General features: G+C 41.1%; 110 protein-coding genes, 6 pseudogenes and 1 riboswitch (2 of these 117 only partly in view). Of the genes and pseudogenes, 37 read left to right on the top strand and 79 right to left on the bottom strand.

What is annotated here, in order from left to right:
- Together QFZ72_RS02790 and QFZ72_RS02785 are read right to left on the bottom strand one after the other, a co-directional pair.
- Positions 1-1,050: the 5' portion of an acetyl-CoA C-acetyltransferase gene (locus tag QFZ72_RS02790; RefSeq protein ID WP_307439560.1), read on the bottom strand. It extends 129 nt beyond the left edge of the window; 1,050 of the gene's 1,179 nt are visible here — the first part of the coding sequence; the start codon lies at positions 1,048-1,050; its stop codon lies beyond the left edge, outside the window.
- 155 nt (positions 1,051-1,205) lie between these two features.
- Positions 1,206-3,317, bottom strand: coding sequence for a (Fe-S)-binding protein (locus tag QFZ72_RS02785; RefSeq protein ID WP_307429103.1), 2,112 nt, complete (start codon positions 3,315-3,317; stop codon positions 1,206-1,208).
- 213 nt (positions 3,318-3,530) lie between these two features.
- Here QFZ72_RS02785 and cls point away from each other — a divergent pair.
- Both cls and uvsE read left to right on the top strand, forming a co-directional pair.
- Positions 3,531-4,720, top strand: a pseudogene (gene cls, locus QFZ72_RS02780) (cardiolipin synthase).
- Positions 4,721-4,748: 28 nt separating this feature from the next.
- Positions 4,749-5,705 carry a UV DNA damage repair endonuclease UvsE gene (gene uvsE / locus QFZ72_RS02775; protein ID WP_307429100.1) on the top strand — a complete coding sequence of 319 codons (957 nt, stop codon included), beginning with the start codon at positions 4,749-4,751 and terminating at the stop codon, positions 5,703-5,705.
- 1,133 nt (positions 5,706-6,838) lie between these two features.
- Here the strand turns inward: uvsE and argS are convergent.
- The 4 genes from argS to speE form a co-directional block, all read right to left on the bottom strand.
- Positions 6,839-8,509: an arginine--tRNA ligase gene (gene argS / locus QFZ72_RS02770; RefSeq protein WP_307429098.1), complete on the bottom strand. Its 1,671-nt coding sequence runs from the start codon at positions 8,507-8,509 to the stop codon at positions 6,839-6,841.
- The gene (locus tag QFZ72_RS02765; protein WP_307429095.1) at positions 8,506-8,937 is read right to left on the bottom strand and encodes a YwiB family protein; all 432 of its coding nucleotides are present in this window, start codon (positions 8,935-8,937) and stop codon (positions 8,506-8,508) included. The genes argS and QFZ72_RS02765 overlap by 4 nt, the downstream gene beginning before the upstream one ends.
- Positions 8,938-9,119: 182 nt before the next feature.
- Positions 9,120-10,001, bottom strand: a complete 882-nt coding sequence (gene speB / locus QFZ72_RS02760) for an agmatinase (RefSeq protein WP_307429092.1) — start codon at positions 9,999-10,001, stop codon at positions 9,120-9,122.
- A gap of 16 nt (positions 10,002-10,017) precedes the next feature.
- A complete protein-coding gene (gene speE / locus QFZ72_RS02755; protein WP_307429088.1) occupies positions 10,018-10,848 on the bottom strand; it encodes a spermidine synthase in 831 nt (276 codons plus the stop codon).
- Positions 10,849-11,182: 334 nt separating this feature from the next.
- Between speE and QFZ72_RS02750 the strand changes: the two genes are divergently transcribed.
- The gene (locus tag QFZ72_RS02750; RefSeq protein ID WP_307439558.1) at positions 11,183-13,252 is read left to right on the top strand and encodes a transglycosylase domain-containing protein; all 2,070 of its coding nucleotides are present in this window, start codon (positions 11,183-11,185) and stop codon (positions 13,250-13,252) included.
- A gap of 235 nt (positions 13,253-13,487) precedes the next feature.
- Here QFZ72_RS02750 and QFZ72_RS02745 read toward each other — a convergent pair whose 3' ends face one another.
- Positions 13,488-14,003: a YwhD family protein gene (locus tag QFZ72_RS02745; protein WP_307429086.1), complete on the bottom strand. Its 516-nt coding sequence runs from the start codon at positions 14,001-14,003 to the stop codon at positions 13,488-13,490.
- Positions 14,004-14,015: 12 nt separating this feature from the next.
- Complete coding sequence (locus QFZ72_RS02740; RefSeq protein ID WP_307429084.1) at positions 14,016-14,681, bottom strand: site-2 protease family protein; 666 nt, start codon at positions 14,679-14,681, stop codon at positions 14,016-14,018.
- A gap of 95 nt (positions 14,682-14,776) precedes the next feature.
- On the opposite strand from QFZ72_RS02740, the gene QFZ72_RS02735 reads away from it, so the two are divergent.
- Positions 14,777-14,965, top strand: a complete 189-nt coding sequence (locus QFZ72_RS02735) for a 2-hydroxymuconate tautomerase (RefSeq protein WP_101567289.1) — start codon at positions 14,777-14,779, stop codon at positions 14,963-14,965.
- Positions 14,966-15,369: 404 nt separating this feature from the next.
- On the opposite strand, the gene QFZ72_RS02730 is transcribed toward QFZ72_RS02735, so the two are convergent.
- From QFZ72_RS02730 to QFZ72_RS02720, 3 genes are all read right to left on the bottom strand, one after another.
- Positions 15,370-15,876: a YwgA family protein gene (locus QFZ72_RS02730; protein WP_307429079.1), complete on the bottom strand. Its 507-nt coding sequence runs from the start codon at positions 15,874-15,876 to the stop codon at positions 15,370-15,372.
- Positions 15,877-15,921: 45 nt separating this feature from the next.
- Positions 15,922-17,226 carry an HD domain-containing protein gene (locus QFZ72_RS02725; RefSeq protein WP_307439556.1) on the bottom strand — a complete coding sequence of 435 codons (1,305 nt, stop codon included), beginning with the start codon at positions 17,224-17,226 and terminating at the stop codon, positions 15,922-15,924.
- A gap of 123 nt (positions 17,227-17,349) precedes the next feature.
- Positions 17,350-17,574, bottom strand: a complete 225-nt coding sequence (locus QFZ72_RS02720) for a YuzB family protein (RefSeq protein ID WP_223438692.1) — start codon at positions 17,572-17,574, stop codon at positions 17,350-17,352.
- Positions 17,575-17,930: 356 nt separating this feature from the next.
- Here QFZ72_RS02720 and QFZ72_RS02715 point away from each other — a divergent pair, with 356 nt between their 5' ends.
- Positions 17,931-18,692: an RsfA family transcriptional regulator gene (locus QFZ72_RS02715; RefSeq protein WP_307429075.1), complete on the top strand. Its 762-nt coding sequence runs from the start codon at positions 17,931-17,933 to the stop codon at positions 18,690-18,692.
- 51 nt (positions 18,693-18,743) lie between these two features.
- Here QFZ72_RS02715 and lipL read toward each other — a convergent pair whose 3' ends face one another.
- Both lipL and pta read right to left on the bottom strand, forming a co-directional pair.
- Positions 18,744-19,586, bottom strand: coding sequence for an octanoyl-[GcvH]:protein N-octanoyltransferase (lipL, locus tag QFZ72_RS02710; RefSeq protein WP_307429072.1), 843 nt, complete (start codon positions 19,584-19,586; stop codon positions 18,744-18,746).
- Between the two features lie 113 nt (positions 19,587-19,699).
- A complete protein-coding gene (pta, locus tag QFZ72_RS02705; protein ID WP_307429069.1) occupies positions 19,700-20,671 on the bottom strand; it encodes a phosphate acetyltransferase in 972 nt (323 codons plus the stop codon).
- A 249-nt stretch (positions 20,672-20,920) separates the two neighbouring features.
- Here pta and hemQ point away from each other — a divergent pair, with 249 nt between their 5' ends.
- The 3 genes and pseudogenes from hemQ to gerQ all read left to right on the top strand — a co-directional run bounded on the left by hemQ (position 20,921) and on the right by gerQ (position 22,888).
- On the top strand, positions 20,921-21,664 hold the full coding sequence (hemQ, locus tag QFZ72_RS02700; RefSeq protein WP_307429066.1) for a hydrogen peroxide-dependent heme synthase: 744 nt from the start codon (positions 20,921-20,923) through the stop codon (positions 21,662-21,664).
- 397 nt (positions 21,665-22,061) lie between these two features.
- A pseudogene (locus QFZ72_RS02695) lies at positions 22,062-22,415 on the top strand (cell wall hydrolase).
- 11 nt (positions 22,416-22,426) lie between these two features.
- Positions 22,427-22,888, top strand: coding sequence for a spore coat protein GerQ (gerQ, locus tag QFZ72_RS02690; protein WP_307429063.1), 462 nt, complete (start codon positions 22,427-22,429; stop codon positions 22,886-22,888).
- A gap of 50 nt (positions 22,889-22,938) precedes the next feature.
- Here the strand turns inward: gerQ and QFZ72_RS02685 are convergent, their stop codons facing one another.
- From QFZ72_RS02685 to QFZ72_RS02665, 5 genes are all read right to left on the bottom strand, one after another.
- Positions 22,939-23,364, bottom strand: coding sequence for a hypothetical protein (locus QFZ72_RS02685; protein ID WP_307429060.1), 426 nt, complete (start codon positions 23,362-23,364; stop codon positions 22,939-22,941).
- A gap of 284 nt (positions 23,365-23,648) precedes the next feature.
- Entirely contained in the window at positions 23,649-24,020 is a 372-nt protein-coding gene (locus QFZ72_RS02680) for a DUF423 domain-containing protein (protein ID WP_307429057.1), read from the bottom strand.
- Between the two features lie 97 nt (positions 24,021-24,117).
- The gene (locus tag QFZ72_RS02675) at positions 24,118-24,351 is read right to left on the bottom strand and encodes a DUF3951 domain-containing protein (RefSeq protein WP_307429054.1); all 234 of its coding nucleotides are present in this window, start codon (positions 24,349-24,351) and stop codon (positions 24,118-24,120) included.
- A 17-nt stretch (positions 24,352-24,368) separates the two neighbouring features.
- Entirely contained in the window at positions 24,369-24,650 is a 282-nt protein-coding gene (locus tag QFZ72_RS02670) for a YwdI family protein (protein WP_307429052.1), read from the bottom strand.
- A gap of 47 nt (positions 24,651-24,697) precedes the next feature.
- On the bottom strand, positions 24,698-24,868 hold the full coding sequence (locus QFZ72_RS02665; protein WP_307429049.1) for a uracil-DNA glycosylase: 171 nt from the start codon (positions 24,866-24,868) through the stop codon (positions 24,698-24,700).
- Positions 24,869-25,008: 140 nt separating this feature from the next.
- Between QFZ72_RS02665 and QFZ72_RS02660 the strand changes: the two genes are divergently transcribed.
- Positions 25,009-25,356, top strand: a complete 348-nt coding sequence (locus QFZ72_RS02660) for a YflT domain-containing protein (RefSeq protein ID WP_307439554.1) — start codon at positions 25,009-25,011, stop codon at positions 25,354-25,356.
- A gap of 48 nt (positions 25,357-25,404) precedes the next feature.
- Here the strand turns inward: QFZ72_RS02660 and QFZ72_RS02655 are convergent, their stop codons facing one another.
- From QFZ72_RS02655 to QFZ72_RS02640, 4 genes are all read right to left on the bottom strand, one after another.
- Positions 25,405-26,070 carry a uracil-DNA glycosylase gene (locus QFZ72_RS02655; RefSeq protein ID WP_307429047.1) on the bottom strand — a complete coding sequence of 222 codons (666 nt, stop codon included), beginning with the start codon at positions 26,068-26,070 and terminating at the stop codon, positions 25,405-25,407.
- A 23-nt stretch (positions 26,071-26,093) separates the two neighbouring features.
- A complete protein-coding gene (locus tag QFZ72_RS02650) occupies positions 26,094-26,396 on the bottom strand; it encodes an ArsR/SmtB family transcription factor (RefSeq protein ID WP_223438703.1) in 303 nt (100 codons plus the stop codon).
- A 17-nt stretch (positions 26,397-26,413) separates the two neighbouring features.
- Positions 26,414-27,184 carry an SDR family NAD(P)-dependent oxidoreductase gene (locus QFZ72_RS02645; RefSeq protein ID WP_373464655.1) on the bottom strand — a complete coding sequence of 257 codons (771 nt, stop codon included), beginning with the start codon at positions 27,182-27,184 and terminating at the stop codon, positions 26,414-26,416.
- 99 nt (positions 27,185-27,283) lie between these two features.
- Positions 27,284-28,084, bottom strand: a complete 801-nt coding sequence (locus tag QFZ72_RS02640) for a glycosyltransferase family 2 protein (protein WP_307429039.1) — start codon at positions 28,082-28,084, stop codon at positions 27,284-27,286.
- 164 nt (positions 28,085-28,248) lie between these two features.
- Here QFZ72_RS02640 and QFZ72_RS02635 point away from each other — a divergent pair, with 164 nt between their 5' ends.
- Together QFZ72_RS02635 and QFZ72_RS02630 are read left to right on the top strand one after the other, a co-directional pair.
- Positions 28,249-28,566: a YflT domain-containing protein gene (locus QFZ72_RS02635; protein ID WP_252202821.1), complete on the top strand. Its 318-nt coding sequence runs from the start codon at positions 28,249-28,251 to the stop codon at positions 28,564-28,566.
- A gap of 254 nt (positions 28,567-28,820) precedes the next feature.
- Entirely contained in the window at positions 28,821-29,549 is a 729-nt protein-coding gene (locus QFZ72_RS02630; protein WP_307429032.1) for a L,D-transpeptidase family protein, read from the top strand.
- A gap of 181 nt (positions 29,550-29,730) precedes the next feature.
- Here the strand turns inward: QFZ72_RS02630 and QFZ72_RS02625 are convergent, their stop codons facing one another.
- Entirely contained in the window at positions 29,731-30,303 is a 573-nt protein-coding gene (locus QFZ72_RS02625; protein ID WP_307429029.1) for a TetR/AcrR family transcriptional regulator, read from the bottom strand.
- Positions 30,304-30,463: 160 nt separating this feature from the next.
- Here QFZ72_RS02625 and QFZ72_RS02620 point away from each other — a divergent pair, with 160 nt between their 5' ends.
- Entirely contained in the window at positions 30,464-31,279 is an 816-nt protein-coding gene (locus tag QFZ72_RS02620; RefSeq protein ID WP_307429026.1) for a bifunctional hydroxymethylpyrimidine kinase/phosphomethylpyrimidine kinase, read from the top strand.
- 286 nt (positions 31,280-31,565) lie between these two features.
- Here QFZ72_RS02620 and QFZ72_RS02615 read toward each other — a convergent pair whose 3' ends face one another.
- The 10 genes from QFZ72_RS02615 to nfsA form a co-directional block, all read right to left on the bottom strand.
- Positions 31,566-33,011, bottom strand: a complete 1,446-nt coding sequence (locus QFZ72_RS02615) for a glycoside hydrolase family 32 protein (protein WP_373464401.1) — start codon at positions 33,009-33,011, stop codon at positions 31,566-31,568.
- Positions 33,012-33,018: 7 nt separating this feature from the next.
- Positions 33,019-33,969, bottom strand: a complete 951-nt coding sequence (locus QFZ72_RS02610; RefSeq protein ID WP_307429023.1) for an aminoimidazole riboside kinase — start codon at positions 33,967-33,969, stop codon at positions 33,019-33,021.
- A gap of 95 nt (positions 33,970-34,064) precedes the next feature.
- The gene (locus QFZ72_RS02605; RefSeq protein ID WP_307429020.1) at positions 34,065-35,444 is read right to left on the bottom strand and encodes a sucrose-specific PTS transporter subunit IIBC; all 1,380 of its coding nucleotides are present in this window, start codon (positions 35,442-35,444) and stop codon (positions 34,065-34,067) included.
- Positions 35,445-35,624: 180 nt separating this feature from the next.
- Positions 35,625-36,446, bottom strand: a complete 822-nt coding sequence (locus tag QFZ72_RS02600; RefSeq protein WP_223438714.1) for a PRD domain-containing protein — start codon at positions 36,444-36,446, stop codon at positions 35,625-35,627.
- 478 nt (positions 36,447-36,924) lie between these two features.
- Complete coding sequence (locus QFZ72_RS02595) at positions 36,925-37,455, bottom strand: chromate transporter (RefSeq protein WP_307429017.1); 531 nt, start codon at positions 37,453-37,455, stop codon at positions 36,925-36,927.
- The gene (locus QFZ72_RS02590; protein ID WP_307429015.1) at positions 37,452-38,018 is read right to left on the bottom strand and encodes a chromate transporter; all 567 of its coding nucleotides are present in this window, start codon (positions 38,016-38,018) and stop codon (positions 37,452-37,454) included. The genes QFZ72_RS02595 and QFZ72_RS02590 overlap by 4 nt, the downstream gene beginning before the upstream one ends.
- Positions 38,019-38,043: 25 nt before the next feature.
- Complete coding sequence (locus tag QFZ72_RS02585) at positions 38,044-39,654, bottom strand: gamma-glutamyltransferase family protein (RefSeq protein WP_307429012.1); 1,611 nt, start codon at positions 39,652-39,654, stop codon at positions 38,044-38,046.
- Between the two features lie 172 nt (positions 39,655-39,826).
- The gene (locus tag QFZ72_RS02580) at positions 39,827-40,276 is read right to left on the bottom strand and encodes an Lrp/AsnC family transcriptional regulator (RefSeq protein ID WP_307429009.1); all 450 of its coding nucleotides are present in this window, start codon (positions 40,274-40,276) and stop codon (positions 39,827-39,829) included.
- 170 nt (positions 40,277-40,446) lie between these two features.
- Positions 40,447-41,109 (bottom strand): type 1 glutamine amidotransferase domain-containing protein, encoded by a 663-nt coding sequence (locus QFZ72_RS02575; RefSeq protein WP_307429006.1) that lies wholly within the window; start codon positions 41,107-41,109, stop codon positions 40,447-40,449.
- A 59-nt stretch (positions 41,110-41,168) separates the two neighbouring features.
- Positions 41,169-41,918, bottom strand: a complete 750-nt coding sequence (gene nfsA / locus QFZ72_RS02570; protein ID WP_307429003.1) for an oxygen-insensitive NADPH nitroreductase — start codon at positions 41,916-41,918, stop codon at positions 41,169-41,171.
- Positions 41,919-42,167: 249 nt separating this feature from the next.
- Between nfsA and QFZ72_RS02565 the strand changes: the two are divergent.
- A pseudogene (locus tag QFZ72_RS02565) lies at positions 42,168-43,464 on the top strand (YjiH family protein).
- 105 nt (positions 43,465-43,569) lie between these two features.
- Here QFZ72_RS02565 and QFZ72_RS02560 read toward each other — a convergent pair.
- Entirely contained in the window at positions 43,570-44,517 is a 948-nt protein-coding gene (locus QFZ72_RS02560) for an ATP-grasp domain-containing protein (protein WP_307429000.1), read from the bottom strand.
- Positions 44,518-44,835: 318 nt separating this feature from the next.
- On the opposite strand from QFZ72_RS02560, the gene QFZ72_RS02555 reads away from it, so the two are divergent.
- On the top strand, positions 44,836-45,123 hold the full coding sequence (locus QFZ72_RS02555; protein ID WP_307428996.1) for a spore morphogenesis/germination protein YwcE: 288 nt from the start codon (positions 44,836-44,838) through the stop codon (positions 45,121-45,123).
- Positions 45,124-45,179: 56 nt separating this feature from the next.
- Here the strand turns inward: QFZ72_RS02555 and qoxD are convergent, their stop codons facing one another.
- The 6 genes from qoxD to QFZ72_RS02525 form a co-directional block, all read right to left on the bottom strand.
- Positions 45,180-45,491 (bottom strand): cytochrome aa3 quinol oxidase subunit IV, encoded by a 312-nt coding sequence (qoxD, locus tag QFZ72_RS02550; protein WP_252202836.1) that lies wholly within the window; start codon positions 45,489-45,491, stop codon positions 45,180-45,182.
- Positions 45,481-46,122: a cytochrome aa3 quinol oxidase subunit III gene (qoxC, locus tag QFZ72_RS02545; RefSeq protein WP_307428992.1), complete on the bottom strand. Its 642-nt coding sequence runs from the start codon at positions 46,120-46,122 to the stop codon at positions 45,481-45,483. Before qoxC ends, qoxD begins: the two co-directional genes overlap by 11 nt.
- A gap of 14 nt (positions 46,123-46,136) precedes the next feature.
- Positions 46,137-48,083 carry a cytochrome aa3 quinol oxidase subunit I gene (gene qoxB / locus QFZ72_RS02540; protein ID WP_307428989.1) on the bottom strand — a complete coding sequence of 649 codons (1,947 nt, stop codon included), beginning with the start codon at positions 48,081-48,083 and terminating at the stop codon, positions 46,137-46,139.
- A 20-nt stretch (positions 48,084-48,103) separates the two neighbouring features.
- Complete coding sequence (qoxA, locus tag QFZ72_RS02535) at positions 48,104-49,162, bottom strand: cytochrome aa3 quinol oxidase subunit II (protein WP_307428986.1); 1,059 nt, start codon at positions 49,160-49,162, stop codon at positions 48,104-48,106.
- Between the two features lie 439 nt (positions 49,163-49,601).
- Positions 49,602-51,779: a DNA topoisomerase III gene (locus QFZ72_RS02530; protein ID WP_307428984.1), complete on the bottom strand. Its 2,178-nt coding sequence runs from the start codon at positions 51,777-51,779 to the stop codon at positions 49,602-49,604.
- Positions 51,780-51,883: 104 nt separating this feature from the next.
- Positions 51,884-52,144 carry a hypothetical protein gene (locus QFZ72_RS02525; RefSeq protein ID WP_307428981.1) on the bottom strand — a complete coding sequence of 87 codons (261 nt, stop codon included), beginning with the start codon at positions 52,142-52,144 and terminating at the stop codon, positions 51,884-51,886.
- A 95-nt stretch (positions 52,145-52,239) separates the two neighbouring features.
- Here QFZ72_RS02525 and QFZ72_RS02520 point away from each other — a divergent pair, with 95 nt between their 5' ends.
- Positions 52,240-52,587 carry a DUF1801 domain-containing protein gene (locus QFZ72_RS02520; protein WP_307428978.1) on the top strand — a complete coding sequence of 116 codons (348 nt, stop codon included), beginning with the start codon at positions 52,240-52,242 and terminating at the stop codon, positions 52,585-52,587.
- 168 nt (positions 52,588-52,755) lie between these two features.
- The gene (gene abc-f, locus QFZ72_RS02515; RefSeq protein ID WP_307428975.1) at positions 52,756-54,306 is read left to right on the top strand and encodes a ribosomal protection-like ABC-F family protein; all 1,551 of its coding nucleotides are present in this window, start codon (positions 52,756-52,758) and stop codon (positions 54,304-54,306) included.
- 402 nt (positions 54,307-54,708) lie between these two features.
- Here abc-f and QFZ72_RS02510 read toward each other — a convergent pair whose 3' ends face one another.
- The 3 genes from QFZ72_RS02510 to QFZ72_RS02500 all read right to left on the bottom strand — a co-directional run bounded on the left by QFZ72_RS02510 (position 54,709) and on the right by QFZ72_RS02500 (position 57,251).
- A complete protein-coding gene (locus QFZ72_RS02510) occupies positions 54,709-55,491 on the bottom strand; it encodes a polymer-forming cytoskeletal protein (RefSeq protein WP_307428973.1) in 783 nt (260 codons plus the stop codon).
- A gap of 15 nt (positions 55,492-55,506) precedes the next feature.
- Entirely contained in the window at positions 55,507-56,130 is a 624-nt protein-coding gene (locus QFZ72_RS02505; protein ID WP_307428972.1) for a DUF4004 family protein, read from the bottom strand.
- Positions 56,131-56,408: 278 nt separating this feature from the next.
- A complete protein-coding gene (locus QFZ72_RS02500) occupies positions 56,409-57,251 on the bottom strand; it encodes an aldo/keto reductase (protein ID WP_307428969.1) in 843 nt (280 codons plus the stop codon).
- A 355-nt stretch (positions 57,252-57,606) separates the two neighbouring features.
- Here QFZ72_RS02500 and QFZ72_RS02495 point away from each other — a divergent pair, with 355 nt between their 5' ends.
- Positions 57,607-58,368, top strand: coding sequence for an IclR family transcriptional regulator (locus tag QFZ72_RS02495; RefSeq protein ID WP_307428966.1), 762 nt, complete (start codon positions 57,607-57,609; stop codon positions 58,366-58,368).
- A gap of 147 nt (positions 58,369-58,515) precedes the next feature.
- Here QFZ72_RS02495 and kdgT read toward each other — a convergent pair whose 3' ends face one another.
- The 7 genes and pseudogenes from kdgT to QFZ72_RS02460 form a co-directional block, all read right to left on the bottom strand.
- A complete protein-coding gene (gene kdgT / locus QFZ72_RS02490; RefSeq protein ID WP_307428964.1) occupies positions 58,516-59,514 on the bottom strand; it encodes a 2-keto-3-deoxygluconate transporter in 999 nt (332 codons plus the stop codon).
- Between the two features lie 119 nt (positions 59,515-59,633).
- Entirely contained in the window at positions 59,634-60,410 is a 777-nt protein-coding gene (kduD, locus tag QFZ72_RS02485; protein WP_307428961.1) for a 2-dehydro-3-deoxy-D-gluconate 5-dehydrogenase KduD, read from the bottom strand.
- Positions 60,411-60,439: 29 nt separating this feature from the next.
- Positions 60,440-61,270 (bottom strand): 5-dehydro-4-deoxy-D-glucuronate isomerase, encoded by an 831-nt coding sequence (gene kduI / locus QFZ72_RS02480; protein ID WP_307428959.1) that lies wholly within the window; start codon positions 61,268-61,270, stop codon positions 60,440-60,442.
- 340 nt (positions 61,271-61,610) lie between these two features.
- Positions 61,611-62,225 (bottom strand): annotated as a pseudogene (locus tag QFZ72_RS02475) (phosphotransferase family protein); the annotation flags it as partial.
- 18 nt (positions 62,226-62,243) lie between these two features.
- Entirely contained in the window at positions 62,244-62,516 is a 273-nt protein-coding gene (locus tag QFZ72_RS02470) for a protein kinase family protein (protein WP_307428957.1), read from the bottom strand.
- 5 nt (positions 62,517-62,521) lie between these two features.
- Positions 62,522-63,754, bottom strand: a complete 1,233-nt coding sequence (locus tag QFZ72_RS02465) for a DEAD/DEAH box helicase (protein WP_307428955.1) — start codon at positions 63,752-63,754, stop codon at positions 62,522-62,524.
- 99 nt (positions 63,755-63,853) lie between these two features.
- Positions 63,854-65,164: a cytochrome P450 gene (locus QFZ72_RS02460; RefSeq protein WP_307428952.1), complete on the bottom strand. Its 1,311-nt coding sequence runs from the start codon at positions 65,162-65,164 to the stop codon at positions 63,854-63,856.
- Between the two features lie 149 nt (positions 65,165-65,313).
- Here QFZ72_RS02460 and QFZ72_RS02455 point away from each other — a divergent pair, with 149 nt between their 5' ends.
- The gene (locus tag QFZ72_RS02455) at positions 65,314-65,484 is read left to right on the top strand and encodes a hypothetical protein (RefSeq protein WP_223438739.1); all 171 of its coding nucleotides are present in this window, start codon (positions 65,314-65,316) and stop codon (positions 65,482-65,484) included.
- Entirely contained in the window at positions 65,485-65,682 is a 198-nt protein-coding gene (locus QFZ72_RS02450; protein ID WP_070878839.1) for a YwbE family protein, read from the top strand.
- Between the two features lie 576 nt (positions 65,683-66,258).
- Here QFZ72_RS02450 and QFZ72_RS02445 read toward each other — a convergent pair.
- Both QFZ72_RS02445 and QFZ72_RS02440 read right to left on the bottom strand, forming a co-directional pair.
- Entirely contained in the window at positions 66,259-66,831 is a 573-nt protein-coding gene (locus tag QFZ72_RS02445; protein ID WP_307428950.1) for a hypothetical protein, read from the bottom strand.
- A 12-nt stretch (positions 66,832-66,843) separates the two neighbouring features.
- Positions 66,844-68,025, bottom strand: a complete 1,182-nt coding sequence (locus tag QFZ72_RS02440; RefSeq protein ID WP_252202860.1) for a ParM/StbA family protein — start codon at positions 68,023-68,025, stop codon at positions 66,844-66,846.
- Between the two features lie 420 nt (positions 68,026-68,445).
- Here QFZ72_RS02440 and QFZ72_RS02435 point away from each other — a divergent pair, with 420 nt between their 5' ends.
- On the top strand, positions 68,446-69,003 hold the full coding sequence (locus tag QFZ72_RS02435; protein WP_307428947.1) for a GNAT family N-acetyltransferase: 558 nt from the start codon (positions 68,446-68,448) through the stop codon (positions 69,001-69,003).
- Positions 69,004-69,413: 410 nt separating this feature from the next.
- On the opposite strand, the gene QFZ72_RS02430 is transcribed toward QFZ72_RS02435, so the two are convergent.
- Positions 69,414-70,619, bottom strand: a complete 1,206-nt coding sequence (locus QFZ72_RS02430) for a class I SAM-dependent rRNA methyltransferase (RefSeq protein ID WP_307428944.1) — start codon at positions 70,617-70,619, stop codon at positions 69,414-69,416.
- 225 nt (positions 70,620-70,844) lie between these two features.
- Here QFZ72_RS02430 and QFZ72_RS02425 point away from each other — a divergent pair, with 225 nt between their 5' ends.
- On the top strand, positions 70,845-71,099 hold the full coding sequence (locus QFZ72_RS02425; RefSeq protein WP_223438745.1) for a GlsB/YeaQ/YmgE family stress response membrane protein: 255 nt from the start codon (positions 70,845-70,847) through the stop codon (positions 71,097-71,099).
- 262 nt (positions 71,100-71,361) lie between these two features.
- Here the strand turns inward: QFZ72_RS02425 and QFZ72_RS02415 are convergent, their stop codons facing one another.
- Both QFZ72_RS02415 and QFZ72_RS02410 read right to left on the bottom strand, forming a co-directional pair.
- Positions 71,362-71,676 (bottom strand): CHY zinc finger protein, encoded by a 315-nt coding sequence (locus tag QFZ72_RS02415; protein WP_307428936.1) that lies wholly within the window; start codon positions 71,674-71,676, stop codon positions 71,362-71,364.
- A 279-nt stretch (positions 71,677-71,955) separates the two neighbouring features.
- Positions 71,956-72,099: pseudogene (locus QFZ72_RS02410) on the bottom strand (zinc-binding dehydrogenase); the annotation flags it as partial.
- Positions 72,100-72,196: 97 nt separating this feature from the next.
- Between QFZ72_RS02410 and QFZ72_RS02405 the strand changes: the two are divergent.
- Positions 72,197-72,656: pseudogene (locus QFZ72_RS02405) on the top strand (hypothetical protein).
- A 43-nt stretch (positions 72,657-72,699) separates the two neighbouring features.
- On the opposite strand, the gene QFZ72_RS02400 reads toward QFZ72_RS02405, so the two are convergent.
- From QFZ72_RS02400 to QFZ72_RS02345, 12 genes are all read right to left on the bottom strand, one after another.
- The gene (locus QFZ72_RS02400; protein ID WP_307428934.1) at positions 72,700-73,389 is read right to left on the bottom strand and encodes a pseudouridine synthase; all 690 of its coding nucleotides are present in this window, start codon (positions 73,387-73,389) and stop codon (positions 72,700-72,702) included.
- 382 nt (positions 73,390-73,771) lie between these two features.
- Positions 73,772-74,263, bottom strand: a complete 492-nt coding sequence (essA, locus tag QFZ72_RS02395) for a type VII secretion protein EssA (protein ID WP_307428931.1) — start codon at positions 74,261-74,263, stop codon at positions 73,772-73,774.
- Positions 74,253-77,150, bottom strand: a complete 2,898-nt coding sequence (esaA, locus tag QFZ72_RS02390) for a type VII secretion protein EsaA (protein ID WP_307428929.1) — start codon at positions 77,148-77,150, stop codon at positions 74,253-74,255. The genes essA and esaA overlap by 11 nt, the downstream gene beginning before the upstream one ends.
- On the bottom strand, positions 77,147-81,631 hold the full coding sequence (essC, locus tag QFZ72_RS02385) for a type VII secretion protein EssC (protein WP_307428927.1): 4,485 nt from the start codon (positions 81,629-81,631) through the stop codon (positions 77,147-77,149). The genes esaA and essC overlap by 4 nt, the downstream gene beginning before the upstream one ends.
- A gap of 27 nt (positions 81,632-81,658) precedes the next feature.
- On the bottom strand, positions 81,659-82,969 hold the full coding sequence (gene essB, locus QFZ72_RS02380) for a type VII secretion protein EssB (protein ID WP_307428925.1): 1,311 nt from the start codon (positions 82,967-82,969) through the stop codon (positions 81,659-81,661).
- 14 nt (positions 82,970-82,983) lie between these two features.
- Positions 82,984-83,223, bottom strand: a complete 240-nt coding sequence (gene yukD, locus QFZ72_RS02375) for an ESX secretion system protein YukD (RefSeq protein ID WP_223438754.1) — start codon at positions 83,221-83,223, stop codon at positions 82,984-82,986.
- Positions 83,224-83,310: 87 nt separating this feature from the next.
- Positions 83,311-83,604: a WXG100 family type VII secretion target gene (locus QFZ72_RS02370; RefSeq protein WP_223438755.1), complete on the bottom strand. Its 294-nt coding sequence runs from the start codon at positions 83,602-83,604 to the stop codon at positions 83,311-83,313.
- 347 nt (positions 83,605-83,951) lie between these two features.
- On the bottom strand, positions 83,952-84,278 hold the full coding sequence (locus tag QFZ72_RS02365; RefSeq protein ID WP_307428919.1) for a hypothetical protein: 327 nt from the start codon (positions 84,276-84,278) through the stop codon (positions 83,952-83,954).
- A gap of 12 nt (positions 84,279-84,290) precedes the next feature.
- Positions 84,291-85,163 carry a hypothetical protein gene (locus tag QFZ72_RS02360; RefSeq protein WP_307428916.1) on the bottom strand — a complete coding sequence of 291 codons (873 nt, stop codon included), beginning with the start codon at positions 85,161-85,163 and terminating at the stop codon, positions 84,291-84,293.
- Positions 85,111-86,187 carry a DUF6792 domain-containing protein gene (locus QFZ72_RS02355; RefSeq protein ID WP_307439551.1) on the bottom strand — a complete coding sequence of 359 codons (1,077 nt, stop codon included), beginning with the start codon at positions 86,185-86,187 and terminating at the stop codon, positions 85,111-85,113. Before QFZ72_RS02355 ends, QFZ72_RS02360 begins: the two co-directional genes overlap by 53 nt.
- Before the next feature lie 122 nt (positions 86,188-86,309).
- Entirely contained in the window at positions 86,310-86,954 is a 645-nt protein-coding gene (locus QFZ72_RS02350; RefSeq protein WP_307428913.1) for a hypothetical protein, read from the bottom strand.
- Positions 86,955-87,209: 255 nt separating this feature from the next.
- On the bottom strand, positions 87,210-88,502 hold the full coding sequence (locus QFZ72_RS02345) for a Zn-dependent hydrolase (RefSeq protein WP_307428910.1): 1,293 nt from the start codon (positions 88,500-88,502) through the stop codon (positions 87,210-87,212).
- Positions 88,503-88,768: 266 nt separating this feature from the next.
- On the opposite strand from QFZ72_RS02345, the gene QFZ72_RS02340 reads away from it, so the two are divergent.
- Positions 88,769-90,235 carry an alpha-amylase gene (locus QFZ72_RS02340; RefSeq protein ID WP_307428908.1) on the top strand — a complete coding sequence of 489 codons (1,467 nt, stop codon included), beginning with the start codon at positions 88,769-88,771 and terminating at the stop codon, positions 90,233-90,235.
- Positions 90,236-90,290: 55 nt separating this feature from the next.
- Here QFZ72_RS02340 and QFZ72_RS02335 read toward each other — a convergent pair whose 3' ends face one another.
- Together QFZ72_RS02335 and QFZ72_RS02330 are read right to left on the bottom strand one after the other, a co-directional pair.
- Positions 90,291-92,507 carry a sensor histidine kinase gene (locus QFZ72_RS02335; protein WP_307428905.1) on the bottom strand — a complete coding sequence of 739 codons (2,217 nt, stop codon included), beginning with the start codon at positions 92,505-92,507 and terminating at the stop codon, positions 90,291-90,293.
- Positions 92,485-93,177, bottom strand: coding sequence for a response regulator transcription factor (locus tag QFZ72_RS02330; RefSeq protein ID WP_307428902.1), 693 nt, complete (start codon positions 93,175-93,177; stop codon positions 92,485-92,487). Before QFZ72_RS02330 ends, QFZ72_RS02335 begins: the two co-directional genes overlap by 23 nt.
- A 166-nt stretch (positions 93,178-93,343) precedes the next feature.
- On the opposite strand from QFZ72_RS02330, the gene QFZ72_RS02325 reads away from it, so the two are divergent.
- A complete protein-coding gene (locus tag QFZ72_RS02325) occupies positions 93,344-93,496 on the top strand; it encodes a zinc ribbon domain-containing protein (protein ID WP_307428899.1) in 153 nt (50 codons plus the stop codon).
- Between the two features lie 9 nt (positions 93,497-93,505).
- The gene (locus tag QFZ72_RS02320) at positions 93,506-93,631 is read left to right on the top strand and encodes a hypothetical protein (protein WP_307428896.1); all 126 of its coding nucleotides are present in this window, start codon (positions 93,506-93,508) and stop codon (positions 93,629-93,631) included.
- Between the two features lie 105 nt (positions 93,632-93,736).
- On the opposite strand, the gene QFZ72_RS02315 is transcribed toward QFZ72_RS02320, so the two are convergent.
- On the bottom strand, positions 93,737-94,345 hold the full coding sequence (locus tag QFZ72_RS02315; RefSeq protein WP_307428893.1) for a DNA-3-methyladenine glycosylase: 609 nt from the start codon (positions 94,343-94,345) through the stop codon (positions 93,737-93,739).
- A 214-nt stretch (positions 94,346-94,559) separates the two neighbouring features.
- On the opposite strand from QFZ72_RS02315, the gene QFZ72_RS02310 reads away from it, so the two are divergent.
- From QFZ72_RS02310 to QFZ72_RS02285, 6 genes are all read left to right on the top strand, one after another.
- Entirely contained in the window at positions 94,560-95,501 is a 942-nt protein-coding gene (locus QFZ72_RS02310) for a Gfo/Idh/MocA family protein (protein WP_307428890.1), read from the top strand.
- Positions 95,502-95,517: 16 nt separating this feature from the next.
- Positions 95,518-96,756 carry a peptidase T gene (pepT, locus tag QFZ72_RS02305; RefSeq protein WP_307428888.1) on the top strand — a complete coding sequence of 413 codons (1,239 nt, stop codon included), beginning with the start codon at positions 95,518-95,520 and terminating at the stop codon, positions 96,754-96,756.
- Positions 96,757-96,951: 195 nt separating this feature from the next.
- On the top strand, positions 96,952-98,058 hold the full coding sequence (locus QFZ72_RS02300; protein ID WP_307428885.1) for an ABC transporter ATP-binding protein: 1,107 nt from the start codon (positions 96,952-96,954) through the stop codon (positions 98,056-98,058).
- Positions 98,048-98,851: an ABC transporter permease gene (locus tag QFZ72_RS02295; RefSeq protein ID WP_307428882.1), complete on the top strand. Its 804-nt coding sequence runs from the start codon at positions 98,048-98,050 to the stop codon at positions 98,849-98,851. Before QFZ72_RS02300 ends, QFZ72_RS02295 begins: the two co-directional genes overlap by 11 nt.
- A 1-nt stretch (position 98,852) precedes the next feature.
- Positions 98,853-99,656, top strand: coding sequence for an ABC transporter permease (locus tag QFZ72_RS02290; RefSeq protein WP_307428879.1), 804 nt, complete (start codon positions 98,853-98,855; stop codon positions 99,654-99,656).
- Complete coding sequence (locus QFZ72_RS02285) at positions 99,653-100,726, top strand: ABC transporter substrate-binding protein (RefSeq protein ID WP_307428877.1); 1,074 nt, start codon at positions 99,653-99,655, stop codon at positions 100,724-100,726. The genes QFZ72_RS02290 and QFZ72_RS02285 overlap by 4 nt, the downstream gene beginning before the upstream one ends.
- Before the next feature lie 70 nt (positions 100,727-100,796).
- On the opposite strand, the gene htpG is transcribed toward QFZ72_RS02285, so the two are convergent.
- Positions 100,797-102,677: a molecular chaperone HtpG gene (gene htpG / locus QFZ72_RS02280; protein WP_307428875.1), complete on the bottom strand. Its 1,881-nt coding sequence runs from the start codon at positions 102,675-102,677 to the stop codon at positions 100,797-100,799.
- Between the two features lie 270 nt (positions 102,678-102,947).
- Between htpG and QFZ72_RS02275 the strand changes: the two genes are divergently transcribed.
- Positions 102,948-103,298, top strand: coding sequence for a MarR family winged helix-turn-helix transcriptional regulator (locus QFZ72_RS02275; RefSeq protein WP_307428872.1), 351 nt, complete (start codon positions 102,948-102,950; stop codon positions 103,296-103,298).
- Positions 103,299-103,310: 12 nt separating this feature from the next.
- Positions 103,311-104,519, top strand: a complete 1,209-nt coding sequence (locus QFZ72_RS02270) for an MFS transporter (RefSeq protein WP_307428870.1) — start codon at positions 103,311-103,313, stop codon at positions 104,517-104,519.
- A 52-nt stretch (positions 104,520-104,571) separates the two neighbouring features.
- Here QFZ72_RS02270 and mmuM read toward each other — a convergent pair whose 3' ends face one another.
- Together mmuM and mmuP are read right to left on the bottom strand one after the other, a co-directional pair.
- Positions 104,572-105,540 (bottom strand): homocysteine S-methyltransferase, encoded by a 969-nt coding sequence (gene mmuM / locus QFZ72_RS02265; protein ID WP_307428867.1) that lies wholly within the window; start codon positions 105,538-105,540, stop codon positions 104,572-104,574.
- Positions 105,515-106,918 carry an S-methylmethionine permease gene (gene mmuP, locus QFZ72_RS02260; protein WP_307428864.1) on the bottom strand — a complete coding sequence of 468 codons (1,404 nt, stop codon included), beginning with the start codon at positions 106,916-106,918 and terminating at the stop codon, positions 105,515-105,517. Before mmuP ends, mmuM begins: the two co-directional genes overlap by 26 nt.
- Positions 106,919-106,998: 80 nt before the next feature.
- Positions 106,999-107,103, bottom strand: a riboswitch (SAM riboswitch).
- A 160-nt stretch (positions 107,104-107,263) separates the two neighbouring features.
- Between mmuP and QFZ72_RS02255 the strand changes: the two genes are divergently transcribed.
- The 4 genes from QFZ72_RS02255 to QFZ72_RS02240 all read left to right on the top strand — a co-directional run bounded on the left by QFZ72_RS02255 (position 107,264) and on the right by QFZ72_RS02240 (position 111,753).
- Complete coding sequence (locus QFZ72_RS02255) at positions 107,264-107,953, top strand: response regulator transcription factor (RefSeq protein WP_284015773.1); 690 nt, start codon at positions 107,264-107,266, stop codon at positions 107,951-107,953.
- Complete coding sequence (locus QFZ72_RS02250; protein ID WP_307428861.1) at positions 107,950-108,954, top strand: sensor histidine kinase; 1,005 nt, start codon at positions 107,950-107,952, stop codon at positions 108,952-108,954. The genes QFZ72_RS02255 and QFZ72_RS02250 overlap by 4 nt, the downstream gene beginning before the upstream one ends.
- Positions 108,955-109,055: 101 nt before the next feature.
- Positions 109,056-109,817 carry an ABC transporter ATP-binding protein gene (locus QFZ72_RS02245; protein ID WP_307428859.1) on the top strand — a complete coding sequence of 254 codons (762 nt, stop codon included), beginning with the start codon at positions 109,056-109,058 and terminating at the stop codon, positions 109,815-109,817.
- Positions 109,807-111,753 (top strand): FtsX-like permease family protein, encoded by a 1,947-nt coding sequence (locus QFZ72_RS02240; RefSeq protein ID WP_307428856.1) that lies wholly within the window; start codon positions 109,807-109,809, stop codon positions 111,751-111,753. The genes QFZ72_RS02245 and QFZ72_RS02240 overlap by 11 nt, the downstream gene beginning before the upstream one ends.
- Positions 111,754-111,836: 83 nt before the next feature.
- Here the strand turns inward: QFZ72_RS02240 and QFZ72_RS02235 are convergent, their stop codons facing one another.
- The 6 genes from QFZ72_RS02235 to QFZ72_RS02210 form a co-directional block, all read right to left on the bottom strand.
- On the bottom strand, positions 111,837-112,028 hold the full coding sequence (locus QFZ72_RS02235; protein WP_307428853.1) for a hypothetical protein: 192 nt from the start codon (positions 112,026-112,028) through the stop codon (positions 111,837-111,839).
- A gap of 114 nt (positions 112,029-112,142) precedes the next feature.
- A complete protein-coding gene (locus QFZ72_RS02230) occupies positions 112,143-112,811 on the bottom strand; it encodes a YdeI/OmpD-associated family protein (RefSeq protein WP_307428850.1) in 669 nt (222 codons plus the stop codon).
- 61 nt (positions 112,812-112,872) lie between these two features.
- A complete protein-coding gene (gene rlmH / locus QFZ72_RS02225) occupies positions 112,873-113,352 on the bottom strand; it encodes a 23S rRNA (pseudouridine(1915)-N(3))-methyltransferase RlmH (protein WP_101567196.1) in 480 nt (159 codons plus the stop codon).
- Between the two features lie 82 nt (positions 113,353-113,434).
- A complete protein-coding gene (locus QFZ72_RS02220) occupies positions 113,435-113,590 on the bottom strand; it encodes a CxxH/CxxC protein (RefSeq protein ID WP_070878890.1) in 156 nt (51 codons plus the stop codon).
- Positions 113,591-113,778: 188 nt separating this feature from the next.
- Complete coding sequence (locus tag QFZ72_RS02215) at positions 113,779-114,999, bottom strand: S1C family serine protease (protein ID WP_307439549.1); 1,221 nt, start codon at positions 114,997-114,999, stop codon at positions 113,779-113,781.
- Positions 115,000-115,104: 105 nt separating this feature from the next.
- Positions 115,105-115,343, bottom strand: the 3' portion of a protein-coding gene (locus QFZ72_RS02210; protein ID WP_307428847.1) for an MBL fold metallo-hydrolase. It continues 556 nt past the right edge of the window; 239 of the gene's 795 nt are visible here — the last part of the coding sequence; its start codon lies beyond the right edge, outside the window — the gene reads right to left on this strand; it ends in the stop codon at positions 115,105-115,107.

The raw sequence follows: 115,343 nt of genomic DNA, 5'->3' as shown, positions 1-115,343 counted from the left end.
TGGATGTCCAAGCGCAACGGCTCCACCGTTTACATTTACTTTTTCAGGATCGAGCCCCGCCAGCTGATTGCTTGCTAAAGCGACTGCCGAAAATGCCTCATTAATTTCAAACAAATCAATTTCTTCAAGCTTCTTACCCGTTTTTTTCAAAAGCTCAAGAATGACAAGTCCTGGTGTTTTCGGAAAATCATTTGCTTCAAGCGCAATGGATGTATGGCCGATAATCGTCGCAATCGGCTGCTTTCCTTCTTGCTTTGCACGTTCTTCGCTCATCAGCACAAGAGCTCCCGCGCCGTCATTGACTCCCGGTGCATTTCCTGCCGTAATGGTGCCGGCTTGATTAAAGACTGGTTTTAACTTAGACAATCTTTCAATCGATGTATCTTTTCTCGGTGCTTCATCGTGCTCTACTTTAAGGGGATCGCCTTTACGCTGCGGAATCTCTACACTCACGATTTCTTCTCCCAATTTCCCTGATTCGATTGCTGCAACTGTCCGCTTGTGGCTTCTTAGTGCCCACTCATCCTGTGCTTTTCTTGAAATTTCCAAGTCTGATGCTGTTTCATTTCCGTACGTGCCCATGTGAACCCCTGTAAAGCTGCACGTAAGACCATCATGGACCATTAAATCCTGAACCTTGGCATCTCCCATGCGCAGGCCCCATCTTGCTTTAGGCATGATGTACGGAGCATTGCTCATAGATTCCATTCCGCCTGCTACAATGACCTCTTCATCTCCGGCACGGATGATTTGATCAGCAAGCGTGACACTTCGCATTCCTGATGCACATACTTTGTTGATGGTTTCTGTTTTTACCTTCCAGGGAATGTCTGCATGTCTTGCAGCCTGCCGGGAAGGAATTTGCCCCTGACCGCCTTGCAGAACAGATCCCATAATGACTTCATCCACCTCTTCCGCGTTTACATTTGCACGCTTTAAGGCTTCTTTAATGGCAATTCCTCCAAGCTCTGACGCCGTAAGGGAACTGAGGCCGCCTCCAAATTTCCCAAATGGTGTTCTAACACCGCTTACGATCACTGTTCGATTCATCATTCTTCATCCCCTCAATTCTTTTATAAGAAAACGTTTACAAAATTCCGATTGAACGCTCGCTCAGATTACTTCCAGGGAAGAAGGTGAAACGAAATCGCTCCACCTTCCTATATATCTATCTCTGTCATTCTCCACTTATGCTGAAATTCCTTTTAAGCAACGCTCTCTTTTTTCTCGCCGAGAACCGCTTTTTCAAGAAGCTCTGCTACGTCATACGTGCTGACTGTTTCTTCAACTTCTTTTGCCTTCGTTCCGTCGCTCAGCATCGTTAAGCAATATGGACAGCCTGAGCTGATGACGGTCGGGTTCACTTCAAGCGCCTGATTTGTTCTTGCCACATTTACACGTGAACCTGCATCTTCTTCCATCCACATAAGTCCGCCGCCTGCTCCGCAGCACATTCCCGTTTCACGGTTGCGGGTCATTTCAACAAGATTTACACCTGGTATGGCCTTCAGAATTTCGCGAGGCGGCTCATATACTTCGTTGTAGCGTCCCAAATAGCAGGAATCATGGAAGGTAATCGTCTCATTCACTTCAAATTTAGGAACAAGTCTTCCTTCTTCTACAAGCTTGGCTAGAAGCTCTGTATGGTGGCACACTTCTGCCTCGAGTCCAAAATCAGGATATTCATTTTTGAAAATGTTGTATGCATGTGGATCGATGGTGACGATTTTCTTGATCTCATTCTTCTGGAATTCATCAATATTTTTCGTCGCTAGCTCCTGGAATAAAAATTCGTTTCCAAGACGGCGAGGCGTGTCTCCCGAGTTCTTTTCCTTGTTTCCAAGAATCGCGAATTTCACTCCAGCTTCATTTAGAAGCTTCGCAAAAGATAATGCGATTTTCTGGCTGCGGTTATCGTAAGATCCCATGGAGCCAACCCAAAACAGGTACTCAAACTCTTCGCCTGCTTTACTCATTTCTTTTACCGTTGGAACATGAACGTCGTCGCGCGCCTCGCGCCAATCTTCACGCTCTTTTCGGTTAAGGCCCCATGGATTGCCCTGACGTTCGATGTTTGTCATCGCGCGCTGAGCATCCGGATCCATTTTTCCTTCTGTCAAGACTAGATAACGGCGCATATCAATGATTTTGTCTACGTGCTCGTTCATAACAGGACACTGATCTTCACAGTTGCGGCATGTTGTACAAGCCCAGATTTCTTCTTCTGTGATGATTTCGCCAATCAGGCTTGGGTTATATTCAAGCGTCGCTGCTGCTTCCTTGGAACCCTGTCCTGATGCCATGGCTGCAAGCTGATTGCCCTTAGTGCCGGCAAAAGCGTACGTTGGAACCCATGGTGACATTGATGTTACTGCTGCCCCTTTTTCCGTTAAATGATCACGCAGTCTTAAAATTAAATCCATCGGAGAAAGCATTTTGCCTGTTCCCGTTGCAGGACACATATTTGTACAGCGTCCGCATTCGACACACGCATATAAATCAATCAGCTGTGTTTGCTTGAAATCTTCAATTTTTCCAACACCGAATGATTCCTGTGACTCATCCTCAAAATCAATTTTCTCAAGCTTTCCAGGGTTTGAAAGACGGCCGAAGTAAACATTCGCCGGACCCGCAAGCAAGTGAGCATGCTTTGATTGAGGCACATAAACTAAGAACGTTAAAAGAATCAGCAAATGCACCCACCATGAAATGTAGAAGATAACAGCAGCACCCGTCTCGCCGACAAAGCTCAGCAAATAGGCAAAGCTTGAAGCAATTGGTTCTGTCCATGTTAATTCATGATTGTGCCAGATCAGGTTCATTCCGTTTCCGAGCAGAACGGACAGCATTAAGCCGCCGATAAAGATTAAAACAAGACCTGCTTTAAAGTTTTTCTTTAACCGTACGAGCCTCTCAATGTACCTGCGGTAAAAAGCCCATACTACCGCAACCAGGATCATCAAAGTGACAATTTCCTGAAAGAAAGTGAAGCCTGGATAAAGCGGTCCAAGCGGAAGATGCTTGTCTGGCAGTAAGCCTTTAATAATAAAATCAAGCGCTCCAAACTGTACTAGAATAAACCCGTAAAAGAACATCACATGCATGATGCCGCTTTTTTTATCCTTAAGGAGCTTCTTTTGACCGAAAACATTGACCATAATGTTCTTCAGTCTTTCATTTAACTGCTGATCAAACTCTGTTTTCTTCCCGAGCTTGATGTATGCCATTCTTGAACGGATTAAGTAAATAAACAAACTCGCTCCGTAAGCGGTTACAAGTATGAATGCAGCAAAATTAATCCATAACAGTGCTTCCAATTTGTCTCCCCCGTTTCTGTGCTGAAATACTCCCATTGCCCCATCATTCTAAAAACTTAAAATCCGTGTAATTTTCTGAATCTTACCCTATATTTACATGATAATAATGAATGAGCATTCAGTCAATGATTTTATGCTGATAATTTTTCAGCCGGACGTAAAACATAATAGGTAGATGATCTAAAGCGATAAGGAGGGCTTACGTTGAACAGCATGTTACTAATAGGATTGATCGCATTGATATTTGTTGTTTGGCTGCGGCTCGACTATTACTTGGGAAGAAAAAAGCATCTTCAAAATGAAATAAAGTATCCGCTGAGAAAAAGTGATATTGAACTATATATTGTGGGTGAACGCTTTTATAAAAAATTGTTTGAGGACATTGAAAATAGCACTCATTCGATCCATGTGTTATTTTATATTGTAAAAAATGACCCTGACAGCGACGAATTTCTTGCCCTTCTCATAAAAAAAGCAGAACAGGGCATTCAGGTCAGACTCCTTCTGGACTATGTTGGAGGCAAATCACTTAAAAAAGAGAAAATTGAAGAGTTAAAAAAGAGCGGAGTTTCATTTTCGTATACACATAACCCTGCTCCTCCTTTCTTTTTTTATACTCTACAGGCACGCAATCACCGCAAGATTACTGTTATTGACGGAAAAATCGCTTATTCTGGAGGATTCAATATTGGAAAAGAGTATTTAGGAAAGGACCCGAATCTTGGTTTTTGGCGGGATTATCATCTGCGCATAACAAGTGAAGGTGTGCAGGATCTCCAAACACAATTTTTACGTGATTGGCATGAAGCGACAGGTGAAGACCTTAAGACTGTTCAAGCTTACTTTCCTCCCCTCTCACAAGGGACGCTTGAACATCAATTCCTTTCTACCTACGGTCAAAGTTTAGAAGGCCATTTTTTATCATTCATCAAGCAGGCACACAAAAAGAGCTTATAATTTGCACGCCTTATTTTATTCCGGGCAAACAAATACAGGATGAGCTGATAAAAGCAAGGAGGCGCGGAGTAGATATAAAAGTTCTCGTTCCAATGAGGGCGGACCATCCTTTTGTCAAAGAAGCCTCCTTCCCTTACTTTGGCCCCCTGATTCTTTCGGGCTGTGAGATTTATCAATATTATTATGGTTTTTATCATGCAAAAGTCATTGTTGTAGATGATAAGCTATGCGATATTGGAACAGCTAATTTTGATAAGCGAAGTCTTTATTTAAATGATGAGATGAACTGTCTTATTTATGATAAGGATTATATTAAATATGTGAAGGCTACGGTGAACGATGATATTAGAAGTTCTGTGCAGCTGACCTATGACAAATTTACTCAAAGACCTATTTCACAAAGAGGATTGGAAGCAGTTGCCACCATGATTTCTCATTTCTTATAGGCAACTTCATAAGGAAAGGGAGCGTTATATGTTCATTCGATTCGGATATGTATCAAGTGCATTAAACTTGTGGGACTGCTCTCCTTCAAAATCACTGACGTTTGCCCGCTATTCCAGGCTTGATGAAGAGACTGGAATAGAAGCGCTCCATTCGGTTACAAAGCAGAATTTGGAGCATACTCTGCGGATGATTCATTACAATATCGCTCATCAAATCGAACTTTACCGTTTCTCATCATCTCTGGTTCCGCTTGCCACTCATCCAGATGTGAAATGGGATTTTCTCACTCCTTTCCGGGACATTTTAAAAGAAATCGGGGATCTTGTACGAAAAAACAGCCTTAGAACAAGCTTTCATCCGAATCAGTTTACATTATTCACAAGCGACAAGCCTCATATTACCGAGAATGCGGTTATCGATATGCAGTACCATTATGACCTGCTTAAAGGCATGGGACTCGAAAAAGAAGGCTATATCAATATTCACGTCGGGGGAGCCTATGGGAATAAAGAAACAGCAACAGAGCGTTTTTACCGGAATATAAAGAAGCTTCCAGACAATATCAAACAGCGGATGACGCTTGAAAATGATGACAAAACGTATACAACATCTGAGACGCTTGCCATTTGTGAGAATGAAGGAATCCCGCTTATGTTTGATTATCATCACTACTGCGCGAACAAATTAGATGAAGATGATTTGAAAGAACTGCTGGTAAGATTTAAAAAAACGTGGAAAAGCAAAGGGGCCAAGCCTAAAATACATATCTCCTCCCCTAAGTCTGAAAAAGAATTCAGAAGCCACGCTGATTATGTAGATCTGGATTTTATCATGCCCCTGCTGAAAAAACTGAAGGAGATGGAAATGGATTGTGATTTTATGATTGAGGCGAAGCAAAAGGACCGAGCTGTTTTGAAACTTATTGAGGAGATTTCAGCTGTTCGCGGGGTTAAACGGGTGAGCGGCGGTTCGATTAGCTGGTAAGTGAAATCACGGGGATTATGCCCCGTGATTTTTTTTTCAAAACAGGTTCATGAAATATTGCATTGGATTTCAAACCCGGTCCTATGGCACCCAACATGCAGAAATCGCCATTCAATTAGTAAAAACTCTTCTCCCACTCGCAGGAATCTCGATTCAACTCGCAAAAAAGGGCATCCAATTCGCAAACTTCGATTTCAAACGAAAGAAACACATAAAAATGCCAGTTGCCGTTGGCCATTTTATCGTAATGCAGTGAAAGATATTAAGGAAATTCAGCTGAATTGGGTTTCGGATATGGATTCGAAGCACCCAACTCGCAGAAAACGCCATTCAATTAGCAAAAACCCTTCTCCAACTAGCAAGAATCACGGTTTAACTCGCAAAAAAGGGCATCCAATTCGCAAACCTCGATTTCAAACGAAAAAACAATATAAAATGCCTATTTCTAACTGCAGTTGGCCATTTTATCGTAGATGCAGCTAACTTTATTAAAGAAATTCAGCTGTATTGGTTTCAGACCCGATTCCAAAGCACCCAACTCATAGAAAACGCCATTCAATTAGCAAAAACCCTTCTCCAACTAGCAAGAATCACGGTTCAACTCGCAAAAAAGGGCATCCAATTCGCAAACTTCAGTTTCGAACGAAAAACTACATAAAAATGCCTATTTCTAACTGCAGTTGGCCATTTTATCGTAGATGCAGCTAACTTTATAAAAAAATTCACCTGCATTGGGTCTCAGACCCCGTTCCAAAGCACCCAACTCGCAGAAAACGCCATTCAATTAGCAAAAACACTTCTCCAACTCGCAAGAATCACGGTTTAACTCGCAAAAAAGGGCATCCAATTCGCAAACTTCAGTTTTAAACGAAAAACTAAATAAAAATGCCTATTTCTAACTGCAGTTGGCCATTTTATCGTAGATGCAGCTAACTTTATAAAAAAATTCACCTGCATTGGGTCTCAGACCCCGTTCAAAAGCACACAACTCGCAGAAAACACCATTCAATTAGCAAAAACACTTCTCCAACTCACAGGAATCTCGATTCAACTCACGGAAACAGGCATCCAACTCGCACACCTATATTCTTTAGAAAACAAAAAAAGAACGGCCATTGGCCGTTCCCACAAAGTTACATTTTTTCCGGTGCAGAAACACCGATTAGCGACAGTGAATTTTTCAGCGTAATTTGTGTTGCTCTCATTAGAGCCAAACGCGCTTTACTTTTCTCTTCATTTTCTGGATCAAGTACTTTTTCTGCATTATAGAAGCTGTGCAGAGCAGCTGCCACATCATTCACGTAATTTGTGATGCGATGCGGAATGCGTTTCGTTGCTGCTTCTGCCACTGCCTGCGGGAATTCTCCGAGTTTTTTCAGCAGTTCGATTTCTTTTTCAGATGAAATATCTGTGAAATTCAAAACAGCGTCATAAGATAATCCTTGTTCTGCTCCTTGACGCAGCATGCTTTCAATCCGTGCATGTGCATACTGTGCATAGAAAACTGGATTTTCATTGGATTGTGATGCAGCGAGGTCCATATCAAAGTCCATATGTGTGTCTGCGCTTCTCATTGCGAAGAAATAACGAACAGCGTCAAGACCTACTTCTTCCATCAGGTCACGCATTGTAACAGCTTTGCCTGTACGTTTGCTCATTTTCATTTTCTCGCCATTTTTGTAAAGGTGAACAAGCTGAATAATTTCAACCTCAAGAGTATCCTTTTCATAGCCAAGGGCCTCAATAGCAGCCTTCATGCGCGGGATGTATCCGTGATGATCTGCACCCCAAATGTTAATCAGTTTCGTAAATCCGCGGTCAAGCTTGTCTTTGTGGTAAGCGATATCCGGTGTTAAATACGTGTAAGAACCGTCATTTTTAATTAATACTCGGTCTTTGTCATCTCCGAACACAGTTGAACGGAACCATGTTGCGCCATCTTCTTCGAAAATGTGACCTTTTTCACGGAGTACTTGAAGAGCCTGATCAATTTTTCCGTTATGGTAAAGTGAGGTTTCTGAATACCACACATCAAATGGTACACGGAATTCTTCCAGATCCCTTTTCAATTTATCCATCTCGAATTTCAAGCCGTATTCACGGAAAAATCCAAGACGCTCTTCTTTGCTTTCATTTGCAAAACGATCGCCGAATTCATCAGCAAGCTTTTTGCCGATTTCGATGATATCCTGACCATGGTAGCCGTCTTCAGGCATTGCTGCATCTTGTCCGAGAGCCTGCAAATAACGGGCTTCAACTGAAAGTGCAAGGTTGTTAATCTGGTTTCCTGCATCATTGATGTAGTATTCACGTGAAACATCATAGCCCGCTTTTTCAAGGATATTACAAAGAGAAGCGCCTACTGCTGCGCCGCGCGCATGTCCTAAATGCAAAGTTCCAGTCGGATTAGCAGATACAAATTCAACTTGAAGCTTTTCTTTGTTGCCTATATTGACCTCGCCATAAGAGTCACCAGCTTCAAGAATAGATGGGATAAGATCTGTTAAATATGAGTTGTTCATATAAAAATTGATAAATCCTGGTCCTGCGATTTCAATTTTTTCTATAGATGCTTTTCCTTTATCAAAAGAAGCGACTATGTCTTCTGCAATTGCACGAGGTGCTTTCTTGGCAACGCGTGCAAGCTGCATCGCCATATTTGTGGAATAGTCTCCATGGGCTTTATCTTTAGGCAGTTCAAGAATAGCATCCGGAATTTGACTTTCTTCTGCCAGGCCTGCCTTAATTACTGACGCTTTAATTTCACCTTTTAACCGTTCTTTTACTTGCTCAACGATGTTCATCCTTTTTCCTCCCTAAACATGATATGTAAAGTATGTAAATGCGAATCTTTTTCGCCGATCTGCAATTCATAATCAACTTTGATGATGCCGTTTGATTTCCCTTCCATCGTGCGGACGGAAATCCCTGTAGTATTGGTTTCAAGCTGGAGCTGTCCGAATTGTGTCTGATAATTCGTGATCGTTTCGGTTCCTACAATAAAGCGCTGCTTCATTGAGATGGATCCTGACCTCATAATAAAAACCTCGTCGTCTCTGAATTTAACGACGGTTTTTACTTTTCCGTACTCGTGTTCCTCGTGATAGCTTAAATAGGAGGCGTTATTTTTAACATAGTGTTCACCGTTCGTAAAAAGTTCCAGGTTCTCTGAATCATCACCCTGGCTGATCTCGGTTTTCACGATAATTTGAACTGGTTTACTGACCGTCATTTTGACACATCCTTTTAAAGTATCCGCTATTAACTTATCTAGTATAAAGATTTCATGGAAAAAGTTCAATAGGATGGCGGGTCGTATTCATGGTTGACGTTCTGACATTATTTATACGTTTCTAAGCAAATCTTCCAATATAAGAAAAAAGCCCCAGTCACACCTGGAGCTTCTCCTCAAATTTAAGGACGCTTTTGCACCCAACCTAAAATCATTTCACGAATCAATTTGCTTGCTGTATTAGCCGTCTGCTCAGAGTTATCATAGATTGGTGCTACCTCTACAAGATCAGCGCCTACTACGTGAATATCCGAGTTTGCAATGGCATGGATTGACGAAAGCAATTCTCTTGATGTAATACCGCCGGCGTCTACCGTACCGGTACCGGGTGCGTGAGCCGGATCTAGTACATCAATATCAATTGTTACATAGACAGGGCGTCCTGCAAGCTTTGGCAGCACTTCTTTTAAAGGCTCAAGCACTTCAAACTTAGAGATGTGCATGCCGACTTCCTTCGCCCATTGGAATTCTTCCTTCATACCGGAACGAATACCGAATGAGTAGACGTTTGCTGGTCCAATCAGATTTGCCGCTTTGCGGATTGGCGTTGAATGAGAAAGAGGCTCTCCTTCATACTCTTCGCGCAAATCCGTATGTGCATCCATATGGATAATCGCAAGATCTGGGTATTTCTTGTACATCGCTTTGATAACAGGCCATGATACAAGATGCTCCCCGCCCATACCGAGCGGGAACTTGTCCTCTGCCAAAACTTTATCAATGAAATCTTCGATCATATCAAGACTTCGCTGCGGATTTCCGAATGGAAGCGGAATATCTCCTGCATCAAAATACTTCACTTCTTCAAGCTCGCGGTCTAAATACGCGCTGTATTCCTCAAGACCGATTGAAACCTCGCGGATGCGGGTTGGACCGAATCTTGAACCCGGGCGATAGCTGACTGTCCAGTCCATCGGCATTCCGTAAAGGACAGCTTCACTGTCTTCAAATGTTGGATGACTTTTAATAAAAACATTGCCTGAATAGGCTTCATCAAAACGCATTCGTGTTCCCTCCCAATTATTTGATTAAGTCTGATACAAATTTAGGCAGGACAAACGCTGCTTTATGAAGCTCTTTTGTATAATATTTTGTTTCAATCTCATGGAAACGCTCTTCGCTTACTTCTAGTGGATCATATTTTTTTGAACCGATTGTAAATGTCCAAAGACCGCTTGGATATGTTGGGATGTTTGCTGTATATAAACGTGTAATCGGGAAGATTTCTCTTACATCACGCTGTACGTTTTGAATAAGCTCAGGCGTAAACCAAGGGTTATCCGATTGGGCAACAAAGATGCCGTCTTCTTTTAACGCTTTTGAAATGCCTGCATAGAATCCTTTTGAGAATAGGTTAACAGCAGGTCCAACTGGCTCTGTTGAGTCAACCATAATGACATCATACTCATTATCGCTCTTTGCGATATGCATGAACCCGTCGCCTACTTTCACTTCAACGCGCTCGTTTTCAAGCTCTCCTGCAATTTCAGGCAAGTACTTTTTAGAGTACTCGATTACTTTGCCGTCAATATCAACAAGTGTTGCTTTCTTAACGCTTGGGTGCTTCATGATCTCACGTATTACTCCGCCGTCTCCGCCTCCGACTACAAGTACGTTTTCAGGGTTTGGATGTGTAAATAAAGGAACGTGTGCAACCATTTCATGATAAACAAATTCGTCTCTTTGTGAAGTCATAACCATGCCGTCTAAAAGCAGCATGTTGCCGAACTCCTCTGTTTCTACCATATCTAATTTTTGAAACTCTGTTTGCTCTGTATGTAAAGTGCGGTTAATTTTGATCGTGATGCCGAAATTCTCGGTTTGCTTTTCTGTAAACCAATGTCCTCCCATTTTAAAACTTCCTTTCTATATCAATTTTTCTTAAAGCCCTAGTTACGATTATACCCTATTCAACAAATACAATTCGCCAAAATTCGAGTTCAAAACCTCAGGAAAAAGTATAGATGAATCTAGCAAAATTGCAAGAAGAATTTTAATAGAGAAGGTTTAAAAAACCTTGGAAATTCTCATACTGGTAAAAAAAGCGGATAGCCTTGGCCAGCTCGCGAAGAAAATAGGAATTTCACAGCGAGTCAGGCGCTGGAGCTGGACAAGAATACAGGGCATGATCTAATACGCTTAATTTTGAAAGAAACAGAACAGATGAGGAAATGAGGTGGAGAAATTGGAAATCATCACATCCAGACGATTGAAAATCACGATAAAAGCTGTGCGTGCCGCTATTTTTATTGGCCTTATTTTATTTTTCTTAGCATCAATCGTCCTAGCAGCGATTTTGCTCACGGCCAAATGGCAGGGAGCTCCTTCCCTGACTGTTCAGCAATCTTCTATTATGTACGCAAATGATGGATCTGAGATGGGAAAGACCCATCACGGCGGTAAAAGGTACTGGGTTGATTTAGATGAGATTTCTCCTTCCTTAATTGAAGCTACTGTTGCGATAGAAGACCGTCATTTTTATGATCATAACGGCTTTGACTACAAACGGATAGCAGGAGCTGCTCTTGCTGATTTAAAAGCAATGGCCAAGGTTCAGGGAGCGAGCACAATCAGCCAGCAATATGCGAGAAACCTGTTTTTGGTTCACGATAAAACATGGAAACGCAAGCTGACAGAAGCGTTCTACACTGTCAGGCTTGAGTTGAACTACAGCAAAGAGGAGATTCTAGAAGGCTATTTAAATACGATTTATTACGGTCATGGCGCTTACGGCGCAGAAGCTGCGGCCAATTATTATTTTGACAAATCCGCAAGTGAATTATCCATCAGCGAAGCAACCATGCTTGCAGGAATTCCAAAAGCGCCAAGCCTCTATTCGCCCCTTGAAAATGAAGAGCGGGCGAAAAGCAGGCAGGCTATTATTTTGAGAACGATGGTGAATCAAAAAATAATCAGCCAAACAGAAGCTGATCAGACGTATAATGAAGCACTCAACTACCGTTCTGTGAAAGATGTGAAAACAGCAGACATTGCTCCTTATTTTCAGGATGCGGTTATGAATGAACTGTCAAAAAAGCTGAATCTAGATCAGACAACAATTGAAACACGGGGTTTAAGAATTTTCACTACCTTAGATCCAGATATGCAGAGAATAGCTGAAGAAAAGATTGCAGGTGTCATTGATGAAGCATCTGACATCCAAGTCGGGTTCATGGCAATGGATCCCAAAACCGGCAGCGTGAAGGCTCTTGTTGGCGGCCGTGATTATGCAGAGAGTACGTTTAATCGCGCAACACAGGCAAAAAGACAGCCTGGTTCAACAATGAAACCGTTTCTGTATTATGCTGCCGTAAATAAAGGATTCACCCCTTCTACCCTTTTAAGGAGCGAACCTTACACATTTAAGTTTGAAGACGGCAAATCAAGCTATAAACCAGGCAATTACAATGGGTATTATGCAAACGGCGATATTACATTGGCCCAGGCAATAGCACTTTCTGATAATATATACGCCGTTAAGACTCACCTTTATCTCGGAATGGATGAACTGATTCAGGCATCTAAAAGCTTTGGAGTGACAAGCAAATTATCACATGTGCCATCACTTGCTCTTGGAACCTCGCCGGTGCGATTGGCTGAAATGGTGAACGGCTATGGAATGCTCGCAAATGGCGGCAAGAGGATTGAACCTTCTTTTATTAAAAAGGTTGAGGATGCAGAAGGAAACGTGATTTATCAGAATGAAAAAGAGCAAGAACAGATCTTAAATAAAGAGTCGGCATTCGTTACCTCGCATTTGATGACCGGGATGTTTGATGAACAATTGAATGATTATACGTCCGTAACAGGCCACACCATTATTCCGAAGCTCTCCCGCGAATATGCAGGGAAATCCGGAACGACAAAAGCTGACAGCTGGATGATCGGCTTTGCTCCGCAGCTGGTGGCGGGCATCTGGACGGGCTATGATAAAGACAAAACGATTGATGTTGTCGCTGAAAGAGGATACGCCAAACAAATATGGGCCGATTTTATGGAAGAAGCACTAGAAGATCAATCAGTTAAAGCATTTAATCCTCCTAAAGGCGTTATTGGCGTTTATATCAATCCTAAAACAGGAAAGCTTGCCTCAGACGATTGTCCGGTTAAGCGATTTGCTTATTTTGTAAGGGGGACTGAGCCGACTGAGTACTGCACTGAGCATCTGGAGCATGGAAAACAGAGCGAACCTGCAAAAGATCCTAAAAATCAGGATGAAACATGGTATAAGAAGGTCTTGAAATGGTGGGATTAACATTTATTTTTGATTTTCCGGATGATCTAAAATGAACCATATATGATCGAAAAATCCATATTAAAGATTATTCAGCAAAAACCGTCAATTTTCTCGCAAACCACATGAAAAACCCCGGACCTCATACGGTCCGGGGTTTTTCGTGTCCTAGCTTTATAAGCTATATTCAGTTTACTAATAAGCGATTTAAAGCTCAAGAATTTGACAATTTGTTCACATAAACGTCACAGAATTGTCACGCTTCCCCGAGCCCTGCTTTTAGCTCCTGATTGGAATTTTTCCACATATCTGCATTATGGTTTTTCAGGAAGTTCATTAAAATACCTTTTGACACATCATCCATATGCTCGACCATAATGTGGCGCTTTAAGGATTTATCCATTTTATTTACATGCTCTGGAAGTGATTTGAAGCCTCTTCTGATTTCACGGTCTACTGTCATTTCACAGGCTGTAACACCTGCATAATAAGGTCCCTCAGGCTTGCGGTCGATGGTCACCCATACGAGCCAGAACGGCTTTCCGTTTGGCACCTCTTCTTTGTTCGGAAGAAACTTGATTCCTTTTTCAACAACACTTCTAGCGTGCATCGCACCGATGTCCACAAACGCTTCCCCTTCGGTTACATCAACGAAAACCGGTGAAATGTTATCGAGGCTGAGTGCGCCGACTCCGTATCCGCCGTGACCGTCCGTCGGATCGCTTTTAATGATGTTAAAACCAATCTTTTTTTTCTTTTTATCTTGTTCCAAAGAAATGACCTCCTAGAAAAACGGGTTAAGTATCGATTCAAAAACAGTCATCACGATATCAGTCCCATAAGAGAAAGCAGGCTGTATCGTGTATTTGTCCAAAGGTGTTAACACTAAAATTAAAAAGACAACCATTCCGTAACTTTCAAACTGCGTCATTTTTGCCCGGACTCCAGATGGCGCAAGATCTTCAATAATCCGGTATCCATCAAGCGGAGGAAACGGAAAAAGGTTAAAAATGAACAGCGTAATATTCAGGAAGATTAAAATATTGAAAAACTGATGCACGCCTTCCGCCATCCCGGATGATAAGGAAGATAAAGCACCTGTACTTAAAATTATATACCAAACAGCAAGCCCAATAAAAGCGATGACCAAATTGCTCAATGGTCCTGCTGCTGAGACGAGAACACCTGCAAGGCGCGGATTCTTGAAATAAAACCGGTTCACAGGCACCGGCTTCGCCCAGCCAAAACCGGCAATGAAGATAAGCAGTGTACCAATCGGATCAAGATGGGCAAGCGGCGACAGCGTCAGTCTCCCCTGATTCTTCGCAGTCGGATCTCCAAATTTATATGCTACATATGCATGTGCGAATTCATGAACCGTAAACGCAATCGCCAAAACAATCACCACATACGGAATAAGCTCTAAATCAAACGCCAAAAACTCCACCAATCATTCTCCTTTGCAAGCAGCTTCGCTAAACATTCTATTCTCCATCAAGTATACTATAGAAGAATCCAACTACGATAGGAAAAGGAGAGATCAATATGCCATACGTAACAGTCAAAATGCTTGAAGGCCGCACAGAGGAACAAAAAAAGGCTCTAGTTGAAAAAGTAACAGCTGCTGTTTCTGAAACAACAGGTGCTCCTGCAGAAAAGATTGCGATTTTCATTGAAGAAATGAGCAAAAATCATTATGCGGTGAACGGCAAGCGTTTGAGTGACGAGGATTAAGTACATATGAGAAAACCGGCCGCTTTGGAGTGAGGGCCGGTTTTTTATTTCTAAAGAAATTTCGTTTTAAGATTTCGGATTTGCTACAGCAAATAAACTTTGTTTTCAGCTAAAAAGGGGCATATATAGGTACAAAACTTCAGTAATGGCGAAATACACAAATATGAATTCATCTACTTGTCTAAATGATTCCGGATTTCAGCTAAATAATAAAAGATTTACGCTATAAATCCCGGGAATTCAGCTAATAAAATGTCATTTTAGGCTATAAATAAGGTACAGGACATTCAAATCTGCTCAATTCCAATTCATTATCATAACTGCTGCATCTTTTTCTAGCGCTTGCGCTACCCCTCCCTGAGCATAATAAAAATCCCGCTGCCAAATATGACCGCGGGAATTCTTTATTGAACAACCTTCGTGCGAATCGACTCTATGTACGCATACGCCTGTTCAATTTCTTCTTCTGTGTATTTCTGCTTGCTCTTCAGGGTAAATACCTTCTCTTTCACTTCTTCTTTATCTAGAGTGTCAAAGAAAAGGACCGTTGATACGAGCTCCAGGAATCTTGCTGACTGGCTGTTTAAGTCTTCCATACAATCTTTAAGAGGAGGCATCTCAAGGTCATAATGAGTTAAAAATTCCTCGCCTGCTTCTGTCAGGGAGTAGCGGTATTGAAAATAGCCGCCTTTTTTCTCATGCATTTCGTTCAGAAAGCCCAAATTGCACAGCTCTTCAATTCTGAGAGTAAGCTCCTCCGAATAAGGTCCGTAAAAATGAAAGTCATACTTTTCATAAAAAGGAAAATTGATTTTTTTTGCGATATAGATCATTTTCTGCAGCTTTTTCCGTCCGGTGATTTCCCCTGATGAAGAGAACACCTTCATCAGTTTTGCGTGTTCGTTAAGCAAACCCCAACACTCCTAACCTTGTATTTTCACACTATCTCTCTTTTTTTATAAGTTTAACAATTCCAAAATCCGTTTCTTGGCCGTTCGTTTTACTGACATATCTTGAATGAGATCTAATGGAAAATACAGCTTATGGTCTGTTCTGCGTTTTCCGGATATCGCATCTACTATTTCAGACTGACGGGAAAGCTCGCGCAGGTCCCCATTCGGCAGCTGCAAATGAATCGGCAGCCTCTCCTCTTCCTCTCCCGGACGATAGAAGTCATACGGAAGATCTGAAGATGAATCAACAACTAAATAATAGTCAGGATCAATGCCTGCTTTTTTAAAGAGAGCCGTAAGCTCCATCAGCTTTTTCATTTCCATTGTGGCTGCCGGATTAAACTCGGCATATTGAAACAGGTTCCGGTTCATAAATCTTGTGCAAAGATCTCTCAATATAGGATCTGTCTCTTCCTGCCACTGCTGAAAATAGTACAGAACAACAGATTCATCCAATTTCAGATAATCCTGAGTTGTCACTTCATCTTCAAAAATAGAGTAAAAGTGAATGGGATCCTGCTTAAATGTGTAATAGTCTTTGTGCAGCTGTTTTGCACGATGAAGGATTTTTGTCAAAATTACTTCAGCACTGCGGGTTACCGGGTGGAAGTACACCTGCCAATACATCTGGTAACGGCTCATAATATAATCCTCGACTGCATGCATGCCGCTTTGCTTAATCACGACCTGATCCTCGCGGGGCCTCATGACCCTGAGAATCCGCTCCATATCAAAATGACCATAGCTGACGCCTGTAAAATAGGCATCCCGCTGCAGGTAATCCATGCGATCAGCATCAATCTGGCTTGAAATAAGGCTTACAACCTGTTTATTTTCATACGTTTTGGCAATGACTTCCGATACCTTCTTCGGAAAATCATCTCCCATGCGGCGGAGCACCTCATTTACTTCTGTCTCTCCGACAAGAATGTCACGCGTGAACTTTTCATGATCCAAATGAAACACTTTTTCAAAAGAATGCGAAAACGGACCATGTCCGAGATCATGCAGCAGTGCTGCACAAAGCGAAAGCAGACGGTCATCCTCATTCCATTCAGGACGCCCTTTAAACACATCGTCTACAATTCTCCGTACAATTTCATAGACTCCTAAAGAATGATTAAAGCGGCTGTGCTCTGCTCCGTGGAAGACTAAATAGGTCGTCCCTAATTGACGGATTCTGCGGAGTCTTTGAAATTCTTTCGTTCCGATTAAATCCCAGATCAGCTTGTCCCGTACATGAATGTATCTGTGAACAGGATCTTTAAATACTTTTTCCTCAGATAACTTGCCGCTCCGATAGGCCATCGCTTTCCCTCTTCCATCTTGACTTGTTTCCATTATATCGATTCTTTTTTGAAGCAAACAACCATTTTTTCTGGAATTGGCTGGATAAAAAAATCACCACTGCATAATGAGCCAATGGTGATATTATTTACTGATTTTTGTTTCGATCTTAACCATTAATTCGTCCTCATTTGGTGCTGAGAGCGGACGATTATTTACAAATGCAAACGATTTTTTTCTTCCCGGGCCGCAGTATGATTGGCACCCGATATCAATTTTCGCTTCGGGATCAACCTTTTTCAGGCGGGGGAGCAACGTCTTAATGTTGGTTGCCTGGCAATCGTCGCATATTCTGAATTCATTTGCCACCTTATTTACAACCCTTTCCTTCTATTGAATCACGTTCAAACACTATTTGGTATTTTACCGTTAATCGACCCTTATTGCAAGCCGGGTAACTTAGACAAATGTCAAAATAAAGAAAATCTAGTATCCTTGTAAAGTTTTTGTATAAAGCCCAGAGTTTCTGGTCAAAATGATAACAGGAAAATACACAACTATCTATCTAAGAAAAGCGCAAGCGCCATGCCCCGCTCCGGCAGGCAGATAAAGGTCCGGCAGAATTTTTTTGGCAGAGCCGTTCTGACCAAGGATCCAGGCGCTGAAGCTAGACATCAAGACGCAATATTTATAGTTTCTAAAAACTTTAAAAGGGAGTTGAGACCATGAAGCAAAGACAAGATGCCTGGTCAGAAGAAGATGATTTATTATTGGCTGAAACCGTGCTCCGCCACGTTCGCGAAGGAAGCACACAGCTAAACGCATTCGAAGAAGTTGGGGACAAACTCAATCGCACATCAGCAGCCTGCGGTTTCCGCTGGAATGCAGTCGTCAGACATAACTATGAAAAAGCGCTTCAGCTTGCAAAAAAACAGCGTAAACAAAAGATGAGAGCAACCGGCAAGGGTCAGCCTGCCAAAAAACAATTGCTTTATTCTCCGCCAGAATCAGAAGCAGCACCGGAAATGACAGAAGTTGAATCTATTGAGATTGATAATGAGGAATTGCCTGCAGTCACTCATCCTGTCTACAAAGAAGAAGTTTATAAAGAAGAAGTTTATAAAGAAGAAGCCTATGAAATTCCATATACAGCACGGAGAACACCTGCCGCATCTGCAGATCTTACAATGAGCCAGGTTATCGCATTTTTAGAATCTTATTCTTCAAACAACGAACATGTAAATGCCTTAAAACTTGAGAATGAAAGATTGAAACGTGAAAACTATGAGCTATCTAGACGCAATCAGGATCTGGCAGTAAAGGTTTCTCAGCTTGAACAGGATACGGTTATGGTTCAAGAAGATTATGAAACATTAATGAAGATTATGAATCGTGCAAGAAAACTAGTTTTATTTGAGGAAGAGGAGCGTCCGGCTACGAAGTTTAAAATGGACCGCAACGGCAATCTTGAAAAGCTGGCCGAATAGTACGAAAAATGGAAGCAGAAAACGCATCAGAAACAAACCTGATGCGTTTTTCTATTGCACAGTTCCAAACACTTTTTCATTCCGGTCATACATGCGAAGCAGATTTTTTTCAAACAGGACCTGTTCATCGACAGACAGTGAATCAGCGTAAATTCTGCCGCTCAGGTCCTTTAAGGTTTTCAGAAACGACAGCATAAGAGTTTGAACAGTAATTTCATCATGAAGCAGTTCGCTCAAGGATGCCATTGTTTCAGGAACAATTTGAGGATATACAAATTTCGTCGGCTCGCCTTTTTTCGCCAGCTCATAAAATCTGCGTATCAATTCCGCCCTCGAAGCTCCGCTGCCGTCAGCACATAGATAAATTTGAACAGCGATGCCCCCGCGCAGTCTTCGCTGTGAAATCCCTGCGAATTTTTTCCCGCCTATGCTTAAGTCATAGCTGCCTGGGCAATAAGATCCCGAAATTTCTCTTGCTTCTATCTCAGTACCATAGCCCGCAAGCATCCGCTTAATCAGATCCCACATCGTGTCATAGCCGCGATTGATATCGATCCCTTTTTCAGTTTCAGGAAAAATCAGCGATATATTAAGTACCCCTTCATCTAAAACAACAGCTAGACCGCCTGAATTTCGGACGATCACGCGATACCCCTGTTCTTTTAAATAAGAGATTCCATCCTGTAAATATGGAAGCTTCGTATCTTGAATGCCAAGCACAATCGTTTTGTGATGAACCCATGTCCGGGCCGTTGCAGGTGAAGTGCCGTTCCCGACCGCTGCACATAACGTATCATCCATCGCAAAGGACTGTCTCGCATCAAAATGAGGTCCGAGACTGGACTGATCGACAATCTTCCATTCATCTTGTTTTAATAAGGTTTCAAATGACATGTTGTTGAAATCCTCCCGAGTTTATAAGCATGTATATTATAGCATGAACAATCGGAAATATAGATGCATAAAAAGAGACAGCCTGCTCCCCGGCTGTCTCCCATTTCTCACTATTAAACCGCTTGTCCAGCAGTAATCAGTGCAAGCTTATAAACATCTTCAGCATTACATCCGCGTGAAAGATCGTTCACGGGTGCATTCAAGCCTTGCAGAATCGGTCCGACTGCTTCAAAGTTGCCTAAGCGCTGGGCAATTTTATATCCGATGTTCCCTGCTTCAAGGCTTGGGAAAACAAATACGTTTGCATCGCCTTTGATGACAGAGTCCGGTGCTTTTGATTTTGCTACGGAAGGCACAAATGCAGCGTCAAATTGGAACTCACCGTCTAAAACAAGGTTAGGCTGCATTTCTTTTGCCATTTTTACCGCTTCAGCTACGCGCTCTGTTTCAGGTGATTTTGCAGATCCTTTTGTTGAGAAGCTTAGCATAGCAACTCTAGGTTCAATATCAAACATATCGGCTGTTTTTGCACTTTCAATTGCAATCTCAGCAAGATCTTGGCTATCAGGTGAAATGTTGATTGCACAGTCAGCAAATACATATTTCTCGTCGCCGCGAACCATGATGAAGACGCCTGATGTTTTTTTGATACCCTCTTTTGTTTTAATGATTTGAAGCGCCGGACGAACTGTGTCTGCCGTTGAATGAGCAGCACCGCTTACTAAGCCGTGAGCTTGTCCAGTGTACACAAGCATTGTTCCGAAGTAGTTTTCATCAAGCAGGATTTTTTGCGCCTGCTCTTCTGTAGCTTTGCCTTTGCGGCGTTCTACGAAAGATTGAACAAGCTCGTTCATGCCTTCAAATGTATGAGGGTCATAAATTTCGACGCCATCTAATGTAAGATTCAGCTCATCTGCCTTTTTCGTAATCTCATCATTGCTGCCGACAAGAATCGGTTTTAGAATTCCCTCTCCAGCCAAACGGTTTGCAGCAGTAAGAATACGTTCATCCATTCCTTCGGGAAAAACGATTTTAAGCTCTTTTCCAGTTACTTTTTCTTTTAAAAGAGTAAATAAATCAGACATTAAAAAACCTCCTAATTAGTATAAAACCATTGATCTAAGAATAAGGATACTCCACTTATAGGCAAATTCAAACAGCCGCGGACTGATAGAGCGCTTACACCTTAAATTCTTTATTTTCACAATTAACTAACATTTAAACTTATGTACTTCCTTTATAATATGGACAATGAAGTCTGTTTCCATTATGGAATGGACAAACTATGGTATAGTTAATAGGTAATTAAGAATGATGAAACGGAGTGAACTTATATGAGTGAAGCTGCACAAACGTTAGATGGCTGGTATTGTTTACATGACTTCCGCGCAATGAACTGGGCGCTTTGGAAAACGGTAAGCAGTGACGAGCGTCAAGCAGCAATTTATGAGTTTCAGGGTTTGCTTGAAAAATGGGGAATTGCTGAAGATCAAAAGCAAGGCAGTCAGGCTTTATATTCGATTGTCGGACAAAAAGCTGACTTTATGCTGATGATTTTGCGCCCTACTATGGAAGAGTTAAATGTTATTGAAACAGAGTTTAATAAATCGAAGCTTGCTGATTACACTCTGCCTGCATATTCATATGTATCTGTTGTAGAGCTCAGCAACTACTTGCCTGCAGGTGAAGATCCATATCAAAATCCTCAAGTGCTTGCCCGTCTTTATCCATCCCTTCCGGAAGCAAAGCATGTCTGTTTCTATCCGATGGATAAACGCCGCAATGGCCAGGATAACTGGTACATGCTTCCGATGGATGAGCGCAAAAGCTTGATGCGCAGCCATGGCATGATCGGCCGCCAATACGCTGGAAAAGTCAAACAGATTATTACAGGCTCTGTTGGTTTTGATGATTTTGAATGGGGTGTCACGTTATTCTCAGATGACGTTCTTCAGTTCAAAAAACTTATTTACGAAATGCGTTTTGACGAGGTCAGCGCACGTTACGGCGAGTTTGGCACATTCTTTGTAGGAAACATTCTTCCTGCCGATAAATTGTACGGATATTTTCATATCTAAGGAACGATAGTATAAGCCCTTGCCTAAGCCGGCAAGGGCTTTTTTAAATATAATAAAACATTGATTTATACACATCGATCGCAAGCTTCAGCGCCTAACTCCCCGGTCAGGACGGCTCCGGCAAAAAAGTCAAACTAGGGCCTTCTTCAGCAGATCCTTATCTGCCTGTCGGAGCTGACCAAGTTTATTTCCGCTTTTCTTAGTGTCATAACACTGCCTTTCCCTTCATACCTATTAATGAGTGAGACCTAATTTTTTTCATCTAATCACCTTATACAACCAGATGTTTTTTCATAAGGCAGGTGATGACATGGGAGTGATTTCCTATACATCAGAGGAAGTTGAGCTGCTTACATGATTGATCCGTGCAGAGGGAGAAGGAGATGGCAAGCTCGGCATGCTCATGGTTGGAAATGCTGGAGTAAATCTGGTTTATGCTGCATGCCCCTGACTTTAGGGATATAACATCGCTTACCAAGATGATCTTCCAAAAGCCGGGCGAATTTGAAGGCAACACAAAAGGGTTATTTTTATCAGGCAGTAAGGCAAAGCGATATTGATTTGGCAAAAAAAGTCATCAGCGGTCAAAGATTTCAACCGGCAGGGCAATTCCCTTTGGTTTTTCAGACCTTTCGGAATATGTCCGGGCACCTGGTATAACCAGCGGAATACAGGAAGATTCAAATCGCACTTCTTCTTTTCACCTAATCGAGCAAATTGTCCCTTGAGTTTATTAATTTTTTCTATCTAAGGAGGTACAACATGAATTCAGCGTACAATCAGTTTGGAGCAGGCTTCAATCCATATGGAGCCGGATATGATTACCGTCAGCAGCAGCCCCAATTTCAGCAGTTTGGCTATCCTCAACAGCAGCAAATGCAGAACGGCGGCGGTCAGGGGATGCCCCAGGGCGGCCAGCAGCAAACACCCACTCAGGCTCAAGGCGGAATGCTGCCGATAGAGGAATCGTACATTGAGAATATACTGCGTTTAAATCGCGGGAAAGTAGCTACAGTCTATATGACGTTTGAAGCCAGCAAAGAGTGGAACTCTAAAATCTTTAAAGGTGTCATCGAAGCCGCAGGACGAGATCATATTATTTTAAGCGATCAAAAAACGGCAAAAAGATACCTGCTGTTAATGGTTTATTTAGACTATATTACGTTTGATGAGGAAATTGCTTATCATTATCCGTATGATACGGCTTCATATCCTCCTAGATAATCGTACCGGGCATACATTTGAAATGTATGCTCTTTTTTTCTTTGTATCTCCTACCCCTTCCAATAATAGCGCTCATCCTTCTCCGGATCTTCGCGGGTTTCTTCAAAGTCACTCTCATTTCTGCTTTGAAACAGGGTAAGCGTCTGTTTTTCGATTTCAGGCGGGGATTCAACTACTGCCTGTTCTGCTTGTCCTTCTTTCCCTTTAAATGCATCTATTAATTGTTCTATCAGAACGTTCCGCTTTTCTTGCTGTTTTAAAAGAGCTGTGAGACCGAGCAAGAGGCTTCCGGCTGCAAGTAATGTGATGTAGACCGAGAAGGACGGAATATACTGCCATATCATTAAAGACGTGGGGCTTCCATATTCACCAAGTTCTTCTTCCAGCGACTTAAAAATAAGAGATACATGATTTAATGCACCTAAAACACCTGATAAAACCATCAAACTGCCTAAAATCAAAAGCACTTTCTTCACGTTTCAGCCCACCCTTTTTTTCCTATTTTACCATGTATTGTGTGATTGGAATAATAGATTTGCAGCTAAAACTCTCTTGATTTTTTGCTCCGATTCAATTCTCGACAGGCAGATCCCGATTCGGATCACTCTTATTATCGAATCTTATATTTTATTATCGAAACAAACAGGTTTATTATCGATTTCTAAGATTTATTACCCGAAAGTCACTGTTTTATTTCTAATTGATTACCACTTCCCTTTTTCAAAAAAAAGAGAGTCCCGCAAAGGACTCTTCTCCAATTCTATAAAAACTTCACAACTGCGATGATCATCATTACCCAGGCAATTAAAAATGAAAGACCTCCGAGCGGTGTGATTGCGCCAAGAACACTGATTTGAGTCACAGTTAATACGTACAGGCTTCCGGAAAATAAGAGAATTCCGATGAACATGAGCCAGCCCGCCCATGTCAGCATGCCCGCCTGCGGAAGTTTGTCGATTAAAAACGCGATAACGAATAAACCGACGGCATGAAACATTTGATAAGTGACGCCTGTCTGCCAGATTTTCAAGTATTTCTCAGGTACCTTTCCTTCAAGCCCATGAGCTCCGAATGCGCCTAATGCGACGGCCAGAAAAGCGTTTGCTGCAGCAAGTATTAAGAATAGTTTCACGATTATCTTCTCCTCGATTTTGAAATCAGCCTCTAGTTTTCATCTTACCCTATCATTTCTTTAAATCAAGACAGACAGCCGATTCGTCAACAGATGTTCAAATCTTTGAATTCTTGTTTTTATTTTTATCATCACCTTGTCCATCCTCATCCTCCTGCAGATATTTTTCCTCGTGAAAGGCGACGGGTGCCTGGCCGGTTATTTCATCAAAAGGAGTATAATACGTTGTTACAGTCTGCTTTTTCACAAAAATTTTGTATAACCCTATGAAAACCAGGATGATGATTGGAAATGAAATGACGGCTAGGTTTACAAAATCACTCGGACTCATAAAACCGCCCCTCCTGTTTAAAAATCAAAAATGGAATCCCCGTTCACGCCGTCCTCTTCTTTTTTCTTGTTGTTAAAATTAGATGCCCCCATCATTTTTTGAAGCTGAAGGGCATCCAATTGGTTCGGAGAAGTCTGCTTCGTTTCATAGCGCTCTTCCGCTTGCTCTTCAAGCACCAGATCACAGAGTGTTTTCACTGCAAGCAGTCTTTCTCTTACTTCTGAATCACTTGATCCTTGCATGGCACGTTGAATTTCTTTTTCCATTTTTGCAAGCAGCTTTGAAATATGTATATCCATCCTTATCGTTCCTCCGTTTCTTTGGTATTTCTATATCGCATGACACATTATCTTTTTGAAGTATATTTCATACAGGCTTCACCTGATGATTTCATCACGGTTAAGGAAGGTCTTGCAGCAGATTTTAAACCGTAAGCCCTGCAGCCGTTTGGAAAATCCCTGTCCCAAGTGACATAGTAATACGTGCATTTTAAGCAGTTGATCGATTGATTCTTCATATCTTATATCCTGCCTTTATTCTTATCCTTGTAACCTATTATACCAATAGTTGCTCTACATCGCCTGAAAAAAAGAGGTTTAGCTTTTACCTGTTCGTGCTATTTAAATACTATGAAACCTAAAAGGAGAGTGAATGAAAATGAAACCAGCTGTAAAAGAGTACACAAATGACGAAGTATTAAAAAATGACGTAATGGAACTGAAAAGTAAAGGTGTCGACAAGCAGGACATTTATATTCTCTCACATGATGATGAGCGCACAAACCGTATAGCAAACAATGCGGAAGCAAATACCATCGGCATCTCTGAATTAGGTCTTGGAAGTGCGGTCGGTAACATTTTCAGCAAAAAAGGCGATGAGCTTCGCACAAAATTAGAAGAAGTCGGGTTCAGCTCAACAGAAGCAGAACGCTATGAAGAAAAGCTTGATGAAGGTAAAATCTTATTGCTTGTTACAGATCATGAGCGTGTAACGGGCTGGGTATAATCAGTTAAGAGGAGGTGCGGACAGCACCTCCTCTTTTTTATCTGTTTCTTATTTCCAGTCAATTTTATTCCGTCCCATTTTCTTCAGTGCCTCATTCGCTCTTGAAAACGGCTTGCTTCCGAAGAATCCTTTTCTGGCGGAAAAAGGGCTGGGGTGCGGCGATTCAATCACTATATGCCTGGCTGTATCAATCAGTGCTTTCTTTTCTGCTGCATGCTTTCCCCATAAAATAAACACGACTGGCTGTTCGCGCTCATTCAGAAGCTCAATGATGCGATTTGTAAACGTCTCCCAGCCTTGCCCTTTGTGTGAGGCGGCCTGACCTTTTCTTACTGTCAAAACAGTATTCAATAACAGCACACCTTGCTTAGCCCATTTTTCAAGGGAACCATGATTTGGAGGATCATATCCAAGATCATCCTTCAATTCAAGAAAAATATTACGGAGCGAAGGCGGCTGCTTGACACCTTCCTGAACAGAGAAGCTAAGGCCGTGAGCCTGATTTGGCCCATGATAAGGATCCTGGCCAAGGATCACTACTTTTACCTCTTTATAAGAAGTGAATTGCAGAGCGTTAAACAAATCGTCCATGTCTGGATAGATGGTCTCTGTCTCATATTCTGTTTTCAGAAATTCTCTCAGTCTCTGATAATATGGTTTTTCAAATTCCGGTTTTAGCCACGTCCACCAGCCGTCATGAAGCTGCTGTTTCATCTGTTTTTCACCCTTTCTTAAGGTTAAATACAGGTTTCTTCTACTAAGGTAATTAATTTTTTCAGCAGGGTAACTGAATCTTCAAGTGCTAATGAATAGAACCTCTTCGTGCCCTGCTGTTCAATGGTCACCAATCCCTGATCCTTCAATATTTTCAGATGATGGGAAATAGCTGGTCTTGAAAGCCTGGATTGATCGGCAATTTCATTCACAGTCAGCCTTTCTGTTTCTGCTAATAAAAGAATAATGTCCTGTCTCGCGGGATCGCCGAGAGCATGGAATAATGGGATGCATGAACGAAACGTATCAATGGCTTGGTCTCCCATTTTGCTTCACACCTTTCTTAAGCGCGCTCTTGCGTCTTCCGCACAATACCTGTTACCGTTTTACGCGGCATGAATCGTACAGCTGCTGCAAGAATTGTATTTTTAAAGCCTGGAATAATCAGCGTCTTCCCTTTTTTCATCCCTTCATATGCCGCATCAGCAACGGTTTTCACATCCATTACTCCGCTTTTAAAGAGCTTGGATTGTCCAAGATTGGCGCGTTCGCTGAAGCTTGTTTCAGTAGGGCCGGGACATAAAACAAAGACTGATACACCAGTGCCTTTCAGTTCATTTTCAATTGCTTCACTAAATGATAACACATAAGCTTTTGTCGCGTAATAGACAGCCATCAATGGACCGGGCTGAAAAGCGGCAGTGGAGGCAACATTTAAAACCTGGCCTGATTTTTTTGAAATCATATCAGGTAAAAATAATTTGGTTAACAGCGTGATTGATTTGATATTCAAATCAATCATATTCAGTTCCTCTTCCGCAGACGTGTTTATAAAATCCCCATATAAACCAACACCGGCATTGTTCACTAAAACATCGACATGAACCTTCTCCTGCTGCAATTCCTGAAACAATTCATGAATTTGATTCATATTACTTAAGTCCTTAGCTTTGACGATTGCTGTCGTATTTTTAAGTTCGTCTGCCAGTTTCATTAGTTTTATTTCGTTTCTTGCTGTCAAAATTAGACGGAAGCCATCCTCTGCATACTTATAAGCAAGTTCTCTTCCAATTCCATCTGAAGCTCCTGTAATTAATACGGTTTTCATTGATATAAACTCCTTTTTGTTTATTTGTTTAAATGTTTAAACGCATAATATCACGGAGAATATAACTTTTCAATCATCTAACAAAAACTCCTGCCGCAGCAGGAGTCAGATTAATCTCGATATCATTGGCTTCCCGTCCCAGACAAGCAGGCTTAGCGCCTCTCTTGCCTTTAACTCGGGTTCTTCTAATAAAACAAAGAAGTTTTTTTGAGGAAGCTCTCCCAATTGATGCTTTTCACTGAGCTTTTCAAGGTACGATTGTCTTCTTTCATTAAGACCTGCAGATTGATGATTGCCTGTATCGGAAAAAGCATAAATAACGCTTGCTACCGGAACCCGCTTCACTTGAAATTTTCCTGAAACTCTTAAAAAGAAGTCCCAGTCCCAATAATTGTGAACCTCTGGATCAAAATATCCGATCGACTGATGGACATTTTTTAAATATAAGCTTCCTGATGGCACAAACGTTGAGAAGCGCCTCATTTCTTTTGCATCATATGTATAGGCAAATAATCTGCGGCTGATCGGCACGCGTACGTTGTTTTGGTCCTCAAATCCGACAATCTCAACATCTGAATAGACAAGATGCGCATCTGTCAGTTCATGAACCATTCTTTCAATATGTCCAGGGGTGAAATAATCATCATCATCACTCAGCATAATAGCATCGCCTTCTGCCTGGAAAGCTCCGGCGTTGCGGGCATGAACATGTCCTGCATTTTCTTCTAGATCAATGATGCGTATTGGAAGATCATGATAGGCATCTTTTAAAGAGTCTACCGGTTCTCCCCCATCATTCACAACAATAATTTCATATGGGCGGTATGTTTGACGGGCAATAGATTCTAACAGCTCGGCAAGAGTGTAAAGACGGTTATACGTCACAATAATAACTGAAACACGCAATCCGGATCTCCTCTTTTCCTATTTATTTCTACTGCTCATTAAATCATAAAAAGGAAAAGATTGCTCTAGGCTGATACTTTAGACTCATTTATGAACCAGCTTGTTTTTAAAACTTTTACATTGGGTATTTATTAACTATCAGCAGAAAAAGGAGAGAGATTAAAATGAAAACATTTGTAGTTGAAAATGGTGTTCAAGCAACTGAAAAAATCAATCACCTTGAAGTTGAAGGGTTTGTGAGAGACGATATTTATCTTTTCGCACATGATCCGAACCGCTCAAAACATCTTACTTCCGGTACAGATACTGAAAGTGTCGGCGTTTCTGAGCAAGGCGTATTTTCATCAATGAAAAACGTTTTCCGTTCACGCGGAGATGAGCTTCGCTCGAAAATGGCATCTCTGGGTTTAACAGAGAACGAAGCAGCTCATATGGAAGAAGAGCTTGATAAAGGCAAGGTAGTAATTGTAGCACACCAATAATTCATACAATCTATATTTCCCCCTACTAATATAGATGTATAGGCGGGCCTCATATCTCATGAGACCCGCCTTTTTTATATTTCATAATTATTGATGGAACAATTTAACAAAAAATTCCGTATTATGCTATGAATAGTGTAAAAAGAGAAATGCCTTTAATTATCAGCATTCGACAAGAAGATTCTACATGTTCCTCACTCTTTGTCTGGTAATCTTTTCTTGTACTTTTTTAAATAAAAGGGGACTAGAGAGAAATGAAAAAATGGTTTGTGCTGTTTGCCGCTCTTTTCTTATTTGCATCTTTTGTCGTGCCAGCTAAAGCAGACGCTGTACCTCAGCTCATCATCATTAACAAGAGCACGAATAAACTTGCATTTTTTGACAGCGGTCAGCTTGTTAAAGTATTTAATGTCGCAACAGGGAGAGATAATTCGTTTACCCCGGAAGGAACGTTTCCAATTGTAAACAAGATTAAAAATCGTCCTTATTACAAAGACAATATTCCAGGAGGCGACAGCCGAAATCCGCTCGGAGACAGATGGCTCGGTCTTCATGCTCTTGGCACCAATGGAACGACCTATGCCATCCATGGCAATAACAATCCTAATTCCATCGGAACTTATGCCAGCGCAGGCTGTATTCGCATGCATAATGAAGAAATCCGCTATCTATTCGACCAGGTACACACAGGCACCTCTGTTATCATTCTTCACTCAAACCAATCCTTTGAAGCAATAGCTGCAGCAAACAACTATCCAAATTCTGCACCCGCAGATTCAGCACCTGTTCAGGAAGAAAAGAAACCGCAGCCTCCTGCTAAACAAAAACCTGCTCCCGCACCTATAGAAGAGCCAACACCTGAAGCACCGAAACCTGAAGAAGAAGATCCTTTATCGTGTATCAAAAGCAAAATTAAAGGCAAAATCTATATCCCAGATATTCATGTAAAAATGGATGTTACGTGTCCTGCAAAAACCAGCTGACCTTAATGGCTGGTTTTTTGCATGGAGGAAATGACTGCTCTTATGCTAACCTCAAACCCTCTGCTTATAAGTTCTATGACAAGCGCTTACCCCATTCCGCCGGATGCTCCAAAAACAATTGCGTGCTTCATTTTCATTCTCCTCTCTCTTATTAACCACTGTTCAATTAAAGACAAAAAAATTATGTTAAACCTTTCATTAGAAAAAGAACATGTGACTTCATCAAAGGCTCCACCTCTTTAAATTTCATCCCTGTCTTGCAGTAATGCGTTACAAATCTATGAAGGGATAAAAAGACAGACCAAATAACAGTTGCTGAAACCTGCTGTTCTGATAAAGCATAAATAGCCTGAGCAAATTTTTCGCAGCTCACGTTAGGCTCATGAATCAAATAGCTTACAACCTCTTCATCCTTTGTTAAAAACATGAGTTCATATTGACTTTGATTTTTTAATCCGAATTCAATATATCCCTCCAGTATCTTTTTAATTTTCACTTCGTTATTTAGTCCTTCTTGGTCTAATACATCCTTCAGTTTTTCATCCAGGAGTTTGAAATCTGCTTTAACAAGCGCGTAAAAAAGCTCAGCTTTATTTTTAAAATGATAGTAGATGGCACCGTGACTATAATTCAGTTCTTTTGCGATTTGCCTCATTGAAACGTTCTGATAGCCTTTTTCATGAAATAATTGATGTGCAGCTTGCATGATGGATTCTCGCGTAAGCTCTTGATCGACTGCTCTTCTTGCTGCCAAATGGATCACCTCAATTTATTTAACCACTGTTCAATAATATTATATGGGCATTTTATCCATTTTGTAACCTATTCCTCATCAATGGCTAACCTTTTTCGAAATTGATATAATAGCTATGAAAGATTCGTTTTCAATCACCTGGATGGAGGTACACACACTTATGACAATGAAAAAAGCCTTAACATTTGCGGGATCAGATAGCAGCGGCGGTGCTGGTATTCAGGCAGATTTAAAAACATTTCAAGAGCGCGGAGTATATGGGATGACGGCTTTAACAGTCGTTGTAGCGATGGACCCGAATAATGAGTGGCATCATCAAGTATTTCCCGTGGAATTAGATACCATTAAAGCTCAGGCAGCAACCATCGTTGAAGGAATCGGTGTGGATGCAATGAAAACAGGCATGCTTCCAACTGTAGATATCATTAAACTTGCTGCTGAAACAATAAAAAAGAATAATCTTGAAAATGTGGTAGTTGACCCTGTTATGGTGTGCAAAGGAGCGGACGAAGTTCTGTACCCTGACCTTGCGGATGCATTGCGCGAAATCCTTACACCGCTTGCAACAGTTGTTACTCCAAACTTATTTGAAGCTGGCCAGTTAAGCGGCATCGGGACAATTACAACGGTAGACCAAATGAAGGAAGCTGCGGTAAAAATCTTTGATTTGGGTGCTAAATACGTGCTAGTCAAAGGCGGCGGCAAGCTTCAGCATGAAAAAGCAGTGGATGTTCTTTATGATGGAACTGAATTTCAGATTCTTGAAGGCGAGCGCATCGATACTTCTTATACACATGGTGCAGGCTGCACGTATTCAGCTGCCATCACGGCAGAGCTCGCAAAAGGCGCATCTGTTAAAGAAGCCATCTATACAGCTAAACAATATATTACAGCAGCCATCCGCCATTCCTTCCCTCTTAATGAGTACGTTGGACCGACGAACCATGCTGCATTGCGATTATACGAGAGTGAATAAAAGGAACCGGCCTATGGCCGGTTTTTTGATTTTTTCTGGATCTCCCAGTTGGACCTGACTCAAAATCTTTGCACAGAACATAAGCGCAGGCGCCAAGGCACCTCCGACAGGCAGATAAGAATCCGACAGAAGTCCGGGTCCGCTTTGACGCACTTATTTCTTCAGCGAGGGGCTTTTTCTGATCCATTCACCGCTTAGTTTTCGAACAATTATCTACAAAGCGGTTATATTTTAGATTCCTAAACAACAAAAAAAGCTGCCATTAAATAGGCAGCCCTCCATTCTATTACAAATCCCACTTCTTCAAATGAAATACCGTTTCTCCTTCAGAAGAAAACACGGAACTTTTCTCCTCAGCATCCGGGAACATCCTCGCCGTAAACACTTCTTCACCGTCATTTATAAATACTTCAATTGAAGATGTATCTACAAACACTTGAAGCTTGGTCAGCTCTGCCAAATGACATTTTCTTGATTCAGGATGGCCGTCAGCATAACTGATTCTAGTTAGCGTAAACAGCTGATCCCTGCGAGAGTAATGCAGCTCGGCATTCTTTTTAATTGAGAGCTTAAAAGAGTCTTCTACTTTTATCTGATCAAGGATCAGCTCATAAACAGCACCCTCTGTTTCCCGCTTCTGAACTTCCTCATTTGTGATCTTCACCATTTCAAGCACCTGTTCATTTTTTCTTAGAGCTTTTAACTCCTCGACAGGCTCCTGCAGCAAGTTTTCACCTTTTATCGACAATTTCCTCGGAAATGTCATTGTGTGAATCCACTTGTTTGCTATGGTCGGATGCTTGTCCTCGTCCTGATCAGGCACACTCATCCAGGCAATTAATAAGCGTCTGCCTTTTTCATCAACCGTCGTTTGCGGAGCATAAAAATCAAAGCCTCTGTCAAGCTCTGTAAATTCACCATGATTTAATTTTGCCGTCTTGTAATCTAGCTCTCCAACAAAGTAGCCGGATTGATAGACGTTCTGATAAAGATTCCCTTCCGGTTCCAACCCTTGAGGAGACACAATCAGTACATCCTTGCCGTTCAGGCGGAACAGATCCGGGCACTCCCACATATAGCCAAACTCATCAAGCTGATCTGTATTTGAACCTGCCACATCGCCCAGGAGCTCCCAATTATACAGATTTTCAGAGACAAGAAGCGCGGCACGTCCGGCCATTTCCTTTGTTTGAGCTCCTGCAACCATGTACCACTTTCCTTCATGCCCCCAAACCTTCGGATCCCGAAAATGGGCAGTATAGCCGTCCGGAAGTTCAGCTACAACGCCTTTTTTATCAAAATGGATTCCGTCCTCTGAAACGGCAAGGCATTGATACGTCTCCCTTTCTCCATTTTCGTCCTTCACATTTCCAGTATAGAACAGATGTAGTTTATCAAAAGCTTCAATGGCACTGCCTGAGTAGCACCCATTCTTTTCATACCACTCGCTTGGGGCAAGAGCAATCGGTTCATGCTCCCAATTGACAAGGTCCCTTGAGGTATAATGGCCCCAGAATTTTGCTCCATGTCCTGTTTTAAATGGCATCCACTGATAGAAAAGGTGGTAAATCCCCTTCCACTGAATAAAGCCGTTCGGATCGTTAAGGAGTCCGACTGGAGGCATAATATGATGCTTCAGCCGATATGGATCTTTTTCAACCGTATTCCGGCTGGCTTCAACCTCTTGATATGCTGCTTCTTTTAGCTCTGAATCGAGGTTTATCACATTCATCGCTCCTTTACCCGTTTTTTAGAATGCCTTGAACTTCTTCCAGTGTAGGCAATGCGGTCATTGCCCCTTTAACCGATGCAGCAAGTCCGCCTGATACACTTGCAAACCGGCCGATGTCCTGTAATTCCTTTTCCGAAAGCGAACTTAGATTTCCATTATACTCATGTAATTTATATAAAACACCTGATACAAAAGCATCTCCAGCTCCTGTGGTGTCGACTGCATTTACTTTCATGGCATGTATTCTTGCAGTAACATTATGCGTAAACGCATAGCTCCCTTTGCTTCCGAGTGTCACCAGCAGCAATGGAATGTTATAGGCAGAAAGCTTCTCTACTCCTTTATCAATCGTTGCTTCTCCTGTTAAAAACTCAAGTTCCTCTTCAGAAATCTTGATCAGATCAGCAGTATCAAACATAGAAAGAATGGTTTCACGTGCATCGTCCTCGTTTTCCCATAAGCTCAATCTTAAATTGGGATCATACGAAATAATCATTCCGTTCTTTCTGGCAAGCTCAACCGCCTTGATCGTTGCGGTCCTAGAAGGTTCGCTGATCATAGAAATTGAACCATAATGAAGGATTTTACTGCTTTCAAATAGCGATTCGTTTAATTCTTCACTTTTTATAAACCGGTCTGCACTTGGATCGATATAAAAATCAAAAGAACGCTCTCCATTTTCAGCCAATGTAATAAACACTGCGCCTGTTTTCGCTTCATCTGTCAGCAGCATATGATCTGTATGAACTCCGTAGGACGCTAAAGTATCTTTTAAAAAAGTCCCGAGTACGTCATTTCCCACTTTTCCAAGAAAAGCAGAATCAGCTCCAAGTCTTGCTAAGCCAACTGCAACGTTTGCAGGCGCTCCTCCTGGGCTCTTTTGATAGATCAAATTATCTGAATCAACTGGTATAAAATCAATTAATGCCTCTCCTAAACTGATAATCCCGTTTTTCATGGATGCAGCTCTCCTCTCTAGTAAAAGAAAATCAGGCATATGACTGCCTGATTTTTAGTTATAGCTTACTTAATTCTTGTTTTAGATAGCAAGTCCTACTTAGTCTCTTCTTCTTTTAATCCGAGAAGAAGCGTCGCAATAAGCGCTCCTGCTACGGCAATCACGAATCCGATCAGATAATTCATGATGGCAGATGTTCCAAATGGAGCAACAATCGCAATCATCGGAATACCCGTTAATCCATAAGCATTTGCCGCTACATTCGTAAAGACTACATATGCGCCCCCAAGTGCTCCGCCGATCAATCCTCCAATAAATGGCTTGCGGTAGCGCAAGTTGACTCCAAAAATAACCGGCTCAGTAATTCCTAAGAAGGCTGAGAAAGCACCAGGCAATGCAATTTCTTTTGTTTTGGCGCGCTTTGTCATAAAGAAAACGGCAAGACCCGCTCCGCCCTGAGCAACGTTTGCCATTGACCAGATTGGAAGGAGATAGTTCTTCCCAAGATCGGCAAGAAGACCTGCTTCAATGGCATGGAAGCTGTGATGAACACCTGTCAGTACGATTAAAGAATAGGTTCCGCCAAAGATAAGACCCGCCATAAAACCGGCTGTATCATAAACGTAAGTTAACGTAGTTGTAATCAAAGTACCTAACCCGCGGCCAAGAGGGCCAATGGCAATTAAAGCGATAAAGCCTGTTGAGATAATGGTCAAAAACGGTGTGACAAGCAAATCAATCGAGTTAGGTACAATCTTGCGGAGCCCTTTCTCAATTTTGCTCATGACATAAACCGCAAGAAGAATTGGAATTACGGTTCCCTGATAGCCAAGCATCGCGATATCCATTCCTGCAAAATTCAAATACTCAGGCTTCGCCTCAGCCAGTCCCCACGGATTTTGCAGGGCAGGGTGAGTAAGAATCCCCCCTATGACGGCTCCTAAATAGGGATTTGCTCCGAACTCGCGGGATGCGCTGACACCAATTAGAATCGGCAGAATAATAAAGGCTGCGCTTGAGAACATATCCAGCAAAACAATGAATGGACTGTCCGTGCTGACCCATTCAAATGCTTTCATCATTCCAAGCAGACCCATTAATAAACCGCTCGCTACGATAGCAGGAATGATTGGAACGAAGATATTCGACAGTGTTTTTGCAAATCTGGCAAAAGGATTCATTTTTTGCTTTACAGCTTCAGCATGCGATACGGAATCTACATCCATTTTTCCGATCATTGGCTGCAGCTGTTCATAGACTTTATTCACATTCCCGGTACCAAAAATAATTTGAAATTGACCAGAGCTTGCAAATGCACCTTTAACCCCTTCAACTTCTTCTATTTCCGCCTTATCTGCTTTGCTTTCATCCTGCAAAACTAAACGGAGTCTTGTCGCACAGTGTGTGGCACTGATGATATTTTCTTTTCCGCCGAGCAGCGGTACAATTTTTTCTGCAATGTCTTTATAATTCATGTTTATCCTCCTTTTTAAATAGAAAAAGACCTAAAACTTATAAAGGTATCATAGACAGAGTTTCTCCAATGATCTCTTTACAAATTTTAGGTCTTGCCTGCATAACCAGTCACAATCCCGAATATAAACTTTTAATACGCTTTCATTGTATGAGATGAAAGCGTGTTCGTCAAGATTTTTTTACTCGCTTAATCTCTGGATGTGAAGGGTAATATATCCAATCTCAGATTCTGGAAAATGCAGGATGTATTCCTCACTTAAATAATCCGCAATCTTCTTTGAACATTGATAGGCAAATGCGTATTTTTCCTGAATGAGTCTAAGCATTTCGATATCCATAACATGAAATTCCTCGTCCTGCTCAAGGCGATTTAAAGCGAATCTAAGATGGGTCAGCAGCCTCTGATAGGAGATGGAATTTTTACTCAGCTTTAGACCGAAGTGATGTTCTATTATGCTGATTGATTCTTGAATGATGGTCGCATGCTTTAATGTAACCGTCATATCAGAAGAATCTAATTTCGCCGTATGAATGTGGAGGGCAATATGTCCCGCTTCATCTTCCGGAAGAGAAACCCCAAGCTTTTCCTGTACTTTTTGGATCGCCCAAATCCCAATCTCAAACTCCTTTTTGTAGAGCACCTTAATTTCATTCAGCAATTTATTTTGAATTTGATAGCCTTGCTGAATTCTTTCAATTGCAAATGACAGATGATCTGTTAATGCTATGTGAATGTGATTGCTAAGAGGTGACATCAATTGGCCTTCCGCATAGCTGATGACTTCTTCGGCAAGCTCAACGTGTTTCTCGGGAACCATTTGCAGCAGCTGCTGAAATTTCTCGCTTTCTTCTCTCATCACAAATATTTTTTCAATTTTACTGGCCGGTATAATATCATTTTTGCTTTTTTGAAAAGCAATCCCCGGGCCCATTACAATTTTCTCCTGCTGTTCATCAAGAACGACTGCAGCATTATTGTTTAAGATTTTATAGATTCTCAAAGGTCCATTCCTTCCTGCCGAGCGTGATTGTATCACCATCATGCCAAAAATGCTGAAAAAGCACAAATACATGTGTTTTTTGTAAATTCATGTAAACGTTTTTAAAGTTTTTGTTAAATTATTAGATATTCACACGTTATTCCACAATTCGACAACAGTTATCAACAGAAGTTATCAACATATCCACAAATTCTATCCACATTTTGTGTGGGTACAATTGTTCGCCACTATATATGCAGAGGAAATACACTTATTCACAGGGCTGTTGATAAGTCTAAAACTATTGTGGTTATCTCAAATTTAACACAAGAAAAGCGGACCGCGGTTTTGCTCACGCATGGCTGAAAAGACCGGTTTGACTTTTTTAGCCGGATTCGTTCTGGGCGATGGAGCTAGACATCGAACTGCAATTTTCTTTGCTAACTATAAAAAATACCCTCTTCCATTTTTGAAGAAGGACAAACAGAATGGAAGCAGACTATGAAAGAAAAACTCCTCCATAAAGCAGAGATCCGGCTATGACATAGGCAGGATGAATTTTCATTTTTTCAAGCAGGACGAAACTAAGGATAAAGAGCAGCAGAGTATGCCAAATTCCAAAACCAAGAACTGCATTATCCAGGAATTGATAGGTCATGACTCCAAGCATAACCGCGATGACAGGCCGTACCACCGTGGAAAGCCTTTTTACCTGAGGCGATTCCTTATATTTCATTAAAACTTTTAAAAGAATCAGCATTAAGATCAATGAGGGAGCAATAGTGGCAAACAGCCCAACTGCTGCCCCAAGAAAGCCTCCCTGCTGATAGCCGATAAAGCCGGCCATTTTTGTTGCGATCGGGCCTGGGAGTGCGTTTCCAAGTGCCAGTGTCTCACTGAATTCACTGACGGTCTGCCATTCATAGCGGTCGACGATTTCTTTTTCAATAAGAGGAATGGAAGCTGGACCTCCGCCATACCCGAGGATGCCCGGAAGGAAGAAAGCCAAAAAAATGTGCCAGTAAATCATGAATGCATCCCCTTCTCTTTCTTCCCGCCGCTTTTCTCTCTATAAAAAATAGCCCACATCAACAGAACGCCAATTAAAATACCCGGATGAATATGCAGAGCTTCCATTAAGGCAAGGGATGCTCCCATAAGGATAACCGTTTTAACCAATCCAAAGGACTGCGATGATTTCTTCGCGAAATCCCATGTAAGAGTTAGCAGCATGACAGCAACGACCGGCAGAACGGCTTGAGACATTCCTTTGACCCACGCCTCATCTTTATAAGCATTTAAGGTTGTCAGCAGTAAAATCATCAAGAAGACGGTTGGAAGTGCTGTTGCGATTACAGCATTCAGCATGCCTGCATAGCCTCCGATCCGATATCCGATGTAACCGGCCATTTTCGTTGCTATTGGACCCGGAAGTGTATTCCCGAGTGCCAATACATCTGAAAATTCATCATCATTCATCCATTTAAACCTCTCAACCACTTCTTTATGTACAAGCGGAATGGTCGAAGGACCACCCCCAAACCCAAGCATGCCTGACCTGAAAAATGCGATGAAAATATTCCACTGTTTCACAAAAAGGTCACCTCATTCTCTTCACTTACCAAGATGCAATTGATCCATCTGCTCTTGGCTCTGTACCGCCAGTAAGTACACCTGTATCAGGATTCCTCCAAATAATCTGTCCGCGTCCGAATTGGCCTGTATCCACTGTCTTTTGAATTTGATGCCCTTTTCGGACTAAAGCCTGTGCAAGATGCGAAGGAAAACGAGGCTCAACAAGGACCTTTTTTCCCTCAATCCACTGCCAGCGCGGTGCATCAAGAGCTGCCTGCGGATGCAGGTGAAAATCAATGGTATTCATGACTACCTGCAGATGTCCCTGCGGCTGCATATACCCGCCCATTACTCCAAATGGCCCGACAGCTTGATTATCCTTTGTCAAAAAACCCGGAATAATAGTGTGGTAGGTTTTCTTCCCTGGCTTTAAGGCATTGGGATGTGTTTCTTCAAGAGAAAAATCATGCCCTCGGTTTTGCATCGAGATCCCCGTTCCCGGAATCACAATACCTGAACCAAATCCCATATAGTTGCTCTGTATGAAAGAGACCATATTGCCTTCCCCATCTGCTGCCGCCAAATAAACAGTGCCTCCCCTTGCAGGCACATAAGCTTCCGGTAAAATCGCCTCATCTTTTATTTCTGCTCTTCTCATTTCTCCGTATTGTTCTGACAGCAGCTCTTCAGTTGTGATCTTCATCTCTTTTGGATCTGTTACGTATGCTTTCCCATCTGTAAAAGCGAGCTTCATCGCTTCAATTTGTTTATGGTATGTATCTGCATTGTCCTTCTCGGTTACCAAATAGCCTTTTAAGATATTGAGGCCAAGCAAAGCGACTATACCCTGGCCATTAGGCGGGATTTCCCATACGTCATATCCTTTGTAATGCACAGAAATCGGATCGACCCATTCTGCTTCATAAGAAGCAAGATCTTCTTTTGATAGAAAACCTCCATGCTTTTCGACAAAGGAGCTGATTTTCTCTGCTAATCGTCCGCGGTAGAAGCTTTCCCCGTTCGTTTCTGCTATCTCCCTTAATGTAGCTGCATGATCCGGAGAACGCCAGATTTCCCCGATTTTAGGGGACCGCTGTTTTGGTGCAAATGTAGTAAACCACGCTTCAAACTCAGAACCTGTTAGAGTGGTTTTGAATTTTTCATAAGCAAGAGACCAATATTTTCCCAAAATTGGAGTCAAAGGATATCCTTCTTCAGCATATGCAATCGCAGGAGAGAGCACTTCTTGAAGAGGAAGGCGCCCAAACCTCTTGGATAGCTGCACCCAAGCAGCAGGAGCACCTGGAACTGTTATAGGAGTTACTCCATGTACAGGCATTTTTGTGTATCCTTTAACCTTTACAGCCTCAATGGAGAGCGCTGATGGGGCAGGGCCGCTTGCATTTAGACCATACAGGTTCCCATTTGTCCACACCAGAGCAAATGCGTCTCCTCCAATTCCATTAGAGGTTGGCTCTAGAACCGTTAAGGCTGCGGCAGTTGCTATCGCCGCATCGATAGCATTGCCGCCTTTTTTAAGGATATCCAAACCAGCCTGTGCGGCAAGAGGCTGTGAGGTTGCGACCATTCCATTTTTCGCAAAAACAGTCTGCCGCTCTGAAGGATATGGGTGATTTAAATAATCAAAGTGCATATTGTCAGATCCCCTTATAGTCATCATATTGTTTTAAAAGCTATCCATAAGCAAAGAATTGTTAAGCATCTTTCTTTTTATAGTTAACTTATGTCATATCCATCTCCTATTTTAGATTATATCTGAATATGTTAAATATTCAATCTATTTGATGCGTAAACAGCTCACTACTCTATAATTTCAGTCCATTCCTGCTCTTAAATCTGCGGAGTAAGATGTGGCTCTCAACCCTCGTTATCCCTTCTAATGCATAAAGCTCATGATTAATGAATTTTTCAAGAGCCGTGAAATCCTCAACAAGCACGTGCATATGAAGAGTACTCGGTCCTGTCATTTGATAGCAGCTCGCGACTTTAGGATTGTCTGCAAGCGTTTCAGCAACCTCTAGTAAAAAGGCAGGCTCACAATCCACTTCAAAGAATGCAGATACAGACTTGCCAACCTTCTCTGAATTGACGACTACAGTAAATCTTTCGATTACACCCTCATTTATTAATTGATTGACTCTTTCTCTTACGGCAACTCGGGAAAGCTCTAACTCTTTTCCAATATCCACATAGGACATGCGGCCATTATCCGTCAGCAATTTTATGATTTTCCGGTCAGTCTCATCTATTTTCAATCTCCCCACCACTTTCATTAGAAGCCATGTCGAACCCTCCAAATAATAATTTCATTATACTCACAGCAGCTTTTTTAAAAAAGGTGTTTCATTAAATGTTTCTCAAGTGAAACGTTCCACGTGAAACAAAAACCAACAAAAAAAGACCATATAAGGTCTTTTTCAGCAGTTTATTTTGATAAAACTCTGACAAATTCTTTTGCCGTATTTGTACTTGATTGCGGATTTTGACCAGTAACCAGCTTACCGTCAACTTCTACATGCTCAGTAAATTTTGGAGTGGTCATAAATTCTGCACCAAGCTCTGTAAGCTTTGTTTCTAAAAGAAAAGGCATGTATTGATCCAATTTGGTGTCCGCTTCTTCTTCATTCGTAAATCCAGTTAATCGTTTGCCATCCACTAACGGTTTTCCATTTGAAAGGACAGGGCCAACGAAACCAGCAGGACCGTGGCAGACAGCGCCAATGACTTTATCAGATTCTGCGAAATGAACGAGCAGCTCCTGCAGTTTTTTATTAGAAGGGAAATCAAACATGGCTCCATGACCGCCAGGAAGGAATATAGCTGCATACTCATCTGCTTGAATGTCATCCAGCATCTGAGTATCTTTCAGCCTGCTGATGGGCTCTGACCATATATCCTGTTCCACGCCTTCTAAGCTGCTGGGATCAAGAGGAACGTCTCCTCCTTTAGGACTTGCTACGGTAACCTCATAACCATGCCCTGTAAATTCCTCATACGGTTCAGCAAATTCTGACAGCCAAAGGCCTGTTTTATGTTCATCTGTAATTTTTTCTGCAGTGGTCACAACGACTAAAATTTTTTCTGCCATTCTTACCGCTCCTTCATGAGTAAAATCAAATTTATTCATACGAAGTAAGTTTTCCCGGCTTATCTTTTATTAAACCCTTTTGATTCAACAAACTCTTTCATATACATTCTCGTCGGCCTAGAAAGCATGGCTGCCATTTGACTTGTCCAAGTATCCGTTCTCTTTCCTTCAGTCCGCTCATGGTAATAGGAGGAGATGACGCGATTATAGTCTTCTAATTGCCGGATATATTTTCCGCCGTCGGATTCGTAAGCTTCTTCATGGTATATATGTTCCGGCTGAATTCTTGGCTTTTTATCCGGATTTTGGGCCGGATAGCCAACAGCAAGTCCAAATAGAGGCACGACTCTGTCTGGTGTTTTAAGCAGTTCTGAGACCTCGTTTAAGCTGTTTCGCAATCCTCCGATATAAACGGCGCCAAGTCCCATCGATTCAGCTGCAATGACTGCATTTTGTGCTGCAAGCGAAGCATCTATTGCAGCCACCATGAATTTCTCTGTGCTCTCGAGCGTTTCATCTAAGTTCACGCCTTCCATCTCAGCCAATACTTCGTGGCGATGCAGATCTGCGCAAAAAATAAAGAAATGTCCGTTCCGGGCGACATAAGACTGATTGCCTGCAAGCTCTGCAAATCTCTGTTTAGCTGCTGGATTTTTCACGCCAATTATGGAATACGCTTGAATAAAACTAGAAGTCGAAGCTGCCTGGGCACATTCAATGATTGTTTTGATTTGTTCATTGCTGAGCGGTTTTTCTTCAAATTTTCGAATTGAGCGATGGGATAAAATCGTGTCAATTACTTGGTTCATTATTCGGGTCTCCTTTATTATTTGTTTTAACTATCTTACCTAAGTTCTGATCATTTTGCAGTTAATAAGATTAAGTAAGTTTTGTACAGGGTATTGTATACGTGAAAATACAGGAAATTTGCTTAAAAGCATTGGCGTTTCCGCCAAGTTGTATTAAAATAACACACGTTACATAAATATGTACTAGAGTAAGGAGCACACCTATTGACATCACAGACTAAAAGCACAGTGAAATTTATCATCCCTTCTATGCTTGGAATTCTATTATTTATGGTTCCACTTAAATATAATGATGAGGTTACCATTCCAATTGCCATCCTTTCTGGGATTCTTCAGAAGGCACTTGGTGAATTTTTGCCTGCCATTATGACAGTCATCATTATATTAACTTTAATAGGTACTCTTATTGCAAAGACAGCTAAACCTGGTTTTGTTAAAAGAAGCCCCTTCTTTACAGCTTTGTTCGATGTTCCTGTAATATGGGTCTTCGCCCGATTGATTGGAGCTGTCTTTGCCGTTCTGACTTTATTTAAAATCGGACCTGAATGGATTTGGTCTGAAAATACCGGTGGACTTCTCTTAAATGATCTTCTTCCGATTTTATTTTCAGTATTCTTTTTTGCAGGATTATTGCTGCCTCTATTGCTGAATTTCGGTTTGCTTGAGCTTTTTGGTTCATTGCTTGCCAAGTTTATGAGACCTGTATTTAAATTGCCGGGCAGATCCTCTGTTGATTGCGTCGCATCCTGGCTTGGCGATGGAACAATTGGCGTATTGCTGACAAGTAAGCAGTACGAAGAAGGCTTTTATACGAAACGTGAAGCTGCCATTATTGGCACAAAGTTTCTCTGTCGTTTCGATTACCTTCAGTTTAGTTGTCATCTCTCAGGTAAACCTTGGACACATGTTTGTTCCATTTTATTTAACTGTTACGTTTGCAGGAATTATTGCAGCTTTAGTTCTGCCTAGAATTCCTCCACTGTCCACTAAACCTGATAATTACTATCAAGGTCAGGATGAAAAGATCACAGAAGCTGTGCCTAAAGGATTTACTCCATTTAGCTGGGGCTATAAACAGGCACTTGTTCAGGCAGATAAAAATAAGAGTGTCATTTCTTTCATTCAAGATGGAACAAAGAATGTCCTTGATATGTGGATGGGTGTTGCCCCGATTGTCATGGCACTTGGAACTCTTGCATTAATGGCAGCGGAGTTCACACCGGTATTTGATTGGCTTGGGATGCCGTTCATTCCCCTGCTTGAATTGATGCAAATACCAGAAGCAAAAGAGGCATCCAAAACACTTGTTGTTGGATTTGCAGATATGTTTCTGCCTACTGTATTAGCGAGTGAAATTACGAGTGAAATGACCAGATTTATAATAGCTTGCGTCTCTGTTACCCAGCTTATTTATATGTCTGAAGTCGGCGGGCTGCTGTTAGGTTCGAAAATCCCGGTTTCATTTAAAGATTTAGTGATTATTTTCCTTCTTCGAACAGTCATTACACTTCCAGTTATTGTCGGAATTGCACATATGTTGTTTTAAAATTTCAAAAAACGCATGGACCTTTTTCAGTCCGTGCGTTTTTTGATTTCCTATTTTTTTTTGCAGTTTTTTATCATTTTATAGATGATTCAGCATTCTTAGATCTTAAGCCGTCACTGCTGTCTTTTCCAATTCAGCCTTAAGCAGCTTGGCAATCTCAAGCATGCCGTACTTCCCTGCTGCTGCCTCTGCATCACCATTATAGTTTGTATTTGTATTTATATCGTACGTATAAATGGTTCCGTTCTCATCGCGGATGAATTCGATTCCAGCTACCTTAATATTGTTTGCTTCCAGCATGCTTTCATATTTAGAGATGATCGGATCATTAAAACCTTCTACAATTTGAAATTTCGGTTTTTCCGGCACTTCTTCACCAACAGGGCAGAACAAGTCTCCAATTTGGCATGCATCAGCAGGGCAGAGCTCAAAGCCTTCTGAAGTATCCACACGCACAGCATAAAGGAACTTGCCGTTTACAAACTCACAGCGGGTGATATATGGCTCTGGAGCTTGAATGTATTGCTGAATTAACGTAATGCCATCCACAGGCTCTTCAAAATTGGGACCTGCAGCATATTGCTTCAAGGCCTCCACTGAATGGAACAGCTGAACTCCAAGACCTTTCCCAGCCCGGTTATGCTTTGTAATAAACGGCTGTCCCTCAAATTCTTTGGCTGCGTTTATAATTGCTTCTTTACCAACAGCGGCGATCGTTTTTGGCGTTTCGATCCCGTGTTCATTTAATGTCATATATTGAGCAACCTTGCTTACTTCTAATTGAATCGCGCGGCTGCCGTTAAATACTCTGCGGTTATGTCTTTCAAGCCAGGACAATACTGATGCCGTAAGTTCTGGAGCAAATCGGTGACCCCTGGTGTGAGAAGATGCACTCATCCGGTTATAAAAAATCCCTTCCGGAGGTGCTTCAGATAAGTTAATCATGCCCTGATCCAAATGCCATTCTTCATAGGGCACCTCAAGCTCGTCCAGCCTTTTTGTCAGGTGAACCGTCCACTCTTTGTTTTCATGAATGATGTAAACTTTACTCAATTTGATATCCCCCACCCATTTATTCGTTATAAATTAGTGTAATCCTACTATATCTATCAATTATCTGTCAATTAACTGCCGCCTTGAGTAAAGTTGGATTTTGCCTGAATTTTTCCGATGACATTAAGACGTAATTAAAAAAAGTGTTATTTTCAGTATTTTCAAAATTTATTTACAAGAAATAGTTAGAAGTACTGGAATTTTAATACTGGTATGATATACTAATTGTAACAAAACGTTCACAAAGTGTTTATCAGTTTGTCACAATTAAAATAATGTAAGCGTTGACAAGAACTATGTAAAAGGGAGTTGTTAAAAATGGATGTATTTTTCGTATATTTACTTATTGTAAGTGCCACTCCGCTATTCTTGTGGGATCAGCGTAAAAATCTGGCACTCCTTCATATACCGTTTATTTTATTGCTTTGGGTGTACTTCGGCATGTATGCAACAATGGATCTGAATATGGCCATGCACGTATTTGGAGGTTCTCTATTCTTTATTAATCTAGTTTTTGCACATGTTGCAGCCTATCTCATTTATGCAAAACCAATTATCAAACGCAAAACAGACGACCCTAAAAACAATCTCGATCTCATTAAATAAACAATCATGCAAAAACACCCTGACCGAAATTGGTCAGGGTGTTTTTGATTTATATTTTAATGGTCGTTCATAACCCATACAGATCCAAGAACTGTTACTACTGCAACAAAGATCGCGAAAGCTGTGTTGACTACCTGAACGTTTCCGCTTTCTGATTCCGTCATATGCATGAACATAAATAGCTGGATGCCAGCCTGAAGGAATGCAAGTGTGAAAACAACAGCGATTTTTACTGATAATGCATAATCAGTATATAATCCAAGCCATAAAGCTACAAGTGTCAATACGATCGAGGAGATAAAACCAATTACGTGACTCCAAGGAAAGTGGTTGTGACCCTCTGCTGTTTTTTGCTGATTAGTGGCCATGTGGACTTAATCCTCCCATCATAAGGAGCAAGTACACTCCAGTAAAGATGAAAATCCAGACAACGTCTAGGAAATGCCAGTAAAGACTTGAGATAAACAGCTTCGCAGATGTTTGAGGTGTTAACCCGCGTTTCTTTACTTGCATTAAGATAAAGCTAATCCAGAATATCCCGATAGTGACGTGAAGTCCATGGGTTCCTGCCAAAACGAAGAATCCAGACCACATTGCGCTAGCCTGCAATGTAGCACCATGGTGAACATATTCTACAAACTCATAAATTTCATACCCGACAAAGCCTAAACCTAATGCCAATGTGATAATGGTCCACATAATAACGCCTTTTTGATTATGACGACGCAATTCGTGAATAGCAAGACCACATGTGAAACTGCTTGTTAACAGCAGGAACGTCATAATCAGTACGCCTTCGATCTTGAAAAGATCAGTTGGCAGAGGTCCGTCTGCTGTCATCGGCGCTAATACAAAGTAGGTGGCAAAGAGCGTTGCAAACAGCGCAATTTCAGCACCTAAGAAGATCCAGAAGCCCAGAATATTCAATCGGCCAATTTCCGATTGATATTCAAGTGGCAAATTTGGATCATGTTCTTCATGATGATGTGCATGTTCCATAATTCACGCCTCCTTTACACAGATATTTTTTGTTCTGTTTCTTTTATTTCGTCAACACTTACATAGAAACCATGATCCTGTTCAAACGAGCGAAGAATCATGCAAGCGAAAATTCCAATTAAACCTGCAATTGCCGGAATCCACCAGTGGAAAACTAGTGCGAAACCGCTGATTCCGAAGAACACAGACATGATAAACGGTCTGCCTGAGTAGTTAGGCATGTGAATCGGTTTGTATTCTACTTCTTTTTTCTTGCCCGTTTCTTTTTCTTCCATTTTCATATGCCAGAATGCATCAAGACCCTTAACCTCAGGTGTAACCGCAAAGTTATAGTGAGGCGGAATCATTGTTGTTGTAGCCCATTCAAGCGTACGTCCATCCCATGCATCTCCTGTTTGCTCACGTGGTGAGTAACGGAAGCTGTAGTAGATGTTATAAACAAGAACAACGAATCCTAATGCCATTCCTGCTGCACCAATAGATGCAACAACATTCAGTCCAGTCCAGCCGTCTGCTGCACCGTACGTTGAGATACGGCGAGGCATACCTGCTAAACCTAAGAAATACATCGGGAAGAAGCAAATATTAAAACCGATTGTAAAGAGCCAGAAGCTTACTTTACCGATTCTTTCATTCAATTTATGACCAAACATTTTTGGATACCAGAAAATTAATCCGGCAAAACATGCAAATACAGTACCAGCAATTAATACGTAATGGAAATGTGCAATTAGGAAGTACGTATTATGATACTGATAATCTGCTGCAGCCATCGCAAGCATAACCCCTGTTACCCCGCCGATTACGAAGTTTGGAATAAACGCAAGTGACCAAAGCATTGGTACAGTAAATCTGATTCTTCCTTTATAAAGCGTGAAGAGCCAGTTAAAGATTTTAACACCTGTTGGTATGGCAATCGCCATTGTCGTAATCGAGAAGAATGAGTTAACAAGCGCTCCTGAACCCATTGTAAAGAAGTGATGGACCCAAACGACAAAGCTCAAGCCAGAGATCGCTACGATGGAGATAACCATCGCTTTGTAGCCGAACAAGGTTTTTCTTGCAAACGTCGAAATAATTTCTGAGAAAATACCGAATGCCGGCAAGATAACAATGTAAACTTCTGGATGTCCCCAAATCCAGAACAAGTTTGCCCATAGCATTGGCATACCGCCATTCTCAAGGGTGAAGAACGCTGTTCCGAATAATCGGTCAAACGACATCAATGCAAGTGCAACCGTTAATACTGGGAAAGCGAACACGATAATCAAACAAGTGATTAAAGATGTCCAAGTAAACATCGGCATGCGCATAAGCGTCATACCCGGTGCACGCATCTTCAAGATTGTGACCATAAAGTTAATACCTGTCAAAAGTGTACCGATCCCGGCAATCTGAAGACCGAGGAGGTAATAGTTCTGTCCAGGTCCAGGACTTGCTTCTGCTCCAGCGAGAGGCGTGTAGCTCGTCCAGCCTGCATCAGGTGATCCGCCAATAACAAATGAAATGTTAAACAGCATGGCACCAATAAAGAATGTCCAGAAACTTAAGGAGTTAAGATATGGGTATGCCACATCGCGAGCTCCAATTTGCAGAGGAACAACAACGTTCATTAATCCAATCAGGAATGGCATCGCCATAAAGATAATCATAATTGTTCCGTGTGTTGTAAAAATTTCATTATAATGCTGTGCATTTAAAAACTCTGATTCCGGCAGCGTAAGCTGAACACGCATAAGCAGCGCATCAACCCCTCCGCGGAACAGCATCAGAATTGCAGCAATGATGTACATAATTCCAAGCTTCTTATGGTCGACAGTTGTAATCCATTCTGTCCAGAGCCATTTCCACTTTTTAAAATAAGTGAGTACGAAAACAACGGCAATCGAAGTTAATAAAATCGAGATCTGTGCTCCTAAAATTAACGGATCGCCGGTTACAATAAATTCATCCCATTTCATAGTTGGTGTTTCCTCCCTTCTCAGTGAGAATCGTGTGCTGAATGATCTTCAGTCTGTTCTTCTGATTCGTGTTCTGAATGATCTGTTTCATGTACGGAATGGTCTTCTCCATGTTCTGAATGACCTTCTGATTTAATAGAATGATCGATGTTCATTTCTTTATTTGGATCTAATTTCTCTAAATGATCGACTTCATCATGCTTGTGCAATTCATATCCGGATTGCTCGCGGACTCTTACTGCATATTCTGAGTCTTTGGAGTGATCCACCCAGCCAAGATGAGTGTTAGAGAACGTCATTTTTCCTGTTGTTCCCGGAAGCATTAACTGATCATATTGATCCTGTGTTAATTCAGGAGCAGAGTCTTTCGTTTTCTCTACCCAGTCTTCAAATTTTTCTTCAGGCATAGCTTCTACATTGAATGTGTGTCTTTCAAAGCCTTTACCTGTAAAGTTTGCATTGCGTCCTGCATATGTTCCAGGCTCATCTGCCTGAAGGAAAAGCTTTGTCTGCATTCCTGACATCGCATATTTCTGTCCCCCTAATTGAGGAATCCAGAATGCTGTCATCGTATCAGCAGATGATAATTTAAATTCAACTGCACGATCTTCAGGAATGTTTAAGTAGTTAACCGTTTCAATCCCCTCTTCTTCATAAGAGAAAATCCATTTCCAATCAACAGATGTAGCATGTATGACTAAAGGTGCCTTGTCTTTTGAAGACTCAGGAGCCTCTTCTAGTGCATAGATGGTTTGCACTGTAGGAATTGAAAGTGCAATAACGATAATGATTGGAATAACCGTCCATACAATTTCAAGGAATTTGCTTCCTTCCATTTCAGGCGGTTCATATTCCATGTTGTCTTTGCGCTCACGATACTTCACAACAATGAGAGTAAACAGAACAAAAACAACAGCAAGAATGAATAGCATAAAACCTATCGACAAGAGAATAAGGTCACTTTGTGCAGCTGCAACTGGCCCTTTCGGATCTAGGATGACGAGTTCACTGCATCCGCCGAGTAAAAAAACAGAGAGTAATAGACCTAACGCTAAAAATGGTTTAAACAGCTTGAACACCAGGTTCACCTTCCTTCCTAATTAATAACTGATTCACTATAATCTGGATGCTAAAAGTGCATGCCTTTAAATTATTTCAGAAAAACGATGATTTCGTTTTCTTTTTCCTCTATATGCTAGCAGAGCTAGCTTCCAGATGTGATGCCATTTCTTAAATGTCACGAGAATTTCATCAGTCGTTCAAACAAATGTCACATTTTTATCATACTTTAGTCATATTTATGTAATTCCTTTCATTTATTGGAATTGAAAGTGCTTTAATGAAAATTTTTCTTTTTAAGGATAAGTTAGACAGTCGATTTGTCAAACCTTTTTTACCCATTTCTATATGTGATCAAACTAACAAGAGTCTTCCAAACTCTCAGTTTAGAAGACTCGCTGTAAATTTCTGTGAAAGCATGAAAAGGCAGTCTCAGCTTAAAACCAAGACTGCTTTCCATTAATCAAATTTTAATTTTGACAGAGCGTCTGCTAAAGCCGGATTTGAAAGCTCATCATTTTGCTTTTTCATGTAATTCGCGACTTCTTTTTTGGATACTTTGCTGTTTTGGGTTTTTTTCTTCCTTTCTGTAAACGCAGAAAGTTTTTCCCTGTGACCGCATCCGCAGACAAAGATCTGCCCTTCGCCCTCGCCTCTCAGTTCAAGCTTTTTGTGGCAGACAGGACATCTTGCATTTGTTGTCCGTGACACTCCTTTGCGGTACCCGCATTCTAGATCCTGACATACAAACATCTTACCTTTTTTTCCGTTCACTTCAAGCAGAAGCTTACCGCATTCAGGACATTTTCGTCCTGTGATGTTATCATGCTTGAATTTCTTATCGCTGTTTTTCACTTCTTGTACGACAGTCTTCGCATACCCCTTCATCTCCTGGATGAAGGCCTGCTTTGACAGCTTTCCTTTTGCGATTTGGGTCAGTTTCTGCTCCCATTCAGCTGTAAGCGCAGGTGATTTTAAATCCTGCGGCACAAGGTCCAGCAGCTGTCTTCCTTTTGAAGTGACGAAAAGCTCTTTGCCTTTCTTTTCAACTAGGAAGCTGTTAAATAATTTCTCGATAATATCTGCACGGGTTGCTACCGTTCCAAGGCCCCCAGTTTCACCAATGACCTTCTTTAAATCAGCATTGCCTGACATATATTTCGCCGGATTTTCCATAGCAGACAACAGAGTTGCCTCGTTAAAGCGTGCAGGCGGTTTCGTTTCTCCTTTTGTCTGAGTAATGGACTGTACTTTTAAAAGGTCCCCTTTATTCAGTACAGGAAGTTTCTGCTCTGCGAGGCCTTCCTTCTCTTCATCCGCTTCAAACTCATAAACTTCCTTCCAACCTTGGGAAAGAACCACTTTTCCTTTTGCAAGAAACGTTTCCTGTCCAATTTTGCAAGTAATGGTTGTTTGTTCGTACTCAAAAGGGGGAGATAAAACAGCAAGGAACCGTTTGACAACCAGATCATATATTTTTCTTTCCTTATCACTGAAGGCAGACGCAATCACCGTTTCCTCTGTCGGAATGATGGCATGGTGATCAGATACCTTGCTGTCATCTACAAATGAAGGATTGCCCTTTATTGGTTTTTGAAGAATTTTCATCGCTGCTTTTGCATATGGCTTTACCCCGCATGCTTTTACTCTTTCGCTTAGCGTTTCGACAATATCTGAGCTGAGGTAACGGGAGTCTGTTCTCGGATATGTCAGAACTTTATGCTGTTCATACAGCTTTTGCATAATGGAAAGAGTCTCTTTTGCAGAATAGCCAAAACGTTTATTTGCATCGCGCTGCAGCTCTGTTAAATCGTAGAGGCCCGGAGAAAAAGTCTTCTTATAAGCTTTGTCTGCAGAGATAATCACTGCGTCCTTATCAGCAAGCTGTTTATCCAATGAATCGATTTTCTCTTTATCAAATGTCTTAATATCCTTCGTTTTTGCATCCTGCCATACAAGATGCAGGCCTGCGCTTGTATTTGCTTTTAAACCGTAATAGGCCTTCGGTTTAAATTGCTTAATTTCATTTTCCCGCTCGGCTATAATGGCAAGTGTAGGTGTTTGAACTCTGCCTGATGAAAGCTGTGCATTGTGTTTTGTTGTCAAAGCACGGGTAGCATTCATGCCGACAATCCAGTCAGCCTCTGCTCTCGCGACTGCAGAATAATATAAATTTTCATATTCTCTGCCGTTTTTCAGCTTTTTGAATCCCTCTTTAATGGCTTTATCCGTTACAGATGAAATCCAAAGTCGCTTAATCGGTTTATGAACATGAGCCTTTTCAATAATCCACCTTGCAACAAGCTCGCCTTCCCGTCCTGCGTCTGTTGCAATGACGATTTCCGTTACGTCTTTCCGGTTTAATAAAGCTTTAACTGCGTGAAATTGTTTGCTTGTTTTTTTAATAACGACAAGCTTCAGTTCCTTCGGGAGCATCGGAAGGTCTTCCATTTTCCACGTTTTATAAGAATCACTGTAAGCCTCAGGATCTGCATGCGTCACAAGATGCCCAAGCGCCCAGGTAACAATGTACGTACTGCCTTCAAAGTATCCGTTGCCTTTTTTTCCGCATTGTAAAACTCTTGCTAAATCCCTCCCTACAGAGGGTTTTTCTGCAAGTACGATGATTTTTCCCATAGTCACATTCCTCACTTTCATTCGATATTATATGGTATCACAAAATACTGCCGAAAGATTTGAACCACCATGATCGGAATCACTAAAATCTTAGCGGTTAAATCTTATGCAGCCTGCACCTCTCTATTTCTGACTATAAAAATTGGCAGGATGGAAATCATCATGTAAAAGAACGCGGGGACGATGCATAAGTTTTCATCGATGAACCTTATTGTTTTCTCGCCATATTCTAAATGAATACCGCTTTCTTTGTAGAAAGCGCTTATGCAAACAGCTAAAAATTTTAAGTCGCTTGAAAAACCTTTATCTATTTTTTCTATATGTGTAAATCTGTCAAAATACATGGCTAAATCCGTTTCTCTCATCCTCTTTGCCCTTTGCCTTAAACCAATTTCCCCTTTTATGTTACCATAATTAGAAGAGATTCATGATTTTGACAAGCAGAAAGTGAGGTACCTTGATGCACTCAGAAGTACAGTTTTATTTCCGCAAAGCAAATGAAGAACATCTGGAGGATATGCATGTGCTCCGGACTAAGATTCTTTCAGCCCTGCCTGGGGCAAAAGAAGGATTTGAATATGGATTTCCCGTTTATTACATGGACAGTGAGCCCCTTGTCGGCTATGCCAGCAGACAAGAAGGTCTCATGTTTTATGTAATGAATCCGAACATCGTAGCAGCCTATCATGAAGACCTTGCAACCCGTATTACAGGGAAAACCTGTATTATTATAAAAGAAAATTCACAAACCTCTAAGCAAACCATTTTAAGATGCATCGATAATATGCTCGAAGATTTAAATGAATAAGCATGTCATGTAGCAGCGGAAACGCTGCTTTTTTTGTTTATAAGCAAGCTTAATGGGATTATGCAGTTGTGCCATAATGTTCCGGCTTTCCGGTATAGCTTAAAACATAAGGATTTAGTATGATGGAAGAATGAATATTTTAGAATGCAGCGGAGGGTTAAATAGATTATGAGTTTACTTACAATTGAGAAGTTAAGCCACAGCTTTGGCGACCGGACCTTATTTAAAGACGTTTCCTTCAGACTTTTGCCTGGTGAACATGTTGGTCTTGTCGGCGCAAACGGTGTTGGGAAATCGACCATGATGAACATTATTACGAAAGAGCTGATCCATGATTCAGGCAAAATGGAATGGACACCCGGCGTTCATTACGGGTACCTTGACCAGCATACTGTGTTATCAAAAGGGAAAACAATTAGAGACGTTTTAAGAGACGCTTTCCTGCCTTTATATAAAAAAGAAGAAGAACTGAACGAAGTCATTGGACTTATGGGCAGTGCGAGTCCAGAAGAACTGGAAGAGCTGCTTGAGAAAATGGGGGAAATTCAGGATCACCTTGATGCCGGCGGATTCTATTCCCTGGATATTAAGGTAGAGGAAGCAGCACGCGGCCTTGGCCTTGATGCAATCGGACTCGACCGTGACGTATCTGCACTGAGCGGAGGACAGCGGACTAAGGTTCTTTTGGCAAAGCTTCTGCTTGAACAGCCTGAGGTTCTTCTTCTGGATGAGCCTACCAACTATTTAGATGTTGAGCATATCCAGTGGCTGAGCCATTATCTGAAAGAATACCCGAGCGCATTTTTGCTGATCTCCCATGATACTGAATTTATGAATGGGGTCGTTGATGTTATTTTCCACTTGGAATTTTCCAAGCTGACACGCTATACGGCTACTTATGAAAAATTCCTGGAGCTTGCAGAAATCAATAAGAACCAGCATCTTCATGCTTATGAAAAGCAGAAGGAATTCATTAAAAAGCAGGAAGATTTCATAGCTAAAAATAAAGCGCGCTACTCAACTACCGGACGTGCAAAAAGCCGTCAAAAACAGCTGGACCGCATCGACCGGATTGACCGTCCTGAAACAGCGATGAAGCCGACCTTTGAATTTAAAGAATCACGAGGAAGCAGCCGATTTGTGTTTGAAGGTAAAGACGTTGAAATTGGATATACACACCCGCTTCTTCCAAAGCTCTCAATGACCATTGAACGCGGAGAAAAAATTGCGATTGTCGGGTGCAATGGAGTAGGAAAATCTACTCTCCTCAAAACAATCTTAGGAAAAATAAATCCATTAGGCGGTACGATCCAGCTTGGCGATTTCCTTTTCCCTTCATACTTTGAGCAGGAAGTAAAAGCAGAGAATATTACGCCAATTGATGACGTCTGGAATGCATTCCCCGGCCTTGATCAGCATCAGGTTCGTGCGATGCTTGCACGAGTAGGCTTGAAGAATGAGCATATATCCCGTCCATTAAATCAGCTTAGCGGCGGAGAGCAGGCAAAAGTCCGCTTATGCAAATTGCTCCAGTATGAAAGCAACTGGCTCCTTTTCGATGAGCCGACCAATCACTTGGATGTAACAGCCAAAGAAGAATTAAAGCGCGCATTAAAAGCATACAAAGGCACAGTCATTCTCGTATGCCATGAGCCTGACTTCTACGAAGACTGGATTACAAAGGTCTGGAACGTTGAGGAATGGGCGGAGCAGGCTTAAGAAGTTTACATTGGCAAAAAAACATCCGGCATGATGTCCGCTTAGACGCGGTATGCCGGGTGTTTTTATTTTTCTGCGCTGGGTAATGAGTTTAACCAGGGATATAACAGCCGATTTCTATAATAAGTCTACTTTGCAAATAAATAGAGATTTTTGCTGATACATAGTTGTCTTGGCGAATAATCCATCATTTCCGCTATATGAAAACTGGCGAAAAATGAGGTTCGCTATTAACGGCTTCAAACCGGCTATAATTTTTAAAAAATCGGCTAATAAAATTTGAATTTCCGCTAGTAAAATCTTGAAATCGGCTATAAATAAAGTTCTGAACAGGCGGAACTAACCGATTTGCACTCTTATTGCCCGAACTTAATCGGATGGAGATTTCTTACCCGTTTTTTGCTATACCTTCACGGACGCGTGTACAGAAGCTTTTGGATGCACTTCAAGCGTTCCTGTATATTCAATTGTTCCTATTTCACAATTTTCACCGATCGTTATGTGATTTCCTCTAACTAACTTAGCTTTAGTAAAATCAAGCTGGATGTTGTCTCCTTCAATAACCTCCGTGTGAAGACAAGGGTCTGATTTTAAGAATTGAAACAGCCGCCTAAATAGATTAAAAGACTTTTCATTGCTGACCGTAATCTTCTCGCCGCCAATTTCCTTCACCTTAGAAATATGCTCCACATTAATCTGTATATCATCAGCGCTTAATAGTCCTCCGACCTGAATAACGCCGTTTGAACGGAAGAATTCTGCTTCGCAATTGCCTTCCGCTGTCAACAGGCCGTTTACTTCGATCCGCTCAGAACTGATTTTTCCAAGAACTTTGCCTGAACCGTTTATCGTTAACTGACTTACCTTTACATCCTTCAGCATCTTTGCAGAGCCATTTACAGTGAGTTCCTGTGCTGTTACTTGATCCTCAAGCTTTGTACTTCCATTAATTTTCACTTTATGGGCATCTATCGCGCCTTTTAAAGAGGACGATCCTGAAATTTTGATGCTTTCTGCTTTTACATTGCCTTCAACTTTTCCAGAGCCATCGATCTTTAGCTGAACACACTCTACATCTCCATTTATTTTGCCGCTGCCATTTATGGATACGTTTTGAAAATGTCCGCCGCCTGCAGAGCCAGATCCATTTATCTTTAAATCCTGTAATTTGGTTGACTGTTCCATTTTAATCTCTCCTTTTTAATGAATAACAGATAGCCGAAGCTTTAATTGATTCACTAATTCTCCCAGGCTGATCCTGATAAATGTTTCAGACTCGCTTATAATTTGGACCGGCGGGCTGATGAAAACCCAAAATATGACGTCTTTTTTTCGAAATGCGATAAGTTCACTTGATTTGTTTTCAACTTCTTTATACCTTTTCATCATAAAATCAAGCAGTTCTTCACATTGTCTGATCTCAAGTTTTTTACTGTTCATCACTTCCTCGGCAACTGTTAAAAAGAGGATAGAGTTAAAATCAAAACGTTCATTCACGAACCTTGATTTGAATGCTGTCATGGTTTCTGATTTTATAACCTTATTCTTCTGAAGCGCAGCTGCTGATAGTGCCACATCCGCCGGACGAGGAGAAAAGAATGCCGATAGATCATCTAAAGAATACTCATCTTTCATATCCTTGATGGCTTCAATCCGCTTTAAGATTTTCTCTTTTGGAAAAAAGGTTTCCTGTCCTGTAAAGCTTGATTTTTTTATAAACCAATCTTCAGGAATGATATTTTTTCTTTTCCACCTGTACAGCTGTCCATATGATATTCCCGTTAGTTCAAGCAATTCTTTTTTTGAAATGGTCTCTTGTTCCACATGCAGGCTCCTTTCAAAGAACAAAACATTGTTACGTTATAACTTAATGTAACATAACATTGTTTTGTTGTAAACAATATCTGTAATCTTTACTTGAACAAAAAAGAACTGAGTTCATTTTATTGAACTCATTCTTCCTTAGTATCCCTCACTCATTTTAAAGCTCAATTAATTCCATAGTTAAAAAGAGGGAAAAACAACAAAGTTTACGAAAAGAGCCAACAAAAAATGGACCTCCCAATTGAAAAGAAGTCCATTTTTATGTGAATCACTATTTATTACTCAAACCCTACACTCATCGTATCAGGATGTGAACCGGCACGGCTGTCCTGATTTAGACCATCGATTTCTGCAATTTCTTCTGAGGTTAGTTCGAAATCAAATATATCAGCATTTTCAACAATCCGCTGTTCTTTAATGGATTTAGGGATCGTGATGACTTCATGATGGAGATCCCAGCGTAAAATCACTTGAGCAATCGATTTATTATATTTTTTAGCGATTTTTTCAATAACAGGTTCATTCAGCAGCTGGCCCTGCTTTAAAGGGGACCAGGCTTCGAGTCTGATTTCTTCTTTTATGCAGTAAGCCATAAGGTCTTTTTGAGTGAGGTGCGGGTGAAACTCTACCTGATTGACCATCGGTTTTATTTCAGCGGCAGCAATTAGATCCTCAAGGTGATGAATCTGAAAATTGCTGACGCCGATTGCACGTACACGTCCTTCTTTGTAAAGTTTCTCGAATGCTTTCCATGTTTCTTTATATTTATCTTTTCCAGGCCAGTGGATTAAATAAAGATCAAGATAATCAAGTCCAAGTTTGTTCATACTTGTCTCAAACGCATTCAATGTAGATTCATACCCCTGCTCACTGTTCCAGAGCTTCGTTGTAATAAACAATTCTTCCCTTGGAACTCCGCACTCCTTGATCGCCTGGCCGACGCTTTCTTCATTTTGATATATCGCAGCTGTATCCACGCTTCTATATCCGTTTTTGATGGCAGCTTTAACGGACTGAACGGCTTCTTCTCCATTTTTCACTTTAAAAACACCCAGTCCCATCCATGGCATTTTCACTCCATTGCTTAGTATAACGCTGTCTTTTAAATTAGCTGGTTTCATTTCTTCGTCCTCCCTTTATAAATCACTTACTATATACCCTAAGTGGAACTCAAATCCTCTTACTTACTGAACATTCTCCACCATATTTGGCTTCTGAATTTTAACTGCTTCTGATTTTTAACTGCCTCTGCCTCTTCATCCGCTCCTGCGACTAATGCATCAGGCATCCTGCCATTCTTCTTAATGCATTTATCATGTTAATAACGTGATCTTCCCTCCAATTAGGTGTCAATGTTACATCCAAATAAGATTTCCTAATTTAAATTTACAAAGTTATTTCTATACCGTATCATAAAGGACAACAGCGCTTACATCATCATACTACCAAATCACAAAACAAAAGAGGTCGTAAAAAATGGCGAATGTTCAATCACTCGAACGGGCTCTCACATTATTAAACAAGCTCTCCGAATATCCAGAAGGCATTCAAATCTCGCGTTTAGCTGAGCAAGTTGGGCTAACTAAAAGTACAGTTCATAGATTGCTTGCCACTTTAACGAACATGAACTATACGATTAAAGATGAAGAAACTGACAAATACAAAATTGGCCTTCAAGTTCTTTTTCTTTCAAGGAACTTAATCAACAACATAAATGTTGTCACCATAGCAAAGCCTTTTCTGGAAAAACTATGCCAGGAAGTGAACGAAACGATTCATTTGTGCATAGAGGACCGCGGGGAAGTGATATATATTGATAAAATAGAAAGCAATCAGACCATCCGGATGTATTCCCGAATCGGCAGCCGCGCACCAATCTATTGTACCGCGGTAGGTAAAGTGCTGTTATCCGGAATGGATCAGGATAAAAAGAATGAAACAATTTCAAAAATGAAGTTTATTCCTAAAACTCCTACTACCATTACATCTAAGGAAGAATTCCTGGAAGAAATCGAAAAGGTAGATTCTCAAGGCTATGCCCTGGACAACTCAGAAAATGAAGCTTCGCTCATGTGCATCGCCTTCCCAATCTTTGACCATAATGGCAAAATCATTGCCAGCTTCAGTGTTTCCGGACCAAACAACCGTGTAACTCCCGAACTCATCGAAACTACGCTGATTGGAAAAATGAAGCAGTGCAGCATTGAAATCTCAAGGAACCTGGGCTATACTGGCTAGAAAGTGAGTCGTAATCCATATGTCGGGATTGCGGCTTTTTTTTGCTAATGAGTTTGAAGAGATTCCAGATAACTTTTGGTTAAGATTTTCTTCAATTAATGAAAAGAAAGAAAGACATCCATGTATATGTCTTCCTTTATCCGTCTATTACACGGAAGCTTTCTTATCTCCCTGCAGAATTATTTTATTGCGGTTGTTTTTCTTATTCATAAACTGAGCCCAGTAGGCCGTAAGAATCGGCACCAATATGGAAGTCACAATTACAGAGGCTGCTACCAATGCCGTAGCCGCTTCTGCTACTGGCAAGAATTCTGGCTTAATATTGGCGATAATCATTGGATTGGCTACCGCGGCACCCGCCGTACTGGATGCAGCAAGACCTGCTGTTCCATTTCCGCCGCCAAGGAATTTATCTGCAAGCATTAATGGGATGCCTGTTACCACAATGACTAAAATTCCTAGAATGATTCCAGCAAGACCCGTTTTTGCTATAACCGTTAAATCAATCGAACTCCCTAACGCAAAGCCAAAGAACGGGATCATTACGTGCACCGCTCTGCTGAAGAATTCACGCAGATCGGTATCGAGATTTCCAAGAATGAACCCAATCAGGAATGGCAGGACAGCCCCGACAAACGCCTGCGGTTCAAAAGCAGCGAGGCCTGTTGTCCCTAGAATCAGCATCGTAACAAGCGGTCCGGATTCAAGCGACATTAAAACAAATGCTCCTGCTTCTTCCTTCGTTCCATACTGCTGCATGATGGAAGCATACAAGCCGCCATTCGTCATATCCATCATCGCAACTAGCGCCAGAACGGATAGACCGGCGAAGAGCCCCGATTGAATGCCTCCATCCGGAATAAAAGCAGATGCCACAATTGCTACGACCCAAGCAACGGCAATTTTGGTTACCACAAGCGTCCCAGATTTCCGCAGCACAACACCCGTCGCTTTAATATTAATGCTCGCACCCATACAGAAGAACCAAACCGCCAAAATTGGCACCGTTCCTGTCATCAGGCCGTTGGTAAATGAACCGAAATACTCTCCAGATCCAGGTGCCAGAGTATGGATAATGGCACCAAGGAATAACGGGACAAGCATTAAACCGCCTGGAATTCGTTCAATCGTTTTCATAATTTTCATATCTCTCTACCCTTCCAATTAGTTAATGTCCTAAGCAAATCTTTTCGGTAGATTCATGATGTTTTAATATTCTTACTATTCTCTGTAGAACTGAACACATTTATTGCCCGTTTCGCCTCTTACCGTGCGAGCCAGCCGCCGTCAACTGCCAGAACATGCCCATTCATGTAGTCAGAAGCCCTGCTTGCTAAAAAGACGACAGCCCCCATCAAATCCGAGGTCGATGCCCACCTTCCTGCCGGGATACGAGAAATAATTTCTGCATTCCGTTGCTCATCAGCACGAATTGGGGCAGTATTCGCCGTCTCGACATACCCAGGAGCAATGGCGTTGATTTGGATATTATGTGCCCCTAATTCATTCGCAAACGCTTTCGTAAGACCCGCTACTCCATGCTTGCTCGCCGTGTAAGGCGGAATAAACTTGCCGCCCTGGAAGGAGAGCATTGAGCCGATATTAATGATCTTGCCCCGCTTCTGCTCGGCCATGACCTTTGCCGCTTCCTGGCTTAAAAAGTACACCGAGTTCAAGTTGACATCCATCACAGCATTCCAATCCTCTTCCGTATACTCAAGCAGCGGAGCTCTTCGGATCGTTCCGGCATTGTTGACAAGAATATCAATCTTCCCGTATACCTTTATACACTCATCCACTATTTGCTTCACGCTATTTCTTTCAGACAGATCTGCCTGAAAGAAATGAACCTTCATGCCTGTTTCTTCAATTAATGATCTTGTCTCTTCCCAATTCGCACCTCGGGCAGCAATGAATAAATCTGCCCCCGCTTTAGCAAGTGCCACCGCATAGGCCTGCCCAAGTCCTGAATTTCCACCTGTCACAATCGCTGTCTTTCCTGTCAGCTTAAAATAATCCAATGAAAAATCCTTCATACTCATCTTACCTGCACCTCCCCCGAATCTTTTGTTTATCGCAGTTCATTCATACTTACAGCATCCATATCCCGATACGTCTTGTTCTCTCCGGCCATCGCCCAGATGAACGTGTAGCTGCCCGTTGCAGCACCGCAATGAATTGACCATGGAGGAGAAATGACCGCCTGCTCATTCTTCATGACAATATGACGAGTCTGATCGGGCTCTCCCATCATATGGAACATTCTGTCCTGCTCATCCAAATCAAAATACAGATACACTTCCATTCGGCGGTTATGCGTATGAGTCGGCATCGAATTCCACACACTTCCCGTATGGAGCTTCGTCATTCCCATCGCAATCTGGCAGCTCTGAATACCCTCCTCGTGAATCATCCGCTTGATCACCCGGTCATTCGCATTCACATTCGAGCCCATCCGATCTCCCTCAATGTCATTAAAAGCGACCTGTTGAGTCGGATACTCCTTATGTGCCGGCGCAGAAAACAAATAAAACTTCGCTGGATTTGCGGCGGAATTGCTTTCAAATAGCAGTTCCTTCTTCCCCATTCCTACATATAAGCAATCCTTTGTTTTCATTTCATACGTTTCACCATCAACTTTAATTTTTCCAGATCCGCCTACATTGAATATCCCCACTTCTCGGCGCTCCAGGAAATAATCTGCCTTAATCTCGTCATAGCCCTTTAAAGCAATCACATCTTCCAAAGGAGATATTCCGCCGACAATCGCCCGGTCCTCCATGGAGTAAACAAGCTTAATTTCTCCTTCTTCAAATAACTCCTCAATCAGGTAATGCTCTCGAATCTGTTCCGTTGTGAAAGTTTTTGCGTGCTCCGGATGTGTAGAATATCTAATTTCCACCGTTTCTCTCTCCTTTTATACTGCATATAATTTTTTAAAACGCTTTCAAATAACAGCTAATTCATCTACTGATCTTTAATACTTGTCCTTGATGATGTCATCCCTTTCACGAGGGAAATCATTACAAACGCTATATTAGATTTACACTGTTCCACATCGTGGTACAACGTTCCATAATATAATTATAGCGCTTTCATTTTTAGAAAGCTAGAGGGATTTTCAAAAAAAGTCAAAGGTTTTAAGAAACAAGTTAGACTATTGTTTTACGGACTTGCACCTTTTAGCTTATGAACATACCTAGCATAAAAAAAAGACCAAGCCCATTTTAAGGGCTTAGCCTTCAACTCATCGCATGCTTTAATGCTTTGTCAATAATTCTTGTCAGTTTCCAGTCCTCCAGATCGATGCCATAGATAAGGAGAACGGCAAGGGTATAAACAGCTTTAAATCGTGCTAATTCAGACGCTTCTTCACTTATTTGCCCGTATTCTTCAAAAAAAGAGGACCTTGCTTCTAAGGGAAGAAGGCTGTAAACAGCTGACAAATCAATGGCAGGATCCCCAATATGAGTATCTCCCCAGTCAATGATGCCAGTCAGTGAACCCTTTTCGTTCACTAAGATATTTCTTAGATGCAAGTCTCCATGCACTAGACACTTTTCAGATGCTTCACCAATTGGGACAAGCATCTCTGCATATTTCTGCAGCTGCTTGATAGTATCACTTTCCGGACGAAGACTGTACAGCTTTTCTGCAGTTTCATTTAGCCTCGGAATTCGTTTGTTCATATCAAGTCTTCCGAGGCAATCATACTTAACTCCCGCCATCAGTACTTTATCAACAGGAATTGCATGAAGGGTTTTTAAAAACCTCGCCAATGGAATAGCCATGCTGGTGCGCTGCTTTTCCGTTAATTCAGCTGGAGGCTGGCCTGGCAGAAAAGAATAGCCAAGATATGGCCATTTATAGTCAAATCAAGGGGAACCGCTGAAAATAGGTACTGGTATCGCTATTCCCATGTCAGGCAGCATGGGCAGAAGCCGCTCTTCTGTTTGCAGTAAATCGACAGCAATCTGCCTGCGCGGGAACCTGAAAACATAACATCCGTTTACTTTGAATACCGTATTGTCAAATCCTTTTCCGAGCAGTTTCGCATGAACAGAGTGAAGCTCGGGAAAATCTTTTGTGATTAGCTTTTCCGCCAGGGACTCTGATACCGTTTGTTCTGGAGACCAAGGATTTCCCACAGCATTTACCTTGGCCTTCTTGGTACTTTTCCTCGATTGGATTGTGATCCTCTTTTTGCTTTTTCAGGACGGTAAACCTGATCTTTGTTTTTGGGCTGAGATGTGTATTCGGAAGAGGGAATGTCAATCTTTTGTCTCGGAAGCTTTAGCGCAATCCCCTTTTCAATGGTATGGAGGTCGTCCATATCTTTTGGCGCGGCAAATGTTACAGCCACTCCTTCATCACCGGCTCTTCCCGTTCTTCCAATCCGGTGAATATACGTTTCTGCATCGAGAGGCATATCATAGTTATAGACATGGGTCACCCCTTCTACATCAAGTCCTCGTGCTGCTACGTCTGTGGCAATCAAATATTGAATTTTGGCTTCGCGAAAAAGTTTCATCACCTTTTCTCTTTTAGCCTGTGATAAATCGCCGTGGAGCTCTTCTGCTGCATACTTCCGAGCCTTCATTGCATCAAACAGTCTGCCTGCCCTTATTTTCGTCCTGCAAAAGATGATCGCAAGGAAGGGACGCTGCTCGTCTAAAAAGCGAAAAAGAGCCGCCTGCTTAGCCCTGTCGTTCGTTTCAACTACAAGCTGAGTAATTTTTTCAACAGTAATCTGCTTTTCCTGAACCGTAATATCTTTGGGATTTGTCATATATTGCTTGGACAAGTCTCTGACTTTATTCGTAATTGTCGCTGAAAACAGCAGTGTCTGTCTGGAATCGAAGGTTTGGGCTATAATTTCTTCAATATCTTTCTGGAAGCCTGCCTGGAGCATTTGATCAGCTTCATCAAGGACAAGCGTGGATACTTTTGAGAGATCAATTGTCTCCCTCCTTATGTGATCCAGGATGCGGCCTGGTGTCCCTACAGCAATGTGAATGCCGCGCCCCAGTTTCTTAATCTGACGCTCCACATCCTGTCCTCCATAAATGGCAAGAACTCCTGCCTCATTCAGTCTGTCTGTAATCTTCTTTATTTCTGCCGTGATTTGGATGGCAAGCTCTCTGGTCGGAGTAATAATCAGCGCCTGAACTGCTTTATCCTGCGTATTGATTTTTTCAAGAATGGGCAGAACAAATGCAAGCGTCTTTCCCGTTCCTGTCTGGGCTTTCGCTATAATATCCTCACCTTTAAGGACAGCAGGAATTGCTTTCTCCTGAATTTGAGTAGGGCTTGAAATACCTTGGTGCTTTAGTTCTTTACTTAATCTATCGGAAATTCCTAATGCTGAAAACGTCATTCTTCTCATATATCCTCTCTATTATCCGTCGTTGCTTAGATTCTTATTGTACACTGTATTTCATGAAAAAACTCAGACAAGTAATCCTCTATTTCCCAGAAAATATGTTTATCTTTTTAATGCAGTCATATGAATCCCGTTTTTGATGCGGAGAGAAACAAGCGGTTCAGGCTTCAGAGCTCGCTTCTCATCTGGAAACTCTAAACGAAAATGCTTTAGGACTGCTGCAGAGATCAGCACAGCTTCCATCATGGCAAATTGGCTTCCAATGCATCCTCTAGAGCCTCCTCCAAACGGAAAATATCCGTACATCGGAATCTGATCTTTCTTTTCTTTCGAAAAACGATCAGGCATAAATTCTTCTGGAGAAGTGAAATAAGCTGGATTTCTGTGCATGACGTATGGGCTGATCAGGAAGATGGAGCCTTTCTTAAATGTCTCATTTAGGATTTCAGCATCCGCCTTTGCCTCCCTGAGCATGATCCACGCAGAAGGATAAAGTCTTAGTACTTCCTGTATAACTTGATTGGTATAAGGCAAATTTTTTAGATTTTCAAACTTTAAGCTGTTGCCAAAAAAGCCCAGCTCACTCAGCATTCTTTCCTCAACATTGGGATGTTTGGCAATAAGGGCAAAGACCCACGTTAATAAATTTGCAGTCGTTTCGTGTCCTGCAATTAATATCGTGACAATTTGATCTCTTATTTCTTTTTTTGATAAAGATTGACCGTTTTCATATTTTGTTTCAAGAAGTAAAGACATAAGGTCATCTCCTGAAGACTGTTTCATTCCTTCTTCAATTAGAAAATCAGCCAGTTCATCCAGTGTTTTGACTCCCTTTTTGTAGTTTCTATTTTGAGCAGTAGGCAAAAAATCAGGGGGAGGAAAGGGAGTCAGCAAGGATTTAGCCGTTTTTTCAATGATATCGCTTACCGCTTTAGTAATATGAGTTGTATTTGGAGAAAGCTCGACTCCAAACATTGTTTTGACGATGATCCGAAGCGTCAAATTCATCATATCTTCATGTATTGGCCTCGTTTCTCCAGATTCCCATGAGCTGATCAAGTCCTGAGTCATTGAGGTTACAGTTTCTGCGTAACCGGTGATTTTTCGTTTGTGAAAGGCAGGCTGCATCATTTTCCTCTGCTGTCTATGCTCCTCGCCCCCGCTTGTTAAAACACCGTTTCCAAGTGTTTTCCCAAGTGTCCGTGCAGAAGAACCTTTTTCAAAATACTCTTCTTTTAAAGTTAAAATCTGCTTAACAGCTTCTCTGGAATGGATTATGTAAGATGTATTCTTTGAATGTGGATTTATAGCAACGATGTCCCCTTGTGTATGGGTATTTAAAAGAAAAAGGAGAGGGTCTTTTCGAAATTCTATATAGTTCCGCAGCTGGCTTCCGCCTAAAGGTACAGTCATATCGATGCTCCTTATCAAATTCGTTACTACTAGTATACAGCAGCCCTGTAAATTAATCAGATTCAGGGAATGCTTTCAGAGAGAGTTCTATTTTTATTTTGTGAATGATAGTATAATGACTGTACATCTTAATAAGGGAGGTTTGTCCTATGTCAGAAAAGAAAATGACACTTGAAGAAGCGATTAAACAAAAGCTTGCCAGTAAAAAACAGGCACAAGCGAACGGAAATGCCAGTATGAAAGGTTCTAATCAGACGAAGAACATGAAGAGCCAGGTTTCTAAGAAAACAAATAATCAGCGCAGAAGAATGGGTGTTTAAATGAACGGTCAAAACCGCGAACATATTAAACCCGGTACGCCTGTTCAGATTGTCCTGAAACAGGATCAGCGATCTGGAAAGCTTACGGGCGGTGTTGTAAAAGATATTCTGACAAAATCTGCTTTTCACCCTCACGGAATAAAAGTGCGCCTTCAGGATGGTCAAGTAGGCCGAGTAAAATCAATTGATGCTCCTTAAGATTTTTCAGTATAAGTGATTTGCTGATAAGGATCATAAACGAGGATATAAACGGTCAATTGCCCTTTTATCACCTCTATACTCTGTGATAACCGGAAAACCAAAGTGTTCGCAGATCCGGACAATTCCCAGGTCTTTCCGTCTCCAGAACGCAGAATGTCCTCCTGAATTCAGCCTCTTTTAGCGCCGCTCTATTCATTTGACTCATAAACTTCTGGCTTCTATATTTCTTATCAACTGCGACCATGTCTAATACTAGATGTGGTTTTTATCTTTCATAAAAAGCCATTATTTGGAAATAACAGACTAACGGCACGACCTTTATTAGCAGCACGCTTCTGAAAATTGTTTTTAAAAAATTGCTTAGTTATATACGCTTTAACCAAGACAAAAAAGCTAACATCTGCTGTTAGCTTTTTTTAAGAGTATGGGAAGTATAAAATTTTGCGCAATTATGTCTAGCTCCATTGCCCAACTCCTCGGCCAGAACAAATCCGCCATAAAAGTCAAACCCGGATTTTTCTGCCAGATTCTTATCTGTCTTTCGGAGCTAAACGGGCGCTTCCGCTTTTCTTATCATTTATTCATTTTAGCAAGAAATCCGCCGATTAAATCATCCGCTGTTTCTTCTTTTACTTCTTCTTCTGCTGATGAAGCTGACTCCTGCAACGCTTTTTCCCAATCGAAATCATCAAGCCCTGCATTTTCATCAAAATTCTCGTCAGGCTCAGGTACCTGCATAGCCGGACGGCTGCCAGACGGAAAGGCTGTTTCCTGCAAGTAAAGGGCCTCGTCAATATCAAGTTCCCTGCTGTTAAATGAAGCTAGAAGGGAAGATGCTCTAATTGGATCAGCAAGAATCTGATACACGATGCTTCCAAGCAGCGCTTCAGAGTGCTCGTGTTTAATCCAGTCTCTCTGTGCTTTGCTGAGTTTTTGCGGAAGCGGAATTGTGATGCTTTCCTTCTCTTTAACAAAAGAATCACTGACTCCTTGTGAGACAAATTCAGCAATTTTGCTTGAGAAGTTCCTTTTTTCCGTTTCTTTCAGCTTCTGCAGCTGTTTTATTATGTGCTCAGGAGTATCTGAGGGGATGCGAAACGTGATCGCCTGTCCCCTTTGAATTCCTGATGAAGCGCCTTTATTCATAAAACCACCCTATTATTTGGTAGTAGCTGCTTTTTTATCTTCGCTGCTTTTTTCTTTGTTTGACTTGCGGTAAAAGTCAAAAACGAGCTTATAATAAGCATTTGCCATCATCCAGATGCTTTCATTCTCATCTTCAAAGAAGTCAATATTGTAGCCGTCAAGATTGTTATTAAGCGTTTTAAGGTAATCTTTCAGAACAACGGCTCCTCCGCCGACAAAATAGCAGATTTCAGTTTGTGAGTTCTTTTGCCAAACGTTGCGCAGGTGGCGGTATTGCTTCTTCGCAAGATCTAAGAGAATGCGATCCGTAATATCATGAACGCTTGTGCGGCTTCCTCTTACATAGATATGATTGCGGTCAGTCTTCTTGGTGATGATTTCTACTACATCACGGCGGCTGTCAAGTTCAACACCATGCTTAGAACGTATCTCTTCGCGGATTGCTTCAAGTGATTCTACAACGCCAAGGTTAAAGCCCTGTGCTTTATCGTCATCTACATTGCGGTTTTTAATCACTGCGATATCAGTAGAAAGGCCTCCGATATCCTGGATGATGATGCGCTTATCAATCAAGTCTTTATTGATGATGTTTAAATCCTTGTCCATCACTAAGTTGATATAAGCTGCAAATCCTTCAGGATATACTTTCACTTCGTCAAATTTGATGTTTACTTTTAATCCCTGATATTTAGGAGTAATCAAAAATTCAACCTGATGAACATTTCCAAGAAGCTTAGAGCGGTAACCGACATCCTTGCCTTCTTTTGCTTCTCTTAATGGAAGTCCAGTGCCTAGAGTATATGTTGCATCAATGACTTTGTTATTTCTGCGGAACACTTTTTCATTTTCAGGCTTTACTGCATCAAGTGCAATTGAAGCAAACAGCATAACTAACGTTTGATCTTCCTCTGATTTGCTGCTGCCAGGATCAAGCTCAGAAGCATTGTCGCTTTTTGTAGCTAAGTGGCCAACACGGTAAATAGCATTATTTTCTTTTAAAGCAGGGGAGTGAACTTTAATATGGATTCCATCAAGCGGATCCTTGCTGTCTAATTCTTCGATTCCAATGACCGGACGATCTTCAATGTCTCTTGCAATGACATTCGGTATGTATAGTTGAGAGTCGTATTTTCCGAAAATTGCTTTTACTGCATCATTTCCAACATCGATTGCTGCGATTCTAGAATTACTCATGAACACCATTCCTTTCACTTCATGAATTAGTATAAAAATCCATTCTATTAAAGAGTATTAGAGATTGATAGTTTCGTCAATAGAGTTAAAATGATTACGTTTTTGTATACTTGTTTACAAAAGTGTTTACAACGCATACAAATATGTATACAACATCAACAATTTGTATACATCCTTTCACACCGGGATGCGTACACATTTGTATACATGTATACATTACTTGTAAACAATTTATTACATTTTGTTTACAAGTACACATAAATTGTATACATGTAAACATTGCCCCTTAATATGGAAACGGATCGTGATCAGCAACAGCTAATTCATTTTGTTACTCTTGAAATTAGGGGAAATAGTGACAGGTAAAAAAGCGTTACGTGTCGAAATAGATCATTTTAAAGGAGAAAAAGGAGAACGAAAATGACATCATTTCCACAATTAGAAACGAACCGTTTACGGCTAAGGAGTATTGAGAGTTCTGACGCTGTGAAATTGTATGATTATTTCTCAAACAAAGAGGTAACAAGGTATTATGGAATGAATTCTTTTAAAACATTAGAGGAAGCAGAGACTCTGATTCATTCGTTTCAAATTGGCTATCAATCAAATAAACTCATACGCTGGGGAATTGAGCTCAAAGAGACAAATGAACTGATTGGCACATGCGGATTTCACGCACTGTCAAAGAAGTACAAACGAGCTGAAATAGGCTATGAAATCTCTCATTTACATTGGCACAAAGGCTTTGCATCCGAGGCCATTAAGGCCGTACTTGCTTTTGGGTTTAAGGAGATGGAGCTGATCCGAATCGGGGCGGTGGTTATGCTTGAGAATTCCCCTTCCAGAAGCGTTCTTCTGCGTTTAGGCTTTAAAGAGGAAGGAAGGCTAAGGAATTATATCATCCAGGATCAAATGCCATGCGATGTTATCATGCATTCTCTCCTTGAGGAAGAATGGAAAAAAAGCAGCTTCAGTTGAATGCTGCTTTTTGATTATATTGGTTACATTTCAGTCTGAAGCAGTCTTTCAAGGCATCTTCAACGACAAACATAATTAGATTTCATTATAAGCAGGTAATAATGTGCTGCGCCCTGCTTTTCATTGAGAGAGATAAAGATTGTCCTATAAGAGAAATAGCAGAACCGGTTGAAGCCGTATCATAAACATAAACAACTTCTCTGAAAAAAGGCACATAACAGAGTCTAATTTTATGCATCATATACGCTTCAAAAACGCACATTATGCATATAGTACAGAAATTTCCGGGGTGGTTAAATTGATAGTATGGTGAACCATGCTATATGTGCTGTCTTAATGAATATTCTATTACAGTTTCTTTTTAATCAAATATCATTCTAACCTAATCTGTACCATAAGAAATCCAGTCATTATTTGACTGGATTCAGCTTTTCTATAAACACTACTTTTAAATAATTTCCCTCTTGGAATTCTTTTATCGTTTTAAAGTCATCCGGCAGAGAAAACTCTTCTTTTATCTTATGTTTTCCGCCCGTTTCTTTAAAGGCGGTGTCGATAAAAGCTTTAAATTTCTTCATTGAGAACGTGCTGCAGTTTGTTGATGCGACAATGACCCCATGTTCTTCCGTTAAAGCAATGATTTCTTTAAGCAGGTCCTTATAGTCCTTTGCAGCACTGAAGGTATATTTTTTAGATCTTGCAAAGCTTGGCGGGTCAAGAATGACAAGGTCAAACTTCAGATTTTTTTTCAGTGCATATTTAAAGTAATGAAAAACATCTTCAACAATAATATCCTGTGCTTCATAATCAATCTCATTTATGCTGAATTGCTCGATGGTTTTGCCGAGACTCCGGTTTGCCAGGTCAACACTCGTTGTTTTTACAGCTCCGCCGAGTGCAGCAAACACAGAAAACGCGCCTGTATAGGAAAATAAATTCAGAACTGTTTTTCCTTTTGCATAACGGTCTCTAATCGTCTTTCTTACATCCCTTTGATCAAGAAAAACACCAACCATTGCGCCATCGTTTAAATATACAGCAAATTTCACGCCATTTTCCTTTACGATTAACGGAAATTCAGGCCTATGCCCTTCTACAAAACCATCTTCCTCAACAAACTTCCCTTTTGAATCAAATCGTTTTTTCTGATAGATCCCGCGGATCTCAGCACTCTTCTTTAAGGCCTCAAGAATGAAGGAATTAAATTGGTAAATCCCTTTACTGTACCATGTCACCAAATAGTAGCCGTCAAAATAATCGATTGTTAATCCGCCAATGCCGTCCCCTTCACCGTTGAAAACCCGGAAGGCTGTCGTTTCTACGCTTTGGAAAAGGTTCTTCCGGAACTCGATGGCAGCTTGGATTTTCTGATCAAAGAAAGATTGATTCATTTCTTCTCTTTCACTTGAAGTGAGAATCCAGCCGATTCCTTTGTTTTGCTTTCCGTAATATCCCCTGCCAATAAACCGCTGCTGATCATCAACCAGTCTGATAAGCTCGCCTTCATGCTTTAAGTTAGAAAGATTAACGACCGAATCCTTTTGAATAAGGGGGCTGCCGTTTTTCATTTCCTTCACATATTTAGATTTAATCGTGAGTGTTGTCTCTGTTTTCATAGTTCCGTCCCATCTCAAAAAAATTATGCTTATCTTATTGTTACCATACTACATGAAACAACTTGCACTTTCTAGGAAAGTCCTAATTAAAAGAAAAAAGTATATTTTTCTTTTTTAAAGGGAATTTTTAAAAAATTTCAGCAAGATGTTTCTTTTCTAAAAGGCAGGGGAATAAAAACCATAGAAACAAAAACCACACTATCTTAAGAAAGGCGGAATATAAAAATGGGCTTTATTTTATATCTTATCGTTGGCGGTTTAATCGGATGGTTAGCAGGAGTTATTTTAGGTAAAAACGTACCTGGAGGAATTATAGGAAACATCATTGCCGGTATCATCGGTGCATGGATCGGCGGAGAACTTCTTGGCACATTTGGACCAACTTTAGCAGACATCGCCATTATCCCTGCATTGCTTGGAGCTATCATCTTTGTTTTCTTATTAAGCCTTGTATTGCGTTCAATGCGCAAAAGAACATAATGAATTAGAACGGAACACCTGCTTATGAATCAGCAGGTGTATTTCATTTGAAAAAAAGCATAAAAAAACCACTGCTTTTTTTAGCAGCGGTTTAACGTTTATTAGTAAGTTGTGCGTCCGCCATTTTTACGCTTGTTAAGCATTTTCTTTACAATAGGATAGACGATTGGAGCATATTTTATCGCTTTTCTAATAAGTTTTTTCAATGTAAACTCCTCCTCTTTTCTTATTATATTCCCAAAAAGAATGCATAGTAAACGCCTTAAGAACCAAAGTACAAGTGGTAATGTGTTTGACAGCCCGGATTAAAGGCAGACCCGCACTTGGGACACGTATTGCCGCTATCAATATATTCTTGTATCGTCATCACATGACGGCAAGAGCCGCAAAGCACGGCAGGCATGTCCCGTTCAGCTTTATCCCATACCTCCGGATTGTGATCTGCAAGCTCCCCATGACATTCAAAACATGCATAGTAGGTTTCACAGCATTTAAATTTGATCGCAATAATATCTTTGTCAGTCGCATAGTGACGACATCTTGTATTTGCATCAAGAGCTACTCCTTTAACGGTCATTAAACGCACACTCCATTCTAAAAAAGATTTAATTTAAAGGATAAGGATCAATATAGGGTTAAAATGAGCCAGAAACAGGCTATACGCATCGATTTAAGTATAATAAGGTTACCCTTATAATTCACATGAAATGAAAGCAAATAGCGGTATCAGAGCGTCAAAAAACAGCATCTTAAGCTGGGGGAATGGAAATTGAGCGATGGAGCTAGACAGCAATGCGCAAGATTTTATCCTTTCCTCTATCTTAAAAAGAGGCTAATTAAAAAAGCAGGCTCCTCTTTATGGAATTAAAACAATTTTTCCCGTACTTTTTCTGCTCTCTAGATAACGGTGCGCTTTAGCGCCATCTTCTAGAGCAAATCGGGCAGGTTCAGCCGCTCTAAGTGAACCCTCCGCAATCCATCCGAACAGTTTAATCTTTCGAACATATATAATCGTCTTAGTTAATTCCAGTCAAATAAATGGTTTTCGGCTCCCTGTGATATAATAAACAGATTGAATCGATTATCGGAGGAAATGTATGCTTACTTTTGAACAAAAACTTGCTGTTATTGAATCATTTAAAGAATTGGAAAGAAAGAACGGTTTCCCTTGGAAGAATCAACTTTCATTTTGAGGAAAGTATTTACGATAAGAAAAATGTTGTCTATCATCTTCATCCAAACGGAAATGGTTTCGTTTATGCTGAATATGTAAAAGGGTACGCTGCGAATGATAAAGGCATGGTTAACATTCGTGATTTTTCTGAAGAAGAATTGCGCAGCATCATCAAAAAATCCATTCATTCGCTTTCTGTGCATGAAGACGAGCAAATAGAAGAATTTGAAGATGAAAAATGGACAAATGAGGATGGACAGACTCTTGTTTTGATTCAGGAAGATGACATGTGGAATGTCTACGCTGGGTTAAACCTTGACGGCACGTTTACCACTTATAAAGAGGCTGCAAACTACTTGCATGAAGAAGGGTTTTCAGCTTAAAAAAGAACCGCGGGCACATGTGAAGTGTCACGCGGTTTTTTCTTTAAGCAAGCCTGCTCATCAGCTCTTCAATCTCATATACAGTCAATTCGCGCCACTCCCCGCTGCTTAAGCCTTCTACAGACAGATTCATGATCCTCTTTCTTTCAAGCCTCACTACCCTATGACCAAATACTTTGCACATTCTGCGAATTTGACGATTAAGTCCTTGAGTAAGAATGATGCGGAATTCGCAATCGCTGATCCTCTCCACTGTACATGGTTTAGTTGTCACGCCGAGTATTTCTACTCCGCCTGACATTCCAAGAATAAAGTCATCGTCAAATGGCTTATCTACCTTGACGAGATATTCTTTTTCATGGCCATGTTCATAACGCATGATTTTGTTTACGATTGCACCATCATTTGTGAGCAAAAGTAACCCTTCTGACGCTTTATCCAGCCGGCCAACAGGAAAGATCCGTTTGGGAAAATCCATAAATTCGATAATATTCCCCTTTACATCTTTTGCTGCTGTACACGTAATACCCACTGGTTTATTTAAAGCCAGATAGACGGGCATGGCTTTAGGCGGGATCGGACTGCCGTCAATCAATACGATATCCCCCTCAGTAACCGTGTCGCCGGCCTCACACGTGACACCATTAATGGTTATCCGGCAATCAGCAATAAGACGATCGGTTTCACGCCTTGAGCAGCAGCCTGTTTCACTTATATATTTATTTATTCTCATCGGATTGTTTCTCTTTCATATTCATAGATTCCTTTCATCATAGCACGAAGGATGTTTTTTGCTCTACATCCAAAATAAGTAAAACATTTCTTAATCCGGCGGGCAGTGATAGAGTCTTTTAGCAAAAATCGCCCATTTATTTGCGAAAGGTGGACTTTTATTAGCGATTTTCTTCATTTTTATAGCGGAATAATCAACTTTATTAGCGATACGAATTTTTGATTTATCCTTTTACTTACTGTTTCAGCCGTTATTCTTTCCAATTAGCTGAAATAGCCTTTTATTAGCGAAAATCATTCCTTACAAGCGGCATGCCGCAGGCGCGCTGGACCTAGACATCGAAGCACAAAAAAAGACAGCTATAAAAAGCTGCCTCAATCTCTTATTCTGTTTTTTTGCTTTGTGTCATCTTTGGAATCAAAAGCCCAATCATTAGGATGACGCCAATGGCAATCAGGAGAATATACGTCATCATTAAGCCGGAATTTTGGCTAGTATCTTTATTTTCCGTTGCGGTCATACTCATCGATGGTTCTGCAGTGCCGGAGAATAAATCCATTTGTTCAGCTTTGGATTTAATTGTGTTTTTCTCTTTCGTGTAATTTGTGAAGAGCTGTTCCTGCAGATCATCCTTTTCATCCCTTGATGGCTTTTCAAAGGTTAGATCTTTTTGCTCCTCCGGTATTGAGTTTCTTTTTTCATAAAGTGATTCTTCATGCAGGTAATCCGTGTTTTCCTTAAGTTCTTTTTCCTCATAGATATTAGGATCGAGTTCCTCAAGGTTTGCTTCTGTCTCTGCTTTTACTGCAACCCCGCTGGTCAAACTAAAGATAACCAGAACTAGGGTTAGCAAAATGCCTGTTTTACACTTCATGGGCATGTTCCTGATTAGCCTTTTCGTTTGTGTTTTTAAGAGCATTCACAACAAACGGCAGGATGGTCAGAACAAGGATGATGCCGATCAGCACAATCACTCCCTGAGTAAATAAGTTATTTGCGTCATATTGGATCGAGATGTATACCTTAGACATCGGATCTTCATACGTGAAGTTAGGCGCTGCTAATGCAAGCAAAGGACTGATAAAGAACGCAACAAGACCTACACTTGCAAGCCAGCCTGTAAAATTGCCGAGCAAGAACGCTACCCGTACAATTGTTGATGCTGCAAATAACAGGAGGACTGTAAAGATTGACCATTGAATAGCACGTTCATCTGTAAGTGTGTATATATTTAAACCGAATACGCTTATGATGAGCCCCACAATTAAGTTTAAAAGGCCAAACATAGAGCCTCTTACTAATAACGGTGCTGCTTTAAAATAATGACTGAAGAATCCGATCAGCAAGCTGCTGATTAGGATGATAACAAGAATAACGACCGGCGGAACCGCTTTTGCCTGAGCAGTCGGTGCTTCCCCGCTTATTTGCAGCGGATTGGCAAGATGCTCATAAACATAGCCGTTGTTCTGTCCATCTACAAACGTATTGCCGAGAATACTGAAAACGTCATCTCTGACAAGCTGTGTTGAAGCTACATTCGTTGCCCATTTATCATTTAATAGATCCGCTTCAGATTGAACTTCATTCACTTTTTTCTGGAGGACATCCGTACTGCTTACAACCGTCTCCTGTCTGTCCCCAAGCGAGTTCATCAAATCTGTAATCATAACCAATTCCTGACTGATATTTTGCTGATTGACAACAAGTGTTGTACCGTCCGAATTTTCAAGCGGCATTCTAGAAGCTGTATTTTCTGATTCCTGAACTTGGCTGAGTACGCTATTTGCGCTCTCTTCCATAGAAGCAAGATCCTCTAATATAGCTGTCTGCTGAGCATCGAGCTCCTTGCTGTATTCATCTATGAATACAAGAGCGGAAGCATGGACTTCTTTCATTTCTTCTTCAGTAGCCGGCAGCTCCTGATTTAGCTTGTCCCATGCGCCTTGTTCTTCTTCATTGATTGATAGAATGGCAGCTACTTTCGTTTTTTGCATTTCATCTGCAAGGACAGCATCTTTGGCCGGATCTGATGAGTTATTCATACGCTTGGCGGCTGCCTCATACTGGGACAAAATCGTATGGTATTTCAGTACATCGTTCATTGATGCATTTCCGATAGGCCCGCTGAACACACTCTCAAGTCTTTGCTTTCTTTCAGGACTGAGCGAGTTAAGAATGGTTTGTTCTTGTTCCATGATGGCAGCTGAACCTGAGTTCATATTATCTGTCAGCTGTTTGATCTTTTCTGCCAGTTTGCTGTTTTCATCTTTTAGAAGCTGATTTTCTTCTAATAGTTTTGCATTGTCTTCTGTCAGCTTTTCATAAAGAGCAAGTAATTTATCATACTCACCTTTCCATGAGTTCTGATCTTCTTTTGACTTAATCGATTCTTCGATTGCAGCAAGCTGGGCTGCCATATCCTCTAATTCAGTTATCGCTTGTGTTACTTGATCCGGTTTTGGGTCCGGAATGGTTTCCAGAATTGTCTTCAGATTTTTCATCTGTTCTGAAACAGCAAGAATGTTAGCCCGCTCCTCTTCCATGTTGGCAGGACTTTCATTTTCGTCGGGAGTTTCTGGTTCAGCGTCCCCTCCACCATCTTCAGGAGGCCCTTCTTCTCCGTTACCTGGTTCCTCCCCGGGACTTCCTTGCTTAAGGCTTTCCCTAAGAGGAATGAGCTCCCCTTCAAGACGGTTCAGTGTATCCTGGTTATCCTTCATAATATACATGTCCACATAATTACGGTGAACAGTCTCAAGCTCTCTTGCCTGGCGTTCTGTTTGGCTGAGCCTTACACTGCCAAGGTTTTCTGCTGTTTTTTGATTCTGATCAAGCTGCTGCTGAATGTCAGTCATTCTTGATGCAAGCATGCTTCCTTGTTCGTTAAATGCCTGCTGCGTTTCATTCTGTACTTGATCCACTTCCGTTGTTCCGCCCTGAATGGCCGTTAAACTTTCCTGCTGGGCTAACGTCAGAAGCTGCTGCTGATCTTCCTGATATGCCTGATATTCATCAACATACTCTACGAATGAAGCAAGGCTTTTCTCAAATTGCTCGACCGTGTTTTTTTGTTCAGGCGTTTCTTGTTCAGCCTGTTTTAGTGTCGTTTGCAATTGCTCAAGCATTTGCTTTTGCTGATCTAATTCCCCAGCCAGATCTTTAGAGCTTGGTTTATAAAAATTCAGCATGGCATTTTGAAAGGCAATTTCCTTTTCGAGAATGCGGTCAAACTCTTCTCTTACATTCTCCATGTCCTGTGCGACATAGCTCCAGTACAGCGAAGACATTTGCTTATTTACGCGGCCTGTAGCGTCTTCCAGTGCGCGGAGCACTCTTTGTCTGTTTTCAGCATTCAGCTGATTTTGGACCACATATTCAAATTCTGCTTTAGAAGGCTGCTGTTCATCATAAGTTAAAATGTTGGCAGAAAAATTGGAAGGAATATAAATGACAGCGTCGTACTGCCCGTTTTTCAGCCCGTTAACTGCGGCACTTCTACTTAAGATTGTCCAGTCGTACTGGGAATCCTCGTCAAGTATCGCTGCAACTTCCTTTCCGAATTGAACAGGTTCAGCTTCTGTATTTTCCCCTTCAGCTTTTTCTGTTCCGATGTCCTCATTAACGACAGCGATATTTCTTGTAGCTTTCTCCTTTATTTCCAGCGGATTGTCCCCGATGAATTGGAAGAAGAGAGCAGGCACTGCTAAGATAAGCAGCACCGCAGCTATCATTTTAATCGTATGTTTTCTTTGATCTGTCATGTGTAGATCTTCCTTTCAATGACACAAAGAGGAATTTGTATTTTCGTTTCTTTGCCATTTTCCACATAGTATCCGAAGCCTGGGTGAATATCGCTTTCTTTCCGGCTGTAAGGCAAGGTATATAGGGTTTGCTCTGATTTTTTCATTAAAATGAGTGCCTGGCGGATTTGTTTGATTTCACTTGTGAACGCATCAAATCCTTTTGTCAGCTCGTTGTTATTTCCTGAAACAATGACATTAAAGCCGAGGTGGCTGTAGTTTTTCATAAATCGTGTCAAACGGTCTTGCAGCATACTGTCAAGAGATTGCTGGAATCTTGAATAGCCGTCAACGACAAGCATAACCGGCGAGAAAGCTAAATTATTTACAACACCCTGCTGGATTGCTGTAAGGTAGGTTTGTTCTCTGTCTTTAAGAAGTTCTTCTGTTCGATCAAGCCACGATGATATTTGTTCTTTCGTGTCAAGATAAGCAATCTTTTCTTCAGAAGCATAGCTTGCCAGTCCGCGGTCAATCGAATCAAATATACCAATAGATTCGGTCGGCTGAAGCAGGGCTGTGTTCAAGATGACTTTAAGAACATTTGTCTTCCCTTTTTGAGTCTGGCCGAGTATGATGCAGTGCTTTGTTTTCGCCAGATTCACGCTGACAGGCTGTACATGCTCTTCATCAAGTCCGATTGGAATCACGCCTGTTTTCTGAGCATCAGCAGTGAACTGTGTAAAGTTGATCATGGTCAGTTCAGCAGGAAGCATTGGGACAGGACGAGGAAGCTTGTCATTCTTGTACTTCACCTTCAGCATTCCAATTTCTTCTTTAATGGAATCAAGCAGCTCATAATCATCCTCTCCATCAGCAGGCAGGAAAATTTGAGAGAAATATGCCTGATCCTTCTTGATAATGGCGCGTCCCGGAATTGGTTCAGGCGCAAACGGGACTTTTCCAATGGCCATGTATGTTTCAGTCGTATCCATAAGATAATGAAGGATTTTCGTTTTCATACTGTTCATCAATGATTGTCTGACAGACTGTACCCTTGTGGCTGTAAAAATCATATAGATGCCCAGAGACTGGCCATCACGCGCAAACTGAATCAGCTGCGTTTCAAGCTCCTGCATTTCCTCTTTCACGAGATCAAAATTATCAATGGCAATATACATAAGAGGGAGCTTGTTTTTACTTAATGAATTGTACATTTTGATGCTGCTGACCTCTTGCTGCTGAAACAATTGCTTCCTCCGTGAAATCTCATCTTTTACGATTCTCATAAACTTATCAATTTTCAGCTCTTGATCGAGCTGGAAATAATCCGCTGTATGCGGCAGCTGTCTAAGCGGCAGCAATGTCCCATTGCCGTAATCTATGACGTAATAGTGGGCTTCCTCAGGGCTGAGCCTTGCCGCGATGCCAAAAAGCAGAAGCATCACAGTATGTGATTTCCCATAGCCGGAAGATCCGAAGATGGCGATGTTGCCGTCATCCATCAGCTGATACGAGTATGGGGTCTGGCTTTGCTTTTCAGGCTCATCAATCAGACCAAGATAAATTTCCTCATGTTGCAGGGAAGCATATTGATGGCGCGAAATTCTGTTTTCAAGCGGCGGGAGCCATGGACTGTTCAGCTTGCGAATACCCATTTTTTCCTGCAATTCTTCAATTTTATCGACGATCACTTCAATCTGTGATTCCGTATCTTTTTTATGCTGTTTAGAAGATGAGACATTTGATAACGGCTGCAGACCAAGGTCTGTCACGATCGCTACCTCATCTTCGGACTCTGATGTTTCCTCTAGATAAGGCGCTCCGCTCCATGCTGATTGGAACAGCTCGTAAACTTCATTATTGCCTACCTGCAGGTATCCTCGTCCTGTAATAGTAATAGAGGCGGCATCTGAGTTTTTCAAAATCTCTTTACTGTCGCTTGCATCCTGAACCTTAAGGGCCACTCTGAATCTGGCATTACTCCAGATTTGGTCATCGATGACTCCTCCAGGCTTTTGTGTTGCCAGGATGAGATGCACGCCTAAGCTTCGGCCGATGCGCGCTGTGCTGACAAGCTCCCTGATAAAATCAGGCTCTTCGCTTTTTAATTCCGCAAATTCATCGGAAATTAAAAATAAATGAGGCAGAGGTTCTTCGGCCTGATTGCGTTTATAAAGACTTGTATAATCATTAATGTGATTGACCTGATACTGATCGAACAGACGCTGGCGCCTTTTTAATTCACTTTTAATTGATGCAAGGGCACGGGCACTGAAGTTTTTGCTGCCTTCAATGTTTGTGATCGTGCCAAGCAAATGCGGCATATTTTTAAACGGCTGCGCCATTCCGCCGCCCTTGTAATCAATCAGCAGGAAAGCTACCTCATGAGGGTGGAAATGAACAGCCAATGACAGAATATAGGTTTGAAGGAATTCACTTTTACCTGAACCGGTAGTACCCGCTAATAGACCGTGTGGCCCATGCGCTTTTTCGTGCAGGTTTAATTCAACTACATCTTCCTTGCCCTTTAGTCCTACTGGAACAGCAAGAGATTTTGCCGATTCCCGCGTCTGCCAGTTTTGCTCAATCGGGAGATCATCGACTTCTTTTACATTGACCATCTCTAAAAAGGAAACGCTTTTTGGAATCGAATTTGTCATTCCCACTTGGTGATCAAGCGTACGAAGCATCCGGGCGAACGACTCATTTCCCTCATGCTTATGTAAATCCAGCTTAAAAGGAATCGCAGCCGCTTTTTTCTCCTGAATGAGAATGTCCCCTTCTTGATCGTTGACATACCTCACAAGCGTGTGGATGTTATCAGACAGGCTCTCTTTCGCTTCGGCAGCAAAAATAACGGAAATGCCTAAATGTGAAAACTCGCCTTCTAAATATTCCAAAATCACATGATCAGAGATAAGCTGCTGATTAGTAATAACAAAAATAATGTGAGGTGCAAACCTTGTGTTTTCTTTCTTTTCTTCCAGATCACGCTCACGCAGCATTTCATAGATCGAAGTAAGCAGCTGATCTCTTGTTTGCTCGTTATAAATCATGCCTTTTGCAAATGCGTGCGGAAGCTGAAAATGCGGTAGCCATTTCAGCCATTCCCAGCTCTTGTATTCTTTTTCATTAAAAATAAACACAAAGCGGACATCATGATAGCTGTGTGAAAATGCAAGCTGTCCAATTAATTGATGAAGTTCATTTTTCATGATTGCTTCTTTCCCGATCAGTCCCATTGCACCCTGGGAAAGGTTCACACTGATTGGCACTGAACCAATTTCCCTGTATACCTTTTCCATTTGCTGTGACTGTTCAAGCAGATCATCCACTTCTCTGTTCGCCATATCGTTTGAGCTAAGTGAAATTTGATAGCTTGATTTAACGGTGCCCGTTCCGATTCGAAGCTCCAGAAAATCATTGCTTTCAGGCGTTCTTTCCCAAATTCGGTCTGATATTTGCCGCGTCATATACTTCATTTGTTCAAAAGAAGGAAAATGGTAAGACAGTACCTGGCGCTGCTTTTCAGCCACCTCCTGAAGCTCATGGCGTTTGTTTTCAAGATATTGTGTGTACACGCGGAGTCTGCGCTCTTGGCGTTTCTTGTAATTTCCTTTTTCTCTGAAATATTGCGCCGTTGACGTGATCAGCGTCATCACAAACATAACCATGGAGACGATGATAAAAATGCCCCGCGGAGCAACAAGAGCTACAATTCCCATCGCAATCATCATGACAAGCGGCGGCAGAATAATCAGCCACAGGCTCCGTGATTGATCGTCCCCTTCCTGCGCTGGGAAAGTGAGCGAAATTTTATCTTTCGGAAGCTCATAGATCATCCGCGGCGTGCGGCGGTAGATCGGATATTTTTTGCTCATTTCAGATCTTGGTTTTTCCGTATGGGGCAGGGTTGAATGAAACTCATCTATGCTCAAAACCTGTATCAAATCGTCTTCTATCAGCCGGACCGTCATAAACGGCCAGAAGAGAATGTCCCCAATTTGCAATTGCGTGAGACACTCTATCTTCCTTCCATTCAAATAGACCTTTTCACCCTCAGGCGAAACCTTCCAATGACTTCCTGTTTTTAACAAGGTGAGAGAGCCTTTTCCGAGAACGGGAAAAGTACCCTTATCTTTATAAATGTGAGCCTCTTTAATGGTCGCTGAAAAAGAAATTTCGTTTTGAAATCCAATATAGTAGGCTTCTACTTTTTCAGGCGCTGGCGTTAAAAAAATCGTCAGCTGTTCTGAATGATCCTCAAGATGGAATGGCTCTTTTACTGCAGCCTTTCCAATGGGTTTGTCATTCTGAATAATGACAAACCCATCTGTTTCTTCTTTTTTTGCAACGGTCAAAGCTCCTTCAGAAAAAGGGAAATTCCTGACTGTCAGCGTGTGCTGAATCTCTGAACCGATGGAAATCGGGCGAAACGCTTCTTCGTTCACCTCAAATTGCTGATAGGATTCACCGTGAAAAACCCATAAAATACTCATGAAATCACCTCCTGTTGCCTATAATCGTCAGTTGGAACCCGATTTTGCAGGAGCGGCTGGCTTTTTCTCTGCAGCTTTCGCCTGCTCAGCTGCTTCCTTTGCCTCTTCTTCTGCTTTCTGCTGTTCTTCCACTTGCTCTTTCGCCTTCTGTTCTTCCTCTAACTTTTGTTCTTCTTCTTTCTTCTGGGCTTCCTGTTCTTCTTTAAACTGTTTTATTTCTGCATCAATTTTTTGAAGTTCCTGCTGCTTTTCTTCACTGTTCATTTCAGTATCCGCTTTTATTTGATCCTGGTATTTAATCAGTCCAAATACAATCAGATCACGGTCCTCAAGATTTCTTGCAAGATCGAGTGCTTCTTTAGCCTCGCCTCTTCCAATATGTATCCAATACTCAAGGTACTGCGGATCGGATTGAAGGGTCAGCGTGTTTTGCAAGCTTTCCTTTTGGTCTTCTGTCAAAGATTCATTGACTATGTAAGACGATGCTAATTGAAATTTAACAACGTTAGGCATTTCTTCTATGCTGTAGCCTGCAAGAGTGCTGACTACTTCACTGTAATCGTTGCCCAGATAGTATTCATTGCTCTCTACAAACGCTTCTTGTTTAGGATGAAGGGAAAAAAGGGAATAAGCTGTATAAATAAGTGCAGGAACAAGCAAAACAAGAAATCCCAGAGCTATGTACCGTGTAAGCTTCCATTTCTTTTCCGGAATGGAGACAAGAGCTGCATTCTTCTTGTCGATTTCCCTCATGTTCTTTTCTATCAGGGTTAACAATTCAGGATAATCTGCCGCTGAAAGCAATTCCCTGGATACTGGTGAAATGTCCAAAGTTTCATTGAATTTCAGATATTGCTCAAAGGTATATTTGGAATCAACAGCAGCTGCAACGCAGGCTTTCAGTTCCTGCCATAGCCTGTCACCGTCTTGTTCATAGGGAGGAATGCTTTCCATTACGCCGTAATGAAGTAAATAGGGCGTAAAGCTTTGATCAAATAAAATGTTTTCAGGACATACAATCAAATGAAGCCGCGATAACGAGTGATTTTTTACCTTTTTTACCAGCTGATAGGAAAAATTCCACTTGCTTCGCTCTTCTTTTTTATTTAAACTGGAAAAACCCAAATAAGTCTCAGGCGGCTGAACATGAACCCTTAATTCATCTTCAGTCAAAACGATTTCCCGCTTAATGGATGGATCCATTTCTTTTAGCATATCGATTTCTGCTGCTTGATCCAGTTTTACTTTTTCTGTTTGAAAGATGAAAGTATAGCCATCTTCCCTCGTTATGACAGCTTCAAGCTGCTGCTCTAAATATGACGGTTTTTTTTCTGACATTGAGAATGACTCCTTCATAGGATTTCAAAACGATCTCCTGTTGTAATTCCGCATTCTACAAGCTTATGGTTGCCTGATAGGACAATCTGCTTATTGGGAACGCGCACCCAATACCCTTCTCGAGGTGGGTCAGAAATGCATCTTGTCTGCCATACTATATCCACTACTTTTTTGACAGAGTGATAATTTGATAGACGCAAATCAAATGTTTCTCCTGTGTAATGCTTCAAATCGATTGTCACTTCAATATACATGCCTTTTCACCTCAAAAATGAAGAAGCGCCATCATCTGATTTAGAATGGGCGCTCCTTTCTGCACTTCATTAGATTGTCAGATCCTATTAACCGCGGATTTGGCCTGCAATGTTTGCATCAGCCTCTTGAAGAGCGTGTGCTGTCTTCTCTAATTGTCTTGAAATATCTTCAACTAAATGCTGCATATCTACGAAAGAAGGCTTAAGCTGTTCATATTGATCTCTGAAAGCGTTGCTTGCTTCCCCTTCCCACATAGCCTGTAATTGACCAATCATGCTGTCTAGGCGTCCAATAAGAAGACCAAGCTCTCCACCTTCATTGTTATAACGTTTTGACATATCGACAAGTTCTGCAGGGGTAACGCGAATAATTCCTGACATTTTCATCTCTCCTTTTACACGAATTTACATTAATTGTATAAACAAAGACCATGAAGGTCAATTGTTACTTCTAGAATACTAGTAAAATGGTACATTCTATCTACTATTATGTAATAGAGGAAGAATATTACTGGATTTATCGATCCTGTTATTAATTACCCATGTAATTTACCGGTAAAACCTATTTTAAGGAAATTTTTATAATACTTTTCCATATTTTTAATAGAAAAGTCCTATTCTTGATTCCCGGATTATTTGTATTAGTCTAACCCACTTAATTAGGGGAGAATAATTTTTTCATATTCTATATATGGATTTTTTGAAAGGAATTGACCGGGTGCGTGATTTTATCCAGCCGGTTCTTTCTTATCATATCGAATGGTCATGTATTGAGCATTCGTATCGTTCACCAAATTGGAATATTGATTCGCGAGCATATGATTGCTATAAATTTGCTGGCTGATGACTGCTTCATTTTCGGAACGAAGCTTGGTCAGTTCAATAGATATTTGTTCTATAAACTCTGCCGTACTCCCTGCAAGCTCAGCTCTTATCAGATTTGAAAGCTCAGCCCCTGCAGAAGCCAGCGTTTCAAGCTGGAAATTAAGAGGATCCGCTTTGTATCTTAAATCCTTAGCAGAATCAAACACGTGCTCTTTATAAAGCTGGTGCACACACATTCCTCCTTATCTGAGATCAAAAATAGAAGCAATGTCCTTTTCTTCTTGAAACATCTTTTCAATGGATGTCTTTATAGAAGAAATGAGTTTTCTCCCTTTATCGAATTGATCCTGAAAATGATGGACCGTTTCATCTAAACGGTCTGAAAAGGCTGCAGGCAGCACTGGAATTTGTTCATGAACATGAATGCTTTTCACTTCATATTCGCTTCCTATGGCAAGCAGCTTTCGATAAGAACGCGGATTAGATTCCATATCATGAATCTTGCTTAGAAGATCTCCTTTTCTTCTCTCGTAATCCTCAAAGAAAACAGCCTCAAAAGCACGCTGGTATCTTCTCAGAGCAGCCTCCTGATCATCATAGGAATCCATTCCTGATTGATAAATCCTCACAGCTGAAGAGAGATTGACTTCGATTTTCTGTCCATTCCCGCCAACTTTAAAGATAAAGAGACTTCCGCCTTCATAACATCTGCCTTTTTTAGCAAGGGCATTGGAAACCTGCTGAAGGCTGTGGCCCTCTACCGCCTCGCCAAATTCCATCTTTGCCTCCTCGATGATGGCCTTAATTGTGTCAAAACGTCCAAAAAGCTGATTGATTTTCGCATCAATTGCTTCAAAATGATCTTTAATAGCAAACAGTTTTTGTACAATTTCTATGGGATTAAGAGTTAGAAGCCCATCCATCGCCGTCAAATCTGCAAGACTTGCAATCAAGCTCTGGATTTCCTTTACATCCTGCTCCATTCCTTTAAGTTCATCCACAATAAGGTCAATTTCCCCGCTCGTCAGATCAGTAAAAATGCTCAACAGGACCGGAAGATTTTTAATCAATTGCGGCAGCTGCAAAGTCCTTGAGATTAACTGCAATCTCGTCAAATTTCTTAACCGTCTCCCACACAGCTTCAGCAGCACCAACTGGATTATCCGTGATGCTGATATTGGTCCAAGTATCCTTCAGTTCCTGTAAAAGCACCAAATCAACACCTGTCATCGCTTTGATTAAACCGTTATATCCTCCCGCTTTATACGCAGGCGCATACTTTACCAGGAACTTTTGCATCTCATATAAATCTTCATCTGAAAGATTGCCGATTCTGTCGCGGATGCTGACAAAATCCGCATCCGAATCCAAGATCGTCCGGCTCCCCAAATTTAGAAATCCACGAAGGTCTGATGCTGCAAACAGCATGTCTTCTTCGTTGGTGAGATGGTGAATGTTTTGGCCTTTTTCTTTGTAATGGTTTTCAGTGAAAGCTTTGAGTTCGGAGGGGGGAGGGGGAGGGGGGATGGTGTAGATTTTGTCAAAATTACTAATATCTAAATTAAATTCTCTGAATAATTCAAATCGAAATTCAGCATCTATATTTGCAAGCTGATATGAACTTGGCGGAGCATCATTTATCGCGTATACCCGGTTAAAATTTACGTATGTTAAACTTAACATCTGAATTAGATTGCCGCCTAAAGAGTGTCCGATTCCATTCTTATTCAATTCCAATTCATCCTTGCTAATATTTCTTCCTCTTTTTTGTAAAGAGTTTAATTCCGATTCAACAACCTTGTTAATTTCTTTCGTTACCGCTTCATCAAAATGCACTGCTGCATCGTACTGACTTTCATTCACTCCTGAAAAAATACCCATTGCATTGTATATCCAATCCAAGGGAGTTTCTTCGCTTTCAGCATCTCCATGCATACTCCCTTCCTTATGTTCACTTCCTCTTGTAATTGTATATGACTGATTTATTCCTTTTTCAGGATTAAAGAAATGAATAACAGTCCCATCAAAACCTGAATCTAACCCATTGGGATCCTTGTATTCGTCTGAGTAATAAATTGATATTTTAGCTGGGGGTTCTTTCCCTGTTTCCTCGATATATATCTTTCTGACATCTTCAATTGTTAGAGGTACTTGATCCTTCCTCCGTACTCTCTTTCCGCAATTCGAGCCCTTAATATATCAGAATATAATATGTTCTTCATTCTGCATTTGATATTCACCTTCAAATAATTTAATTTTATCTACTTAAGGTTAATAGACTCTATTATTGAATTAATTCTTTCATCAACATCTTTGGACAATAATTTACAGTCCTTTTCCTCCTCAGAGCAGTTACTGAAGTATGTAAATCGAATAGCTTTATCGGATTCTTTTGATTTAATATATGCCAAGTAAAAATAGTAATCTGTCTCTTCTGTTTTATCACTCGAATAATACACAGTATTTTCATTTATATCTTCACTTTCAAAATTCCCACTATAACCTGTACTCTTAGATAGCTGCCGCAATTTAATATCTGTATCAGCAGTATTGCTGTTGTCTTCAAAAGTTAACTTTATATAATATGATATATTCTTATCTTCCAATTTTTCACCAAATGTTAATGTCTCATATTTATCTTCTTGAATTTCGTAATTCCCTTTAGAAATTACAGCATTTCTAGGAAACAACATCGTATAGCCCTTTGTCTTTGATTCGAATGAATAATACCCTTCTGAAACCTCTTTGTTTGAAGCCATAAATCCCCGTGTAAACTCATCTTTAAAGGCTTCCGTTTCAGGCATTGATGAAGCATCTATTTTACCGTTTTCTTTTTCTTTGCTCATTCCGCAACCCCCAGTAAAGATCAGCATAAAAACTAAGCTAAGCTGTATTATTTTTTTCAATGGATGGGCTCCTTTCGGATATCTCGTATGTACTCCTTCTTATTACTACCATATTTTCCCACTAATGTTCAATATGAAACCCGAATAATGAAAAAATCACTACTTATTGCATGAGAGTTAGTACCTATAAAATTCCCAGCCAACACTCAATTACATGCAATTTTATGAAAATTATTCTTTTATAGATTTTTCTCTTCAAAATGAAAAAAACCGCTCCCAAAATGCGGGAGAGGATATTTTACTTGCATTTTAAAATCAATTTGCCAGCTGATTCAGAGATTCCTTCAGCACCTGTACACCTCTGATGCAGTCAGGGAGTGAGGTCCACTCCTCCGGTGAATGGCTTTTCCCATTTAAGCTCGGCACAAAAATCATTCCTGAAGGCACATATTTTCCTAGTGTCATTGCGTCATGCCCCGCTCCGCTGGGAAGAGAGAGCGTGGTCACTCCACTCGCTTCAGCAGCAGCTCGGATGATTTCCTGTATATGATCCGGCACGATCACAGGCGATATATTGATGCCGTCGTTTATGTCGACAGCCACTCCTCTTTCCTTTGAAAGATTCATTGCTTCATCTTTTAATGCGGAAATCATAGCATCTCTTGCTGCCAAATCAATATCCCTTGCATCCACAATGACCTCTGTTTTGCCGGAAATGACGTTCGTTCCGTTTGGGAAGACGTTTATTTTTCCAACCGTTGCAACAGCCGTTTGGCTGAACCTTCCCGGCGCCTGTTCAACTTTTAAAATAAATTCTGCTGCGGCCGCCAGTGTATCCCTGCGAAAGTTCATCGGCGTATTACCCGCGTGATCTGTTTCGCCTATAAACGTAAAGGATATCCAGGTTGGACCGGCAATGCCGCTGACGATGCCGATGTCTTTATTTTCTGACTCGAGGCGCTTGCCCTGTTCAATATGAAGTTCAAGAAAAGCATAAATATCCTCTGGTTTTCTGCAGGATTCTTTAACTCGTTCAGGATCATGCCCGCACCTTTTCATTTCATCATATAGTACGTTTCCTTTATCATCTTTAAATGATTTGAAATCAGCTGCGCCAACTTCTCCCATCATGACTCGGCTTCCAAAAATTCCGTTTTTAAATCGTGCTCCTTCCTCGTCTACAAAAACCGCAAGCTCTATCGAACGCTTCGGCTTCTCTTGTTTAAAAGCGATGGCCTTTATCGCAAGCAAACTGCTTAAGCATCCAAGCGGACCGTCAAATGCCCCGCCATTTGGAACACTGTCCAAATGAGAGCCTGTCATCACGACCGGAAGATCAGGCGAGCTTCCATGAAGCGTGCCGAATAAATTTCCAATCGCATCTTCCCTGACTTCTAATCCAATTTCCGACATCCAATCTTTGAAAACAGACTTTGCCTGTTTCTCTTCATTCGTATAAGGAAATCTTGTTACGCCTCCATCTGGAGTCTTTCCGATTTCAGCAAGGATTGATAATTTATCTGCCAGTTCATGTGCATCTATTCCCTCGAATTCTGGGCACTGATTAAGTTCTTTCAGCAGTCTTTCTTTCGAAAATATGGAAGCCATTTATAATTCCTCACTTTCTATGATAAATGTATATCTGCACCCGGACGAGCAGAATTCTAAGATAGGTTCTATAGACATACTCATTTTTACAGAATTTTATAATATTTCTTATTATAAATAATTCCATTTATTTAGCAAACCGTAAAACCTTAAATTGAATGCGATAAAAGGAAGAAGAAAATTTTTATAAAATTCTGCTTCATTTTCTATTATTAAGGGTAGAAGTTAGGATAACAGACAGAACATAATGAAAAGAGGAATTCGGGATGGAACAAAATCACACAATGATGCAGTTTTTTGAGTGGCATGTACGACCTACTGGAACACATTGGAACAGGCTGAAAGAGTTAGCACCGGAGCTTAAGGAAAGAGGCATTGATTCCGTTTGGATTCCTCCCGTTACAAAAGCCCAATCTGGAGATGATGTCGGGTATGGTGTGTATGACTTATATGATCTGGGAGAGTTCAATCAAAAGGGGTCTGTCCGAACGAAATATGGTTTAAAGAAGGAATTAATTGCTGCCATTAAAGCCTGTCACGATAACGGCATTGCCGTTTATGTGGATTTGGTTATGAATCATAAAGCAGGGGCTGATGAAAAGGAATTGTTCAAAGCCATTGAAGTTAATCCTGATAATCGAACCGAGGAAATATCGGAGCCAATTGAAATAGAAGGCTGGACAAAATTTACATTTCCAGGCCGTAAAAAGAAGTATTCCTCGTTCGAATGGAATTTCGAGCATTTCAACGGAACAGATTATGATGCGAAAAATGATAAAATCGGTGTTTTTAAGATTGTTGGCGAAAATAAGGATTGGAACAAAAATGTAGATAGCGAATTTGGAAATTATGATTACTTAATGTTCGCAAACATTGATTATGACAACAAAGAAGTTCAGGATGAAATGATTTCATGGGGCAAGTGGCTTGCAGATACCTTGCAGTGCAATGGATACCGCCTTGACGCCATCAAGCATATAAATCATGACTTTGTTCAGAGATTTGCTGAAGAGCTTTACGCGGATCGCGGCGAAGAATTTTATTTTGTAGGCGAGTTTTGGAAGTCTGATTTAAAAGCTTGTCAAACATTCCTGGATAACATTGATTACAAAATCGATTTATTTGATGTTTCCCTTCACTATAAGCTTTATAAAGCATCCAAGGAAGGCAGTAAATTTGATCTTTCGAAGATTTTTGACGATACACTGGTCGGATCCCACCCTGATCACGCAGTCACATTCGTTGATAACCATGATTCCCAGCCTAATGAGTCGCTTGAATCATGGGTTGAGGATTGGTTCAAGCAGAGTGCTTATGCTCTTATTCTTTTGCGTAAGCAAGGATACCCTTGTGTCTTTTATGGTGATTATTACGGAATTGACGGCGACGAACCAATTGATGGGAAAAAGGAAGCAATCGACCCGCTTCTTTATGCAAGACAAACCAGAGCTTACGGTGAACAAGATGATTATTTCGACCATCCTAACACAATTGGCTGGGTTAGACGCGGTCATGAAGAATTTGAACGTTCTGGCTGTGCGGCTGTCATCTCAAATGGTGACGAAGGAGAAAAACGGATGTTTGTCGGCGAGCATCGCTCTGGCGAAGTTTGGGTTGATTTAACAGGAACGCGGGAGGATCACATTACCATTGAAGAAGATGGATTTGCGACGTTCCCCGTTAACGGAAAAAGTGTTTCTGTCTGGGCCCGTCCTGATGAAGATGTTGAATAGATGAAAGTGAACAGCCGGTTTCCTGGATACGGAAACCGGCTGTTTTTTCTGTTTTTTAATTAGCATCCAATAGGATGGTTACTTTAAATAAATCTCCATCCACTTCAATCTCCAATCGGCCTCCATGAAGTTCAACAATCGATTTGGCAATCGTCAGGCCCAGTCCGGAGCCTTCGGTATGACGTGATGAGTCTCCGCGTTTAAACCGTTCAAATAATTCATCTGTGTTTTCGCTGAGCTCATACTTCGTTACATTCTTAAAAGAGATAAGGACTTGATCCCCGGTTTTTTTAACCGAAAGGTACACTCTAGTATTCTCTAAGGAATACTTAAGGATGTTGCCAATCAAATTTTCAAACACTCTCCACATTTTTTGCCCATCTACGACTGCATAAACAGGTTCATCCGAATGAGTCACCCTGAATTGCAGAGAAGACTGGCTGATTGCTTCATTGTATTCAGCAAGCGCCTGCTGCAGAAGCTGCGCAATATCTACGTTTTGTTTTACTAGATCAATATTGCCGCTCGCCATTTTTGACGCCTCAAACAAATCATCAATCAGGATTTTCAGCCGCTGTGATTTGCGGTCAACAATTTGCACATAGGAATCTCGTTCCTCTTCTGACAGGTTAGGATTTTTCAATAATTCCGTATAGCTGATGATCGAAGTAAGCGGTGTCCGCAAATCGTGGCTGACATTCGTAATCAGCTCCGTCTTAAGCCGTTCGCTTTTCACCTGCTTTTGCTGTGAGGTTTTTACCCCATGCTTTAATGCATTAATATTCGCTGATAGATTAGCCAGAATGGTTTTTCCCTTAACCGGCAAATCGGTTTCGAGATTTCCAAGCATAATGTCATCTGTGTTCTTGACGATCTGATTAAAATAGGCCAGCCGCTTAAAAAGAAGCAAAGCAGCGGGAAGACCGATTAGCAGGAACATCGGGAAATAGAGCAGAACATAACGGGGCTCTATGATAACAATGACGGCTCCTGCGCCAAAGGCAAAAACAATGGATAATAGGATCAACAGCTGAACACCTGTTTTTTGAATAAGGAAGGCTCCTGCTGCGATTTTTATAAGCTTATAAAGAAGGGCAGTCTTCCATTCAGATTTCAGGTCTGCTTCATTCCTAAAGCGATTGAAAAGCAGGGCTGCCTGAATAAACAGAACGGCAATAAAAAACGTTCCCGCCATCAGGAAAAGCAGGGAATAAACCCACTCATATCCAAACCGATATGGATAATAATCACTTATATCAAATGAAACAAGTAAAGCTCCCATGAAAGAGATAAAACAGAGCAATAATCTTATATCCAGGGGAATCCGATGATAGGTCTGACCCCATCTGCTTTTTTGCAGCCCTTCATAAAACGGCCGTCTTCTTAATAAGAAAAAGCTTATTAGAAGTGCTGCCAGTCCGCTTATGGAATGGCTGTAAAAAAAAGTCTGTGATTTTTGAAAATCTCTGTATTCAGTCATTATTTCACTATCATCAGGTGCTGACTTCGGCAGAGCAATTTGTCCGGCAAACCTTGATTCTTTCATATCAAACATGGTCCCTATCACTTCACCGTCTCCGAAATAATGAAACCCATCATTTGATGTGATATAGCCTTTAGAACCGGGATAGCTCTCCATATAAAGCATTTCCTTATTATTCATGTATTCTTTAGAATCTTCATTCTCATCCATGTTTAAGTTTGTAAACACTTCGCCTGTATCAATATCTTTCAGGTAATAGACAAATAATTTCTCATTCCTATTAAATTCAGAACGCATATACTCGTAGCCTTCTCTATAAAACTTATCAATACGTGATTCTTTTTCTTTGATAATTTTTTCCCGGACATATTCTTCATCTTTAAAATTCTTTGTAATATCTTCAATCTTCTTGTTTCTTTCCTCCGTATATACCTCTTCAGCGGCCTTATTTCCATTATCCTTGGCTGATTGAATCTGACCTTCGTATTGACTTTCAATGTTCATGATTTGTTCCGTTAAGTCGCCATATCTGTAGCGGTGATCTTCTATTTCCTCTGCTGAAACGGTGATTTTCTTTTTGGCCTCTTCTTTTGTCATGCCATTTAATTCAAACAGACTGATCAAATTAGCGAAATAGCTGACTCTATCTTGAAATTCATAAGATTGAAAATAAGTCTTAAAGAGATACCGATCTCCCTTTGACAAACCTGCAATCACACCGCTTAATCCATATGTCAGCAAGAACATGACAATCAAAAACTTTAAACTATTTTTCCATTTTGTACCCAATTCCCCATACCACCTTTAAAAACCTCGGATTTTTAGGATCGATTTCAATCTTCTCTCTTATCTTCCTGATATGAACCGCCACTGTTTTTTCTGCATTGTAGCCAGGCTCATTCCATACACGTTCATAAATTTCAGTAATAGAAAACACGCGGCCGGCATTCAGCATCAATAATTCGACAATGCTGTATTCAATGCGGGTAAGCTTTACGTTCTCACCGTGCACCGTCACTTCTTTAGCTGTTTGATCAAGGGTAAGACCATTCAGATCTACGGTCTTTTTCACACCTTCGTATGTACCAAGCGTCACATACCGTCTTAGCTGTGATTTCACTCTGGCAATCAGCTCCATTGGGTTGAACGGTTTGGTCACATAGTCATCTGCCCCGACCTGCAGGCCTAGTATCTTATCGGTGTCTTCACTTTTGGCACTCAGAATAATAATCGGAATATTTTTTTTCTCGCGGATTTTAAATGTTGTTGAAATGCCGTCAAGGCGCGGCATCATAATATCCAATAGAATCAAATGAACAGAGTGCTCATTCAGTTTTTCAAGAGCTTCTATGCCGTCTTTTGCTTTTATCACAGTTATGTTTTCATTCTTTAAATAGATTTCAATCGCATCGCGAATTTCTTTATCATCATCCACTACTAAAACGTTATAATTTGTCATTTTCTCACGCTCCTTTCAAAAGTATATCTGTTTTCATGTTATTATCTACAGTCTAATGGGAAATTCTTAACACTCTGTCTGTGGAATGTTTAAGAATTTCTTAAGAAAATATTCTTTATTAGCTAAGAAAGAATGGCCTATGCTTTTTCTTTAACAATACGGGATAATGCAGAAAAGATTTGAGGTAAATGTTTCTTTGGAAACTTATAAGAATTGTCAAAGCTGCGGTATGCCATTATACAGAGATGAACATGGAGGCGGAACAGAAGCAAACGGAACAAAAAGCAGTAAATATTGCAGCCATTGTTACCAAAATTGAGCCTTTACAATGCCCGACATCACTTCAGATGAAATGAAAGAAAAAGTAAAGGGTAAAATCAAGGAGTTTGGTTTTCCGGGGTTTCTTGCTGGTTTATTTACACGCAATATCCATAAGCTTGAACGCTGGAAATAAAGGTGCTTATTATTGACCGAGCGAGGTGTTTTGCGGCGGTGATTGAAGCAATTTACTATTTTCATCTGAAAATGATAAAAAGCTGCCTCCTGGGAGACAGCTTTTTTAACTGAAATTGTTCCTCTTTGTACCCGATACAAACCGGTTCCCGCTCACCCAGAATCTCCATGGATATTCTTTTGCCTCTCCGCTGTTGTCTATTCCAATTCGCGGTCCTGCAGATGTAAGTTCAGGTTCTCTGCCTTCTGCAATATACAGTGGCGACTCCCATAAAGGACGTCCATAATCTTCTTTTACAATACCCAATGCTTTAGTCAGTTTTCCGGGCCCATTTGTGAGATCTTGCTCCCTTTTAACCGGACCTCGCCGTTCATACATCAATTCCAGTCCTTCAACCGGCTCTAAACCTCTAATTAAAATTGCTTCAGGAGAATCTATCACTCCGCTTACAACATTTACAAGGCAGTGTGTGTGCATGACATATGTATAAGTATAGCCAGCTGGACCAAACATGACTTCTGTTCTTGCTGTCCGCCGGTTATTGAAGCTGTGTGCAGCCTGATCCCCTGGTCCGATATAGGCTTCAGTTTCAACAATTATTCCTGCAGCAATGCCTTCTGCTGTTTCTTTTACCAGAATTTTTCCGAGAAGAGCCTGGGCTAATTCCAGTGTAGGTTTATTAAAAAAGGACGTATGAATAGGCTGATGAATCATGTTGTCCACCTCTTTAAAGATTCTCTTAAAATCATATCAAATGGAATTCATTCAAGCTAAACTTTATACTGAATCGTACTTTATACTCCCTAATTATCAGCATACCAAATAAAACGGATTTTCACTCTTTCTCTTTTTTCGAATGGATACTATGAATGCATCAGATTTCTTAATATAATTAATTATCAGATTTATTTAGAAAGGCGGACTATAAATGATTAGGGCAGCAATTATCGGATTAGGTGCAATCGGACAGCGATTAATAAAGAACTTTACAGACCATCCAGATATCATTATTTCAGCTATATGTGACCAGAATGCTGAAGTTACACGTGAAACATCTGAAAGACTTGAAAATGTGCCTTCATTCACTGACCATGCAAAAATGCTTGAAGAAGCAGAAATCGATCTTGTTTATGTAGCAGTTCCGCCCAAATTTCATCATGGGGTTGTGACCGATGTGATGGCAAGGGGCAAGCATGTCTTATGTGAAAAACCTTTGGCAAACTCATTGGAAGAAGCAGAAAGTCTTTACATACAAGCAAAAGAAAAAGGAATCATCCACGCAATGAATTTTCCTTTGAATTATAGTGCTGGAAGCAAAACCTTTGCTTCCCTCATAAAAGAGGGCTATGTTGGAGAGCTGAGACGGCTTGAGTTAAAGATGCGTTTCCCCGAATGGCCGCGCCCGTGGCAGCAAAATGACTGGGTTGCAAGCCGTGAACAAGGCGGTTTTGTACTGGAAGTCGGCGTTCACTATATTCAGCAAATCCAAAAAATCTTCGGTCCTGTCCATGTTTTGAATAAAACAGTTCAATATCCAAAAGATCCAGCTGCCTCTGAAATTGGAATCCTGGCTCAAATGGAGCTGCAGGACGGCACGCCTGTCTTATTCGATGGCCTGAGTCAAATTGCAGGTATGGAAGAAATCCGATTTACTGCTTATGGGACAGAAGGAACTCTATCCTTGCTGAACTGGTCGGCACTCGAAGGAGGCAAGCATGGGGAACCTATACAAGGGATTGATGCAGACAGTTCACTTGCCAATTCTTTAATTGATGAGCTTGTATCAGCCCTGAAAGGCGAAAAAGCTGAGATTATTGATTTTGAGGCAGGCTATCAGGCACAGAATATTTTAGAAAAATTAAGAGGATAAGAAGGGTTGATGAAAAATGAAAAATGAAATCATTGAACGATTTACTTCCTATGTAATAATTGACACACAATCAAATGACAGCAGCGAAACATGTCCTTCCACTGACGGACAGCTGACACTCGCACGAACTCTTGCAGAAGAACTGAAAGCAATTGGCTTAGAGGATGTAAGCATGGACGAATTTGGGTATGTGATGGCCACTCTACCATCCAATACGGATAAGCAGGTTCCAACGATCGGCTTTTTGGCACACATTGATACCGCAACTGATTTTACCGGAAAAAATGTGAATCCGCAGGTTCATGAAAACTATGACGGACAGAACATCCTGCTGAATGAAGCAGAGCAAGTGACTCTGTCTCCAAAAGACTTTCCTAATTTATTAAACTATCAAGGCCATACCCTTATAACAACAGACGGCACCACTCTGTTAGGAGCTGACAATAAAGCGGGTATAGCTGAGATTATGACGGCGATGGATTATTTGATCAGGCATCCTGAGATCAAGCACGGCAAAATCAGAGTGGCTTTTACTCCTGATGAGGAAATCGGACGCGGACCACATAAATTTGATGTGGCTACCTTTGATGCGAAATACGCTTATACAGTGGACGGCGGTCCTCTCGGAGAGCTGCAGTACGAAAGCTTCAGTGCGGCAGGGGCCTCCATTACAATTAAAGGCACCAACATCCACCCTGGAACGGCTAAAGGAAAAATGGTGAATTCCATTAAGATTGCAATGGAGCTGCAAAGCAAGCTGCCTGCTGAACAAGCTCCTGAATTAACAGAAGGCTATGAAGGCTTCTTCCATCTTCTTTCTTTCAGCGGGGATGTTGAACAAACGAAGCTAAGCTACATTATCAGAGATTTTGATAAGGAAGCGTTCCAGCAGAAAAAACAAACGATGGCCGGTGTTGTTGATGAATTGAAGGAGAAATACGGAAGCGAACGCATCGTCCTTGAGATGAACGATCAGTACTACAATATGCGTGAAAAAATCGAGCCTGTTAAACAGATCGTTGACATTGCATACAAAGCGATGGAAAACCTGGACATTCAGCCAATTGTTGAACCGATCCGCGGCGGCACAGATGGATCCCAGCTCTCCTATATGGGCCTTCCTACCCCGAATATTTTTACAGGCGGAGAGAATTTCCACGGCAAGTTCGAATATATATCAGTTGATAATATGCAAAAAGCAACACAGGTTATTGTTGAGATTGCGAGATTGTTTGAAGAGAATGCAGCTGACTGATTTGACAAATAAGAAACGCTTTGGGTGAAAATCCAAAGCGTTTTTGATATTCATTTACGCTATTAAAGGGAGTTAGTTTTCACTGTTTTCTTTCCCGCTTTCATGTATAATTATTCATGATAAATATGGAAAAATTGACCGTTTTTTATAAATATTTCTTTGTTCAAATCCGAGCAAACCAAGAGGGAGAATGATATGACAAACACAATTATTCAGTTTAAGCAGGTTACGAAACAATATGACAATGATCCTGCTGTCCTTAATCATGTCAGTTTTGAAATCGAGCGCGGTAAATTTTATACACTTCTTGGCCCTTCAGGATGCGGCAAGACAACTATTCTTCGGCTGATTGCCGGGTTTATTGAGGCGTCTGAAGGAGAAATCCTTTTTAACGGAAAAAAGATAAATGATGTTCCTGCTAACAAACGCCAAGTAAATACGGTGTTTCAGGATTATGCACTGTTTCCTCATTTGAATGTTTTCGAAAATGTTGCATTCGGACTGCGCATTAAAAAAATGAATAATCGGGATATTGAATTGAAAGTAAGAGAAGCCTTAAGCTTTGTAAACCTTGCTGGATATGAAAAAAGGGAAATTCGGGAAATGTCCGGAGGCCAGCGCCAGCGGGTCGCAATTGCACGTGCGATTGTCAATGAGCCGGAAGTGATTCTTCTTGATGAACCATTGTCAGCCCTGGACTTAAAGCTTCGCACTGAAATGCAGTATGAACTGCGAGAACTTCAGCAGCGTCTGGGCATTACCTTTATCTTTGTCACCCACGACCAGGAAGAAGCTCTCGCGATGTCTGATGAAATTTTTGTTCTGGACAAAGGGAAAATACAGCAAAGCGGGACTCCAACGGATATATATGATGAACCTATTAACCGCTTTGTTGCTGATTTTATTGGTGAATCCAATATTGTAAAAGGGACCATGCTTGAGGATTACCTTGTAGAATTCACCGGCAGACAATTTGAATGTGTCGATCAGGGTCTGACTCCAAATGAACCTATAGAGATCGTCATTCGTCCTGAAGATTTAGAAATCACTTCTTTGGAACGCGGGAAACTCCAGGTACGTGTTGATTCTCAATTGTTCCGCGGTGTTCATTATGAAATAAGCAGCTATGACAAGGATGGAAACGAATGGCTCGTTCATTCCACAAAGAAAGCCACCGTCGGAGATGAGATCGGCCTTTTTTTTGACCCCGAAGCGATACATGTAATGAGATTCGGTGAGACCGAAGAGGAATTTGACAGACGTTTAGAAGCCTATACAGATGGAGAAGAGCATGGAAAATAAGCTGACCCGAAATTTGTATATGATTCCCTATGCTCTTTGGATTGCTCTCTTTGTTATTGCACCGATAGTTCTTGTTCTTTATTATTCTTTTATTGATATTGAAGGAAATTTATCGCTTGCCAATTACCAGAACTTCTTCACACCGGTCTACATAAAAATGACCTTGAGTTCATTTTGGTATGCTTTTTTGATCACAGCTCTTTCCCTGCTTATTGCATACCCAACTGCTTATTTGCTGACTTATACAAAGCATAAGCACCTTTGGCTGCTGCTGATTATTGTCCCTTCCTGGATTAACTTATTGTTAAAAGCCTATGCTTTTCTTGGCATTTTTGGCACGTACGGTGTTGCTAACAGCTTTTTAGAAACAATCGGCATTGGCTCGCAGCAGTTATTGTTCACCGATTTCAGTTTCATTTTTGTATCGGTTTATATCTTTATTCCATTTATGATTTTGCCTATTTTCAATTCACTGAATGAATTAAATCCAACCCTGCTGGATGCAGCGCGTGATTTGGGGGCATCAAGCTGGACTGCCTTTTGCAGAGTCATTTTTCCGCTTACGATTGATGGCGTTAAAGCTGGATGCCAGCTTGTCTTTATACCTGCTCTTTCTCTGTTCATGCTGACAAGATTGATTGCTGGAAACAGAGTGATCACACTCGGAACTGCGATTGAACAGCATTTCCTTGTGACTCAGGACTGGGGTATGGGGTCGACCATTGCTGTCTTTTTGATTATTTTTATGTTTCTGATTATCTTCCTTACCGGAAATCGAAAGCGGGGTATGTAAGTTGGATAAGAAAATATCCCCTCTATCCAGGATCTTTTTAATTTTGATCTTTCTCATCCTATATACGCCAATTTTCTTCCTTGTGTTTTATTCGTTCAACAGCGGCGGTACGATGTACAACTTTGAAGGATTTACGCTTGATTGGTATAAGGAGCTTTTCACAGATACGAGGCTGCTGATCATCGTGCTGAACACACTCGTTATCGCCTTGCTGTCAGCTCTTATTTCCACCATTATCGGTGTTCTTGGAGCACTTGCCATTCATTCTTTTAAAAGCAGACAAACAAAAAACACATTGTTGTCATTGAATAATGTGCTGATTGTCAGTCCTGACGTTATTATTGGCGCTTCGTTTTTAATTCTGTTTACGATGGCAGGAATCAAGCTTGGATTTTATTCAGTCCTCTTATCTCATATTGCATTCAGCGTTCCGATTGTTGTCTTAATGGTTCTGCCGAAACTGATGGAGATGAGTCCAACCTTGCTTGATGCAGCAAGAGATCTTGGCGCAAGCAGCTGGAATGTCCTGACTAAAGTGACCTTGCCATTTATCACACCGGGTATTTTTGCAGGATTTTTTATGGCTCTTACGTTCTCTCTTGATGATTTCGCTGTTACCTTTTTCGTAACCGGCAATGGATTCACTACGCTGTCCGTTGAAATCTATTCACTTGCGCGCCGGGGAATCTCATTGAATATTAACGCCTTATCAACCCTGCTTTTCCTTTTCACAGTCCTGCTTGTGATTGTTTACTACTTCATCACGCAGCGAAATAAGCAAAGCGGATGGGGGGTAAGAAAATGAAGAAGCTGGTCCGCGTTTTCTTCGCGATTATTCTCGTGTCGGGCATCCTTATGTATGCTGTTTCAGAGCTGAACTCTTCACAGGGCTACTCAAGCGGCAATACGCTTACGATCTTTAACTGGGGAGACTACATTAATTCCGATCTGGTTGACCGCTTTGAGAAAGAAACAGGCATTAAAGTCATCTATGAGACCTTTGATTCAAACGAGGCGATGATGACAAAGATTGAACAGGGCGGAACGACTTATGATATAGCCGTTCCTTCTGAATATATGATTGATAAAATGAGACAAGAAGATTTGCTTATCCCTTTGGATCATTCAAAGCTTCCGAACTTGAAAAATATTGATGACCGGTTTATGGATTTGCCATTCGACCCTGAAAATAAATATTCCGTTCCATATTTCTGGGGAACTGTCGGCATTATCTATAATCCAACGATGATAGACGGTAAAAAAATCACGAGCTGGAATGACCTTTGGGATTCCGATCTGCGAAATGAGATCCTGCTGATTGACGGGGCAAGAGAAGTGATGGGAATGGGCCTAAACAGCCTTGGCTACTCTCTAAACGATACAAATAAGGATCATTTAGAGGAAGCAAAACGAAAGCTTGATTCCCTCACTCCAAATGTCAAAGCAGTTGTTGGAGATGAGAGCCGGATGCTGCTGGAAAATCAGGAAGCAGCAATCGGGCTTGTATGGTCTGGGGTTGCATCAGAGATCATGTATGAAAATGAAGATCTGGAGTATGTAGTTCCAGAGGAAGGCTCAAACTTATGGTTCGATAACATGGTTATCCCGAAAACAGCCAAAAATGCAGAAGCTGCCCATCAGTTCATCAACTTCATGCTGGATGCTGAGGTGGCCGCAGAAAACACCGAATATGTCAGCTACTCCACACCTAACAAAGAAGCCTTAAAATACATGCCGGAAGAAATGGTAAACGATCAGCGCTTCTATCCTCCGCCTGAGCTGACGGAAAGACTGGAAGTGTATGAGAACCTTGGCAAAAAGAATTTGGCTTATTATAATGAGCTGTTTTTAAAATTTAAGATGCATCCGAAATAAGAAAAAGGGAGTCCTGGTTTTTCTGGACTCCCTTTTCTGCTTATTTCGCGCTTTTAAGGTTTGTTTCTTTTTACACCATTATTTTGCAAATATCATTCGTAAACTCTACAGGATCTTCAATCGGCAATCCTTCGATCAGGAGCGCCTGATTAAATAACAGGTTTGTATACAGCGCTAATTTTTCTTTATCCTTTTCAAAGGAATCTTTTAAAGAAGCAAATACTTCATGATTTCGATTAATTTCAAGAATTTTTTCAGCCTGTATATTCTGGTTGTTCGGCATCGCCTTCAGGATCTTTTCCATTTCCGTCGTCACTTCGCCTTCTGTTGCGATGCAGACTGGATGCGACTTCAGCCGCTTTGAAATTCTTACATCCTTCACTTTGCCGGCAAGAATCGTTTTCATCTCTTCAAAGAGTTCTTTGTTTTCTTTTGCTTCCGATTCTGCACTCTTTTCATTCTCGCCTGCTTCTATGCCTAAATCTCCGCTTGAAATCGATTTGAATTCTTTTTCCTGGTAATTCATCAGCATTCTGATCGCAAATTCATCCACTTCATCCGTGAAATATAAGATATCATAGCCTTTATCAGCCACAACCTCTGTCTGCGGAAGCTTTTCAATTCGTTCATAGCTTTCTCCTGCAGCATAGTAGATGTATTTCTGATCTTCAGGCATGCTTGAAACATATTCATCAAGAGTGATCAGCTTTTTCTCTTTTGATGAATAGAACATGAGCAGGTTCTGAAGATCTTCTTTGTTTGCCCCAAAATCACTGTAAACGCCATATTTCAGCTGTCTTCCGAAAGAGTTATAGAATGTTTCATACTTTTCTCTCTCATCTTTTAATAAGCTTTGCAGCTGGCTCTTAATTTTATTCTTGATATTTTTTGCAATCAGCTTTAGCTGGCGGTCATGCTGGAGGATTTCTCTTGAAATGTTGAGAGATAAATCCTCAGAATCTACCATTCCTTTTACAAAACTGAAATAGTCAGGAAGCAGGTCTGAGCATTTTTCCATGATTAACACACCATTAGAGTAAAGCTCTAGTCCCTTTTCAAACTCTTTAGAGTAGTAATCATACGGAATCTGTTCAGGGATATAGAGAATTGCATTGTATCTGACGGCACCGTCCACACTGATATGGATATGTTTTAACGGTTTATCAAATCCATAATGTTTTTCTGCATAAAAATTCTCGTAATCTTCCGAAGTGAGCTCATTTTTATTCTTTCTCCAAATCGGAACCATGCTGTTGATCGTCTGTTCTTCCAGAACCTCTTCAAACTCTGTTTCGCTGTCTTCTTTGCGTTTTCTCTCCGTTACATCCATCTTAATTGGGTAGCGGATGAAATCAGAGTATTTTTTAATGATGGCTTTTAAGCGGTATTCTTCTAAATATTCATCATACGAATCGTCTTCTGTGTTTTCTTTGATGCTAAGAACAATCTCCGTTCCGACCTCTTCTTTTTCACAAAGCTCGATCGTATAGCCGTCTGCTCCCCCAGAATGCCATCTATAGGCATCTTCGCTGCCGATTGTTTTCGTTGTCACAATGATAGCGTCTGCTACCATGAAGGCTGAGTAAAAACCAACTCCAAATTGACCGATAATGTCATGGCCATCCTTCAGCTCATTTTCACTTTTAAAAGCATGAGAGCCGCTTTTCGCAATAATTCCAAGGTTGTTTTCAAGTTCTTCTTTTGTCATCCCAATCCCAGTATCTGAGATTGTTAATGTTCTATTTGCCTTGTCTGCCCTTACTTTTATGTAGTAATGGTTCTGGTCAAATGATAGGCTGTCGTCTGTTAAAGCTTTGTAATAAATTTTATCAATCGCATCACTCGCATTTGAAATCAGTTCTCTTAAAAAGATTTCTTTTTGAGAGTAAATTGAGTTGATCATCATTTCCAATAGTCTCTTAGACTCCGCTTTGAACTGCATTTTTTCCATTGTCATTCTCCTTTCAAACTGCTTTTTAGCACTCTTTTCATGAGAGTGCTAACCACTAATTAAATAACATATATTCCCGTTTTGTGTCAATATCCATCTTCAGGATTTCGGATGGTAGACAAACAAGGACTGTTTTTGTTATATTAGTTACCTAGAGTAACTGTTATCTAGGGTAACTATTTATTTAATGAGGTGTTTCCTATAAAAACATATCAAAAGTTTTTTCAGCAGCTTCTGCTGTTATACCGTCCTTTTGAAAACAGACTGAATATGGAGCTTGCCAAACACGATTTATACAGAGCTCAATGGTCTGTTTTGCATTATTTATGGAATTACGGGACAGCTACGCTTGTTGAGCTTGCCGATTATCAAAGTGTTGAAAAGCCTACCGTTACAAGAACCATCAGCCGCCTTGAGGAACTGGGATATGTAGAGCATGTTCCCGGCAAGGATAAGCGTGAAAAGAGAATGCAGCTTACGAATCTTGGGAGAAAGGTTTACGGGGATGTTCGAGTAACAATCGATGACTATGAACAGGAAATTTTAAAAGGAATTTCAGAAGAAGAACAGCTTGAGGTGATCCGGATCATGAAAGATATTCGGAACAATATTAGAGAGTAAGGTGGCAAAAACGTGAATCAGACAACATCCAAATTATGGACGAAAGACTTTATTGTCGTGTCGTCCATCAATTTTTTCTTAACGTTAATCTTTTACTTATTAATGGTGACTATTGCTGTTTTTGCAGTGAATGAGTACAGTGCCTCTACGAGTGAGGCGGGACTTGTAACCGGGATTTTTATTATAGGCGCACTGATTGGCCGGCTTTTAATTGGAAGGCTCATTGTAACTTTCAGCCGTAAAAGGATCCTGTATACAGGGCTTTTTCTGTTTACCCTGACAACAGCCTTTTATTTCTTTGAGTTTGGACTTGGCTTCCTTCTTTTCAACCGTCTTGTCCATGGAATTACCCTGGGTATTGCAAGTACAGCAACAGGCACTATAGTAGCACAGATTATTCCCGCTTCTCGAAAAGGGGAAGGCATCGGGTACTACAGTATGAGTGCAACTCTTGCAACAGCCATCGGCCCTTTCATCGGGCTGTACTTGAGCCAGCATGCAAGCTTTCAAACTATCTTTACCTTCAGCGTTGCATTAGGCGTCATCAGTTTAATCATTGCCTTTTTCTTGTATGTGCCCCCGCTTGATGGTTCAGCAAAAAAAGCAGAAGTACGAGGATTCAGACTTTCAAATTTTGTAGAGCCAAGAGCTTTGCCGATCGCATTTATTACACTTGCAGCGGCGTTTTGCTATTCAAGTGTCCTGTCCTTTATTAATTTCTATGCGAAGGACATTCATCTTGTCAGCACAGCAAGCTTCTTTTTCGTCGTCTATGCGGCAGCTGTCTTGGCTTCACGTCCATTTACGGGCCGATTAATGGACAAAAAAGGGGCAAATTTCATTATGTATCCTGCCTTCCTCTTATTTGGAGCAGGTATGTTCCTTTTGAGCACGGCAAGTACTAGCTTCATTTTCTTGCTTTCTGGTGTTTTGATCGGACTTGGATTTGGAAACATGCAATCAACGACACAGGCGATTGCTGTTAAATTAACGCCGCCTCACCGTATGGGTCTCGCCACTTCGACTTTTTTTATCTTCCTTGACGCAGGTTTAGGGTTCGGACCTTATCTGCTTGGATTTGTCATTCCGGTGACAGGATACAGTACCTTGTATGTGATTTTAGGTGTATTAGTCCTTGCCAGTTCTGTTCTTTACTATTTTTTGCACGGGAAGAAAGAAAGTGCGGCATGGGCAAAAGTTAATGCTTCTGCATCTGCTTGATGAGGAGGAAAAAGGACATCCCGAATGAGGATGTCCTTTTTTGTTGGATCTATTAAATTTCAGAATTGATCTTTTCACTGATCCGCCATTTTTTTGAAATCTTTTCAATATGGTAAGGCGCTGTTCGACAGCATCCTCCTATTAAGCGGGCACCTGCCTTGAACCAGTCTTCTGATAGATGATCCAGTTCAAGACAAGATTTCTGGCCATGCCATGTTTTAGTGGCTGGATTGTAGGCTTCTCCAGAATTCGGGTAAACAATAACTGGTTTTTTTGTATGCCCGCTCATCACTTTTATGGCTTCATTCACTAATTCCAGTGGTGCACAGTTGATCCCAATTGCAGCAATTTGCCCGTTGTCCCCGAAGGTATTTGCACACACCTCGAGCAAAGTGCCATCACTAATCGCTTTCTCATTTTTCAAGGAAAAGGATAGCCAAGCATATGTATCGGGAAATTCATCCAATAAATCACTTAAAACTTTTGCTTCCTGAAGAGAAGGAATGGTTTCAAATGCCAGTATTTCAGCACCTGCTTCAATCAAAGCTGACATTCTGGGACGATGAAAATCTTTTAAAGTCTCATCCGTAACCCCATAGATGCCTGTATACTCTGAACCGTCTGCAAGATAGGCGCCATAAGGCCCAATTGATGCCGCAACCAACGGCTTTGGTCTAATTGCTTCCATTTCTTCCTTCCAAAAATCATCTCTGGCTTTTCTTGCAATCAGCACTGTTTTCTTTATTAACTGCAATGCTTCTTCTTCTTCGATTCCCCGCTTCAAGAAACCATCGATTGTTGCTTGATAGCTGGCCGTAATAGCACAGTCCGCTCCCGCACGGAAATAGTCTGAATGTACCTGATAAATCACTTCGGGGTTTTCGAGTAATATTCGGGCAGACCAAAGGGGATCGTCCAAATCACAGCCATGCTGTTCGAGTTCTGTAGCAAGTGCCCCATCAAGGATCATGACGGAATAGTCACGTAAAATGGCTTCAATTGGATTGAGATTCTGCTGCATATCCTTCTCCTCTTTTCTTAATAAAATGTGTTGCATAATAGCTTCCATAGCAAAACAAAATAAATGGAATGCCGCAATAGAGGGCAATTCGCTGTGCGGGATCAAATGCGATTCCAACCAAAGATGCCAGACACAGCACAAAAGATGCAATCGGTACCAGGGGATAGAAAGGTGTCCGGTAAACCAGGTCCTTTATCGAATGTCCTTGTTTAATATATTGTCTGCGAAAGAAAAACTGTGACACGCTAATACTCATCCATACGGCAACCACGGCTAAACCTGAAATGGAGACAAGGACTATATATACGGTATCTGGTGCAATAACACTTGAGAACAAAGCCAAGGTGCCGCCCAGCATACTGAAAATCACTGCATATATAGGCACACCGCGCTTTGTCACTCTTGCAAAAATGGGTGATATCGTTTTCTTATCTGAAAGTGACCAGAGCATTCTAGAAGCAGCATACAGGCCTGAGTTTGCTGCAGACAAAATAGCTGTTAAGATCACGAAATTCATGATATCTGCTGCATAGGGAAGGCCAATTCGTTCAAATACAGAAACAAAGGGACTTTTTAAAACTCCTGAATCCGATGCGGGCAGCAGTGCAGATAAGACAACAATGGTTCCAACAAAAAAGATAATCAATCTCCATAATGTTGTCCGAATGGCCATTGGAATCGTTTTTTCCGGATTGACTGTTTCTCCAGCTGCAACCCCTATTAATTCTGTTCCCGAATAGGCAAAATTCACAGCAAGCATCGTCATAATAACGGCAAATGCACCATTCGGAAATAATCCTTCGCTTGTGAGATTCGTAAAGAACGGAGCTGAATTGGAATCCGTCAGTGGAATAAAACCAATAATTGCTGCTCCTCCCAAAAGAATAAAAATCACTATGGCAACGACTTTAATCGATGCAAACCAAAATTCAGATTCCGCGAAAAACTTAACCGTCACAGCATTTAATGCAAAGATTAGCAATGCAAACACCGCACTCCAAATCCAGACGTTAATAGATGGAAACCACCTCTGCATCAGCAGCCCCGCTGCCGTGAATTCCGAACCTAACGCAACCGTCCAAGTCAGCCAATACAGCCAGGCTACAGTATATCCTGTTCCTGGACCAATATATTTAGCGGCATAGCTATGAAAAGCGCCAGTCTCCGGCATATGGACGGCTAATTCCCCTAAACAAAGCATAACGAGATAAACGACCAGGGCACCAACAAGATACGACAGGATCGTCCCAAACGGTCCAGCCTGTTGAATCGTATAACCCGTGCTTAAGAATAAACCTGTCCCAATTACACCTCCAAGAGATAACATTACTAAATGTCGAGATTGCATTTTCCTCTGAAATTGCTGCTTAGCTTCCATTTTTACTCCCCTTTTTTCACATCCAAAAAAATGAAAAACGCACTCTTTAAAAAGAGTGCGTTACTGACAAATAAAAGGCACGCTTATCTATCAGGTCAATTCACCCGCTGGAGTTAGCACAGTATCATAAGAGACCTGCTGCTGAGGTTTCAAAGGGCCAGTCCCTCCACCTCTCTGGATAAGAAATTATTTTTTTACTACAATAGCAATCTATTGAATCAATGTCAAGATTAGTATGAATATTCCGTTCACTTAAGTGTTCTGACATCTAAGACCATCTATAGCACACAGAACTGTTTTCCTATACAATAATTGTAAAAGAAACCTTATAGTGTGGTGAAACTCATGTTTAAACTTCTATTAATTGAAGATGATTTAACCCTGTTTAATGAAATCAAAGAACGATTAAATCAGTGGTCTTATGATGTCTATGGCATTACAGATTTTAATAAAGTCATGCAGGAATTCTCAGCCGTAAAGCCAGATTTGGTCATCATTGATATTCAGCTGCCGAAGTTTGACGGCTTTCATTGGTGCCGGATGATCCGGTCGCATTCGAATGTGCCGATCATTTTTCTCTCCTCGCGGGATCATCCGACTGATATGGTCATGTCTATGCAGCTTGGTGCTGATGATTTTGTCCAAAAGCCTTTTCACTTTGATGTGCTGATTGCTAAAATCCAGGCCATTCTCCGCCGTGTTTATAACTACAATACAGAGCAAGTAAGTCTGAAAACATGGTGCAATGCTGCGGTTGATTATGAGCGAAATACGGTTACGAACGAAACCGGTTCCGTTGAACTGACAAAGAATGAAATGTTCATTCTTAAACTCTTGATTGAACAAAAAAACAAAATTGTCAGCAGAGACAAGCTCATGAACAGCCTGTGGGATGATAAACGCTTCATAAGCGATAATACGTTAACAGTGAATGTCAATCGCCTGCGAAAGCGGCTGGATGAAATTGGTCTTGGTCAATTTATTGAGACAAAAGTAGGCCAGGGATATCTTGCGGCAGAAGAGGAAATGGTATGATTCTCCGTTTCTTAAAAGAGCGCCGCAGCTGGATTCTATTCTTTATTATGATTCATTTTTTTATTCTCTTTATCGCTTTCATTGACTCAGCCATTCCAGTACAGTCAGTCCTGTATATTGTTTTTCTTTCCATGATCTCGTTTATTGTCTTCTTAGCCGTTCGGTACAACAAAGAAACTGCCTTTTTTAAAAGTCTGGAAGATCGGGAAAACAACCTTGATATATCAAGCATTCCAGCTCCGGAAAGCCCGTTTGAACAATTGGTTGAAAAGACGCTCAGCGAACAGGCACAGGCCCTGAAAACAGATGCTTTGCACAACAGAATTTCGCTTGAACAGGAAAAAGATGAACTGTTATCGTGGATTCATGAAGTGAAGACTCCTCTCACTGCCATGCATTTAATGATCGAACGCATGGAAGACGATGTGATGAAAACTCATTTGACGTATGAGTGGCTGCGGATTCACCTTTTGCTTGATCAGCAGCTGCATCAAAAACGGATTCCTTTTATTGAAAATGATTTATATATTGAAACGGTTGATTTGGAAAGCGTGATTTTCAGTGAAATTAAAACACTTCAGGCATGGTGTATTCAAAAAGGGATTGGTTTTGACATTCAGTTTGATCAAAAGAAAGTTCTTAGTGATGCAAAATGGCTTGCCTTTATTATTAGACAAATCTTAACGAATGCAGTGAAATACAGCGAGGGGTCTAACATTATCATAAAAAGCTGGAAGCAGGATGATCAAATAAGCGTTCAGGTGAAAGACTTTGGCCGGGGTATTGATCCAAAGGACCTGCCCCGCATATTCGATAAAGGCTTCACATCGACCATAAACCATCATGATCATGCTGCTACAGGGATGGGGCTGTATCTCGCTAAAAAAGCAGCTATACCGCTGCTGATTGATATTCACGCACAGTCTATTATCCACACAGAAACAGCATTTACGTTAACTTTCCCAAAAAGAAATGACTTTGCAGCCGTCATTAGCGTGTGACAAGAATGTCACATGCTTTTCTTTTTTGTTCGCACAATAAAAGGAAAAGGCTCTTTCTTCTTTTTATAATTAAGATATCGAATTAAGAGGAGGAAGCGAGTATGGCGATATTAGAAGCATCAAAGCTCCATAAAAGCTACGGAAATAAATTGAATAAACAGGAAGTCCTTAAAGGAATTGACCTTACTATACAAAAAGGTGAATTTGTCAGCATTATGGGTGCGTCCGGCTCGGGCAAAACAACGCTGCTGAATGTCCTGTCTTCTATTGATAAAGTGAGCGGGGGGACCATCCAAATTGAAAACAAAGAAATGACGGGGATGAAGGAAAAGGAGCTTGCTGAATTCAGAAAGCATCATCTCGGATTTATTTTTCAGGATTATAACCTTCTGGACACACTGACAGTTAAAGAAAATATTTTGCTGCCGCTTTCCATTTCAAAGGTACCTAAAAAAGAGGCGGACCAGAAATTTCATGCTTTAGCAAATGAGCTCGGCATCTACGAGTTAAAAGATAAGTATCCGAATGAAATTTCCGGCGGACAGAAGCAGCGTACTTCTGCAGCACGTGCCTTTATTCATGAACCAAGCATCATTTTCGCCGATGAACCAACGGGCGCACTTGATTCTAAATCCGCTGCTGACCTGCTGAATAAATTGACCGAACTAAATGAAAAAAGAAAAGCAACCATTGTCATGGTCACGCATGATCCGGCTGCGGCAAGCTACTGCAGCAGAGTCATCTTTATAAAAGACGGACAAATCTACACACAATTGAACAAAGGGGAGCAAACAAGACAGGCTTTCTTTAAAGATATCATCAAAACACAAGGTGTCTTAGGCGGTGTGCAGTATGAACATTAATCAGCTCATCGTCAAAAATCTGAAAAAGAACCTGAAGAATTACTATCTTTATATCTTTGCACTTATTTTCAGCGTCGCGCTTTATTTTGCTTTTGTCACTTTGCAGTATGATCCTTCAATGGACGCGGTAGAGGGTTCCATTAAAGGCGGCGCCGGCATCCGGGCTGCATCTGTCCTGCTTGTCGTCATTGTGACAATCTTTCTGCTGTATGCCAATAACATCTTTATCAAACGGCGAAGCAAAGAGATTGGCTTGTTTCAGCTTATTGGACTGACAAAAAATAAAATTTTCCGCATCCTTACAGCAGAAAACTTTCTTCTATATTTTGGATCACTCATTTTGGGCATCCTTACAGGATTTTCAGTATCGAAGTTGATCATGATGATTCTATTTAAGATTACAGGTGTTGAAGATGTGGCGGCTCTTCATTTTTCTATGCAAGCCTTCCTGCAGACACTTGTCGTTTTTTCTGTCATCTACCTTCTTATCATGCTGATGAATTATTTGTTTATTAAAAGACAAAGCATTCTCTCTTTATTCAGAGTTCTGTCATCCGCAGAAGAGAAAGTGAAAAAGATGTCTTATTTCGAGATAACAATTGGCATTCTGGGTATGATTTTGATCGCAGCTGGTTATTTTGTCTCTTCAAGGTTATTTGGGGGAGACTTCAAGTCCACGCCCGCTCTCTTTGGTGCCATGATTTTTATTCTTGGTTCTGTCATTCTTGGAACCTACCTTTTTTACAAAGGATCCGTCAGTTTTATCTTTCATATGATCCGAAAAAAGAAAGATGGTTATCTTAAAGTCGGCGAAGTGCTATCTCTTTCATCCATTATGTTCCGAATGAAATCGAATGCTCTCCTTTTAACCATTATTACGACCGTTTCGGCTCTGGCGATTGGCTTATTATCCCTGAGTTATATCTCATATTACTCGGCGGAAAAAACAGCTCAAAATCAGGTGCCTGCTGACTTTTCCATTACAGATGATCAAAGTGCTGAACAGTTTAAAAAAGCTCTTGAATCTGATGACATAGCCTTTAAAGAAGAAAAAATTGAAATCGTCATGGTTGATGTCGATATAAAAGACATTCTGACTGCAAATTTGGATGGAATGAACTTTGATCCGAATAAGATGACCGTCCCTGTAATTAGTGAAAAATCAGTGAAAGGAAAAGATCTATCAAGAAACGAAACCATTTTTACCGGATACAGCGATTTGCTCCAAAAATTTATGCCGATGGCCGATTCAGGAAACATTGAGCTGATCGGTAAAACAAAAACCATCCCCCAAACCTATTTAGGTTTAGAAAAAGACTACCCGATCTCATGGTATTTCACAAAGGGCGGACTGCCGACTGTGATCGTGGATGACTCTGTCTTTAAACAGCTGAAAAAAGACATAAACCCTGACATTCAGCAGCCGACTTCTACCTATATCGGCATAGATATCGCAAACCAAGAAGAAGTAAAAGAAGCCAACAGACTGTTTACCGAAATGAAGTTGAATGAAAACGCACCAAACGATTCCCAGCTTGAACTCACCAGCAGCCAAAAGAAAAACATGGGGCTCGTCATGTTCATCGTCGGCTTCCTTGGATTGTCATTCCTGGTCACTTCCGGATGCATTCTTTACTTTAAACAAATGGGCGAGAGTGAAGAGGAAAAACCGAATTACACCATCTTGCGAAAACTTGGCTTTACACAAGGAGACTTGCTGAAAGGCATTCAAGCCAAACAGCTCTTCAGTTTTGGGATTCCATTAGTGATCGGACTTTTGCACAGTTATTTCGCCGTGCAATCGGGCTGGTTTTTATTTGGAGCTGAGGTTTGGACACCAATGATCATAGTTATGGTGCTGTACACTGGATTGTATTCGATTTTTGGGGTGCTTTCTGTTCTTTATTATAAGAAAGTGATTAAAGAAGCTTTGTAATAGGCATAAAAGTCTCCAGCTGCTGCTGGAGACTTTTTCTTATGATCTGAAGCAGCGTCTATTTCTGCCGGATAAAAAAAGACCTACCTTCTAGGCAAGTCCAATGCTTGATAGGCAAGCTGATATTTTCCGCCTTCAGCAACTTCTGCATGGTACAGGGCTTTGAGGGCAAAGTTTTTCTCAAGGCTATGTTCCTTCATCAGTCCATTCAATTTAAATTGCAATTCCTGATTTTCTTTAATCAGCTGTTTCATCTGAGATTTTAGGTACTTCATATGAAAGTTAACTCCTTTCAGATATCAAATTTATCTACCAAGAGCATTTTTAATTTTTTTTAAATGCATCAATGCAAAAGTTCAGGAGTGCAAAGCTCCTTCGTTTTTATATCATTATTTATTCCTGCGATATAAATCCTGGCTCTTGAAACCCTTCCCAAGAATCATTTTCATTTCATCGCGCCGTTTTGCTCTTGTTCCCTCTTGTTTTGCGCTATACACATAACGGGCCCAATCCTTACGATATCCTTGGGTGAGTGATTGATAGAAAGCAAGTAAATCTGGAGTATCCTGCAAATCTTTCTCTACGTCTGATATAAATCCGATATAATCATCAACACATTGACTTGCTTTTGCAGATGTGTGATTTTTGCTTTTAGAGTCTTCTTTTAGACCAACAACCGTAAAGACATCATCCAATCCGACCATACGGGCAAATTTTATGCTGCTTGTCCCAACATAGCCATTTTCATCTGCCCCTAACCCATCTAATAATTCATCTCTATGGATATAGGCAGGATATACTTTATTTCCCTTTTTAGGATAAGCCAAAAAGAGATAGCCGTTTTTATTTAAATGATTTTCATCGATAACCTTTTTTACAAGTTTCTTTAAAGATTCCATATCTAATACAAATGCAAAAATAAGGTCATAAGCATGATCAGCTAATTCTGTGTCATAATCCGTTAATTCTGCTAAATAATCTGCACCATTTGGTAAGTTCAGTACAGCTGACTCTTTATATTTTAGTAAGTTTAATTTTTCTGTGATTGTTTTAGCCATCGTTATTCACCCGTTTCATTTATTCTAAGATTTTTTTATTTAAGAAAAAATTGCGGATGCTTTATTTATGATACGGTTCCCCCCGATTAATCCGAAAAGCCCGATAAACCTGCTCCACCAAAATCAATCGCATTAACTGATGAGGAAACGTCATTTTTGAAAAAGAAAGCGTGTCATTCGCCCGTTTCATGACCTCATTACTCAACCCCAATGAACCGCCAATAACAAATGCAACTTTGCTTTTTCCATATGTAGCAAGACGATCTAAGTCAGCTGCAAGCTGCTCGGAAGATTTCATTTTTCCTTCAATCGCCAGGGCGATGACGTGGGTGTCATCCGAGATTTTTGATAAGATCCGTTCGCCTTCCCGCTGTTTAACCTGCTCCATTTCAGATTCGCTTAGGTTTTCAGGCGCTTTTTCGTCAGGCAGTTCGATGATTTCGACTTTTGCATATGGTGTTAATCGCTTTAAAAATTCATCGATTCCTTGTTTTAGATATTTCTCTTTTAACTTTCCAATTGTACAAATTGTTATATTCACAGGCTATCCCCACTTAAGAACAGATTACCAACAGATGTTATCCACATTTGTGCACAACTTATCCACATTTAGTGTGCGAATATTAGTTCCCCACTATATATACAGCAGGGTTTGTGCACAATTCACAGGTTGTGGATAACTTGTTGATTTCTCTGATTTTTTCGATTTCTGGCGCAATTTCATGCTCGTCTACATACATATCAATGGCTAATTCTATGTGTTCTTCACAGCATTTCATTTGTCTTCTCCTTTTATCCACATGTGATCAAGAAAAGCACAAGCGCCCGTTTAGCTCAGGCATGTCAGATAAGAATCCGGCATGAATTTTTTGACGGATTTGTTCTGGCCGAGGAGTTGGGCGATGGAGCTAAACACCCATGCGGAAATTTATATACATTCTTCTCGTACAAAGAAAAAACAGGAGCATTAACCCTCCTGTTCTTCTCCAAGCTTCAGCTTAACCGATTGTTCTTTTCCTTCCCGGTAAAAAGTAAGTTCTACACTTTCACCAACAGCTTTTTTATATAACTGTTTTCTAAGGTCAATAATATCTTTTACTTCTTGGCCATCGAATTCCGTAATAACATCAAGCTCCTTCAGTCCAGCCTGGCCTGCCGGTGAGACCGGATTTACGCTCATGACCACTACACCTGACCGTACTTTATCCGGAAGCTTCAGTGTTTGCTCCCAATGATAGCTTGATACTTCATTTAAAGAACGCATGCCGATGCCAAGGAACGGGCGTCTGACTTCTCCGTACTTTTCTAAGTCATCAATAATTGGAGCAGCAAGATTGATTGGAATAGCAAGCCCGATGCCTTCTACTGCTGATTGGGCAATCTTCATTGAGTTAATGCCAATTAATTTTCCATCGATATTCACGAGCGCTCCGCCGCTGTTTCCAGGGTTGATGGCTGCATCAGTCTGAAGAACTTCCGCATTCCAGTCAACCTCCCCATCATTATTGGAATCAACGGGGATTGCTCTTTCTGTACCAGAAATGATGCCCTGTGTGACTGAACCTGAAAATTGAAGGCCTAATGGGTTACCGATGGCAATGACGGGTTCTCCAGGCTTCACTTTGTCAGAATTCGCAAATTCCGCGACTTGCTCCACTTGTTTGCTTTCTGTTCGGAGAACGGCCAGATCCATCAGCTCATCGCTTCCGAGGACTTCAGCAGGTACACGGGTTCCATCACTTAAGCTCAGTTCAATCTGAGTGGCTCCGGCGATGACGTGATAGTTGGTGACCACGAAAGCATTGCCTCCTTCTTTTTTGTAAATGACACCTGATCCTGTTCCAGCTTCGCCTTTTTCATTCCAGAAACCGGCTTCCTGAATATTAACCACGCCAACGACAGCTTTTGAGACTTTGTCGACAGCTTGGGTAACAGCCGTGCTTACATCGACTGAAATGTTTTTGGAAGGTTCGGTTGCGTTCGGAGTCTGATCCTCGCCAGTTTCTTCTTCGTCATCTCCTAAAGCCAGGTCATATGGAAGGATATCCATATTTGCAAGCACAGGAATGGAAAAAATGACAAGAAGACCTCCCAAAATAGCGCCAAGCAGGCCTGGCAGAAACTTTCCGCCCCTGTTTCCCTTTTGTCTTCGATTATACTGTTCATAGTCCTGATCGTAATACCCCATCGATTTTCTCACCCATCCTTTCACACAGACAAACCCTGCATGAATAGTGTGTATTTCTTAGCAATATTATACTCAAGGATATCCAAAAAAATCTATTTTTATATCTTAGACGTTAACGAGGGGCGTTGGGTTTTTAGGATCTGTATCGTACAGTTCAAACTGTTCGCCGGACATGAACCCTTTACTTGCAAGAGTCTGCTCCACAGACATCCTTGCGAGCTCTTTCATATTGTTGTCTTTGCTTAAATGCGCCAGGTAAATTCTTTTTGTTTTATCTCCGATTACATCGGTCATTGCAAGCGCAGCATCTTCATTTGAAACATGCCCTACATCGCTTAAAATCC

The organism is Bacillus sp. V2I10 (assembly GCF_030817055.1).
Lineage (GTDB): Bacteria > Bacillota > Bacilli > Bacillales > Bacillaceae > Bacillus_P.
Note: the sequence above shows the minus strand (reverse complement) of the source record. Positions and strands in the feature narration are given on the sequence as shown.

Coding starts and splice junctions, on each gene's coding strand:
- QFZ72_RS02510 (WP_307428973.1), bottom strand. CDS start 55,491: ATGGAACAGTCAACCAAATTACAGGATTTAAAGATAAATGGATCTGGC.
- QFZ72_RS02610 (WP_307429023.1), bottom strand. CDS start 33,969: ATGAAAAACGGGATTATCAGTTTAGGAGAGGCATTAATTGATTTTATA.
- QFZ72_RS02445 (WP_307428950.1), bottom strand. CDS start 66,831: ATGAATAAAGGCGCTTCATCAGGAATTCAAAGGGGACAGGCGATCACG.
- QFZ72_RS02415 (WP_307428936.1), bottom strand. CDS start 71,676: ATGACCGTTAAAGGAGTAGCTCTTGATGCAAATACAAGATGTCGTCAC.
- QFZ72_RS02440 (WP_252202860.1), bottom strand. CDS start 68,025: ATGAGTAATTCTAGAATCGCAGCAATCGATGTTGGAAATGATGCAGTA.
- QFZ72_RS02765 (WP_307429095.1), bottom strand. CDS start 8,937: ATGACGGTCAGTAAACCAGTTCAAATTATCGTGAAAACCGAGATCAGC.
- QFZ72_RS02660 (WP_307439554.1), top strand. CDS start 25,009: ATGAAACCAGCTGTAAAAGAGTACACAAATGACGAAGTATTAAAAAAT.
- QFZ72_RS02575 (WP_307429006.1), bottom strand. CDS start 41,109: ATGGCAGAAAAAATTTTAGTCGTTGTGACCACTGCAGAAAAAATTACA.
- QFZ72_RS02220 (WP_070878890.1), bottom strand. CDS start 113,590: ATGAAATGCTGTGAAGAACACATAGAATTAGCCATTGATATGTATGTA.
- QFZ72_RS02215 (WP_307439549.1), bottom strand. CDS start 114,999: ATGGGGTATTACGATCAGGACTATGAACAGTATAATCGAAGACAAAAG.
- mmuP (WP_307428864.1), bottom strand. CDS start 106,918: ATGGAAGCTAAGCAGCAATTTCAGAGGAAAATGCAATCTCGACATTTA.
- QFZ72_RS02230 (WP_307428850.1), bottom strand. CDS start 112,811: ATGGCTAAAACAATCACAGAAAAATTAAACTTACTAAAATATAAAGAG.
- QFZ72_RS02300 (WP_307428885.1), top strand. CDS start 96,952: ATGACAAACACAATTATTCAGTTTAAGCAGGTTACGAAACAATATGAC.
- QFZ72_RS02340 (WP_307428908.1), top strand. CDS start 88,769: ATGGAACAAAATCACACAATGATGCAGTTTTTTGAGTGGCATGTACGA.
- QFZ72_RS02555 (WP_307428996.1), top strand. CDS start 44,836: ATGGATGTATTTTTCGTATATTTACTTATTGTAAGTGCCACTCCGCTA.
- QFZ72_RS02525 (WP_307428981.1), bottom strand. CDS start 52,144: ATGAGAGAAACGGATTTAGCCATGTATTTTGACAGATTTACACATATA.
- qoxB (WP_307428989.1), bottom strand. CDS start 48,083: ATGAAATGGGATGAATTTATTGTAACCGGCGATCCGTTAATTTTAGGA.
- QFZ72_RS02670 (WP_307429052.1), bottom strand. CDS start 24,650: ATGGATATACATATTTCAAAGCTGCTTGCAAAAATGGAAAAAGAAATT.
- essA (WP_307428931.1), bottom strand. CDS start 74,263: ATGAAGTGTAAAACAGGCATTTTGCTAACCCTAGTTCTGGTTATCTTT.
- QFZ72_RS02665 (WP_307429049.1), bottom strand. CDS start 24,868: ATGAAGAATCAATCGATCAACTGCTTAAAATGCACGTATTACTATGTC.
- QFZ72_RS02735 (WP_101567289.1), top strand. CDS start 14,777: ATGCCATACGTAACAGTCAAAATGCTTGAAGGCCGCACAGAGGAACAA.
- qoxD (WP_252202836.1), bottom strand. CDS start 45,491: ATGGCCACTAATCAGCAAAAAACAGCAGAGGGTCACAACCACTTTCCT.
- essC (WP_307428927.1), bottom strand. CDS start 81,631: ATGAGTATTTTATGGGTTTTTCACGGTGAATCCTATCAGCAATTTGAG.
- QFZ72_RS02430 (WP_307428944.1), bottom strand. CDS start 70,619: ATGAAAACAGAGACAACACTCACGATTAAATCTAAATATGTGAAGGAA.
- QFZ72_RS02245 (WP_307428859.1), top strand. CDS start 109,056: ATGGCGATATTAGAAGCATCAAAGCTCCATAAAAGCTACGGAAATAAA.
- mmuM (WP_307428867.1), bottom strand. CDS start 105,540: ATGCAGCAGAATCTCAATCCAATTGAAGCCATTTTACGTGACTATTCC.
- QFZ72_RS02465 (WP_307428955.1), bottom strand. CDS start 63,754: ATGAGAAGAATGACGTTTTCAGCATTAGGAATTTCCGATAGATTAAGT.
- QFZ72_RS02285 (WP_307428877.1), top strand. CDS start 99,653: ATGAAGAAGCTGGTCCGCGTTTTCTTCGCGATTATTCTCGTGTCGGGC.
- QFZ72_RS02315 (WP_307428893.1), bottom strand. CDS start 94,345: ATGATTCATCAGCCTATTCATACGTCCTTTTTTAATAAACCTACACTG.
- essB (WP_307428925.1), bottom strand. CDS start 82,969: ATGTCAGAAAAAAAACCGTCATATTTAGAGCAGCAGCTTGAAGCTGTC.
- QFZ72_RS02435 (WP_307428947.1), top strand. CDS start 68,446: ATGACATCATTTCCACAATTAGAAACGAACCGTTTACGGCTAAGGAGT.
- QFZ72_RS02425 (WP_223438745.1), top strand. CDS start 70,845: ATGGGCTTTATTTTATATCTTATCGTTGGCGGTTTAATCGGATGGTTA.
- QFZ72_RS02400 (WP_307428934.1), bottom strand. CDS start 73,389: ATGAGAATAAATAAATATATAAGTGAAACAGGCTGCTGCTCAAGGCGT.
- QFZ72_RS02255 (WP_284015773.1), top strand. CDS start 107,264: ATGTTTAAACTTCTATTAATTGAAGATGATTTAACCCTGTTTAATGAA.
- yukD (WP_223438754.1), bottom strand. CDS start 83,223: ATGTATATTGAAGTGACAATCGATTTGAAGCATTACACAGGAGAAACA.
- lipL (WP_307429072.1), bottom strand. CDS start 19,586: ATGTCATTTGAAACCTTATTAAAACAAGATGAATGGAAGATTGTCGAT.
- kduD (WP_307428961.1), bottom strand. CDS start 60,410: ATGAGTATGAAGGATTTTTCATTGGATTATTTTAAGCTGACAGGAAAG.
- QFZ72_RS02235 (WP_307428853.1), bottom strand. CDS start 112,028: ATGAAGTACCTAAAATCTCAGATGAAACAGCTGATTAAAGAAAATCAG.
- QFZ72_RS02320 (WP_307428896.1), top strand. CDS start 93,506: ATGCCCGACATCACTTCAGATGAAATGAAAGAAAAAGTAAAGGGTAAA.
- pta (WP_307429069.1), bottom strand. CDS start 20,671: ATGTCTGATTTATTTACTCTTTTAAAAGAAAAAGTAACTGGAAAAGAG.
- htpG (WP_307428875.1), bottom strand. CDS start 102,677: ATGGAAAAAATGCAGTTCAAAGCGGAGTCTAAGAGACTATTGGAAATG.
- QFZ72_RS02295 (WP_307428882.1), top strand. CDS start 98,048: ATGGAAAATAAGCTGACCCGAAATTTGTATATGATTCCCTATGCTCTT.
- gerQ (WP_307429063.1), top strand. CDS start 22,427: ATGAATTCAGCGTACAATCAGTTTGGAGCAGGCTTCAATCCATATGGA.
- QFZ72_RS02585 (WP_307429012.1), bottom strand. CDS start 39,654: ATGCACTTTGATTATTTAAATCACCCATATCCTTCAGAGCGGCAGACT.
- esaA (WP_307428929.1), bottom strand. CDS start 77,150: ATGACAGATCAAAGAAAACATACGATTAAAATGATAGCTGCGGTGCTG.
- qoxC (WP_307428992.1), bottom strand. CDS start 46,122: ATGGAACATGCACATCATCATGAAGAACATGATCCAAATTTGCCACTT.
- QFZ72_RS02325 (WP_307428899.1), top strand. CDS start 93,344: ATGCAGAAAAGATTTGAGGTAAATGTTTCTTTGGAAACTTATAAGAAT.
- QFZ72_RS02530 (WP_307428984.1), bottom strand. CDS start 51,779: ATGGGAAAAATCATCGTACTTGCAGAAAAACCCTCTGTAGGGAGGGAT.
- nfsA (WP_307429003.1), bottom strand. CDS start 41,918: ATGAACCAAGTAATTGACACGATTTTATCCCATCGCTCAATTCGAAAA.
- QFZ72_RS02250 (WP_307428861.1), top strand. CDS start 107,950: ATGATTCTCCGTTTCTTAAAAGAGCGCCGCAGCTGGATTCTATTCTTT.
- QFZ72_RS02595 (WP_307429017.1), bottom strand. CDS start 37,455: ATGATTTACTGGCACATTTTTTTGGCTTTCTTCCTTCCGGGCATCCTC.
- kdgT (WP_307428964.1), bottom strand. CDS start 59,514: ATGAAAATTATGAAAACGATTGAACGAATTCCAGGCGGTTTAATGCTT.
- QFZ72_RS02495 (WP_307428966.1), top strand. CDS start 57,607: ATGGCGAATGTTCAATCACTCGAACGGGCTCTCACATTATTAAACAAG.
- uvsE (WP_307429100.1), top strand. CDS start 4,749: ATGTTCATTCGATTCGGATATGTATCAAGTGCATTAAACTTGTGGGAC.
- QFZ72_RS02715 (WP_307429075.1), top strand. CDS start 17,931: ATGAAGCAAAGACAAGATGCCTGGTCAGAAGAAGATGATTTATTATTG.
- argS (WP_307429098.1), bottom strand. CDS start 8,509: ATGAACATCGTTGAGCAAGTAAAAGAACGGTTAAAAGGTGAAATTAAA.
- QFZ72_RS02455 (WP_223438739.1), top strand. CDS start 65,314: ATGTCAGAAAAGAAAATGACACTTGAAGAAGCGATTAAACAAAAGCTT.
- QFZ72_RS02675 (WP_307429054.1), bottom strand. CDS start 24,351: ATGAGTCCGAGTGATTTTGTAAACCTAGCCGTCATTTCATTTCCAATC.
- speE (WP_307429088.1), bottom strand. CDS start 10,848: ATGGGAGGACATTGGTTTACAGAAAAGCAAACCGAGAATTTCGGCATC.
- QFZ72_RS02620 (WP_307429026.1), top strand. CDS start 30,464: ATGACAATGAAAAAAGCCTTAACATTTGCGGGATCAGATAGCAGCGGC.
- QFZ72_RS02725 (WP_307439556.1), bottom strand. CDS start 17,226: ATGGCCTATCGGAGCGGCAAGTTATCTGAGGAAAAAGTATTTAAAGAT.
- hemQ (WP_307429066.1), top strand. CDS start 20,921: ATGAGTGAAGCTGCACAAACGTTAGATGGCTGGTATTGTTTACATGAC.
- QFZ72_RS02655 (WP_307429047.1), bottom strand. CDS start 26,070: ATGAAACAGCAGCTTCATGACGGCTGGTGGACGTGGCTAAAACCGGAA.
- QFZ72_RS02460 (WP_307428952.1), bottom strand. CDS start 65,164: ATGACTGTACCTTTAGGCGGAAGCCAGCTGCGGAACTATATAGAATTT.
- QFZ72_RS02630 (WP_307429032.1), top strand. CDS start 28,821: ATGAAAAAATGGTTTGTGCTGTTTGCCGCTCTTTTCTTATTTGCATCT.
- QFZ72_RS02345 (WP_307428910.1), bottom strand. CDS start 88,502: ATGGCTTCCATATTTTCGAAAGAAAGACTGCTGAAAGAACTTAATCAG.
- QFZ72_RS02330 (WP_307428902.1), bottom strand. CDS start 93,177: ATGACAAATTATAACGTTTTAGTAGTGGATGATGATAAAGAAATTCGC.
- QFZ72_RS02635 (WP_252202821.1), top strand. CDS start 28,249: ATGAAAACATTTGTAGTTGAAAATGGTGTTCAAGCAACTGAAAAAATC.
- QFZ72_RS02615 (WP_373464401.1), bottom strand. CDS start 33,011: ATGAATGTGATAAACCTCGATTCAGAGCTAAAAGAAGCAGCATATCAA.
- QFZ72_RS02240 (WP_307428856.1), top strand. CDS start 109,807: ATGAACATTAATCAGCTCATCGTCAAAAATCTGAAAAAGAACCTGAAG.
- QFZ72_RS02275 (WP_307428872.1), top strand. CDS start 102,948: ATGGAGCTTGCCAAACACGATTTATACAGAGCTCAATGGTCTGTTTTG.
- QFZ72_RS02605 (WP_307429020.1), bottom strand. CDS start 35,444: ATGAATTATAAAGACATTGCAGAAAAAATTGTACCGCTGCTCGGCGGA.
- QFZ72_RS02450 (WP_070878839.1), top strand. CDS start 65,485: ATGAACGGTCAAAACCGCGAACATATTAAACCCGGTACGCCTGTTCAG.
- QFZ72_RS02370 (WP_223438755.1), bottom strand. CDS start 83,604: ATGTCAGGAATTATTCGCGTTACCCCTGCAGAACTTGTCGATATGTCA.
- QFZ72_RS02310 (WP_307428890.1), top strand. CDS start 94,560: ATGATTAGGGCAGCAATTATCGGATTAGGTGCAATCGGACAGCGATTA.
- QFZ72_RS02650 (WP_223438703.1), bottom strand. CDS start 26,396: ATGGGAGACCAAGCCATTGATACGTTTCGTTCATGCATCCCATTATTC.
- speB (WP_307429092.1), bottom strand. CDS start 10,001: ATGCGTTTTGATGAAGCCTATTCAGGCAATGTTTTTATTAAAAGTCAT.
- pepT (WP_307428888.1), top strand. CDS start 95,518: ATGAAAAATGAAATCATTGAACGATTTACTTCCTATGTAATAATTGAC.
- abc-f (WP_307428975.1), top strand. CDS start 52,756: ATGAGTTTACTTACAATTGAGAAGTTAAGCCACAGCTTTGGCGACCGG.
- QFZ72_RS02520 (WP_307428978.1), top strand. CDS start 52,240: ATGCACTCAGAAGTACAGTTTTATTTCCGCAAAGCAAATGAAGAACAT.
- QFZ72_RS02500 (WP_307428969.1), bottom strand. CDS start 57,251: ATGAAACCAGCTAATTTAAAAGACAGCGTTATACTAAGCAATGGAGTG.